100 protein-coding genes, 1 pseudogene and 1 riboswitch (2 of these 102 only partly in view) are annotated in these 114,418 nt (G+C 71.3%); of the genes and pseudogenes, 37 read left to right on the top strand and 64 right to left on the bottom strand.

Translation table 11 applies throughout. The annotated features are described in order from the left end of the window. From QBL25_RS28870 to QBL25_RS28835, 8 genes are all read left to right on the top strand, one after another. On the top strand, window positions 1-2,307 hold the 3' portion of the coding sequence (locus QBL25_RS28870) for a nitrate- and nitrite sensing domain-containing protein (RefSeq protein WP_409059879.1). 1,560 nt of this gene lie to the left of the window's left edge; only the last 2,307 of its 3,867 coding nucleotides appear in the window; the start codon falls outside the window, past its left edge; it ends in the stop codon at window positions 2,305-2,307. After that, complete coding sequence (locus QBL25_RS28865) at window positions 2,308-2,727, top strand: roadblock/LC7 domain-containing protein (protein WP_098244998.1); 420 nt, start codon at window positions 2,308-2,310, stop codon at window positions 2,725-2,727. A 119-nt stretch (window positions 2,728-2,846) separates the two neighbouring features. After that, a complete protein-coding gene (locus QBL25_RS28860) occupies window positions 2,847-3,251 on the top strand; it encodes a DUF742 domain-containing protein (protein ID WP_160507411.1) in 405 nt (134 codons plus the stop codon). Continuing rightward, complete coding sequence (locus tag QBL25_RS28855) at window positions 3,232-3,816, top strand: ATP/GTP-binding protein (RefSeq protein ID WP_361838163.1); 585 nt, start codon at window positions 3,232-3,234, stop codon at window positions 3,814-3,816. Before QBL25_RS28860 ends, QBL25_RS28855 begins: the two co-directional genes overlap by 20 nt. 340 nt (window positions 3,817-4,156) lie before the next feature. Next, entirely contained in the window at window positions 4,157-7,363 is a 3,207-nt protein-coding gene (locus QBL25_RS28850) for a nitrate- and nitrite sensing domain-containing protein (protein WP_409059878.1), read from the top strand. Window positions 7,364-7,373: 10 nt separating this feature from the next. After that, window positions 7,374-7,787 carry a roadblock/LC7 domain-containing protein gene (locus QBL25_RS28845; RefSeq protein ID WP_135330751.1) on the top strand — a complete coding sequence of 138 codons (414 nt, stop codon included), beginning with the start codon at window positions 7,374-7,376 and terminating at the stop codon, window positions 7,785-7,787. A 93-nt stretch (window positions 7,788-7,880) separates the two neighbouring features. Beyond that, window positions 7,881-8,480, top strand: coding sequence for a DUF742 domain-containing protein (locus QBL25_RS28840; RefSeq protein WP_409059877.1), 600 nt, complete (start codon window positions 7,881-7,883; stop codon window positions 8,478-8,480). After that, window positions 8,461-9,045, top strand: a complete 585-nt coding sequence (locus tag QBL25_RS28835) for an ATP/GTP-binding protein (RefSeq protein WP_030361923.1) — start codon at window positions 8,461-8,463, stop codon at window positions 9,043-9,045. Before QBL25_RS28840 ends, QBL25_RS28835 begins: the two co-directional genes overlap by 20 nt. Window positions 9,046-9,214: 169 nt before the next feature. Here the strand turns inward: QBL25_RS28835 and QBL25_RS28830 are convergent, their stop codons facing one another. Together QBL25_RS28830 and QBL25_RS28825 are read right to left on the bottom strand one after the other, a co-directional pair. Further along, window positions 9,215-9,412: an acyl-CoA carboxylase subunit epsilon gene (locus QBL25_RS28830; protein ID WP_409059876.1), complete on the bottom strand. Its 198-nt coding sequence runs from the start codon at window positions 9,410-9,412 to the stop codon at window positions 9,215-9,217. 32 nt (window positions 9,413-9,444) lie between these two features. Next, window positions 9,445-11,040, bottom strand: a complete 1,596-nt coding sequence (locus QBL25_RS28825; RefSeq protein ID WP_409059875.1) for an acyl-CoA carboxylase subunit beta — start codon at window positions 11,038-11,040, stop codon at window positions 9,445-9,447. A gap of 341 nt (window positions 11,041-11,381) precedes the next feature. Between QBL25_RS28825 and QBL25_RS28820 the strand changes: the two genes are divergently transcribed. After that, window positions 11,382-12,014, top strand: a complete 633-nt coding sequence (locus QBL25_RS28820) for a YceI family protein (protein WP_409059874.1) — start codon at window positions 11,382-11,384, stop codon at window positions 12,012-12,014. A gap of 140 nt (window positions 12,015-12,154) precedes the next feature. On the opposite strand, the gene QBL25_RS28815 is transcribed toward QBL25_RS28820, so the two are convergent. Then, the gene (locus QBL25_RS28815) at window positions 12,155-12,757 is read right to left on the bottom strand and encodes a TIGR03086 family metal-binding protein (RefSeq protein WP_409059873.1); all 603 of its coding nucleotides are present in this window, start codon (window positions 12,755-12,757) and stop codon (window positions 12,155-12,157) included. Window positions 12,758-12,880: 123 nt separating this feature from the next. Between QBL25_RS28815 and QBL25_RS28810 the strand changes: the two genes are divergently transcribed. Next, window positions 12,881-13,858: an SDR family NAD(P)-dependent oxidoreductase gene (locus tag QBL25_RS28810; protein ID WP_409059872.1), complete on the top strand. Its 978-nt coding sequence runs from the start codon at window positions 12,881-12,883 to the stop codon at window positions 13,856-13,858. Between the two features lie 112 nt (window positions 13,859-13,970). On the opposite strand, the gene QBL25_RS28805 is transcribed toward QBL25_RS28810, so the two are convergent. The 7 genes from QBL25_RS28805 to ureA form a co-directional block, all read right to left on the bottom strand. After that, a complete protein-coding gene (locus tag QBL25_RS28805; protein ID WP_409059871.1) occupies window positions 13,971-15,308 on the bottom strand; it encodes a hypothetical protein in 1,338 nt (445 codons plus the stop codon). A gap of 76 nt (window positions 15,309-15,384) precedes the next feature. After that, a complete protein-coding gene (cimA, locus tag QBL25_RS28800; protein WP_409059870.1) occupies window positions 15,385-16,989 on the bottom strand; it encodes a citramalate synthase in 1,605 nt (534 codons plus the stop codon). A gap of 332 nt (window positions 16,990-17,321) precedes the next feature. Next, the gene (locus QBL25_RS28795) at window positions 17,322-18,665 is read right to left on the bottom strand and encodes a TolB family protein (protein WP_409059869.1); all 1,344 of its coding nucleotides are present in this window, start codon (window positions 18,663-18,665) and stop codon (window positions 17,322-17,324) included. Between the two features lie 203 nt (window positions 18,666-18,868). Further along, window positions 18,869-19,435 (bottom strand): TetR/AcrR family transcriptional regulator, encoded by a 567-nt coding sequence (locus QBL25_RS28790; protein WP_409062811.1) that lies wholly within the window; start codon window positions 19,433-19,435, stop codon window positions 18,869-18,871. A gap of 88 nt (window positions 19,436-19,523) precedes the next feature. Then, window positions 19,524-20,537: an agmatine/peptidylarginine deiminase gene (locus QBL25_RS28785; RefSeq protein WP_409059868.1), complete on the bottom strand. Its 1,014-nt coding sequence runs from the start codon at window positions 20,535-20,537 to the stop codon at window positions 19,524-19,526. 81 nt (window positions 20,538-20,618) lie between these two features. Beyond that, on the bottom strand, window positions 20,619-22,307 hold the full coding sequence (locus QBL25_RS28780) for an urease subunit alpha (RefSeq protein WP_409059867.1): 1,689 nt from the start codon (window positions 22,305-22,307) through the stop codon (window positions 20,619-20,621). Next, window positions 22,304-23,053, bottom strand: a complete 750-nt coding sequence (ureA, locus tag QBL25_RS28775; RefSeq protein ID WP_409059866.1) for an urease subunit gamma — start codon at window positions 23,051-23,053, stop codon at window positions 22,304-22,306. Before ureA ends, QBL25_RS28780 begins: the two co-directional genes overlap by 4 nt. A gap of 162 nt (window positions 23,054-23,215) precedes the next feature. On the opposite strand from ureA, the gene QBL25_RS28770 reads away from it, so the two are divergent. Beyond that, window positions 23,216-24,640 carry a cytosine permease gene (locus QBL25_RS28770; RefSeq protein WP_409059865.1) on the top strand — a complete coding sequence of 475 codons (1,425 nt, stop codon included), beginning with the start codon at window positions 23,216-23,218 and terminating at the stop codon, window positions 24,638-24,640. Between the two features lie 99 nt (window positions 24,641-24,739). Here QBL25_RS28770 and QBL25_RS28765 read toward each other — a convergent pair whose 3' ends face one another. Beyond that, a complete protein-coding gene (locus QBL25_RS28765) occupies window positions 24,740-25,837 on the bottom strand; it encodes a branched-chain amino acid aminotransferase (protein WP_409059864.1) in 1,098 nt (365 codons plus the stop codon). 244 nt (window positions 25,838-26,081) lie between these two features. Further along, window positions 26,082-27,122 (bottom strand): 3-isopropylmalate dehydrogenase, encoded by a 1,041-nt coding sequence (locus QBL25_RS28760; RefSeq protein ID WP_409059863.1) that lies wholly within the window; start codon window positions 27,120-27,122, stop codon window positions 26,082-26,084. 150 nt (window positions 27,123-27,272) lie between these two features. On the opposite strand from QBL25_RS28760, the gene QBL25_RS28755 reads away from it, so the two are divergent. Beyond that, window positions 27,273-28,871, top strand: coding sequence for a purple acid phosphatase family protein (locus QBL25_RS28755; protein ID WP_409059862.1), 1,599 nt, complete (start codon window positions 27,273-27,275; stop codon window positions 28,869-28,871). A 22-nt stretch (window positions 28,872-28,893) separates the two neighbouring features. On the opposite strand, the gene QBL25_RS28750 is transcribed toward QBL25_RS28755, so the two are convergent. The 3 genes from QBL25_RS28750 to QBL25_RS28740 form a co-directional block, all read right to left on the bottom strand. Further along, window positions 28,894-29,022, bottom strand: coding sequence for a hypothetical protein (locus QBL25_RS28750; protein WP_409059861.1), 129 nt, complete (start codon window positions 29,020-29,022; stop codon window positions 28,894-28,896). A gap of 269 nt (window positions 29,023-29,291) precedes the next feature. Then, entirely contained in the window at window positions 29,292-30,095 is an 804-nt protein-coding gene (locus QBL25_RS28745; RefSeq protein ID WP_409059860.1) for an SDR family NAD(P)-dependent oxidoreductase, read from the bottom strand. Between the two features lie 237 nt (window positions 30,096-30,332). Further along, entirely contained in the window at window positions 30,333-30,938 is a 606-nt protein-coding gene (locus QBL25_RS28740) for a GNAT family N-acetyltransferase (RefSeq protein ID WP_409059859.1), read from the bottom strand. On the opposite strand from QBL25_RS28740, the gene QBL25_RS28735 reads away from it, so the two are divergent. From QBL25_RS28735 to QBL25_RS28720, 4 genes are all read left to right on the top strand, one after another. Further along, a complete protein-coding gene (locus tag QBL25_RS28735; RefSeq protein ID WP_409059858.1) occupies window positions 30,937-31,533 on the top strand; it encodes a CDP-alcohol phosphatidyltransferase family protein in 597 nt (198 codons plus the stop codon). The genes QBL25_RS28740 and QBL25_RS28735 overlap by 2 nt on opposite strands. Next, complete coding sequence (locus tag QBL25_RS28730) at window positions 31,530-32,393, top strand: phosphatidate cytidylyltransferase (protein WP_409059857.1); 864 nt, start codon at window positions 31,530-31,532, stop codon at window positions 32,391-32,393. Before QBL25_RS28735 ends, QBL25_RS28730 begins: the two co-directional genes overlap by 4 nt. A gap of 65 nt (window positions 32,394-32,458) precedes the next feature. Then, window positions 32,459-33,748, top strand: coding sequence for a lysophospholipid acyltransferase family protein (locus QBL25_RS28725; RefSeq protein WP_409059856.1), 1,290 nt, complete (start codon window positions 32,459-32,461; stop codon window positions 33,746-33,748). 75 nt (window positions 33,749-33,823) lie between these two features. Beyond that, window positions 33,824-34,531, top strand: a complete 708-nt coding sequence (locus QBL25_RS28720; RefSeq protein WP_409059855.1) for a nitroreductase family protein — start codon at window positions 33,824-33,826, stop codon at window positions 34,529-34,531. On the opposite strand, the gene QBL25_RS28715 is transcribed toward QBL25_RS28720, so the two are convergent. Continuing rightward, a complete protein-coding gene (locus tag QBL25_RS28715) occupies window positions 34,510-35,634 on the bottom strand; it encodes an alkene reductase (protein ID WP_409059854.1) in 1,125 nt (374 codons plus the stop codon). The genes QBL25_RS28720 and QBL25_RS28715 overlap by 22 nt on opposite strands. A 57-nt stretch (window positions 35,635-35,691) precedes the next feature. On the opposite strand from QBL25_RS28715, the gene QBL25_RS28710 reads away from it, so the two are divergent. After that, window positions 35,692-36,051, top strand: coding sequence for a MerR family transcriptional regulator (locus QBL25_RS28710; RefSeq protein WP_409059853.1), 360 nt, complete (start codon window positions 35,692-35,694; stop codon window positions 36,049-36,051). Window positions 36,052-36,171: 120 nt separating this feature from the next. On the opposite strand, the gene pruA is transcribed toward QBL25_RS28710, so the two are convergent. Together pruA and QBL25_RS28700 are read right to left on the bottom strand one after the other, a co-directional pair. Continuing rightward, entirely contained in the window at window positions 36,172-37,803 is a 1,632-nt protein-coding gene (gene pruA, locus QBL25_RS28705) for an L-glutamate gamma-semialdehyde dehydrogenase (RefSeq protein WP_409059852.1), read from the bottom strand. 50 nt (window positions 37,804-37,853) lie between these two features. Next, window positions 37,854-38,780 carry a proline dehydrogenase family protein gene (locus QBL25_RS28700; protein WP_409059851.1) on the bottom strand — a complete coding sequence of 309 codons (927 nt, stop codon included), beginning with the start codon at window positions 38,778-38,780 and terminating at the stop codon, window positions 37,854-37,856. Window positions 38,781-38,959: 179 nt separating this feature from the next. Here QBL25_RS28700 and QBL25_RS28695 point away from each other — a divergent pair, with 179 nt between their 5' ends. Together QBL25_RS28695 and QBL25_RS28690 are read left to right on the top strand one after the other, a co-directional pair. Next, complete coding sequence (locus QBL25_RS28695) at window positions 38,960-40,129, top strand: PucR family transcriptional regulator (protein WP_409059850.1); 1,170 nt, start codon at window positions 38,960-38,962, stop codon at window positions 40,127-40,129. A 93-nt stretch (window positions 40,130-40,222) separates the two neighbouring features. After that, window positions 40,223-40,603 (top strand): hypothetical protein, encoded by a 381-nt coding sequence (locus QBL25_RS28690; RefSeq protein WP_409059849.1) that lies wholly within the window; start codon window positions 40,223-40,225, stop codon window positions 40,601-40,603. 54 nt (window positions 40,604-40,657) lie between these two features. On the opposite strand, the gene QBL25_RS28685 is transcribed toward QBL25_RS28690, so the two are convergent. Next, on the bottom strand, window positions 40,658-41,248 hold the full coding sequence (locus QBL25_RS28685; protein ID WP_409059848.1) for a TetR/AcrR family transcriptional regulator: 591 nt from the start codon (window positions 41,246-41,248) through the stop codon (window positions 40,658-40,660). Window positions 41,249-41,359: 111 nt separating this feature from the next. On the opposite strand from QBL25_RS28685, the gene QBL25_RS28680 reads away from it, so the two are divergent. Then, complete coding sequence (locus QBL25_RS28680; protein WP_409059847.1) at window positions 41,360-42,922, top strand: MFS transporter; 1,563 nt, start codon at window positions 41,360-41,362, stop codon at window positions 42,920-42,922. A 116-nt stretch (window positions 42,923-43,038) separates the two neighbouring features. On the opposite strand, the gene serA is transcribed toward QBL25_RS28680, so the two are convergent. The 6 genes from serA to QBL25_RS28650 all read right to left on the bottom strand — a co-directional run bounded on the left by serA (window position 43,039) and on the right by QBL25_RS28650 (window position 52,904). Continuing rightward, window positions 43,039-44,643: a phosphoglycerate dehydrogenase gene (gene serA, locus QBL25_RS28675; protein ID WP_409059846.1), complete on the bottom strand. Its 1,605-nt coding sequence runs from the start codon at window positions 44,641-44,643 to the stop codon at window positions 43,039-43,041. A 230-nt stretch (window positions 44,644-44,873) separates the two neighbouring features. Continuing rightward, window positions 44,874-45,872, bottom strand: a complete 999-nt coding sequence (ilvC, locus tag QBL25_RS28670) for a ketol-acid reductoisomerase (RefSeq protein WP_344522960.1) — start codon at window positions 45,870-45,872, stop codon at window positions 44,874-44,876. A 109-nt stretch (window positions 45,873-45,981) separates the two neighbouring features. Beyond that, window positions 45,982-46,509 (bottom strand): acetolactate synthase small subunit, encoded by a 528-nt coding sequence (ilvN, locus tag QBL25_RS28665; protein WP_361838263.1) that lies wholly within the window; start codon window positions 46,507-46,509, stop codon window positions 45,982-45,984. Window positions 46,510-46,538: 29 nt separating this feature from the next. Further along, window positions 46,539-48,386 (bottom strand): acetolactate synthase large subunit, encoded by a 1,848-nt coding sequence (locus QBL25_RS28660; protein ID WP_409059845.1) that lies wholly within the window; start codon window positions 48,384-48,386, stop codon window positions 46,539-46,541. A gap of 233 nt (window positions 48,387-48,619) precedes the next feature. Then, entirely contained in the window at window positions 48,620-51,577 is a 2,958-nt protein-coding gene (locus QBL25_RS28655) for a putative bifunctional diguanylate cyclase/phosphodiesterase (protein ID WP_409059844.1), read from the bottom strand. A 376-nt stretch (window positions 51,578-51,953) separates the two neighbouring features. Continuing rightward, a complete protein-coding gene (locus QBL25_RS28650; RefSeq protein ID WP_409059843.1) occupies window positions 51,954-52,904 on the bottom strand; it encodes a 2-hydroxyacid dehydrogenase in 951 nt (316 codons plus the stop codon). Window positions 52,905-53,001: 97 nt separating this feature from the next. Between QBL25_RS28650 and QBL25_RS28645 the strand changes: the two genes are divergently transcribed. Then, window positions 53,002-53,994, top strand: coding sequence for an aldo/keto reductase (locus QBL25_RS28645; RefSeq protein ID WP_409059842.1), 993 nt, complete (start codon window positions 53,002-53,004; stop codon window positions 53,992-53,994). 129 nt (window positions 53,995-54,123) lie between these two features. Next, window positions 54,124-55,290: a PQQ-dependent sugar dehydrogenase gene (locus QBL25_RS28640; RefSeq protein ID WP_409059841.1), complete on the top strand. Its 1,167-nt coding sequence runs from the start codon at window positions 54,124-54,126 to the stop codon at window positions 55,288-55,290. A gap of 16 nt (window positions 55,291-55,306) precedes the next feature. On the opposite strand, the gene QBL25_RS28635 is transcribed toward QBL25_RS28640, so the two are convergent. From QBL25_RS28635 to QBL25_RS28555, 17 genes are all read right to left on the bottom strand, one after another. Then, a complete protein-coding gene (locus QBL25_RS28635) occupies window positions 55,307-55,585 on the bottom strand; it encodes a DUF6191 domain-containing protein (protein WP_409059840.1) in 279 nt (92 codons plus the stop codon). 79 nt (window positions 55,586-55,664) lie between these two features. Next, window positions 55,665-58,787 (bottom strand): AAA family ATPase, encoded by a 3,123-nt coding sequence (locus QBL25_RS28630; RefSeq protein ID WP_409059839.1) that lies wholly within the window; start codon window positions 58,785-58,787, stop codon window positions 55,665-55,667. A 77-nt stretch (window positions 58,788-58,864) separates the two neighbouring features. Then, on the bottom strand, window positions 58,865-59,053 hold the full coding sequence (locus QBL25_RS28625) for a hypothetical protein (protein WP_409059838.1): 189 nt from the start codon (window positions 59,051-59,053) through the stop codon (window positions 58,865-58,867). A gap of 282 nt (window positions 59,054-59,335) precedes the next feature. Beyond that, entirely contained in the window at window positions 59,336-59,989 is a 654-nt protein-coding gene (locus QBL25_RS28620; protein ID WP_409059837.1) for a hypothetical protein, read from the bottom strand. A 35-nt stretch (window positions 59,990-60,024) separates the two neighbouring features. Then, window positions 60,025-60,615, bottom strand: coding sequence for a GNAT family N-acetyltransferase (locus tag QBL25_RS28615; RefSeq protein WP_409059836.1), 591 nt, complete (start codon window positions 60,613-60,615; stop codon window positions 60,025-60,027). Next, window positions 60,584-62,857, bottom strand: a complete 2,274-nt coding sequence (locus tag QBL25_RS28610; RefSeq protein ID WP_409059835.1) for an MMPL family transporter — start codon at window positions 62,855-62,857, stop codon at window positions 60,584-60,586. The genes QBL25_RS28615 and QBL25_RS28610 overlap by 32 nt, the downstream gene beginning before the upstream one ends. 213 nt (window positions 62,858-63,070) lie before the next feature. Next, complete coding sequence (locus QBL25_RS28605) at window positions 63,071-65,173, bottom strand: phosphocholine-specific phospholipase C (RefSeq protein ID WP_409059834.1); 2,103 nt, start codon at window positions 65,171-65,173, stop codon at window positions 63,071-63,073. Window positions 65,174-65,340: 167 nt separating this feature from the next. After that, window positions 65,341-66,621 carry an SLC13 family permease gene (locus tag QBL25_RS28600; RefSeq protein ID WP_409059833.1) on the bottom strand — a complete coding sequence of 427 codons (1,281 nt, stop codon included), beginning with the start codon at window positions 66,619-66,621 and terminating at the stop codon, window positions 65,341-65,343. Between the two features lie 222 nt (window positions 66,622-66,843). Beyond that, window positions 66,844-68,355: an Asp-tRNA(Asn)/Glu-tRNA(Gln) amidotransferase subunit GatB gene (gene gatB / locus QBL25_RS28595; protein WP_409059832.1), complete on the bottom strand. Its 1,512-nt coding sequence runs from the start codon at window positions 68,353-68,355 to the stop codon at window positions 66,844-66,846. A gap of 16 nt (window positions 68,356-68,371) precedes the next feature. Further along, window positions 68,372-68,614: a hypothetical protein gene (locus tag QBL25_RS28590; RefSeq protein WP_361838300.1), complete on the bottom strand. Its 243-nt coding sequence runs from the start codon at window positions 68,612-68,614 to the stop codon at window positions 68,372-68,374. Then, a complete protein-coding gene (gene gatA, locus QBL25_RS28585; RefSeq protein ID WP_409059831.1) occupies window positions 68,611-70,116 on the bottom strand; it encodes an Asp-tRNA(Asn)/Glu-tRNA(Gln) amidotransferase subunit GatA in 1,506 nt (501 codons plus the stop codon). The genes QBL25_RS28590 and gatA overlap by 4 nt, the downstream gene beginning before the upstream one ends. A 6-nt stretch (window positions 70,117-70,122) precedes the next feature. Beyond that, window positions 70,123-70,419, bottom strand: a complete 297-nt coding sequence (gatC, locus tag QBL25_RS28580) for an Asp-tRNA(Asn)/Glu-tRNA(Gln) amidotransferase subunit GatC (RefSeq protein ID WP_016642027.1) — start codon at window positions 70,417-70,419, stop codon at window positions 70,123-70,125. Between the two features lie 131 nt (window positions 70,420-70,550). Then, a complete protein-coding gene (locus QBL25_RS28575) occupies window positions 70,551-72,944 on the bottom strand; it encodes a putative bifunctional diguanylate cyclase/phosphodiesterase (protein WP_409059830.1) in 2,394 nt (797 codons plus the stop codon). 249 nt (window positions 72,945-73,193) lie between these two features. After that, complete coding sequence (gene ligA, locus QBL25_RS28570) at window positions 73,194-75,377, bottom strand: NAD-dependent DNA ligase LigA (RefSeq protein WP_409059829.1); 2,184 nt, start codon at window positions 75,375-75,377, stop codon at window positions 73,194-73,196. Window positions 75,378-75,407: 30 nt separating this feature from the next. Further along, a complete protein-coding gene (locus QBL25_RS28565; protein ID WP_409059828.1) occupies window positions 75,408-76,403 on the bottom strand; it encodes a methionine synthase in 996 nt (331 codons plus the stop codon). Beyond that, a complete protein-coding gene (locus QBL25_RS28560) occupies window positions 76,400-77,089 on the bottom strand; it encodes an SDR family oxidoreductase (protein WP_409059827.1) in 690 nt (229 codons plus the stop codon). Before QBL25_RS28560 ends, QBL25_RS28565 begins: the two co-directional genes overlap by 4 nt. 31 nt (window positions 77,090-77,120) lie before the next feature. Next, entirely contained in the window at window positions 77,121-77,666 is a 546-nt protein-coding gene (locus tag QBL25_RS28555) for a TIGR00730 family Rossman fold protein (protein ID WP_409059826.1), read from the bottom strand. A 63-nt stretch (window positions 77,667-77,729) separates the two neighbouring features. On the opposite strand from QBL25_RS28555, the gene QBL25_RS28550 reads away from it, so the two are divergent. Continuing rightward, the gene (locus QBL25_RS28550; RefSeq protein WP_409059825.1) at window positions 77,730-78,056 is read left to right on the top strand and encodes a DUF427 domain-containing protein; all 327 of its coding nucleotides are present in this window, start codon (window positions 77,730-77,732) and stop codon (window positions 78,054-78,056) included. A 32-nt stretch (window positions 78,057-78,088) separates the two neighbouring features. Here QBL25_RS28550 and mnmA read toward each other — a convergent pair whose 3' ends face one another. After that, window positions 78,089-79,225: a tRNA 2-thiouridine(34) synthase MnmA gene (gene mnmA / locus QBL25_RS28545; RefSeq protein ID WP_409059824.1), complete on the bottom strand. Its 1,137-nt coding sequence runs from the start codon at window positions 79,223-79,225 to the stop codon at window positions 78,089-78,091. Between the two features lie 61 nt (window positions 79,226-79,286). On the opposite strand from mnmA, the gene QBL25_RS28540 reads away from it, so the two are divergent. Continuing rightward, window positions 79,287-79,964, top strand: coding sequence for an N-acetylmuramoyl-L-alanine amidase (locus QBL25_RS28540; protein WP_409059823.1), 678 nt, complete (start codon window positions 79,287-79,289; stop codon window positions 79,962-79,964). Between the two features lie 25 nt (window positions 79,965-79,989). On the opposite strand, the gene QBL25_RS28535 is transcribed toward QBL25_RS28540, so the two are convergent. The 4 genes from QBL25_RS28535 to QBL25_RS28520 form a co-directional block, all read right to left on the bottom strand. Continuing rightward, window positions 79,990-81,222 carry a cytochrome P450 gene (locus tag QBL25_RS28535; RefSeq protein ID WP_409062810.1) on the bottom strand — a complete coding sequence of 411 codons (1,233 nt, stop codon included), beginning with the start codon at window positions 81,220-81,222 and terminating at the stop codon, window positions 79,990-79,992. Between the two features lie 376 nt (window positions 81,223-81,598). Continuing rightward, window positions 81,599-82,762, bottom strand: coding sequence for a cysteine desulfurase family protein (locus QBL25_RS28530; protein ID WP_409059822.1), 1,164 nt, complete (start codon window positions 82,760-82,762; stop codon window positions 81,599-81,601). A gap of 48 nt (window positions 82,763-82,810) precedes the next feature. Next, a complete protein-coding gene (locus tag QBL25_RS28525) occupies window positions 82,811-83,029 on the bottom strand; it encodes a DUF4190 domain-containing protein (protein WP_409062809.1) in 219 nt (72 codons plus the stop codon). A gap of 204 nt (window positions 83,030-83,233) precedes the next feature. Beyond that, window positions 83,234-83,401 (bottom strand): hypothetical protein, encoded by a 168-nt coding sequence (locus QBL25_RS28520; RefSeq protein WP_409059821.1) that lies wholly within the window; start codon window positions 83,399-83,401, stop codon window positions 83,234-83,236. Window positions 83,402-83,518: 117 nt separating this feature from the next. Between QBL25_RS28520 and QBL25_RS28515 the strand changes: the two genes are divergently transcribed. Next, window positions 83,519-84,142, top strand: coding sequence for a TetR family transcriptional regulator (locus QBL25_RS28515; RefSeq protein ID WP_409059820.1), 624 nt, complete (start codon window positions 83,519-83,521; stop codon window positions 84,140-84,142). 143 nt (window positions 84,143-84,285) lie between these two features. After that, window positions 84,286-85,146, top strand: coding sequence for an alpha/beta fold hydrolase (locus QBL25_RS28510; protein WP_409059819.1), 861 nt, complete (start codon window positions 84,286-84,288; stop codon window positions 85,144-85,146). Here QBL25_RS28510 and QBL25_RS28505 read toward each other — a convergent pair. After that, window positions 85,106-86,095 carry a helix-turn-helix transcriptional regulator gene (locus QBL25_RS28505; RefSeq protein ID WP_409059818.1) on the bottom strand — a complete coding sequence of 330 codons (990 nt, stop codon included), beginning with the start codon at window positions 86,093-86,095 and terminating at the stop codon, window positions 85,106-85,108. The two genes, QBL25_RS28510 and QBL25_RS28505, sit on opposite strands and share 41 nt — an antisense overlap. A 52-nt stretch (window positions 86,096-86,147) precedes the next feature. On the opposite strand from QBL25_RS28505, the gene QBL25_RS28500 reads away from it, so the two are divergent. From QBL25_RS28500 to QBL25_RS28490, 3 genes are all read left to right on the top strand, one after another. Beyond that, window positions 86,148-87,053: a LysR family transcriptional regulator gene (locus QBL25_RS28500; RefSeq protein ID WP_409059817.1), complete on the top strand. Its 906-nt coding sequence runs from the start codon at window positions 86,148-86,150 to the stop codon at window positions 87,051-87,053. A 223-nt stretch (window positions 87,054-87,276) separates the two neighbouring features. Next, entirely contained in the window at window positions 87,277-87,846 is a 570-nt protein-coding gene (locus tag QBL25_RS28495; protein WP_409059816.1) for a cysteine dioxygenase, read from the top strand. After that, window positions 87,846-88,883, top strand: a complete 1,038-nt coding sequence (locus QBL25_RS28490; protein ID WP_409059815.1) for a YeiH family protein — start codon at window positions 87,846-87,848, stop codon at window positions 88,881-88,883. Before QBL25_RS28495 ends, QBL25_RS28490 begins: the two co-directional genes overlap by 1 nt. Window positions 88,884-89,064: 181 nt before the next feature. On the opposite strand, the gene QBL25_RS28485 is transcribed toward QBL25_RS28490, so the two are convergent. The 11 genes from QBL25_RS28485 to QBL25_RS28435 all read right to left on the bottom strand — a co-directional run bounded on the left by QBL25_RS28485 (window position 89,065) and on the right by QBL25_RS28435 (window position 101,454). Then, window positions 89,065-89,934 (bottom strand): thioesterase family protein, encoded by an 870-nt coding sequence (locus QBL25_RS28485; RefSeq protein ID WP_409059814.1) that lies wholly within the window; start codon window positions 89,932-89,934, stop codon window positions 89,065-89,067. An 83-nt stretch (window positions 89,935-90,017) separates the two neighbouring features. Then, window positions 90,018-90,686 carry a trimeric intracellular cation channel family protein gene (locus QBL25_RS28480; protein WP_409059813.1) on the bottom strand — a complete coding sequence of 223 codons (669 nt, stop codon included), beginning with the start codon at window positions 90,684-90,686 and terminating at the stop codon, window positions 90,018-90,020. A gap of 33 nt (window positions 90,687-90,719) precedes the next feature. After that, window positions 90,720-92,111: a M1 family metallopeptidase gene (locus QBL25_RS28475; protein WP_409059812.1), complete on the bottom strand. Its 1,392-nt coding sequence runs from the start codon at window positions 92,109-92,111 to the stop codon at window positions 90,720-90,722. Between the two features lie 108 nt (window positions 92,112-92,219). Next, the gene (locus QBL25_RS28470; protein WP_409059811.1) at window positions 92,220-93,437 is read right to left on the bottom strand and encodes an ABC transporter ATP-binding protein; all 1,218 of its coding nucleotides are present in this window, start codon (window positions 93,435-93,437) and stop codon (window positions 92,220-92,222) included. Window positions 93,438-93,472: 35 nt separating this feature from the next. Then, window positions 93,473-94,570, bottom strand: a complete 1,098-nt coding sequence (locus tag QBL25_RS28465) for an ABC transporter ATP-binding protein (protein ID WP_409059810.1) — start codon at window positions 94,568-94,570, stop codon at window positions 93,473-93,475. Beyond that, the gene (locus QBL25_RS28460; RefSeq protein WP_409059809.1) at window positions 94,567-95,568 is read right to left on the bottom strand and encodes an ABC transporter permease; all 1,002 of its coding nucleotides are present in this window, start codon (window positions 95,566-95,568) and stop codon (window positions 94,567-94,569) included. The genes QBL25_RS28465 and QBL25_RS28460 overlap by 4 nt, the downstream gene beginning before the upstream one ends. Window positions 95,569-95,709: 141 nt before the next feature. Continuing rightward, window positions 95,710-97,479, bottom strand: coding sequence for an ABC transporter substrate-binding protein (locus QBL25_RS28455; protein ID WP_409059808.1), 1,770 nt, complete (start codon window positions 97,477-97,479; stop codon window positions 95,710-95,712). A 102-nt stretch (window positions 97,480-97,581) separates the two neighbouring features. Continuing rightward, a complete protein-coding gene (locus QBL25_RS28450) occupies window positions 97,582-98,586 on the bottom strand; it encodes an ABC transporter permease (protein ID WP_409059807.1) in 1,005 nt (334 codons plus the stop codon). Window positions 98,587-98,940: 354 nt separating this feature from the next. Beyond that, complete coding sequence (locus QBL25_RS28445; RefSeq protein WP_409059806.1) at window positions 98,941-99,714, bottom strand: enhanced serine sensitivity protein SseB C-terminal domain-containing protein; 774 nt, start codon at window positions 99,712-99,714, stop codon at window positions 98,941-98,943. Between the two features lie 205 nt (window positions 99,715-99,919). Further along, a complete protein-coding gene (locus tag QBL25_RS28440) occupies window positions 99,920-100,723 on the bottom strand; it encodes an enhanced serine sensitivity protein SseB (RefSeq protein WP_409059805.1) in 804 nt (267 codons plus the stop codon). Window positions 100,724-100,767: 44 nt separating this feature from the next. Further along, window positions 100,768-101,454: an AAA family ATPase gene (locus QBL25_RS28435; RefSeq protein WP_409062808.1), complete on the bottom strand. Its 687-nt coding sequence runs from the start codon at window positions 101,452-101,454 to the stop codon at window positions 100,768-100,770. 153 nt (window positions 101,455-101,607) lie between these two features. Then, a riboswitch (glycine riboswitch) is annotated at window positions 101,608-101,712 on the top strand. A gap of 156 nt (window positions 101,713-101,868) precedes the next feature. On the opposite strand from QBL25_RS28435, the gene gcvT reads away from it, so the two are divergent. The 5 genes from gcvT to QBL25_RS28410 all read left to right on the top strand — a co-directional run bounded on the left by gcvT (window position 101,869) and on the right by QBL25_RS28410 (window position 106,607). Continuing rightward, window positions 101,869-103,002, top strand: coding sequence for a glycine cleavage system aminomethyltransferase GcvT (gene gcvT, locus QBL25_RS28430; RefSeq protein WP_409059804.1), 1,134 nt, complete (start codon window positions 101,869-101,871; stop codon window positions 103,000-103,002). 109 nt (window positions 103,003-103,111) lie between these two features. Further along, on the top strand, window positions 103,112-103,489 hold the full coding sequence (gene gcvH, locus QBL25_RS28425; RefSeq protein WP_409059803.1) for a glycine cleavage system protein GcvH: 378 nt from the start codon (window positions 103,112-103,114) through the stop codon (window positions 103,487-103,489). A gap of 20 nt (window positions 103,490-103,509) precedes the next feature. Beyond that, on the top strand, window positions 103,510-104,769 hold the full coding sequence (gene glyA / locus QBL25_RS28420; protein ID WP_409059802.1) for a serine hydroxymethyltransferase: 1,260 nt from the start codon (window positions 103,510-103,512) through the stop codon (window positions 104,767-104,769). 178 nt (window positions 104,770-104,947) lie between these two features. Further along, a complete protein-coding gene (locus tag QBL25_RS28415; protein ID WP_409062807.1) occupies window positions 104,948-106,318 on the top strand; it encodes an L-serine ammonia-lyase in 1,371 nt (456 codons plus the stop codon). A 76-nt stretch (window positions 106,319-106,394) separates the two neighbouring features. After that, window positions 106,395-106,607, top strand: coding sequence for an EF-hand domain-containing protein (locus tag QBL25_RS28410; protein WP_409059801.1), 213 nt, complete (start codon window positions 106,395-106,397; stop codon window positions 106,605-106,607). A 55-nt stretch (window positions 106,608-106,662) separates the two neighbouring features. Here the strand turns inward: QBL25_RS28410 and QBL25_RS28405 are convergent, their stop codons facing one another. Next, the gene (locus QBL25_RS28405; protein WP_409059800.1) at window positions 106,663-107,529 is read right to left on the bottom strand and encodes an ABC transporter ATP-binding protein; all 867 of its coding nucleotides are present in this window, start codon (window positions 107,527-107,529) and stop codon (window positions 106,663-106,665) included. Further along, a pseudogene (gene leuA, locus QBL25_RS28400) lies at window positions 107,526-109,227 on the bottom strand (2-isopropylmalate synthase). Before leuA ends, QBL25_RS28405 begins: the two are co-directional and overlap by 4 nt. Window positions 109,228-109,537: 310 nt before the next feature. Here leuA and QBL25_RS28395 point away from each other — a divergent pair. Then, window positions 109,538-110,230: a FadR/GntR family transcriptional regulator gene (locus QBL25_RS28395; protein WP_409059799.1), complete on the top strand. Its 693-nt coding sequence runs from the start codon at window positions 109,538-109,540 to the stop codon at window positions 110,228-110,230. Window positions 110,231-110,384: 154 nt separating this feature from the next. Here QBL25_RS28395 and QBL25_RS28390 read toward each other — a convergent pair whose 3' ends face one another. Both QBL25_RS28390 and QBL25_RS28385 read right to left on the bottom strand, forming a co-directional pair. Continuing rightward, complete coding sequence (locus QBL25_RS28390) at window positions 110,385-111,647, bottom strand: CU044_5270 family protein (RefSeq protein WP_409059798.1); 1,263 nt, start codon at window positions 111,645-111,647, stop codon at window positions 110,385-110,387. Continuing rightward, the gene (locus tag QBL25_RS28385) at window positions 111,644-112,285 is read right to left on the bottom strand and encodes an RNA polymerase sigma factor (RefSeq protein ID WP_409062806.1); all 642 of its coding nucleotides are present in this window, start codon (window positions 112,283-112,285) and stop codon (window positions 111,644-111,646) included. The genes QBL25_RS28390 and QBL25_RS28385 overlap by 4 nt, the downstream gene beginning before the upstream one ends. A 173-nt stretch (window positions 112,286-112,458) precedes the next feature. Between QBL25_RS28385 and QBL25_RS28380 the strand changes: the two genes are divergently transcribed. Then, window positions 112,459-113,118 carry an NADPH-dependent F420 reductase gene (locus QBL25_RS28380; RefSeq protein ID WP_409059797.1) on the top strand — a complete coding sequence of 220 codons (660 nt, stop codon included), beginning with the start codon at window positions 112,459-112,461 and terminating at the stop codon, window positions 113,116-113,118. 281 nt (window positions 113,119-113,399) lie between these two features. Then, window positions 113,400-113,942, top strand: a complete 543-nt coding sequence (locus QBL25_RS28375) for an endonuclease domain-containing protein (RefSeq protein WP_409059796.1) — start codon at window positions 113,400-113,402, stop codon at window positions 113,940-113,942. A 5-nt stretch (window positions 113,943-113,947) separates the two neighbouring features. Here QBL25_RS28375 and QBL25_RS28370 read toward each other — a convergent pair whose 3' ends face one another. Then, window positions 113,948-114,418 carry the 3' portion of a glycoside hydrolase family 25 protein gene (locus tag QBL25_RS28370; RefSeq protein ID WP_409059795.1) on the bottom strand. Its footprint extends 84 nt past the window's final position, so the window shows 471 of its 555 coding nt (coding positions 85-555); its start codon lies off the right edge, out of view; the stop codon is at window positions 113,948-113,950.

Here is a 114,418-nt window from a genome sequence, read left to right as displayed (position 1 = left end):
GAGCTGGAGTCGCGCGAGGCCGACCCGGACCAGCTCTCCTCGCTCTTCAAGCTCGACCACCTCGCGACCCGCATGCGCCGTAACGGCGAGAACCTCCTGGTCCTCGCCGGTGAAGAGCCCGGCCGCCGCTGGACCCGGCCCGTCCCCCTCGTCGACGTGCTGCGTGCCGCCGCGTCCGAGGTGGAGCAGTACGAGCGCATCGAGCTCTCCGCGGTCCCGACGACCGAGGTCGCCGGACGCGTGGTCAACGACCTCGTGCACCTGCTCGCCGAGCTGCTCGAGAACGCGACGTCGTTCTCCTCGCCGCAGACCAAGGTCAAGGTCACCGGTCACGCGCTGCCCGACGGGCGCGTGCTGATCGAGATCCACGACACCGGCATCGGCCTCTCCCCCGAGGACCTCGCCGCGATCAACGAGCGGCTCGCGTCGCCGCCCACCGTGGACGTCTCGGTCTCGCGCCGCATGGGTCTGTTCGTGGTCGGCCGCCTGTCGCAGCGCCACGGCATCCGCATCCAGCTCCGCCCCTCGGACTCCGGCGGCACGACCGCGCTCGTCATGCTGCCCGTCGACGTCGCCCAGGGCGGCAAGAAGGCGCCGAACAAGCCCGGCGCGCCCACCCCCGGCCAGGGTGGCGGCCCCGCCGCCGCGCAGGCCGCCGCCGGTGCCGCGGCAGCGCGTCGCGGAGTCGGCCCCGGGAACGGCGGAAACGGCGGCGGAAACGGTGCGCCCGGCGCAGCGGGGCCCGCGGGCTCCGCGGGCCGGCTCGGAGCCGGTCCGCCGCGCGGTCAGGTGACGGGGGCGGGGCCGCGGGCCGCGCTGCCCGCGCGTGACGGAGGGCCGCGCGCCGGTTCGCCGTCCGCTCCGGTCGGCCAGGGTGGTCAGCAGCCGCCCCGCCAGGGCCAGCCCGGCCAGGGCGCGCCCACCGGTGGCAGCCTCTTCGGGGGCGGTCAGGGCGGTGGCCGCGGCCAGGCGTCCGCGCCGCAGCCTCCGGTGCCCCAGCAGCGCACGAACCCGGTCAACCCCGCCGGGGCGCCGGGCGACTCCGGGGACCAGGGCCGCCGGCCGCAGCTGCCGCCGCGCGGTGGTCCGCGTGCCGAGCTGCCCGGGGGCAACCCGCAGCCGCGCGTGCCCAGCTGGAGCGACGAGAACGCCCAGCCGCAGATCTCCCCCGAGCCGTTCGACACCCCGCGCGGGCACGAGGAGCCGGAGTCCACCGGCCAGTTCCCGCACGCCTCGGCCGGTACGGCACAGGGTCCCGGTTCGACCGCCGAGTTCGCGCGGCCGGACTTCGACGGACCGCCGCCCGGCACGGTTTCGCCGCGGAACGCGGGCCCGCAGGACGGCCAGGGCTACGGCCGGCAGGACCAAGGCCAGGGTCAGGGCCCGGGCCAGCAGGGCACCGGTCAGTTCGTCCGCCCGGACGTCTTCGGCGGCCAGAACACCTCGTCCGGCACGGGCCAGTTCCAGCGTCCGGGCACCAGCGCCCCCGGCTACAACGGGGCGCCCGGCGCCGGTGCGCCGCAGCAGCGCGGTGGCCGTGACACGGGCGACATGCCCCGGCGCGGTCAGGGCCCCGGCCAGGGCCAGGGCCAGCAGAACCACGGCGGTCAGGGCCAGGGCGGTCAGAACCACGGCGGTCAGAACCAGGGCGGTCCGCTCGGCATCCCGCCGGTACCGCAGCAGCCCGTGCAGCCGGAGGGCCTGCCGCCCGCCGGTCCCGGCGACGGCCGCACCCCGCTGTTCGACACGCTGGAGACCAACTGGTTCCAGCAGCAACAGCAGCAACAAGGGCACCAGGGTCCGCAGGGCGGCGACCGCTCCCCCGCGCCCGGCGCCCCCGAGCAGCAGCAGCCCCAGCGGCCGCAGCGCCCGCAGCCCTCCTCGCCCCTCCCGTCGAGGCCGCAGGCACAGCAGCCGCAGAACCCGGCCGCGCCCCAGCGCCCGACCGGAGCGCCCGCCGCTTCCCCGGCCGCGAACGGCACCGGCGGGAACGGCAGCCACGTCACCAACGGCAGCGCCGCCTCCTGGCGCACCTCGCCGAACGACGAGCTGGGCCGCCAGGCCGAGCGCGTCCGGCAGCCGTCCGCGGGTGGCGTCACCACATCCGGCCTGCCGCGCCGGGTCCCGCGAGCCAACCTCGTCGCGGGCACCGCACAGCAGCAGCAGGACAGCACAGGTCCGCAGGTCTCGCGTGCGCCCGACGACGTACGCGGCCGGCTGACGAATCTCCGTCGGGGCATCCAGCAGGGTCGCCAGGCCGGTACCGGCCAGACCGGCAGCTTCCCCACTCACCAGCAGGAGCGTTAGTTGAGTCCGAGCCAGGCGGCACAGAATCTGAACTGGTTGATCACGAACTTCGTGGACAACACCCCCGGGGTGTCCCACACCGTCGTGGTCTCCGCCGACGGCCTGCTTCTGGCGATGTCCGAGGGGTTCCCGCGGGACCGCGCCGACCAGCTGGCCGCGGTCGCGTCGGGTCTGACGTCCCTCACCGCCGGAGCCTCGCGCATCTTCGAGGGCGGGGCAGTGACGCAGACCGTGGTGGAGATGGAGCGGGGGTTCCTCTTCCTCATGTCGGTCTCCGACGGCTCGTCCCTCGCCGTGCTCGCGCACCCCGAGTGCGACATCGGCCTCGTCGGCTACGAGATGGCGCTGCTCGTCGACCGCGCGGGCGCCGTCCTCACCCCGGACCTCCGCGCCGAACTGCAGGGCAGCCTGCTGCACTAGTTCTCTCCATCGGCCGCCCCACCGACCGAACGTACTGACCACCGTCCGGCCAACCTGGTGCCCCCCACCGGCTCTATCAGACGGCACGCAGACCACCTGCTGTCCCGCCCGGAGGATCCATGACCCCGCCCAACGCCTCTCACGATCCGTACGGCTCTCAGGCGTCGTACGGCTATGAAGGCGACCAGCCGCTGGTGCGTCCTTACGCGATGACCGGCGGCCGGACCAGGCCCCGCTACCAGCTCGCGATAGAGGCGCTGGTGAGCACGACGGCCGACCCGGCGCAGCTGATGGGGCTGCTCCCCGAGCACCAGCGCATCTGCCACCTGTGCCGCGAGGTCAAGTCGGTGGCCGAGGTGTCGGCCCTGCTCTCCATGCCGCTCGGCGTGGCCCGGATCCTCGTGGCGGACCTGGCCGAGGCCGGGCTCGTCGCCATTCACCAGCCCGGCGGCGACGAGAACGCCGGCGGTCAGCCTGACGTGACACTGCTCGAAAGGGTGCTCAGTGGACTTCGCAAGCTCTAGCAGCGGCGGCTCGGGCCGCTCCACCACCAGCGCGAAGATCGTGGTGGCGGGCGGCTTCGGCGTCGGCAAGACCACGTTCGTGGGCGCGGTCTCCGAGATCAACCCGCTGCGCACCGAGGCCGTCATGACGTCCGCGTCCGCGGGCATCGACGACCTCACCCACACCGGGGACAAGACCACCACCACGGTGGCCATGGACTTCGGCCGCATCACCCTGGACCAGGACCTGATCCTGTACCTCTTCGGTACGCCCGGTCAGGACCGCTTCTGGTTCATGTGGGACGACCTCGTACGCGGCGCCATCGGCGCGGTGGTGCTCGTGGACACCCGCCGTCTCGCCGACTGCTTTCCGGCCGTCGACTACTTCGAGAACAGCGGCCTGCCCTTCGTCATCGCCCTCAACGGCTTCGACGGCCACCAGCCCTACACCCCCGACGAAGTGCGCGAAGCTCTTCAGATCGGACCCAACACGCCGATCATCACCACCGACGCCCGACACCGTGCGGACGCAAAGAGCGGCCTGATCACGCTGGTCGAGCACGCACTGATGGCACGACTCAAGTAGACGAGGCAGTACGGCAGTTGCCGTAGATTCAAGAGAGCGGTCTGTGTCCTTTGACACGGATGCCCGCTCTGTTCATAACGTTTCGACAGAGAATTCGCCGGGCGCCGACACGCGTCGCGGTCATTTGGTGTCGCTGTGCTCACAAGAGCCCCGCCTTTTGGCGGGGCTCGCTCTATTTGACCGTTTTATCTGAGGCTTACACCACTCGGAAGTTGTCCTTCCGACTGTTTGGTAGAGGACCCCCTGACGTGCTGGAATGCGCTGAACTGCCCAGTAGCACGGGCCTTGGAGACGACAGCGGGACCGATGCAGGTCCCGCCGCCGAGAGGTTGTTGGTCGAGTGAGGCGAAGCAAGACGAGCCCCGCACCGCCGCATACGCGGGACACGCGGGGCAACTTCACCCCGCCGCCGCGCACAGCGGCGTCCCCCACCGATGTGCAGGGCATGGAGCCGCCGGCGCCCAGTGGCGGCAGAATGTCCCCGCGCAACTGGCGCGTGCCGACCCGCCTGAACGCGATCCTCCTCATACCCGTGCTCGTCGGTCTCGTCATGGGCGGCTTCCAGGTCAAGGGCTCGATCGACACCTGGAGCGAGGCCCAGGACGCCGAAGCCACCGCCCGCCTCGTGCAGGCGTCGCTGAACTACGGCAACCGCCTCATCGAGGAGCGCGACCTCTCCGCCGCTCCCCTGCTGCGCGGCAAGAAGAACGACCCGGTCGTCGTGAAGGCCCGCAAGGCCACCGACAAGGCCGCGGACGAGTTCGACGCCGCCGCGGAGAACATGCCCCAGAAGGAAGGCCTCAAGCGCCGCCTCGACGGCTTCCACAAGGTGGAGCCGGGACTTCAGTCGCTGCGCCAGGCCGCCTACACCTCCAAGCTCTCGGGCGCGCAGACCGAAGAGGCCTACGTCGCCATCCAGCACCCCCTGATGGAGTTCGCCAACGAACTCGGTCTGGGCACCGGAAACATCACCAGCTACGGCCGGACCGTCTACGCCATCTCGCTGACCAAGGCCGCGCTCTCCCTGGAGCGCTCCATCGGCACGCACCTGCTGGTCAAGCCCGGCCCCTCCGCCGGCAGCCTCGCCAAGCAGCGCGTGGCGCTCTCCTCGTACGCCTACCTCGAAGGCATCGCCATCGAGGAGTACACCGGCGGCGGCACCCCCGAGGACGTCGCCAAGCTGGAAGCCGCGAAGAAGAAGCTGAAGGCCGACGGCGAGAAGCAGGCCAAGCAGGCCGCTGCCGCCGCCAAGGCCAAGGGCGAGACCTTCGTCCCGCCGCCCGCGCCCGAGGCGATGGTCGCGGCCATGGCGCAGCTGGAGACCACGCAGCCCAGCGCCCGGGTCGCCCTCGCGGGCAAGGGCATCACGCCCGAGACCTGGTGGGCCACCACCTCCGCCAAGTTCGACGCGTACCGCACCATCGAGTCCGACCTCGCCGACAAGGCCGTGGGCGAGGCCTCGGACATCGCGGCCGACGCCCAGCGCAGCGCCTACATCAACGGCGCCATCGTCGTGATCGCGCTCCTGGCCGCCTTCATCCTGGCCGGGCTCATGGCCCGCCAGATGAGCCGCGCGATGCGCCAGCTGCGGACGGCCGCCTTCGGCATCGCCGAGCAGCGCCTGCCGATGCTGGTCGACCAGCTCTCGCGCACCGACCCCGGCCGCGTCGACACCCGCGTGCAGCCCATCCCGATCTCCACCACGGACGAGATCGGCGAAGTCGCCCGCGCCTTCGACCAGGTGCACCGCGAGGCCGTCCGGCTCGCCGCCGAGCAGGCCCTCCTGCGGGGCAACATCAACGCGATCTTCACCAACCTCTCGCGCCGCAACCAGTCCCTGATCGAGGGCCAGCTGACCCTCATCACCGACCTGGAGAACAACGAGGCCGACCCGGACCAGCTGGAGAGCCTCTTCCGCCTGGACCACCTGGCGACCCGTATGCGACGCAACGGCGAGAACCTCCTGGTCCTCTCCGGCGAAGAGCCCGGCCGCCGCTGGGACCAGCCGGTCCCCCTGGTCGACGTGCTGCGCGCCGCATCCTCCGAGGTGGAGCAGTACGAGCGCATCGAGCTCTCGGGCGTGCCGGAGGCCGAGATCCACGGCCTCGCCGTGACCGACCTCGTGCACCTGCTCGCCGAGCTCCTGGAGAACGCCACCACGTTCTCCTCGCCGCAGACCAAGGTCCGCGTCACCGCGACCCGCCTTCCCGACGGCCGCATCATGGTCGAGATCCACGACAAGGGCATCGGCCTCACCGCCGAGGACTTCGCGGACATCAACCACAAGCTGGCCAACCCGCCGACGGTGGACGCCGCGATCTCCCAGCGCATGGGCCTGTTCGTGGTCGGCCGCCTGTCCGACCGGCACGGCATCCGCGTCCAGCTGCGCCCCTCGGGCGAGCAGGCCGGCACCACCTCGCTCGTCATGCTCCCGGACGGCATCACGCACGGCGGCGGCGGCGAGAACCAGCTGCCCGAGTCCGAGTTCACGGTCTCCTCGATCATGCCGGAGCAGCACGCCCCGGAGCAGCCCGCCTTCCACCACGAGCCGATGCGCACCGCGGCCGAGCTCGGCTTCGACGACAGCCGCTACAACGGCGACGGCGCCGAGGCCCAGGAGCTCGACCCGGTGGGCCGCTCGCTGATGCGCGAGGAGCGGCGTGCGGCCCTGGAGGCGCAGGCGCAGTCCGGCGACGGGCGGCCGCTCTTCCGCGACGAGGTCGACCAGCAGCAGGGCTTCGACGCGCAGCAGGGCGGCTACGAGCCCGCGTACGAGCAGCAGGCTCCGGCGTACGACGGGTACGACCAGGGCCAGGCGCAGGGCGTGCGACCGGCGTACGACGACGCGTACTACCCGGCGCAGGACGGCTACCAGGAAGCCCCCTATACGGAGGCCGGCCCCGACGATCACGCCGCTCGTACGGATGCCGTATCGGAACCGTTCGTGGCCTATCCCGACCGCTCCCACCAGGACGACTGGCCGTCGAACGACGGATATGAGAGCAGCTCGGGCACGTATCGGACCGAGTACTCCGCGGAACCGGAATCTGCCCCGGCGGCTCCCGCGAACGGCGCCGACCGCGTAGGCTTCGAGCGTCCCGGACCGGCCCCGTCCGCGGTCCACGACACGACCGCAGCGGGTCTCCCGCGCCGCGGCTCCACCGGTGCGTCGGGCGGCAGCCCGGCCCCGGCGGACGGCGGAAGCAGCGGCGGCGGACTGTTCGGCGACACCGGGAACGGCAGCAACGACAGCAACTGGCGTTCGTCCAACGACGACCGCTGGCAGCGCGCCGAGTCGCTGAAGGAGCCCAAGGCGGGTGGCGTCACCCCGTCCGGTCTCCCGAAGCGGGTGCCCAAGGCCAATCTGGTCGAGGGCACGGCGGAACAGACCCCACAGGGCGGCCCTCAGGTCTCCCGCGATCCCGAGGACGTTCGGGGTCGGCTGAGCAACCTGCGCCGCGGCGTCCAGCGGGGACGCAGCGCAGGCAGTGACACCACGAATGGCCAGGGCTTCGGCCCTGACAGCACCTACAACCAGGAGCGTTAGTGTGAGCCCGATGAGCCAGGCGGCGCAGAACCTGAACTGGTTGATCACCAACTTCGTGGACAACACCCCCGGGGTGTCCCACACCGTGGTGGTCTCCGCCGACGGACTCCTTCTGGCGATGTCCGAAGGCTTCCCCCGCGACCGGGCCGACCAGCTCGCGGCCGTCGCGTCCGGTCTGACCTCCCTCACCGCCGGGGCCTCCCGGATCTTCGAGGGCGGTTCCGTGACCCAGACCGTTGTGGAGATGGAGCGAGGATTTCTCTTCCTTATGTCCATCTCCGACGGTTCCTCGCTGGCCGTCCTCGCCCACCCGGATGCGGACATCGGTCTCATTGGGTACGAGATGGCACTTCTTGTCGACCGTGCCGGCACCGTACTCACGCCCGACCTGCGTGCGGAGCTGCAGGGGAGCCTTCTCAACTAGTAGACGTACGGTGCGTTTTCGCGTCCCGTGGCCGTAAGGTTTCGGGACGCGGCTCCAGAATGATGGTGCCCGGCACAGTCGGAGGAGGAGTACGTGGCAGGTTCAGGAACACCCCCGGACGGTTCGTCATCGGCCAACTGGTCGCCTGGTCACGGCCAGGGTCAGGGGCCGCAGGACGGGGCGCCGAACCGGTACAACTTCCCCTCCGCGCCCAGCCAGCACCGCAGGCCTTACCAGCAGCCGCAGCAGCCGGGCCCCCGCCAGAGCCCGTACGAGCAGCCTCAAACCCCCAGGATCCAGCCAGTGCAACCACAGCGACGCGCCCCTGAACCGGCGCCCGCGGGTTCCGCGAGCAACCCCCTGGTGCGCCCGTACGCCATGACGGGTGGCCGCACCAGGCCCCGCTACCAGCTCGCCATCGAGGCGCTGGTGCACACCATCGCCCAACCGCACCAGCTACAGGGCCAGTTGCCCGAGCATCAGCGGATCTGCAATCTGTGCCGCGAGATCAAGTCAGTCGCTGAGATCTCGGCACTTCTCTCCATTCCCCTCGGCGTCGCCCGGATCCTCGTAGCCGACCTGGCGGAGGCCGGACTTGTCGCCATCCATCAGCCGGGCGGCGACGAGTCCGCCGGCGGCCAGCCAGACGTGACACTGCTCGAAAGGGTGCTCAGTGGACTTCGCAAGCTCTAGCGGCGGAGCAACAGCCCGCTCCACCACCAGCGCGAAAATCGTGGTGGCGGGCGGCTTCGGCGTGGGCAAGACCACGTTCGTCGGGGCGGTCTCTGAGATCAACCCGCTGCGCACCGAGGCCGTCATGACGTCCGCGTCCGCGGGCATCGACGACCTCACCCACACCGGGGACAAGACCACCACCACGGTGGCCATGGACTTCGGCCGCATCACCCTGGACCAGGACCTGATCCTGTACCTCTTCGGTACGCCCGGTCAGGACCGCTTCTGGTTCATGTGGGACGACCTCGTACGCGGCGCCATCGGCGCGGTGGTCCTGGTCGACACGCGGAGGCTCGCCGACTGCTTCCCCGCCGTCGACTACTTCGAGAACTCGGGCCTGCCCTTCGTCATCGCCCTCAACGGCTTCGACGGCCACCAGCCGTACACGCCGGACGAGGTCCGCGAGGCGCTGCAGATCGGCCCGGACACCCCGATCATCACCACGGACGCGCGGCACCGCGCGGACGCGAAGAGCGCGCTGATCACGCTCGTGGAGCACGCGCTGATGGCGCGGCTGCGCTAGCGGTCCCCGCCCGTACGCGAGGGGCCTCGCACCGTCAGGTCGGTGCGGGGCCCCTCGCGCGTGCCCGCGGGCGGGCCGCGGCGGGCGTACGGCGGCGCACGGGAAGACGCGACAGGGCCCCGCACCGGAAGCGGTGCGGGGCCCTGTCGTGTGCCGTGGGGCGGTGGGGCTAGCCCTGCCAGCTGTGCGGGGCGCGGAAGCCCGGGGTGCGCTCGAGGCGGCGCCAGCCGGCCCGGTCGCGGCCCCGGCGGGGCGCGGGCGCCTGCGCGGTGGCGGCGGCGCTACGGGCCAGCAGGATCGCCGTGATGGCGGCGACCTCCTCGGGCTCTGCGTGGCCCTTCTCGACGCGGATGTCGGGAGCGTTCATGTGCAGCGTTCTCCTTGTGGGCTACTGCGGGACTACTGCGGGGGGTTGCCGTGCTTGCGCGACGGCAGGTCTGCGTGCTTGTTGCGGAGCATCGCGAGGGAGCTGATGAGCACCTCGCGGGTGGCGGCGGGGTCGATGACGTCGTCCACCAGGCCGCGCTCCGCGGCGTAGTAGGGGTGCATCAGCTCGGCCTTGTACTCCTTGACCATCTTCTGCCGCATGGCCTCGGGGTCCTCGGCCGCCGCGATCTGCCGGCGGAAGATGACGTTGGCGGCGCCTTCGGCGCCCATCACCGCGATCTCGTTGGTGGGCCAGGCGTAGGTGAGGTCGGCGCCGATGGACTGGGAGTCCATGACGATGTACGCGCCGCCGTACGCCTTGCGCAGGATCAGCGAGATGCGCGGCACGGTGGCGTTGCAGTACGCGTACAGCAGCTTGGCGCCGTGCCGGATGATCCCGCCGTGCTCCTGGTCGACGCCCGGCAGGAAGCCCGGCACGTCGAGCAGCGTCACGATCGGGATGTTGAAGGCGTCGCACATCTGGACGAAGCGGGCCGCCTTCTCGGAGGCCTCGATGTCCAGGACCCCGGCCAGGGACTGCGGCTGGTTGGCGACGATGCCGACGACCTTGCCGTCCAGGCGGGCCAGGGCGCAGATGATGTTGCGCGCCCAGCGCTCGTGGACCTCCAGGAAGTCGCCGTCGTCGACGAGCTCCTCGATGACCTTGGCCATGTCGTACGGACGGTTGCCGTCCGCGGGGACCAGGTCGAGCAGGACGTCCGAGCGGCGGTCCGCCGGGTCGTCCGACTCGTGGACGGGCGGGTTCTCGCGGTTGTTCGAGGGCAGCATCGCGATGAGGTAGCGGACCTCGGCGAGGCAGGTCTCCTCGTCGTCGTACGCGAAGTGGCACACGCCCGAGGTCTCGGCGTGCACGTCGGCGCCGCCCAGGCCGTTCTGGCTGATCTCCTCGCCGGTCACCGCGCGGACCACGTCCGGCCCGGTGATGAACATCTGCGAGGTCTCGCGGACCATGAAGACGAAGTCCGTGAGCGCCGGGCTGTAGGCCGCGCCGCCCGCGCACGGGCCGAGCATCACCGAGATCTGCGGGATGACGCCCGAGGCCCTGGTGTTGCGCTGGAAGATGCCGCCGTACCCGGCGAGGGCGGAGACGCCCTCCTGGATACGGGCGCCGGCGCCGTCGTTCAGGGACACCAGGGGCGCCCCGGCGGCGATGGCCATGTCCATGATCTTGTGGATCTTCGTGGCGTGGGCCTCGCCCAGCGCGCCGCCGAAGATGCGGAAGTCGTGGGCGTAGACGAAGACCGTGCGGCCCTCGACCGTGCCCCAGCCGGTGATGACACCGTCGGTGTACGGCTTCTTCGCCTCCAGGCCGAACCCGGTCGCCCGGTGCCGGCGCAACTGCTCGACCTCCTGGAACGACCCCGCGTCCAAAAGCAGCTCGATCCGCTCGCGTGCGGTCAGCTTGCCCTTGGCGTGCTGGGCCTCGGTCGCCTTCTCGCTCGGGCCGCGCAGCGCCTCGGCACGGATCGCGTGCAGCTCGGCCACGCGCCCACGCGCGTCGGTGGGCTCGCCCTCGGGAGAAGAAGCGGTGTCGTCCAAAACGGTCATGTAGTGACCTTACGAAGTGGGCCCACAAAAACGGACCGTCGACTATGAACAGTCTCCGGCCCGTTTTCCTGGCACCCCCGAACAGAAGCTCTTCTTCGTACGCGCGAAGTGACTGCTCAGGGCCGCCTCCGGCTGTAGGGATTCCACAAAGCGACACGTGAGAGACACCTCACAGGCGCGACACGCTGTCCGTGAGCGCGCCAACACGCTCCGTTTGCTGTTGAATATTGAACGGAATGGCGTTAGAGTCAATCTCGTTGAACATTCAACGAAGCGCACACACATCCCGCGTAGCTCGCAGCTCGGCCTCCCGGCCGCAGCTCGTCCCCCAAGGAGCAGTCATGGGTCTCTTCGGCCGCAAGAACGAAACCGACACCTCCGCCGCCGCGTCCGCCGGTTCCGCCGCGCCGACCGCGCCGGTCAGCCCGGATCTGGCCGCCCTCACCGGTGACTACGCGATCGACCCCGCGCACACGTCGATCGGCTTCGTCGCCCGCCACGCCATGGTCACGAACGTCAAGGGCTCCTTCACCGACGTCGCCGGCACGCTGCACCTGGACGGCACGGACCCGTCCGCGTCGACGGCCTCCATCGACGTCCAGATGGACAGCATCGACACCGGCAGCGCCGACCGTGACGGTCACCTCAAGAGCGCGGACTTCTTCAAGACCGAGGAGTTCCCGGAGATGACCTTCCGCTCCACCAAGGCGGAGGCCCTGGGCGGCGACGACTACCGCGTCACCGGTGACCTGACGATCCTCGGCACCACGAAGCCGCTCTCCATCGACCTGGAGTTCAACGGCGCGGCCACGGACCCCTTCGGGAACGAGCGGGTCGGTTTCGAGGGCAAGGCGGAGATCCTGCGCTCGGACTGGGGCCTCACGTGGAACGCGGCGCTGGAGACGGGTGGCGTGCTGGTCTCGGACAAGATCAAGCTTCGCTTCGACATCTCCGCGATCAAGTCTGGCTCCTGAGCCTTGGACTGTCCCGGCCCCGCCGCTTCGCGACGGACGGCCCCCGCCCACCCATCCGATCACCCCGTAAGCGGGGGCGGGTGGGTGGGCCGTTTTGTGGGGCTCCCGGTGGACCTGCCCGGAGGCCTGAGCCTGCCCGGTCACGACCAGTCGGGGTCGCGGCCCAGGTAGCGGAGGAGGCCGGCGGCCTCTCCCGGTGTCGCCCCGCCCGCCTCTGCCTCCAGGGCCGGGGCGAAGGCGAAGGCGCGTAGGGGTTCGACGATCTGGTGGGCCACTTCCAGCAGCGGGCGGGCCAATTCGCCCGTGAGCGGCGACGGCTGGCCCGTCGCCACGGCGATGTCCCATGCGTGCACCGCCGCGTCGAGCGCGCACGCGCCCACACCGAGGGCGGCCGTCATGGTGCCGGGCGGCAGCGGCACCCGTACCTCTTGCGCCGTCGCGTCCACCGTCGCCCAGGCGGCCCAGGTCGCCGCGAGCGCCGGTTCCAGCAGGGCTTCCGGGGAGTCCGTCAGCTTGCCGGAAGGCGCGAACGGGTTCTCCGCGGGGCCGGGGCCTCCCGTGAGGGACGCGGCGTAGCCCAGCTGATCGCCCGCAGCGTGCTGGAGGACTTGGGTGACGTTCCACTCCGCGCAGGGCGTCGGGCGGTCCCAGTCCCCCTCCGGTACGCCGCGGACGGCCGAGCGGAGCGCCGCGTGCGCGTCGTCCAGGAGGGGCCAGATGGTGTTCGTGCCGTGCTCGCTCACGTCGTCTCCCGCTCACTCGCTTCCCGGTGGGCGCGGCCGGTCCCGTCGCCGGGCGGGGCGGGACAGGACGGCGCAGGGCATCACCTTGCCTTAGAGCGCGGTCCAGCTTCTAGCGTCGCGCACATGACCACACGGCAGGAGCAACCACGCAGGATCGGCAGCGGGTTCGGCGCGACGAGCACGGCGGACGACGTGCTCGACGGGATCGACCTCTCGGGCAGGACGGCACTCGTCACCGGCGGCTACTCGGGCCTCGGCCTGGAGATCACCCGGGCGTTCAGCCGGGCGGGCGCGTACGTCGTCGTCCCCGCGCGCAGGCCCCGGGTCGCCGAGCAGGCGCTGCGGGGCACGGACCGGGTGGAGGTGCGGGAGCTCGACCTGGCGGACCAGGGCGGTGTCCGGCACTTCGCCGAAGGCTTCCTCGCGGCACACCCCACCCTCGACATCCTGGTCAACAACGCGGGCGTGATGGCCTGCCCCGAGACCCGCGTCGGCCCGGACGGCACCTGGGAGTCCCACTTCGCGATCAACCACCTGGGCCACTTCGCCCTGGTCCACCACCTCCACCCGGCACTGAGCCGGGTCCCGGCGCGCGTGGTGTCCGTGGCCTCGTCCGGTCACTTCCTCTCCGGCATCCGCTGGGAGGACCCGCACTTCCACGAGGGCTACGACCGCTGGCTCGCCTACGCCCAGTCCAAGACCGCGAACGCGCTCTTCGCCCTGCACCTGGACTCCCTGGGCGCGGCGGGCACCGGCCCCCGGGCGTTCTCCGTGCACCCCGGCAGCATCCTCACGCCCCTCCAGCGCCACATCCCCCGCGAGGAACAGATCGCGCAGGGCTGGATGAGCGCCGACGGCACGCCGACCCGGGGCTTCAAGAGCCCGGCGCAGGGCGCGGCCACGGCGGTGTGGGCGGCGACGTCACCGCTCCTGGAGGGCCACGGCGGCGCGTACTGCCAGGACTGCGACGTCGCGGAGCCCGCCACGACGCAGGACATGCTGATCGGCGGCGTCAAACCCTGGGCGACGGACCCCGAGGCGGCGGCCCGCCTCTGGCACCTGTCCTCGCGGCTGACGGGCTTGGGCGAGCCGGCACGGTGACGGTCCGGGCCCCGGCCCCTCGCCATCGGGGCGGGCGGCACCCTTACGGCCGTACCGCAGCGGTGTGCGTCCGCCGTCCCTCCCGGGGGACGGCCCCCAGCCCCGCAGCTCCCTAGAACCCGCCCCCGAAGTCCCCTCCACCGCCGAAGTCGCCGCCACCGCCGAAGTCCCCGGGGTCGAACTCCGAGCCCGAGTAGTCGCCGCCGTCGAAGCCCCCGCCGCCTCCGAAGTCGCCGTACCCCGCGCCGTAGTCGGCCGCGTACGCCGGGCTCGCCATCATGCCGCCCAGCATCGTGCCCACCAGGAGGCCCGGCAGGATGCCGCCGCCGAAGTAACCGCCGGCCCAGGGGCCGTAGGCCGGGCCCGCCTCCCAGTAGGGGCGCCGCTCCCCCGACTCCGTGGCCACCGTCCGCGACATCGGCTCCTCGCCGTCCGCGAGGCGCGTCGCGTCGGCCAGGCACACCGGGACCGTCCGCTCGGCTCCGCCCGGCGGCGCCCACGCGGCGTCCTTCACCGAGGGGCCGTGGCGCGGGTCGAAGAAGCAGGGGGCGCGCCGCTCGGGCAGCGGCCTGCTCTCGCGGCGCGCGGCGAGCAGGGCAAGCGAGAAGCGGCCGTCCTCCAGGGACTGGGTGACCGCCCGCACCTGCTCGGGTCGGTCCGCCGCCGCCATGAACGACTTCGCCTTCTCGTACGAGTCGAGGGCGCGTTCGTAGTCCGCGCGCATCGCGTCGTCCGCTCCCGCCTCGGCGGGATGGAAGTCGAGACGGTCCAGCTCCTCGCCGTACGCCGTGATGTCCTCGTCCACCACGACCCGCAGCTTCTCCAGCGCGGCCCGCTGCTCCTCGGCCTTGCGCCGGCGGTTGCGCCGGACCACCGCGTACGTGGCCGCGCCGCCCGCGACGAGCACACCGCCGATCCCGATCAGCGCGCCCACGGACGTGCCGTCGTCCGAGCCGGTGCCCCAGGAGGCGGGGGCCGAGCCGCGGGCGTCCTTCACCGCCTGGTCGACGAAGCCGTTGAGCTGGGTCGTGGCGTCGTCCATGTCCCCGTAGGTCGTGGCGAGGTTCGAGACGGCCGCGTTGCTCAGGACCTGCCGGTCGGCCTTCGCGTCGAACGCGTCGCCGAGCCGGACCCCGTACACCCCCGTCACACCGGTCTCGGTGCGCAGCTTCGTGAAGAGGTCCTGGCGGGGGAAGTCGGCGGGGAGCACCGCCACGAACACCGGTTTGTCGGCGTCCTTGATCTTCTGCGCGAGGGCGTCCGCGTCGGCCCCGGAGAGCTGGCCCGCGGCGGCCGGATCCACGTACACCGGGCTCTTCTCCCAGGCGTCGGCCACGGTCCGGACGTCGGTGGCCGCCATGGCCCCGGGCGCCGCCGTGAAGGACACGGCGCCCAGGGACAGGAGAAGCCCGGACAGCGCGACAATTATTCGCTTCGCCCCATTGCTCATACTTCGAAGCTAACTCAGTCGGGCCCCCGGCGGCGGTCCGGAGCCACCCCTGTTTTCGCCCCGCCCGACGGCCCGGCTACTCGACCGGTTCGACGCCCGCGCGCAGCAGACCGAAGGTGTACGCGTCCTCCAGCGCCTGCCAGGACGCCGCGATCACGTTCTCGGCCACGCCCACCGTCGACCACTCGGCGTTGCCGTCGCTGGTCGAGATCAGCACGCGGGTCGTGGACGACGTGCCGTGCTTGCCCTCCAGGATGCGGACCTTGTAGTCGACCAGCTCCATCTTGGCGAGCTGGGGGTAGATCCGCTCCAGGCCGACGCGCAGCGACCGGTCGAGCGCGTTGACCGGGCCGTTGCCCTCCGCCGTGGCGACGATGCGCTCGCCCTTGGCCCACAGCTTCACGGTGGCCTCGTTCGCGTGCGTGCCGTCGGGCCGGTCCTCGACGATGGCCCGCCAGGACTCGACGCGGAAGTAGCGGCGCGCCCGGCCCTCGGCCTCCTCGCGGAGCAGCAGCTCGAAGGACGCGTCGGCCGCCTCGTACGTGTAGCCGCGCAGTTCCCGCTCCTTGACCCGCTCGACGACGCGGCCCACCAGCTCCCGGTCGTCGCCCAGGTCGATCCCGAGCTCCTTGCCCTTGAGCTCGATGGAGGCGCGGCCCGCCATGTCCGAGACCAGCATCCGGATGCGGTTGCCCACCAGGTCCGGGTCGATGTGCTGGTAGAGATCCGGGTCGACCTTGATCGCGGAGGCGTGCAGGCCCGCCTTGTGGGCGAAGGCCGAGACGCCCACGTAGGGCTGGTGCGTGGAGGGGGTGAGGTTGACGACCTCGGCGATGGCGTGCGAGACGCGGGTCATCTCGCGCAGCGAGCCCTCGGGCAGGACCTGCTTGCCGTACTTGAGCTCCAGGGCGCCGACGACGGGGAAGAGGTTGGCGTTGCCGACCCGCTCGCCGTAGCCGTTCGCGGTGCACTGCACGTGGGTGGCGCCGGCGTCGACGGCGGCGAGGGTGTTGGCGACCGCGCACCCCGTGTCGTCCTGCGCGTGGATGCCGAGCCGGGCGCCGGTGTCGGCGATGACGGTGCCGACGATCGCCTTGACCTGGGCGGGGAGCATGCCGCCGTTGGTGTCGCACAGGACGACGACGTCGGCGCCCGCCTCCCAGGCGGTGCGGACGACGGACTTGGCGTACTCGGGGTTGGCGCGGTAGCCGTCGAAGAAGTGCTCGCAGTCGACGAAGACGCGCCGCCCCTGGGCGCGGAGGTGGGCGACGGTGTCGCGCACCATCTCCAGGTTCTCGTCCAGGGTCGTGCGCAGGGCGAGCTCGACGTGCCGGTCATGGGCCTTGGCCACCAGCGTGATGACCGGGGCGCCGGACGCCAGCAGGGCGTTGACCTGCGGGTCCGAGGCCGCCGAGCCACCGGCGCGGCGCGTGGCGCCGAAGGCGACGAGCTGGGCGTGCCGGAAGGTGATCTCTTGCTGTGCGCGGGCGAAGAACTCGGTGTCACGGGGGTTGGCACCCGGCCAGCCGCCCTCGATGAAGCCCACGCCGAAGTCGTCCAGGTGCCGGGCGATGGTCAGCTTGTCCGCGACGGTCAGGTTGATTCCCTCACGCTGCGCGCCGTCGCGCAGCGTGGTGTCAAAGACGTGGAACGCATCGTCGGGTGTGCTGGTTTCCGTCATGCTGATCTGGCTCCTGTGTCGGATCTCGGTCTACCGGAATGACCGGCTCCACCGCCTCAATGATCCCCCGCGCTCCGCGTCCGGCTGATGTGGGGCCAGGAAACGAAAAAACCCCTCGTGGGTACGAGAGGTTTGCGCGCGGGTCTGAGAGACGACGGTGTCCGCCCGTACATGGTGGTACGAGACGGTCACTGCGGACCGGCGCGCCTGCTGCCAATAATCATGGCGAACGAGAGCACGGTGGCAGCCTGCCACAGCCCGCACACGCCGCGCTGCCCCGTCTCACGATGCGGGCGGCGCGTCCGCCGCGCCGCCCGCATCGCCGTGGGACGTCAGCGCAGGTGACGCACGAACACGTCCCGCACGCCGTTGGTGTCGTCCGGCACCAGGTTCGTGGCGTCCGACGTGAACGCGACGGTCCCGGCGTCCGCGCTCAGCCCGTAGTGGGACACGGCGGAGTCGGCGTCGCCGCCGCCCTGCGGCACGTCCACGCGCCGGTTCTCGCCGGTGCGCAGATCGCGTACGTAGAGGGAGGCGCTCCCGGGATCGCCGGCGACGAGACCCGACGCACTGGAGGTGAAGACCACGCGGCGGCCGTCCGGGGTGATCCGCGCCTCGGCCGAGTCGCCGTCCGGCTGGCCGCCGTCGGCCGCGTACACGATCCGCTCGATGGCGTCGGTGCGCAGATCGATGCGGAAGACGTCGTACGCGTCGTTCGTGTCGCCGGGGACCAGGTCGCCGGAGCGCGCGGTGAACACGCCGTACCGCCCGTCCTTGGTGAGCGACGACACCCCGACCTCGCGGTCGGCGCCCGAGGGCGTCAGGTCGAGCCGCCTGCTCTCGCCGCTCTTCCGGTCGTAGAGGTAGGTGCGCCCGTCACGGCCGGGGCGCTGCTGGCCGATCGAGTAGGCGGTGCGGCTGCCGTCGGCGCTCGTCGTGAACTGCGCGATGAAGTACGACGAGCTGGCCCCGCCGGTGACGATCTCGCTGATCCGCTTGGTCGTGCCCTTCTCGCGGTCGCGGACGTACACGCCGGAGTTCATCCCGTCGACGTAGTCGCCGTTGTCCTTGAGCTGCGAGACGAAGGTGACGTACCGGCCGTCCGCGCTCGTCTCGGCGGCCGTCGTGCTGTCGCCGTGCACGGGCTTGTCCGCGTCGGAGAGGCTGACCAGCTCGGTCCGCTTCTTCTTGAGGTCCCGGACGTAGATGCCGCTGTAGTACGCGCCGTCCTCGTACGTGCCGGCGGCGAAGGTCACGTAGCGGCCGTTCTCGCTGATGGTCGGGCGCTGGCCGACGAAGTCGGTGAACTCGGCGCCCGAGTCCTGGACGCTGACCCGCTCGACCGTGCCGCGCCGCAGGTCGCGTACGTAGACGTCGGGCCAGGTGTCGGTGTCGCCGGGCGTGAGGTTCTTCGCCTCCGACGAGAAGACGACGTACCGCCCGTCGGCGCTGACGTCCGGCAGCTCGGAGGCCCCGTCGGACTGCGCCCCGGCGGCCGTGACGCTCACCCGCTCGGTGCGGGGCGCGTCGGCGGCCGCGGGTGCGGCGACGGCGGCGGGCAGGGCCGTGGCCGTGACGGCGGCGACGAGTGCGGCGGCCGTCAGGGCGGCGCGGCACTTGGTGCGGTGCGTGGAGCTGCGGTGTGTGGTGCCGTGGTGCGTGGAGCTGCGGTGCATGGTCAGATCCCCCGTGCTTGCTCGGTGTTCACGACGTGCGGTGGTCGGTGCGCACTATGTCTGTGATGCGCGAGATGGCCGCATGGTTGCGGTGCGCGTCCGGGTCATGTCCGGGTCACATCCGGGTCAGTGGATGCGGCGGCGGCCCACAGGGATACAAGCGCACCACCCGAACACACACAATCCGCAGGAATGCGTACAACCTAGACGGGGGTCTCCGGGTCGCGCGGGCCGGACGTGAGCGTTCCGTCCAGGAACTCCTGGACGTGCGCGAGGATTTGGTCGCGGCCCGTGCCGCGCAGGCCGATCGCCACGTGGATGGAGAATCCGTCGAGCAGCGCCCGGAGGCGGGCCGCGAACCGGTCGGGGTCCAGGGGGCCGAACTCGCCGCGCGACACGCCTTCGGCGAGCAGCGCCACCAGGTCGCGGTGCCAGGCGCTCTCGATGGCGACCTGGCGGTCGCGCTCGTCGTCGGCGGCGTTCAGGGAGCGGTTCCAGACCTCCAGCCACAGGGTCCAGTGCGGGTCGCCGGGCGCGTCGGGCACGTACAGGTCGACGTACGCGTCCAGCCGCTCGCGGGCCGTGCCCCGCCGGGCGAGCAGCCGGCCGCGCTCGGCGCCGAGCGCGGCCTCGCTCCACTCCAGGGTGCGCAGGAGCAGCTCGTCCTTGGTGCGGAAGTAGTAGAGGAGGTGGCCGCTGCTCATGCCGACCTCGCGGCCGAGCGCGGCCATGGTCAGCTTCTCCAGGCCGCGCTCGGCGATCATCTCCATGGCCGCGGCCAGCACGTCCTCGCGCGGGGGCGCGTTCTTGCGGCGGGCGGCCTGGGCCACGGGGACTCCTGCGATGACTCGTCTGACGCTAGATCTTCGGCTGCTGCTGGGTGATGCAGTGGATGCCACCACCCCCGGCAAAGATCGTACGGGCGTCCACGAGCGTCACGGTCCGCTCCGGGAAGAGGCGGCGGAAGATGCCCGCCGCGATCTCGTCGCGCGGGTCGTCGAAGGCGCACAGGACGACGCCGCCGTTGCACAGGTAGTGGTTGATGTAGGAGTAGTCGACCCAGCCCTCGTCGTCGGTGAGGACGGTCGGCGCGGGCACCTCGACGATCTGAAGGGCACGGCCCCGGGCGTCGGTCTGTCCGCGCAGGACGCCGATGATCTCCTTGCTGACCTCGTGGTCCGGGTGGGCGGGGTCCTGCTGGGAGTGGACCAGGACGACGCCGGGCGCGGCGAAGGCAGCGACGATGTCGACGTGCCCCCGGGTGCCGAACCGGCCGTAGTCGCCGGTCAGGCCGCGCGGCAGCCAGATCGCCTTGCGGGTGCCGATGCGGGCGTGGACCGCCTCCTCGGCCTGCTCGCGGGTCAGGCCGGGGTTGCGTCCCGGGTCGAGCTGGACCGTGTCGGTCAGCAGGACGGTGCCCTCGCCGTCGACGTGGATGCCGCCGCCCTCGTTGACCAGGGGCGAGGAGTGGACGGGCACGCCCGCGAGGTCGGCGACATGCCGGGCGATCTTCGCGTCGTGCTCCCAGCGGGCCCAGTCCTGGCCGCCCCAGCCGTTGAACGTCCAGTCCACGGCGGCCAGTTGCTTGCCCTCGCGGACGAAGGTGGGGCCGATGTCCCGCATCCACGCGTCGTCCAGATCGCGCTCGACCAGGTCGATGTCCGGGCCCAGGAGCGCGCGGGCCGACTCGCTCTGGCCGGTCCCGACGACCATCGTGACGGGCTCGAAGCGGCGTACGGCACGGGCGACGCCCGCCCAGGCGGCCCGCCCCTCGGCGAGCTCGCGCTCGTCCGTGAAGGTGGGGTTGGGGCCGGGCCAGGCCATCCAGGTGCGTTCGTGCGGGGCCCACTCGGCGGGCATGTGGAAGGTCATCGTGATCCCTCGGGAGAGGACGGGACTGCGGAAAGGGCTGCGGGGCTACGGGGCTACGGGGCTACGGGGCTACGGGACGGGCTACAGGAAGTAGAGGCGGTTGAGCGAGACCGAGTCGGCGGGCTCGGACCTGACCGGGTTTCCGTCGAGCGTGACCAGGCCGGAGCGCTGGTCGACGTCGATCGATCCGGTGCGCGAGTTCAGGCGCAGGTCGGCGGGGCCGATGCCCCGGGTGCCCCGCACGGCGACCCGGCGCCGCCGGGTGGGCATCCGGTCGTTGCCCTGGTCGACGGCGGCCCGCGCGACGAACGCCACGGAGATGTCGGCGGGCGTCGCGCCGTACGCGCCGAACTGCGGGCCGAGGACGAGGGGCTCGCAGGTGTCGGTCGCGGCGTTCGGGTCGCCCACGACGCCGTAGGCGGGGAAGCCGGACTTGAGGACCAGCTGCGGCTTGGCGCCGAAGAACTCGGGGCGCCAGAGCACGATGTCGGCCATCTTGCCGACCTCGATGGACCCCACCTCGTGGGCCAGGCCGTGGGCGATGGCGGGGTTGATGGTCAGCTTGGCCATGTAGCGCAGGACGCGCGCGTTGTCGTCGCCGTCGCCGTCGCCCTCCAGCGGGCCGAGCTCGGCCTTCATCTTCCCGGCCATCGCGAAGGTCCTGCGGACGGTCTCGCCCGCGCGCCCCATGCCCTGCGCGTCCGAGGAGGTGATGCCGATGGCGCCCAGGTCGTGCAGCACGTCCTCGGCGCCCATGGTCCCCGCGCGGATGCGGTCGCGGGCCATCGCCGCGTCGCCCGGCAGGTCCGTCTTGAGGTCGTGGACCGAGACGATCATGCCGTAGTGCTCGGCGACGGCGTCGCGCCCGAAGGGCAGCGTGGGGTTGGTGGAGGAGCCGATGACGTTCGGCACGCCCGCCATCTTCAGCACGTTCGGGACGTGTCCGCCGCCGCAGCCCTCGATGTGGAAGGCGTGGATCGTGCGCCCTTCCAGGACCTTGAGGGTGTCCTCCACCGACAGGCACTCGTTCAGCCCGTCGCTGTGCAGGGCGACTTGTACGTCGTGCTCCTCGGCCACCCGCAGCGCGGTGTCCAGGGCACGGGTGTGGGCGCCCATGTCCTCGTGCACCTTGAAGCCCGATGCACCGCCCTCGGCGAGCGCCTCGATCAGCGGGGCGTCGTGCGAGGACGAACCCCGGCCCAGGAAGCCGATGTTGACCGGCCAGGCGTCGAAGGCGTTGAACGCGTGCCGCAGCGCCCAGGGCGAGTTGACGCCGACGCCCCAGACGGGGCCGAACTCCTGGCCGATGATCGTGGTGACGCCGGAGGCGAGCGAGGCCTCCATGATGCGCGGCGAGAGCAGGTGGACGTGGGTGTCCACGGCTCCGGCGGTGGCGATGAGCCCCTCGCCCGAGACGATGGACGTGCCGGTGCCGACGACGACGTCGACGCCGTCGAGGGTGTCGGGGTTGCCGGCCCGCCCTATGGCGTGGATGCGGCCCTCCCTGATGCCGACCGACACCTTGCGGATGCCCTGCACGGCGTCGATCACCAGGACGTTGCTGATCACGACGTCACAGGTCTCGCGGACCGCGGCGGCCTTCAGGTGCAGCCCGTCACGGGCGGTCTTGCCGAACCCGGCGAGGAACTCCTCGCCGTACTTCTGCGCGTCGGACTCCACCCGGACGGTCAGACCGGAGTCGCCGAGCCGGACCCGGTCACCGGCGCGGGGACCGTGCGTGGCGGCGTACGCGTACGGATCGATGCTCATCGGTCGGCTCCTCCGTCTGCTCCTGCTGCTCCTTGCCCGGCGGCCGGGTCCGCTCCTCGCTCAGCGGCTCGGTCCGCTCCCAGGTAGCCGCAGGCCACGGCCCTGCGCAGGGCTTCTTCCTTGGCGCCGGGCGCGTCCAGGGCGCCGTCCACCAGACCGGCGAAGCCGATCGCGACGCGCTCGCCGCCGATCGGCACGAGCCCGACCTCGACGCTCTCGCCGGGCCCGAAGCGCACGGAGGACCCGGCGGGCACCGCGAGCCGCATGCCGTACGCGGCCGAGCGGTCGAAGTCGAGCCGGGGGTTGGCCTCGAAGAGGTGGAAGTGCGAGGTCACGGAGACGGGCACCGACGCGGTGTTGTGCACGGTGAGCGTCACGGCGGGCGCGAGCTCCGCGTGCTCCGGTCCGGGCAGCAGCGCCCCCGGGCCAGCACTGCCGAGACCCTCGCCGATCGGTTCCGACACCACCGCGAGCCGGGAGCCGTCGTCGAAGACGGCCTCCACGTGCACCTCGGTCACGACGTCCGCGACGCCCGGCAGGACGTCGTCGGGACCGAGGACCGAGCGGGCCCGTTCGATCGCCTCGGCGAGCCTGGCGCCGTCGCGGGCCGCCTCGCACACCGTGTCCGCGATCAGCGCGGTCGCCTCGGGGACGTTGAGTCTGAGGCCGCGCGCCTTGCGGGCCCTGGCCAGCTCGGCCGCCCCGAAGAGCAGCAGCCGGTCGCGTTCCGTGGGGGTAAGCCGCACGCCACCACACCTCCATCGTTTGAACAACACTCTAACCACGAGACAGATCCAACGGAAACATTGACGTGCCATCATGCGGTAGGTCACATTGAGCGGCACTCAAACAGTCGAACGGCGACCTGTGTGCGCAGGCCGCCACGATCGAGCGTCAGGGGCACCCTCATGCCGATGGAACAGCGCGGGGTCGACACCATCCCGGACGGGGAACGCACCAGCGGTCCCCGCGATCTCATCTCGATCCTGCTCGGATCCAACCTCTGCCTCGGGGTGATCGTCTTCGGCTGGCTGCCGGTGTCGTTCGGCCTCGGCTGGTGGGCGTCGGTCACCTCCGTGGTGGCGGGCACGGTCATCGGCACGGCCCTGACCGCGCCGCTGGCACTGGTCTCGCTGCGCACCGGGACGAACCTCTCCACGTCCTCCGGGGCGCAGTTCGGCGTGCGGGGCCGTCTGGTCGGTTCGGTCGTCGGGCTCCTGCTCTCCCTCGGCTACACCGCGCTGACCGTCTGGATCGGCGGCGACGTGATGGTGGGCGTCCTGCACCGCCTGACGGGACTCCCGTCGAGCGGCCTGTCGTACGGGATCGTGTACGCGCTGCTCGCCGCGGCCACGGTGACGGGCGCGGTCTACGGCTACCGGGTGCTGCTGCGCCTCTCGCGCGTCCTCGCGGTCGGCATGACGGTGCTGCTCGTCCTCGGGGTGGTGGCGTACGCCCCCGACTTCACGACGTCGGCGCTGCCCGACGCGGGCGGCTACCTCCTCGGCTCGTTCTGGCCGACGTGGCTCCTGGCCCTGGTGGCGGCGGGTCTCAGCGGCCCGATCGCGTTCATCACGCTCCTGGGCGACTACACGCGCTACATCTCCCCCCGCCGGCACAGCTCGCGCACGGTCCTGCACGCTTCCTGGGCCGGCCTGCTCGCCGGGCTCCTGGTCCCGCAGCTCTTCGGCACGTTCACGGCGTACGCGGCGGGCGCGGCCCTCGACTACGCGGGGCCGCTGGTGTCCGCGTCCCCCGGCTGGTACCTGGTCCCGCTGCTTCTCGCCGCCTCGGCGGGCTCGGTCGGCAACGCCGGTCTGATGCTGTACTCGATGGGCCTGGACCTGGACGCGATCCTGCCGCGCGCCTCGCGGGCCCGGGCCACCTACACCGTGGCGGTGGTCGCCACGGGGTGCGTGTTCGTGGGGCACTACGCGTGGGAGGCGCAGGACGCGATGACGTCCTTCGTCCTCCTCCTCACGGCGGTCGGCACACCGTGGGCGGTGATCACCCTGATCGGCTTCGCGCGCTGCGGGGGCGTGTACGACGCGGAGGCGCTCCAGGTCTTCAACCGCCGCTCCAGGGGCGGGCTCTACTGGTACCGGTCGGGCTGGAACGTCCCGGCGACGGTGAGCTGGGCCCTGGGAGCGGTGGTCGGCGTGGCGGCGGTCTCGCTCCCCTCCTACGAGGGCCCGCTGCTCTCGCTCACCGGCGGGGTGGACTGCAGCTTCCTGCTGTCGGGCGTGGTGGGAGGTCTCGCGTACGCGGTCCTGGAACGCAAGGCGGCGCCGGAACCGGCCGCCGACCCCGCGATCGGCGTGCCCACGCCGTGATCAGCGCGCCGACCGACACCCTTTGCGGCGCCCCGGCACACAGGCAGGCCCCCGGGGAGCTGATCTCCCCGGGGGCCTGCCCATCCGTGCGGTCGGCTCTCAGCCGAGGTCGTGCATCCAGCCGTGGCGGTCCTCCGCCGTGCCGCGCTGGACGTCCAGGAGCGCCTCGCGGAGCTTCATCGTGACCGGGCCCGGCTCGCCGCCGCTCTGCGTCCACTCGCCCGAGCGGCACTTGACCGTGCCGACGGGGGTGATCACCGCGGCGGTGCCGCAGGCGAAGACCTCGGTCAGGGTGCCCTCGGCCGTGTCCGCCTGCCACTGGTCGATCGAGACGCGCGCCTCCTCCGACCGGTAGCCGAGGTCCCGGGCGACCGTGAGCAGCGAGTCCCGGGTGATTCCGGCGAGCAGCGAGCCGGTCAGGGTGGGCGTGACGATCTTGTCCCCGTACACGAAGTACAGGTTCATGCCGCCGAGCTCCTCCACCCACTTGTGCTCGACGGCGTCCAGGTAGGCGACCTGGTCGCAGCCCTTCTCCGCCGCCTCGGCCTGCGCGAGCAGGGACGCCGCGTAGTTGCCGCCGGTCTTGGCGTCACCCACACCGCCCGGCACCGCGCGCACGCGGTCCTCGGACAGCCAGATCGAGACGGGCTTGACCCCGCCGGGGAAGTAGGCGCCGGCGGGCGAGGCGATCACGATGAACAGGTACTCGTTGGCCGGCTTCACGCCGAGCCCGACCTCGCTCGCGATCATGAACGGGCGCAGGTACAGCGACTCCTCGCCGCCGTGCGCCGGGACCCACGCCTTGTCCGCCTTCACCAGCGCGTCGCACGCCTCGATGAACGTCTCGACCGGCAGCTCCGGCATCGCGAGGCGCCGCGCCGACCGCTGGAAGCGCTCCGCGTTCGCCTCGGGACGGAAGGAGGCCACCGAGCCGTCGGGGCGGCGGTAGGCCTTCAGGCCCTCGAAGATCTCCTGCGCGTAGTGCAGGACGTTGGTCGCCGGGTCGAGGGAGAGCGGGCCGTAGGGCACGAGCTGGCCGTCGTGCCAGCCGCGGCCCTCCGTCCACTTGATCGTCACCATGTGATCGGTGAAGTGGCGACCGAACCCGGGGTTGGCCAGGATCGCCTCGCGCTCCGCCGTCGACAGCGGGGACGAGGTGGGCTTGAGCTCGATCGAGGGTGTCGGCGTCGTCGTCATGAGTACTAGTCCTTCACGGTGTGATGGTGACGGACCGCGCTCACGCCTGTACTTCTCGTACTAGGACGTCCGAGTAACCCTGTATTCCGCGGCCCCACGTTCGATTATCGCTCGTGGGGCGCCGAGGAAGAAACAGCGTGAATGCGGCCCGGGTGTCGATGGTGGCACCCGGAGCCGCATACGAGAAGCCGCCGGGTGGTGAACCGGACCCGGCGGCTTCTGCGTCAGAACGATGAGCCCCGGGTCAGCCCGCTACTCGTACGGCGAGCGCGTCGCCGATCTGCTCGGTGGTGCGGACCGTGTCGCCGCGCTCCGCGAGGTCGGCCGAGACGGCGGCCTCGATGCGCGCGGCCTCGTCCTCGTGGCCGAGGTGGCGCAGGAGCAGCGCGACGGACAGGACGGTGGCCGAGGGGTCGGCCTTGCCCTGGCCCGCGATGTCCGGGGCCGAGCCGTGCACGGGCTCGAACATCGAGGGGAACTCGCGGCTCGGGTTGATGTTGCCGGAGGCCGCGACGCCGATGCCGCCGGAGACGGCCGCGGCGAGGTCGGTGATGATGTCGCCGAAGAGGTTGTCGGTGACGATCACGTCGAAGCGGGCCGGGTCGGTGACGAGGTAGATCGTCGCGGCGTCGACGTGGATGTAGTCGGTGGTGACGTCGGGGAACTCCTTGGCCACCTCGTTGAAGACGTTCGTCCAGAGGTGACCCGCGTACGCCAGGACGTTGTTCTTGTGGACCAGCGTCAGCTTCTTGCGCGGGCGGGCCTGGGCGCGGGCGAAGGCGTCACGGACGACGCGCTCCACGCCGAAGGCGGTGTTGACGGAGACCTCGGTCGCGACCTCGTGCGGGGTCCCGGTCCGGATCGAGCCGCCGTTGCCGGTGTACGGGCCCTCGGTCCCTTCGCGTACGACGATGAAGTCGATCTCGGGCTCGCCCTTGAGGGGGGTCGCCACGCCCGGGAGCAGCTTCGAGGGCCGCAGGTTGACGTGGTGGTCGAAGAGGAAGCGGAGCTTCAGCAGGAAGCCGCGCTCCAGGACGCCGGACGGGACCGAGGGGTCACCGATCGCGCCGAGGAGGATCGCGTCGTACTGCTTGAGGGCCTCGACGTCGGCGTCGGTGAGGGTCTCACCGGTCGCGTGGTAGCGCTTGGCGCCGAAGTCGAACTCCTTGGTCTCCAGCTTCACATCCTGCGGGAGGACGGCGCCTAGGACCTTGAGCCCCTGGGCCACGACTTCCTGGCCGATTCCATCACCGGGGATCACTGCGAGATTGATGCTGCGAGACATGCGAGCACCCTACGCTCCGTCCCACGGGATGACACAAGCTGTCCGACATCCGGACACCCCTGGTCACGCCACCGGTGCGTCACCACATGGCCACCCGCCCTTCATCCCGGGGCCTGGCGGGAGTTGGAGGCCACCGGGAAGCCTGTCGGCATGGACACCCCCGATGTCGGCATACCGGAGCGGCTCGCGGCCGGGATGAGCATGCCGGAGCAGCACGCGTACCTGCGCGGGAAGTTCTCCCGGCGCAAGGTCCTCGCCGGTTCGTTCGCCGCGGCCGGCACGGTCGGCGGCATGGGCCTGCTCGCCGGCAGCTCCGGCGGCGCCCGGAGCGAGAACGCCGCGGCGTCGGGCCCGCTCACCGCGTGGTCCGCGCCCGCTGCGCCGGTCAAGGTCGACGGCGGCCTGGTCGCGCCCTTCGCCCGGCACCTCGCCTTCGGGGCGGACCCCAAGACGCAGATGAGGGTCTCCTGGCAGGTGCCGTTCGCGGTGAAGTCGCCGTACCTGCGGGTGGGGCTCAAGCCCTGGGAGCTGAGCCGGAAGATCGAGGCGGAGGTGCGCGATCTGCACACCCCGTCCCTGTCGAAGAAGCTGCCCGCGGTCGAGCAGTACTACCTGCACGCGGCCCTGGACGGCCTGCGGCCGGGCACGACGTACTACTACGGCGTCGGACACGAGGGCTTCGATCCGGCGTCGCCGCAGCGCCTGGGGACGCTCGGCACCTTCCGCACGGCCCCGGCGACCCCGGAGACGTTCGTCTTCACGGCCTTCGGCGACCAGGGCGTGAGCTACGACGCGCTCGCCAACGACCAGCTGATCCTGGGCCAGAACCCGTCCTTCCATCTGCACGCGGGCGACATCTGCTACGCGGACACCACCGGGCACGGCAAGGAGACCGACACGTACGACGCTCGCGTGTGGGACACCTTCCTCGCGCAGACGGAGTCCGTGGCGAAGTCGGTGCCCTGGATGGTGACGACCGGCAACCACGACATGGAGGCGTGGTACTCGCCGAACGGCTACGGCGGCCAGTCGGCCCGCTGGTCGCTCCCGGACAACGGCTTCGACCCGCGGAACGCGCCGGGCGTCTACTCCTTCACGTACGGCAACGTCGGCGTCGTGGCGCTGGACGCGAACGACGTCTCGTACGAGATCCCGGCCAACCGGGGCTACACCGACGGCAAGCAGACCGCCTGGCTGGACCGGCGCCTGGGCGAGCTGCGGGCGGACGAGTCCGTCGACTTCGTCGTGGTCTTCTTCCACCACTGCGTGTACTCGACGGCGACGCACGCCTCCGACGGAGGGGTGCGCGACGCGTGGCTCAGGCTGTTCGCCGAGCACCAGGTGGACCTGGTGGTCAACGGCCACAACCACGTCTACGAGCGGACCGACGCGATCAGGAACGGCGAGGTCGGCAAGCCCGTGCCGGTCGGCGCGTCGACGGATCCGACGCGCGACGGCATCGTGTACGTCACCGCGGGCGGCGCGGGCAAGGACCTCTACAGCTTTCCGGCCGGAGTGGCGGACAGCTTCGAGGGGAACGTCGCGGACCGGGAGTCGGTCGAGTCGTTCCACTGGACGAAGGCGCGCCATCGCGATCCGGACACGGTGGAGTGGTCACGCGTGCGCTACACCGGCTTCTCGTTCCTCGCGGTGGAGGTGACGGCCGGTGCGCACCCGAAGCTGACGGTCTCCGCGCTCGCCGAGAGCGGCGAGCGCGTGGACCACTTCGAGGTGGTGCGGGGCATGTAGGGACGCCGGAGGCGCGGGCGGGTCAGTGACCCGTCTCGCCGCCGTTGTCCCTGCGGTCGAGGGCGCGCTGAAGAGCCGCTGCGGCGTTCTTGCGCTCGGAATCGCTGGTACGGGAGGCGTGTCGGACTCGGCGTGCGGTCGTCTCGGCCATGAGAGATCCATTCCTTGAGGGAAGGGTGATTTCGAGACGCCGGGGGGCGGGGAGCGTGGAGCCGCAGGGGTTGCCTGCACGGGGCTCCGGCTCACGACCGCCATTCGCTTGGTCGAGCGAGACGTTCGGCTCCTACAAAGCTAAGCGAGGACGGAGCGTCTGTCTCCACAATTACTCGGACTTCCTACTATCTGAGACGGCCTTCCCTCGACCACGGCTCCCACCTGCACAAATGCCGAGCTGCCGGAAGCGCACACCGCAGGTCGCGGTCACATGCCCATGCCGCCGTCCACGGGAAGTCCCGCCCCGGTGATGAACCGGGCGGCGTCGGACGCGAGGAAGACCACGGCGTCGGCCATGTCGGCCACCTCGCCGAGCCGCCCCAGCGGGGTCAGGCCCACGACGTCCCCCACGGCGGCCTCCGCGCTGGGCCACAGCCCCAGGGTCTCCATGTCCTGCGCGAGGCGGGCCCCCATCTCGGTGGGAACCAGCCCCGGGTAGACGCAGTTGACGCGCACGCCGTAGCCGAGCTTGCCGGACTCCAGGGCGGCCACCCGGGTGAGCCGGTCGACCGCGGACTTCGTGGCGGCGTAGCCCGCGATGCCGGGGAAGGGGATCGTCGCGGCCACCGACGACACGTTGACGATCGCGCCGCCCCGCCCGGCGGGGCCGCCGGGCCGCATCGCACGGAAGGCGTGCTTCGTGCCGAGCCCGACACCGAGGACGTTCACGTCCAGCATCCGGCGGACGTCTCGCGGGTCGAGGTCGACGAGCAGTCCGGAGATCTCGACACCGGCGTTGTTGACGACGATGTCCAGGCCGCCGAGCGCGTCCACGGCGCGCGCGACGGCCGACTCCCACTGCGCGTCGTCGGTCACGTCGAGCGGGACGAAGGCCGCGGTGCCGCCTTCCTTGCACAGCGCGTCGGCGGTGGCGCGGCCCGCGTCCTCCTGGACGTCGGCGACCACCACCCCGGCGCCGGCCCGGACGAGGGCCTCGGCCATGCCCGCGCCGAGGCCCTGCGCCGCCCCGGTCACCAGGGCCGTGCGCCCCTTCAAGTCGTACACGTTCACGGGGATCTCCTCCTGCGGGCGACAGCGACGACGGCGCCGCGCGCGTCCACCCGGCCGGACGGGGCGCGTGACGTGGGTCACACCATAAGAGGAGTCACGGGTCGCCGCCGGTCGTCCCGGCGGCAACTCCCCCGCGCAGGGTGGGAGTTGGTAGAGTGCGGCCTTTTGCCGCCGGCCGTCACCGGCGGGGGCGGCGGAGCTGGAGCCGCGCACACGCGGCGTCCACGGGGCCCGGCGTCACAGGATGTCGCCGTCACGCCAGTCGAAAAGCAGCTCGTACGAGGGGTCCAGGTCCACGCCCCACAGCAGCGGAGGCTCCTCGTCCGGCAGCGGGGTAGCGCCGCCCGGCCCGAGGACCGCGACCGCGCCCTTCCACTCCTGCCAGCCGCGCCCGAGGTAGAGCCGCTGCCCCTCGTCCGACGCGGAGAGCGCGCCGAGCGCGTACGCCCCGTCGATCACCCGCTCCAGAGCGCCCATCACCCGGCCGCCCAGGCCCTGCCGCTGCCGGTCGGGGCGGACGGCGACCGCTTCGACGTACCCGACGCGCAGCGAACGGCCGTCGTGCAGGATCCGGCGCTGGACCACGGAGCCGTGCGCGAGCAGGAGACCGGAGTCGTCGTGCACGAGCGCGTGCATCCCGCCGAGGCCGTGGTCCCAGTCGTGATCGCTGAAGTCGCCGTCGAACGCCTCGTCCATCAGCGCGCGGGCGGCGCGGAGTTCGGCGGGGTCCAGATCGCAGGTATGGGCCGTACGCAGCGTGGTCACCCGTCCACCGTACTCAGGCCATATCTGAGTACGCACCCCGATTTGTGCGCGTCCCGACGGCGGCAGAGTCGGTGCCATGAACGGCCTCTACGCTCTCAAGCCCTGGTACGCGGACCGGTTGTCCGGCGTACGCGGCGCGCTCGCCCGCCGCGAGGTGTCGCCCGACACCCTCACCGCGGCGGGCGTGCTCTGCGCGGCCGGTGCGGCCGCGGCACTGGCCTGGCTGCCGGCGCCGTTCGCGGCGCTCCCGGTGGCCGTGCTGCTCGCCGCCCGGCTCGCCTTCGCGAACCTCGACGGGGCGCTGGCACGGGACACGGGCCGTACGACGCGGCGTGGCGCGCTCCTGAACGAACTGGGCGACCGGGCGGCCGATCTGGCCGTCCTCGCGGGCTTCCTGACGCTCGCCCCGCTGTGGCTGGTGGCGACGGCGGGGCTCGCGGCGACGCTGCCCTCGTGGATGTCGCTCGCGGGCGCGGCGGCGGGCGCGCCCCGCCTGAACGGGGGCCCGGTCGGCAAGACGGAGCGCTGCGCCCTCGTGGTCCTCGCGGCGGCCTCCGGGTGGGCGGTCGCGGTGCTCGTGGTGATCGCGGCGGGCTCGGCGCTCACGGCGGCGGTGCGGTTCGCGCGCCTGTGGCGGGCGCTGGGCCACGCGGACCCCAAGGCAGCGCGATGAGCGCCGCGTTCATCGCGGGGGAAGCCGCCGGGCGCGCCCTGCCCGTGGTCGCCGGGGTGCTCGGCGCCGGTGGCGTGGCGGTCGCCGCGCTGCCCTCGCGGATACGGATGCGGGCCGAGCTGCGCAAGCGGTGGCGGACCTGGGCGCTGGCCGCGCCGCTGTTCCTCGGCGCGTTCTTCCTGGGCCGGGCGGGGGCGTTCGCGCTCGCGGCCGGGCTCGGGGTGGTCGCCGTCGGCGAGTACGCGCGCATGGCGGGCCTCCCGCGGGGCGAGCGCGCGGTGCTGGGGGTGGCCGCGGCCGCCGTGCCGGGCGTCGCCTGGGCCGCGCCCGGCGCCTTGGACCTGCGGACGGCGGGCGTGCTCCTGGTCGCCGCCGCCGGTGTGGCCCTCTTCTCGGGGGACGCCGGGCGGGGCTTCACGCGGGCGAGCCGGACGGTCTTCGGGCTGCTCTGGATCCCGGTCCCGCTGAGCGGGCTCGTCCTGCTCGGCGACACCGCCGTGGCGGTGGGCGTCGCGGTGGCGTTCGGGGACGTGGGCGCGTGGTGCGGGGGGACGGCGCTCGGCCGCCGGGGGCCGTTGGCCCGGCCGCTCTCGCCGCTCTCCCCGAACAAGACCTGGGCGGGCGTGGTGGGCGCCGCCGCCGCGACGGGCGCCGCGCTGGCCGCGGTCGGCTCGTTCTCCCCGGTGCTGTGGGCGGCGGTGCTCGTGGGCTGCGTGCTCGGGGATCTCCTGGAGTCGATGGTCAAGCGCGAGGCGGGGGTGAAGGACGCGGGGAGCTGGCTGCCCGGGTTCGGCGGCCTGCTGGACCGGATCGACTCACTCCTTGTGGCCCTGCTCCTGACGATGGTGGTGACGCTGTGAGGGGTCTGACGAAGCCGAGGACGAGCACGAAGACAAAGACGAAGACCAAGCCCAGGACGATGACGATGACGCGGACCGGGGCGGGGTCGGGGGCGCGGACCAGGGTGCGCTCGGCGCAGGGGCACGGCGAGGCGGTGGACCGAGCCCGCCGCCCGGCGGAGGAGGACGTACGCGGCGGAGCCGGTGTCCGGCGGCGGTCCAGGCCGGGCGCGGTCCTGCGCCGCGCCCTCTGGTGGACCCTCCTCACCCTCACCGGCGGAGTCGAGCGGCGCGGCCGGCTGCCGGCCGGCGGCTGTGTGGTCGTGGCGAACCACGCGTCCCACGCGGACACCGCCGCCCTGCTCGCGGCGCTGGACGCCCGCCACGCCCCGGAGATCGGCGCCGCCGCCGACTACTGGTTCGCCTCCCCCTGGCGCAAGCGGATCTGTAGCCGCCTGGCCGCGGGGTTCCCCGTGCGCCGCACCGGGGGCGGCATGGACGACCTGCTCTCCAGGGCGGACGGCCTGCGCGCGGGCGGAGCCGTGGTGCTCTTCCCGGAGGGCACCCGTGCGCGCGCCGGTGAACTGGGCGCCTTCCACAAGGGCGCCCTGATCCTGGCCCGGCAGGCGCACGTGCCCGTCGTCCCGGTGTCCATCGACGGCACCGCCCGCCTCCTGCCCAAGCACGGCACGCTCCGCCCCGCCCTGGTGCGGGTCCGCATCGGAGCCCCGCTGCCCCCGGACACCACCCCGGAGGCGGCACGGGACGCGGTGGCGGAACTGCACCGGCGTACGCGGGGCGAACCGCTCAGGGATTGTGCGGCCCGTAGGCGGGCCGCCGCCGTCATCGGCTCCCGCCGAGGCCTCCTGGCCGCCTTCGCCTGGGCCTTCGCGGAGGCGCTGAGCTGGCCCCTGATGCCGGAGCTCTTCCTGGCGATCGCCTGCGTGGCGGTGCCGCGCCGGGCCCTGAAGCTGTCCGTGACGGCCCTCGCGGGCAGCCTGGCGGGCGGCCTGCTCGCACTCCAACTGGCTGCCTGCGGGGTGCAGTTGCCGCAGCCCCTGACCACGGACCGGATGCGCGCGGAAGTACGCGCCGAACTCGCCGTCGAGGGCGCGGCGGCCGTCCGCCACCAGCCCTGGAACGGCATCCCCTTCAAGGTGTACGCACATGAGGCGGGCCGCGCCGACGTCCCGCCGCGGGAGTGGCTGGCCCGGTCGGCGCTCTCCCGCGGCTCGCGCACCCTCACCGTCGGCCTCGCCTTCGGGGCCTTCGGGTTCCTGGTGCACCGGCTGCGCAGGTTCTACGGCCTGTACCTGGGCCTGCTCGGCGCCGGCTTCACGGCCGGCCTCTCGCTGATCGTGGCGGGCTGGAGCTGAACCCCGGCCCCCCCCCGGCCGGAAATTGGTCTGCACCATGGCGCGGGCGACACCGCCCGCAGCAGAATCGGACCCATGTCTGAGACAGAGCAGCAGCAAGAGTGGACCCCCGTCCACGGCGAGCCCTACCGCTCCGTGCCCTACCGCCCCGAGCGCATGCCCGCGTCCCAATCCCTTGCCAGGTCAGCCGAGTTGAGGGAGCGGATGCGGGAGCGGCGCACGGTACGCCAGTTCGCGCCCGACCCGGTGCCCCCGCAGGTCGTACGGGACGCCATCGCGTGCGCCGCGACGGCCCCGTCCGGCGCTCACCAGCAGCCGTGGACGTTCGTCCTCGTCCAGGACCCGGAGGTGCGCCGGCTCATCCGGGAGGCCGCCGAGCACGAGGAGCGCGTCAGTTACGACGGGCGTCTGGGCGAGGAGTGGCTCGCGGCCCTGCGCCCGCTCGGCACGGACGAGGTGAAGCCGCATCTGACGGACGCGCCCGCGCTCGTGGTCGTCTTCCAGCAGCGCTACTGGCTGGGCGAGGACGGCACCAAGCACAAGCACTACTACGTCGACGAGTCGGTGGGCATCGCGGTGGGGATGCTGCTGTCCGCCCTGCATCTGTCGGGCCTCGCGGCGCTGATCCACACGCCGAGCCCCATGCGGTTCCTGGGGCAGGTGCTCGGCCGGCCGGAGAACGAGAAGGCGTTCGCGGTGATCCCCGTGGGCTATCCGGCACCGGACTGCCGGGTCCCCGATCTCGTACGGAAATCGCTGGATCAGGTGCTGGTGGAGGTCTGAGCGGAGACCAACTCGCGCTCCAGGGACGGGTAGTCGGTGTACCCCTCGGCCCCGTGGGTGTAGAGGTGCGCCGCGTCGATCTCCTGGAGCGGCGCGTCCACGGCGAAGCGCTCCGGCAGGTCGGGGTTGGAGATGAAGGCGCGGCCGTACGAGACGAGGTCGGCGCGGCCTTCGGCGAGGACCGCCTCGCCCGCCTCCCGCGTGGTCGGGTCGCCGTTCTCGCCGACGTTGCCTATGAGCGTGCCGTGCCAGTGGGGGCGCAGGTCGTCGAGGGCCGGATAGCTGTCGTTGTCGGTGAGGTGGAGGTAGGCGAGGCCGAGGCCGTCGATCTCGTCGAGCAGCGCGCGGTAGACGGGGCCGGGGTCGGCCTCCGCCATGCCGAACTGCGGGTTGCCCGGCGAGAGGCGCAGGCCGAGGCGTTCGGCGCCGATGGCGTCGGCGACGGCACGGGTCACCTCGACGGCGAAGCGGATGCGGTCGGCGATCGAGCCCCGGCCGTACTCGTCGTCCCGGAAGTTGGTGTTGTCGGCGAGGAACTGGTGGATCAAGTAGCTGTTGGCGCCGTGCAGTTCGACCCCGTCGAAGCCCGCCGCGACGGCGTTGCGGGCCGCGGTGACGTGGTCGCGCACGGCGGCGTGGATCTCCTCGCGGGTCATCGCGCGGGGCACGACGGGGTCGGCCTTCCCTCCGCCGCTCACGTGGACACGGCCCGGGACGAGGACCGCGGAGGGCCCCGCGGGCAGGTCGCCGTCGATCCGGGCCAGGGGGTGGCCCTTGCGGCCGCCGTGCATGAGCTGGGCGTAGATCCTGCCGCCGGCCTCGTGCACGGCCTCGGTCACCGCACGCCAGCCCGCGATGTGGGCCGGGGTCTCCAGACCCGGGATGCGCCAGTCGCTCTGGCCGCTGCTCGCGGGCCAGATGCCCTCGGTGACGATGAGGCCGGCGCTCGCGCGCTGGGCGTAGTGGTCGGCGACCACCGGCAGGGGGGTGCCGTCGTCCGTGGCGCGGTGGCGGCTCATGGGGGCCATCACGATCCGATTGGGCAGACGCAGCCCGTGGGCGGTGGGCGCGGAATACGGTGTGAGGAGCTTGATGTTCGTCATGCCGGAACGGTAGAAGCTGACACCGGTGTCAGATTCAAGTGCGGAGGTACGCGGGACATGAGAATCGGCGAGCTGGCGAAGCGTACCGCTGTGAGCGAGCGGTCCCTGCGCTACTACGAGAAGCAGGGCCTGCTGCACGCGGACCGCACGCCGGGCGGCCACCGCGACTACCCCGAGGCGGCGGTCGACCGGGTCGTCCACATCCAGGAGCTGTTCGCGGCGGGCCTGTGCAGCGCGAAGATCGTGCAGCTGCTCCCCTGCATGCGCGACCAGGACGGCGGCCCTTCGGAGAAGGCCACGCCGTGGCTGGTGGAGGAACTGTCGGTGGAGCGGGCCAGGATCGACGGAATGGTGGAGGAGTTGCTGCGGGCCAGGGAGGTACTGGACGAGGTGATCTCCGCAGCCGCGGGCCGCTGAACGGGACCGAGGCCGGAGCGCCTGCCCCTCAGGAGAAACGCCGGGAGAACAGCACCGCCCCCGGCCGGGGTGGGGCCCAGGCCGGGGGCGGGGTAGAGGGGGCCGCGAGGCCCGGAGGGGCTAGCCCATGTGCGGGTAGGCGTACTCCGTCGGCGGAACCAGCGTCTCCTTGATGGCCCGCGTCAGAGTCCACCGCTGAAGGTTCTGCGGAGCCCCGGCCTTGTCGTTCGTGCCGGACGCACGCCCGCCGCCGAAGGGCTGCTGCCCCACGACCGCACCGGTCGACTTGTCGTTGATGTAGAAGTTGCCCGCCGCGTAGCGGAGCTTCTCCATCGTGTGGGCCGCGGCGGCGCGGTCGTTGGCGATGACCGAGCCGGTGAGGGCGTAGTCCGACGCCGACTCCATCTGGGTCAGCATCTCCTCGTACGAGTCGTCCTCGTAGACGTGGATCGCGAGGAACGGACCGAAGTACTCGGTGGTGAAGACCTCGTTCGTCGGGTCGGTGCACTCGACGACGGTCGGACGGACGAAGTAGCCGACCGAGTCGTCGTACGTGCCGCCCGCGACGATCGTGCAGGTCGGGTCGGCCGCCGCACGGTCGATGGCCGCCTTGTTCTTGGCGAACGCGCGCTCGTCGATGACGGCGCCGATGAAGTTCGTCAGGTCGGTGACGTCACCCATCTTGATGCCGTCGACCTCGGCCGCGAACTCCTCCTTGAAGCCGGAGTTCCAGATCGAGGCCGGGACGTACGCACGCGACGAGGCGCTGCACTTCTGGCCCTGGAACTCGAAGGAGCCACGGGTCAGCGCGGTCTTCAGGACGGCACGGTCCGCGGACGGGTGCGCGACGACGAAGTCCTTGCCGCCCGTCTCGCCGACGAGGCGGGGGTAGGTGCGGTAGTTGGCGATGTTCTCGCCGACCGTCTTCCACAGGTGCTGGAAGGTCGGGGTCGAGCCGGTGAAGTGGATGCCCGCCAGGTCGCGGTGGGTCAGGGCCACCTCGGAGACGGCGATGCCGTCGCCGGTCACCAGGTTGATGACGCCCTTGGGCAGGCCCGCCTCCTCCAGGAGCTGCATGAGCAGCACGGCGGCGTGGGTCTGCGTCGGGGACGGCTTCCACACGACCACGTTGCCCATGAGGGCGGGGGCGGTCGGCAGGTTGCCGGCGATCGCGGTGAAGTTGAACGGCGTGATCGCGTAGACGAAGCCCTCGAGCGGGCGGTGGTCCAGGCGGTTCCACACGCCGGTCGAGTTCGCCGGGGGCTGCTCGGCGAGCAGGTCACGGGCGTACTTGACGTTGAAGCGCCAGAAGTCGACGAGCTCGCAGGGCGTGTCGATCTCGGCCTGCTGGGCGGTCTTCGACTGGCCGAGCATGGTGGACGCGGCGAGCGTCTCGCGCCACGTCGTGGAGAGCAGCTCGGCGGCGCGCAGGATGATCGCGGCGCGGTCGTCGAAGGACATCGCGCGCCACGCCGGGGCGGCGGCGAGGGCGGCGTCGATCGCGTCCCGGGCGTCCTGCTGCGTGGCACCGCGGCCGGTGCCGATGACGGCCTGGTGGTTGTGCGGCTGCACGACCTTGAAGGGCTCACCGCCACCGAGGCGCTTGACGCCACCGATGGTCATCGGGAGCTCGATGGGGTTCTCGGAGAGCTCCTTGAGCTTGGTCTCAAGACGGGCGCGCTCCGGGGAACCGGGGGCGTAGCCGTGCACCGGCTCGTTGACCGGCGCGGGGACCTGGGTCACAGCGTCCATGAGTTCCGTATCTCCTTCAGGGGGGTCGGGGGAAGTCGGGAGAGGAGCTCTCAGCCCTTGGTGAGGATGGAGCGGGCGAAGAAGAGCAGGTTGGCCGGCTTCTCCGCGAGGCGGCGCATGAAGTATCCGTACCAGTCGGTGCCGTAGGCGGTGTAGACGCGCATCCGGTGGCCCTCGGCCGCGAGCCGCAGGTGCTCGTCGCTGCGGATGCCGTACAGCATCTGGAACTCGTACTCGTCCAGTTTGCGCCCGGCGCGGCGGCCGAGCTCCTGTGCGATGGAGATCAGCCGCGGGTCGTGGGACCCGATCATCGGGTACCCGTCGCCCTCCATGAGGATGCGCATGATCCGCACGTACGCCTTGTCGATCTCCGCCTTGTCCTGGTACGCGACCTCGGCGGGCTCCTTGTAGGCGCCCTTCACGATGCGGACGCGGCTGCCGGCGGCGGCCAGGCGGCGGGCGTCCTCCTCGGTGCGGAACAGGTACGACTGGATGACGCAGCCGGTCTGCGGGAAGTCCTTCCGCAGCTCCTCGTGGATGGCGAACATCGAGTCGAGGGTGGTGTGGTCCTCGGCGTCCAGGGTGACCGTGGTGCCGATCGCGGCGGCGGCCTCGACGACCGGGCGGACGTTGGCGAGGGCGAGCTCGTGGCCGCCTTCCAGCGCCTGGCCGAACATGGACAGCTTGACCGACATCTCGGCCTTCGTGCCGAGCCCGAGGTCCTTGAGGCGCTCGACGAGCTCCAGGTAGGCGTCGCGCGCGGCGGCGGCCTGCTCGGGCGTGGTGATGTCCTCGCCGACGACGTCGAGGGTGACCTCGAGGCCCTTGTCGGCGGCGTCCGTGATGATCGGCACGACCTCGTCCACCGTCTCACCGGCGATGAAGCGGTCGACGACCTGCTTGGTGCCCGGGGCCGCCGAGACGAAGCGGCGCATCTGGTCGCTGCGCGACGCGGCGAGGATCACGGGACCCAGCACGGGCACCTCCACGGAGAGTAGAACGGGGCCGTGTCCGGATACGGGTGACGAACCGGAACGGCACGGAGAACCACCGTGAAACTTAAGGATCCCTCCGATCCTGGGCCATCGACACCTGTCACGCATCCGTGCCCTGGATCTCAGACATCTGTCTGAGGGCAGGGGCGAACTACGTCAGAATGGACAGCGTGAAAGGCGACTACCAGGAACTGGTCGATGAGATCTCCGCCCTGCTCGGCGCGCCCGCGACGCTGGAGAACCGCGATTTCGAGCTGATCGCCTTCGGGGCGCACGACAGCGGGGGCGACAGCGACTTCGACGCGGCGGCCCTGGACCCGGTGCGCACCCGATCGATCCTCACGCGCCGCTCCACGGCCGGGGTCCGCACCTGGTTCGAGAGCTTCGGCATCACGCGCGCGACGGGCCCGGTCCGCATCCCGCCCACCCCCGAGGCGGGCGTCCACCGCGGCCGGATCTGCCTTCCCGTACGGCATCGGGGGTTCGCCCTGGGGTACGTATGGCTGCTCGACGACGAGCCCGGGCCGACGGACGCCCAGCTGGCCGCGGCCATGGAGGTGGCCTCCCGGATCGGGGCGCTGCTCGCCGACGAGGTGCAGGCCGGCGCGGATCTGACCCGGGAGTTCCGGGCCGTCCTGACGGCCGAGCGCGGCTGGCAGCGGGACATGGCGGTGGCCGACCTGCGCACGGCCCTCGGCCCGCGCGGCGAGGGCCTGCACGCGGTGGTCTGCGTCGCCCCCTGGCCCTCCGCCGACCCCGACTCCGCCCCCTCGGTCCGTACGGTGCAGGGGGCCACCGCCCTGTGCACGGTGCCGTGGGGCACGGCGGGCCAGAGCCTCGCGGTCCTGGTCAGGCTGCGCTCGGCGGACGTGTTCACCCCGGCGGTGTCGGCGGCCACCCGGCTCCTGGAGCCGGCCAAGGACGCGGCGGCCGGCATCGCGAACGCCCGGCACGGCCTGGACGAGCTCGGCGCCGCCTGGTGGGAGGCGTCGACGGCGGCCCGCGCGGCCCGCGCCGAACCCCGCTTCGCCCCGGTGGCCCAGTGGGCGGACGTGGGCCCCTACCGCCTGCTCACCTCCCTGCCCCCCGAGGCCGCACAGGACCCGGCGGCCCGCGCCCTCCTGTCCCCCGCCCACCGCGAACTGGCCCGCACCGCCGAGGTGTACCTCGACTGCGCGGGCCAAGCGGGGCGTACGGCAGCGGAGTTGGGGATCCACCGGCAGACGCTCTACTACCGCCTCTCCCGCGTGGAGCAGCTCACGGGGCTCGACCTGGACGAGGGCGAGGACAGGCTGCTGCTGCACATGGTCCTGAAAGCGTCACGACTGTAAGGGCCCGGCCACAGAAGGCGATCGGCGTGATCATCACCGGGTACCGTCGTGCCCGACCACGCACACAACTCCACAGGGGAGAGCGAACACCCGATGAAGTTCAAGTTGTTGGGACCCGCAGTCGCCGCCGTCGCCCTCGTCGGCACCACCCTCACCGGCGGCGCCGCCGTGGCGCAGACGCCCGCCGCGCCGGTGTCCGCCGCCGCGGCGCCCAGCTGCCTCAACGGCCTCACGAACGTTCCCGCCAAGGAAACCGTGAAGGTGCGCACCCACGCGAAGCTGTCGGCCACCGCCCGCGGCCAGTGGAACAAGGGGAAGAAGGGCTTCCTCTGCAACGACGGCAAGTCGATCACGGGGCAGAAGTACACGCTCTGCGGCAAGACGAGCACGAAGTGGCAGTACGGCATCACGAACGGCACGAACGTGAAGGGCTACGTCCCCGAGGCGTGCCTCAAGTGGGGCATCGGCGGCTGATCCCCGGCGGATCCCGGACGGTGCGGGCGGCGCGATGCCGCCCGCACCGGCATGTCAGGCCCCGGACAGCCGCCCCATCACGCGCCGCAGCCCCTCGGTGAGCTGCTCGGCGGTGGTCGCGGACTCCGGGTCGAAGAGCCACTGCACCATCAGGCCGTTGAGCAGCGTCGTGTAGAAGCGGCCCTCCGTCTCCACCACGTCCGGCGGGATCACGCTCTCCTCGATGCCCGTGAACAGCGCGGCGAGTCCGCTGCGCCCCTCCCCCTGCGCCTTGACCAGCAGGTCGCGCACCCCGGCGAGCCGCTCCCCCTGCGTGATCACCTCGAAGGTCAGCATCCAGATGGAGCGCGTCTCGGGGAAGCCGCGCAGGATGTTCGCCCAGACCTGCTCGAACCTCTCCAGCGAGCCGTCCGTCGCCCCCTCGGCCCCCGCCTCCTGGGCAGCAGGACCCTCGAAGCCATCAGCCCGCTCGACCAGGGCGATGAACGCCTCGACGAGGAGCGCGTCCTTCGAGCCGTAGTGATAGCCGATCGACGCGAGATTCGTCCCCGACTCCTTCACTACGTCGCGGGCCGTCGTGCGGACGAAGCCCTTCTCCAGCAGGCAGCGCTTGGCGCCTTCGAGCAGATCCTCACGGTGTCCCATGCGGGCCAGCGTACTCCCGGATCCATACAACCGTCCCATACGTCCGTGCCATACGACTGTTCTATACGCCCGTACTAGACAGGTGTTTAATACGTCCGTACAGTCCTTGGCATGACGAACTCGACGCACGAACAAGCGAATTCGGCGGCCCCCGAGCGCGCGGGCCGCAAGGAGTGGACCGCTCTGGCCGTCCTGATGCTGCCGCTGCTCCTGGTCTCGATGGACGTCTCGGTCCTCTACTTCGCGATCCCGGCCATCAGCGCCGACCTGGAGCCGAGCGCCACCCAGCAGCTGTGGATCTTCGACATCTACGCGTTCGTGCTCGCCGGGCTCCTGATGACGATGGGGGCGCTCGGCGACCGCATCGGCCGCCGCAAGCTCCTCCTGTTCGGCGCCGCCGCCTTCGGCGCGGCCTCCCTGACCGCCGCCTACGCCGACAGCGCCGAGCTGCTCATCGCGGCCCGCGCGGTCCTCGGCATCGGCGGCGCGACCCTGATGCCCTCGACGATGGCCCTCGTCCGCACGATGTTCCGCGACGCGGGGCAGCGCGCGACGGCGATCGGCATCTGGACCGGCGTGATGGTCGCGGGCGTCGCGCTCGGCTCGGTGATGAGCGGCATCCTCGTCGAGCACTTCTGGTGGGGCTCGGTCTTCCTGGTCAACCTGCCCGCGATGGTGCTGCTCCTGGTCCTCGCGCCGGTCCTCATCCCGGAGTCGAGGGACCCGAAGCCGGGCCGCTTCGACCTGCCGAGCGTGCCGCTGTCCCTGGCCGCCGTCCTGCCCGTCGTCTACGGCCTCAAGGAGATCGCCGCCGAGGGCCTCGACCTCGCGTACGTGGCGTCGCTCGCCGTGGGCCTGGTCTTCGCCGCCCTCTTCGTCCGCCGCCAGCGCACGGCACGGTCCCCGCTGATCTCCCCCGCGCTGTTCCGGGGCCGAGGCTTCGCCCCGGCCGTCCTCCTGAACCTCGTCGCCTCGCTGGCGATGATGGGTTCGGCCTATTTCACCACGCAGTACCTCCAGTCCGTCCTCGGCAAGAGCTCCATGGAGGCCGCGCTGTGGGCGCTGCTCCCCTCGGTCCTCATCGGCTTCGCCGCCCCGGTCGCCACCGCCCTGGTCCAGCGCGGGATGAACCGCGCCTACGTCGTCTCGACCGGCTTCGCCGTCTCGGCCTGCGGGTTCGGGCTGCTGACGCTGGCGGGCACGGACGCGATGTGGACGGTGCTCGCCGCCGCCGGGCTCATCGCCTGCGGCGCCGTCATCATCGGCTCCCAACTCACCGACCTGGCGCTCGGTTCGGCCCCCGCACAGAAGGCGGGCTCGGCCTCTTCACTCCTGGAGACGGGGCAGGAGTTCGGCGGCGCGCTCGGCATGGCGCTGCTCGGCTCCGTCGGCAACGCGGTCTACCGCGCCGAGATCCCGGACGCGGCCCCGGCCGAGGCGCGCGAGACGCTCGGCGGCGCGCTCGCGGTGGCCCGGCACCTGCCGGACGAGGCGGCCTCGGCCCTGACCACGGCGGCCCGGGACGCCTTCACCGGCGGCATGCACGTGGCGGCGCTCAGCGGGGCGGCGCTCCTCTTGGTCGCGGCGGCCGTGGCGGCGGTGACCCTGCGCCGGATCAAGCCGGTGGAGGCGGCGAAGGCGACGGCACCCGAGCGGGAGAAGGCCCCGGCCTGAGAAGCGCGCGAAGCAAAAAGCCGAACGCCGGACGGGCTGGATCTGATCCAGCCCGTCCGGCGTTCGAGGACGAACTCGGCGCAGCCGGTGATGACGGCGCCCAAGGCTCCGGAGCCCTAGTCCGTGAGGTTCACCGCGCGCGCGGAGTCCGCGCCGATCTCCTCGGCCAGTTCGTTCAGGACCGACTGCGGGACCGTGTCGTCCACGGTGAGGACGGCGAGCGCCTCGCCGCCGACGTCCGCACGGGCGACCTGCATGCCGCCGATGTTGATGCCCGACTCGCCGAGGACACGGCCGACGGTGCCGACGACACCGGGACGGTCCGCGTACCGCAGGACGACCATGTGGTCGGCCAGGGCCAGGTCCACGTCGTACTCACCGATGGCGACGATCTTCTGGAGGTGCTTGGGGCCCGCCAGCGTGCCGGAGACCGAGATCTCCTCGCCGCCGGTCAGCGTGCCGCGGACCGTGACCACGTTCCGGTGGTCCGGGGACTCCGAGCTCGTGGTGAGGCGGACCTCGACGCCGCGCTCCTGGGCGAAGAGCGGCGCGTTGACGTAGCTGACGGTCTCGTCGACGACGTCCTCGAACACGCCCTTGAGCGCGGACAGTTCGAGCACCTTCACGTCGTGCTGGGTGATCTCGCCGTACACCTCGACGTCCAGGCGGGCCGCGACCTCGCCCGCGAGGGCGGTGAAGATGCGGCCGAGCTTCTCGGCGAGCGGCAGACCGGGGCGCACGTCCTCGGCGATGACGCCGCCCTGGACGTTCACCGCGTCCGGGACGAGCTCACCGGCGAGGGCCAGGCGCACCGACTTGGCGACGGCGATACCGGCCTTCTCCTGCGCCTCGTCCGTCGAGGCGCCGAGGTGCGGGGTGCAGACGACCTGGTCGAACTGGAAGAGCGGGGAGTCCGTGCAGGGCTCCTTCGCGTACACGTCCAGGCCGGCGCCCGCGACGCGGCCTTCCTTGAGCGCGGAGTACAGCGCCTCCTCGTCGACGATCCCGCCGCGCGCGGCGTTCACGATGCGGACGGCGGGCTTGACCTTGTGCAGGGCCTCGTCGCCGATCAGACCGACCGTCTCCGGGGTCTTGGGCAGGTGCACGGTGATGAAGTCCGAGACCTCGAGCAGCTCGTCGAGCGTGAGGACCTTGACGCCCATCTGCGCGGCGCGGGCGGGCTGCACGTACGGGTCGTAGGCGACGACCTTCATGCCGAAGGCGCTCATGCGCTGCGCGACGAGCGCGCCGATGCGGCCGAGGCCGACGACGCCGAGGGTCTTCTCGGCGAGCTCGACGCCCGTGTACTTCGAGCGCTTCCACTCGCCGGCCTTCAAAGCCTGGCTGCCCTGGGGGATGTTGCGCGCGGTGGCGATGAGCAGGCCACAGGCGAGCTCGGCCGCGGTGACGATGTTCGAGGTGGGTGCGTTCACCACCATCACGCCGGCCTTGGTGGCGGCGGACACGTCGACGTTGTCCAGGCCCACGCCCGCGCGGGCGACGACCTTCAGCTTCTTGGCGGCCGCGATGGCCTCGGCGTCGACCTTGGTCGCGGAGCGGACCAGAATCGCGTCGACGTCGGCGATGGCGGGCAGCAACTCGGCGCGGTCCGCGCCGTTGCACTGACGGATCTCGAAGTCCGGGCCCAAGGCGTCGACAGTGGCGGGCGACAGCTCTTCAGCGATGAGTACGACCGGTTTGCCGTTGGCAGCAGTGCTCACGTGAGTCCTCACAAGTCCAATGCGGACGGCCGTCCCGACGGCCGCATGCGGTGGAGGGTGCTAGCCGCGTGGAAGACGCACGACGCTGTGGGCCTGACGCGAATGTTGAAAGCAGTGTAGTGGCGCGGCGGAGGCTGTCTTACGCCTCTGCGGAAGGATCACCCGTCCGTGGCTGGACGAGGTGGACAACGCCGGAGGGAGATCGCCCCCTCCGGCGTTTCCGGGGTGCCTCAGGCCTCTTCGTTCACCCACGACATGAGCTTGCGCAGCTCCTTGCCGGTGGTCTCCAGGAGGTGGTTCTCGTCCTGGGTCTTGTACTCGTTGTACTTCTTCAGACCGCCGTGGTACTCGTCCATCCACTGCTTGGCGAAGGTGCCGTCCTGGATCTCGGTCAGGACCTTCTTCATCTCGGCCTTGGTGGCGTCCGTGATGATGCGCGGGCCGGTGACGTAGTCGCCCCACTCGGCGGTCTCGGAGATCGACCAGCGCATCTTCTCCAGGCCGCCCTCGTACATGAGGTCGACGATCAGCTTCAGCTCGTGGAGGCACTCGAAGTACGCGATCTCGGGCTGGTAGCCGGCCTCGGTCAGCGTCTCGAAGCCCGCCTTGACCAGCGCCGCGGTGCCACCGCAGAGCACGGCCTGCTCGCCGAACAGGTCGGTCTCGGTCTCCTCGGTGAAGGTCGTCTTGATGACGCCCGCACGCGTGCCGCCGATGCCCTTGGCGTACGAGAGAGCCAGCGCGAAGCCGTTGCCGGTCGCGTCCTGCTCGACGGCCGCGATACACGGAACGCCGCGGCCCTCCTCGTACTGGCGGCGGACCAGGTGGCCCGGACCCTTGGGGGCGACCATGCAGACGTCGACGCCCTCGGGGGCCTTGATGAAGCCGAAGCGGATGTTCAGGCCGTGACCGAAGAACAGCGCGTCGCCGTCCTTGAGGTTGTCCTTGATGGACTCCTCGTAGACCTGGGCCTGGATCGGGTCCGGGACCAGGATCATGATGACGTCGGCCTCGGCGGCGGCCTCCGAGGGCGTCACCACGCGCAGGCCCTGCTCCTCGGCCTTGGCCTTGGACTTGGAGCCCTCGTGCAGACCGACGCGGACGTCGACACCCGAGTCACGGAGCGACAGCGCGTGGGCGTGGCCCTGGCTGCCGTATCCGATGACCGCGACCTTGCGGCCCTGGATGATGGACAGGTCGGCGTCGTCGTCGTAGAACAGCTCGGCCACTGGAAATCTCCTATGTGTGCTGGTGTTGCGACCCACCGTACGGCGGGCGAAGGGAAGAAAGTTTTCAGGTCTCGCCATGCGGGCGGGACCGCGGCTCGTCCGCGCCGGTTCAGGCGGAGCGGTCGAGCGCCCGCAGGCTGCGGTCCGTGATGGAGCGGGAGCCGCGGCCGATCGCGATGGTGCCGGACTGGACGAGCTCCTTGATGCCGAAGGGTTCCAGCATCTTGAGCATGGCCTCCAGCTTGTCGCTGGATCCGGTGGCCTCGATGGTGACCGCCTCGGGCGAGACGTCCACGGTCTTGGCGCGGAACAGCTGGACGATCTCGACGATCTGCGAACGCGTCTCGTTGTCGGCGCGGACCTTGGCGAGGACCAGTTCGCGGCCGACGGCGGCGGACGGCTCCAGTTCGACGATCTTCAGGACGTTGACGAGCTTGTTGAGCTGCTTGGTGACCTGTTCGAGCGGCAGGTCCTCGACGTTCACGACGATGGTGATGCGCGAGATGTCGGGGTGCTCGGTGACGCCCACGGCCAGGGAGTCGATGTTGAAGCCGCGGCGGGAGAACAGGGCGGTGATCCGGGCGAGGACACCGGGCTTGTTCTCGACCAGGACGGAGAGCGTGTGCTTGGTGGACATGACTCTGGGTCTCTCTTTCGCTCTCGGTCTCAGTCGTCTTCGTTGTCGCCGAAGTCGGGGCGGACCCCGCGGGCGGCCATGACCTCGTCGTTCGAGGTGCCTGCGGCGACCATCGGCCACACCTGGGCGTCCTCGTGGACGATGAAGTCGACCACGACGGGGCGGTCGTTGATGGCGTTGGCCTCGGCGATGACCTTGTCGAGGTCCTCGGGGCGCTCGCAGCGCAGCGCCACGCAGCCCATCGCCTCCGACAGCTTCACGAAGTCCGGGACGCGGGTGCCCTTGTTGGGGCCGATGTCCTCGGGACCGCTGTGCAGCACGGTGTTGGAGTAGCGCTGGTTGTAGAACAGCGTCTGCCACTGGCGGACCATGCCGAGGGCACCGTTGTTGATGATGGCGACCTTGATCGGGATGTTGTTCAGGGCGCAGGTGGTCAGTTCCTGATTGGTCATCTGGAAGCAGCCGTCGCCGTCGATCGCCCAGACCGTGCGGTCGGGCCGGCCGGCCTTGGCGCCCATCGCGGCCGGAACCGCGTACCCCATCGTTCCGGCGCCGCCCGAGTTCAGCCAGGTGGCCGGCTTCTCGTACTCGATGAAGTGGGCGGCCCACATCTGGTGCTGGCCGACGCCCGCGGCGAAGATCGTGTCCGGCGGGGCGAGCTGCCCGACGCGCTCGATGACGTGCTGCGGGGAGAGCGAACCGTCCTCGGGCTGGGTGTAGCCGAGGGGGTAGGTGTCGCGCCAGCGGTTGAGGTCGGCCCACCAGGCGGTGTAGTCGCCCCGCACGCCGGCGGTGTGCTCGGCCTGGACGGCCTGGATCAGGTCGGCGATGACCTCACGGGCGTCTCCGACGATCGGCACGTCGGCGGCGCGGTTCTTGCCGATCTCGGCCGGGTCGATGTCGGCGTGGACGATCTTCGCGAAGGGCGCGAAGCTGTCCAGCTTGCCGGTGACGCGGTCGTCGAAGCGGGCTCCGAGGGCGACGATCAGGTCGGCCTTCTGCAGCGCGGTGACGGCGGTGACCGCTCCGTGCATGCCCGGCATTCCCACGTGCAGCTCGTGACTGTCGGGGAATGCGCCGAGCGCCATCAGTGTGGTGGTGACGGGCGCTCCGGTGAGTTCCGCGAGGACCTTCAGCTCGGCGGTGGCCTGGGCCTTCAGGACGCCTCCGCCGACGTACAGGACGGGTCGCCTGGCCGCGGTGATCAGCTTGGCGGCCTCGCGGATCTGCTTGGCGTGCGGCTTGGTCACCGGGCGGTAGCCGGGCAGGTCCTGGGTGGGCGGCCACTGGAAGGTGGTCTGCGCCTGGAGCGCGTCCTTGGCGATGTCGACCAGGACGGGTCCGGGGCGGCCCGTGGAGGCGATGTGGAAGGCCTCCGCGATCGTCGCCGGGATGTCCTCCGCCTTGGTGACCAGGAAGTTGTGCTTGGTGATCGGCATCGTGATGCCGACGATGTCCGCCTCCTGGAAGGCGTCCGTGCCGATCGCCTTGGAGGCGACCTGGCCGGTGATCGCGACCATGGGCACGGAGTCCATGTGGGCGTCGGCGATCGGTGTGACGAGGTTCGTGGCACCGGGGCCGCTGGTGGCCATGCACACCCCGACCTTGCCGGTGGCCTGCGCGTAACCGGTGGCCGCGTGCCCCGCGCCCTGCTCGTGGCGGACCAGGACGTGGCGGACCCGGGTGGAGTCCATCATCGGGTCGTACGCGGGAAGGATGGCACCGCCGGGAATGCCGAACACCGTGTCGGCCCCGACTTCCTCGAGAGAACGAATGAGGGACTGCGCACCCGTGACGTGCTCGACGGGGGCGGACGGCTGTCCTGAGGTTCGGGGCCGCGGCTGCGGATGGTGGGCCCCGGTGGCCTGCTCGGTCATCGGCATTCTCTTCTCGAAGCTGAGGGTTTTTGCGGGGTGTTTGCGGGGGTTTGGCAGGTGCCGGTGCAACAAAAAACCCCTCGTGCCGTGAGGCAAGCGAGGGGAGCGCGTCGGAGCGGGTGCAGGGATTCCGGAGTTCGGACCGGTGAGTCCCAGCTTCAGCCGACGCGCTTTCCAAGTACGAGAATTCGGGTGCGCATGGCATTGACCCTCTCCCCGGCGCACTGTGCCTGTCAAGTAGGTGGGACGGGGGTCTCATTATGTGAGCGGACGAAGGACTCGACACCTCCCCCGAACGCCACCGGCGGGCCGCCCGCCAGCACCGGCTCCGCGGGCCCGTGCGGCACGGGGTAGCGCCCGAGCGAGAGCGCGCGGCGCAGGCGGTACTCGTCGAGCGGGCCGGAGAACGCCATGCCCTGCCCGTGCGTGCAGCCCATCGCGCGCAGGGCGATGACCTGCTCCGGGAGGTCGACGCCGTCGGCCACCGAGCGCAGCCCCAGATCGGTGGCGATGCGCAGCAGCCCGGACGTGATCTTGTGCAGCCGCGCGGACTCGACGACGCCCTCGACGAGGCTGCGGTCCAGCTTCAGCACGTCGACGGGGAGCCGCCGCAGTGCGGTGATGGCGGCATAGCCGCTCCCGAAGCCGTCCAGGGCGATGCGTACGCCGAGTCTGCGCAGGGCGGTCAGCCGGCGCTCCAGGTCGTCCAGGGAGACCCGCGGGTCGCTGTCGGCGAGCTCGATGACGAGCGCGCCGGACGGCAGGCCGTACCGCGTGAGGAGCGCCTCGATGGAGCCGAGCGGCATGGAGCGGTCCAGGAGGCGCCGCGCGCTGACGCGGACGGCGACGGGGGCCGCATGGCCCGTACGCCCGCGCTCGGCGGCCTGCTGGACGGCCTCCTCGATCATCCAGCGGCCGAGCTCGGCGGTGCGGGCACTCTCCTGGGCGTCCGAGGTGTCCGCCACGCGCAGGAACTCGGCGGGCGTGAAGAGGATGCCCTGCGCCGAGCGCCAGCGCGCCTGAGCGGCCACGGAGGTGATCCGCCCGTCGGCCAGGGAGACCACCGGCTGGTGGAGCAGCGCGAACTCGCCGTCGTGCAGGGCGGTGCGCAGCCGGGTCGCCAGCTCGGCCTTACGGACGACGTCGGCCTGCATCTGGGGGGCGTACAGCTCGACGCGGCCCTTTCCCGCGGCCTTGGCGCGGTACATCGCGAGGTCGGCGTTGCGCAGGAGCTCGCCCGCTCCCACGCCCGGTTCGGCGAAGGCCACGCCGATGGACGCCGCCACGCGGACGTCGTTGCCGTCGATCGCGTAGGGCTGGGAGAGGGTGATTCTGAGACGGTCGGCGAGTTCGTAGATGTGCTGTTCGCGTGCGGTTTGGTCGCGGGTGCCGTCACCCACGATGAGCGCGGCGAATTCGTCGCCGCCAAGCCGGGCCGCGCAATCCCCGGACCTGACGGCCTCCTGAAGGCGGCGGGCCGCCTGGATCAGGAGCTCGTCCCCCGCTTGGTGGCCGATGGTGTCGTTGACCGCCTTGAAGCCGTCGAGGTCGATGAAGAGCACGGCCGTGCCCCGGTCGGTGACTCTGCGGCCCGTGAGCGCCTGGCTCACCCGGCGGGTGAACAGGGCGCGGTTGGGCAGGTCGGTGAGCGGGTCGTGCTCGGCGTTGTGCTGCAACTGCGCCTGGAGTCGGACCCGTTCGGTGACGTCACGGCTGTTGAAGATGAGGCCGCCCTGGTGGCGGTTGACCGTGGACTCCACGTTCAGCCAGTCGCCGTCACCGGACTTGAAGCGGCACTCGATGCGGGTCGTGGGCTCCTCGACGGGGTTCGCGGTGAGGAATCTGCGGACCTCGTGCACCACGCGGCCCAGGTCCTCGGGGTGCATGAGCGAGGCCAGTTCGGAGCCGACGAGCTCGTCGGCCTCGCGGCCGTAGACCCCGGAGGCGGCCGGGCTGACGTAGTGGAGTATGCCGTTCGGGGCGGCGATCATGATGACGTCGCTCGAACCCTGGACCAGGGAGCGGAAGTGGTTCTCCTTCTGGGCCAGTTCCTGGGTGAGGGTGATGTTGTCCAGGAGCATGATGCCCTGGCGCACGACCAGGGCGAGCACGACCGTGCCCGCCGTGAAGAGCACGACCTGGTCGACGCTGCGGCCGCTCAGCACGTTGTAGAGGATCCCCAACGTGCAGACGGCGGCGGCCAGATACGGCGTCAGCGCGGCCAGGGATCCGGCGATCGGCCGGGTGGCCGCGGTCCGCGCGTCCTTGGGGGCGGTCTCGTGCGGCACGCGCGGGTGCTGCTGCGCGTCGTCCGCGCCCTTGGGCCGGGGGGTGGCCCAGGGTGCGTACGCCAGGAGCAGGGAGCCGGCGAACCAGCCCGCGTCCAGCATCTGCCCCGAGCGGTAACTGGCGTGCAGCAGGGGCGAGGTGAACATCGCGTCGCACATGACGGTCAGCGCGAGGGCGCCGATCGCCGTGTTCACCGCCGTGCGATTGGCGGACGAGCGTCTGAAGTGCAGCGCGAGGACCATGCTGACGAGCGCGATGTCGAGCAGCGGATAGGCGAGGGAGAGCGCGGCGTGCGCCACGCTCTGGCCCTCGAACTGTGCCGTGTGCGCGAGCGCCAGGCTCCAGGAGAGCGTGAGCAGTGAGCCGCCGATGAGCCAGGCGTCGAGCGACAGGCAGACCCAGCCGGCCTTGGTCACCGGGCGCTTGGCGAGCACGAGCAGGCCGATGATGGCGGGTGGCGCGAAGCAGAGGAAGAACAGGTCGGCGAGGCCGGGGCTGGGCACCGGCTCTTCGAGCACGACCTCGTACCAGCCCCATACGCCGTTGCCCAGGGCCGCCATGGCGGAGGAGAGCGCGAACAGCAGCCATGCGGGTCGAAAGCGGCTGCGACGGGTCCGTGAGTAGCGGAAGCAGGAGACCGCGGCGGTCGCCGCCGCGATGCTCAGCCCGAAGTCGCCCATGATCAGGGCGGCCCGGGGCGAGCCCCAGCCGAGCGCGGCCCCGGTGGCATACCCTCCGCAGACCACGAGCAGGGCGATCTGCGAGACCAGACCGACGCCGCCGGTGCCGCCGGTGCCGCCGCCGGTGGCCGGGCGTCGGGTCAGGGGCGCCCGGGGCCGCATCGGCGCCGTCAGACCTCCGCCGCCCTCCAGGGCGGTGGCGGGTGACGGGCGGGTGCTCACCGGGCCGCCCTGATCCGTGCCGCGTCCGTGTCCGTCCGCCTCTCGTGACCGGTCGGCTCCGGAACGTCGTGTGCGCGAGCGCGTGTCCGGCCGCGGGCCGGTGCGCGTGAAGGTCGTCGCCGGCGGCCTCGCCGCGTCGGATGGTTCGCCCATTGGCCGTACATCGCCCGTCGCCCCCCTCGCGTCTGATGTCTCGTCCCCGGCGCCGACGAACTGTCCACGGCGCAGCCCCTGTCGGGACGATACACCAGTCTCGTCACTCAGGGACATAGCTTCTCTACGCTCCGTGACGACCGGAGCACAGGCGGACACGGGGCGCACACAAACAGGTGCGGAGTGTGCTCGAACGGTCCCTGAGTGACCGGCGCTTGGTCGGCTACTCGGTCGTCAGGACCACGTTGCCGAGGGGTTCCCCGGCCACGTGACGGGTCAGCTGCGCGGCGAGCAGGCGCTTGGCGCGCGGCAGGAAGGCGGAGGTCGATCCGCCCACATGCGGGCTGATGAGCACTCCAGGAGCCTGCCACAGCGGGTGAGCCGCGGGCAGCGGTTCCGGATCGGTGACGTCCAGAGCGGCGGTGATCCGGCCGCTCTCCAGTTCGGCCAAGAGCGCCTTGGTGTCGACGACGGGGCCGCGCGCGACGTTCACGAGCAGCGCGCCGTCCTTCATGCGGGCCAGGAAGTCCGCGCCCACCAGGCCACGGGTGGTGTCGGTGAGGGGCGTGGAAAGGATGACCACATCGGCGTCGGGCAGCAGTGCGGGCAGTTCGGCGAGGGGGTGCACGGGGCCGCGCTCCGTGGCACGGGCAGAGCGCGCGACGCGCGCCACCCGCGCGCACTCGAAGGGGGTGAGCCGGTCCTCGATGGCGGAACCGATCGATCCGTATCCCACGATCAGGACGGACTTGTCGGCGAGCGCGGGGTAGAACCCGGACCGCCAGTCCTCCTGCCGCTGCCCTTCGACGAACCGCGGGATGCCGCGCAGCGACGCGAGGACCAGGGCGAGCGTCAGCTCGGCCGTGCTGGCCTCGTGCACTCCCTTGGCGTTGCACAACTGCACGCCCGGAGCGAGGAACTTGAGCCCGGACTGCATCTGGTCCACGCCCGCGGAGAGGGTCTGCACGGCGCGCACGTGCGTCATCTCCGGCAGCGGCCGTACGGCGACCTCCGGCCCCTTCAGGTAGGGCACCGTGTAGAAGGAGCAGTCGGCCGGGTCCGCGGGGAAGTCCGGGCCGCCGTCCCAGAAGCGGTAGTTGATCCCGGCGTCGGCCGCCCGGGGCAGGCCTTCGATCTCGTCCGCGGCAAAGGGGAGCCATACGTCAGTCGTCATGGTCAGGAGGCTAATGCGCACAGGCCGCACGCCGCGTGGGGGGAGCCAGAGGTTACGTTGGGGGCCGCTCGGACTCGAGGTGGGAGGGCACGGCCAGGTGGACCGCAGGACGATCGGCGCGGCAGCGCTCGAGGTGGGTGCGGTCGGGCTCGGCTGCATGCCGATGAGCTGGGCCTACACCGGCTCGCGGCAGCGGGGCGAGGAGTCGCTGCGGACCGTGCACGCCGCGCTGGACCAGGGCACGACCCTGCTGGACACGGCGGACATGTACGGGCCGTTCACCAACGAGCTGCTGGTGGGCAGGGCGTTGAAGGAGCGGCGGTCCGAGGCCTTCGTGTCCACCAAGTGCGGTCTCCTGGTGGGCGAGCAGCACATCGTCGCCAACGGCAGCCCCGGCTATGTGAAGCGGGCCTGCGACGCGTCGCTGCGGCGGCTCCAGACCGAGACGATCGACCTGTACCAGTTGCACCGCGCCGATCCCGAGGTGCCGGTGGAGGAGACCTGGGGCGCGATGGCCGAGCTCGTCGCCGCGGGGAAGGTGCGCGCGCTCGGGCTGTGCGCGGTGGGGGCCCGTGCCGCGCGGCGCGAGGGCCGGGGGATGCACGAGGGAACGATCCGGCAGCTTGAGCGGATCCAGCAGGTCTTCCCGGTCAGCGCGGTGGAGGCCGAACTCTCCGTCTGGTCGCGGGAGGCGCTGGAGACGTTGCTGCCGTGGTGCGCGGCGCGCGGGGTGGGCTTCCTGGCGGCGATGCCGCTGGGGAACGGGTTCCTCACCGGGACGCTGACCCCGGGGCAGGGCTTCGAGCCGGACGACCTGCGGGCCCGGCACCCGCGTTTCACCGCCGAGATGATGGCGGCCAACCAGCCGCTCGTGGTGGGCCTGCGCCGGGTGGCCGAGCGGCACGGGGCGACCCCGGCCCAGGTGGCGCTGGCGTGGGTGCTGGCGCAGGGCCGTGACGTGGTGCCGATCCCGGGGGCCAAGCGGGAGCGCTGGGCGGTGCAGAACGCCGGGGCGGCGGGGCTGCGGCTCACCGGGGCGGACCTGGCGGAGATCGCGGCGCTGCCGTCGGCGATGGGATCCTGGGAGTGACGGTCCTGGATTCGCTTGCGCGCGGGACGGTTCAGGGACGACGTCCGCGCGTCGGTGCAGCGGGATGGGGAACCTGTGGGGCCCGAGCGGTGTATGAACAGGAGAAGCTGCGTCGAAGGGAACCTGATCGTGCAACGACCTGCTGTCACGGCCGCACTGGCCGCCGCCGCCCTGGTGCTCACGGCCGGTTGCTCGTCCGGGGGCTCGGACGCGCCGGGCGACGGAAAGAGCGCCGAGTCGAGCCCCGCGAAGTCCGGCGGGACGTCCACGGGCACGCCGCGCGCCGGCGAGGCCCCGCCCAAGAAGGGATCGGCGTCGGTCACCAAGACGCTCGCCGAGGACCTGAAGTCGCCCTGGGGCCTCGCGCCGCTGCCGGACGGGGACCTGCTGGTGTCCTCGCGCGACGAGGGGACGATCACCCGCGTGGACGGCAAGACGGGCAAGAAGACCGCACTGGGCTCGGTCCCGGGCGTCTCCCCCGCCGGAGAGGGCGGCCTGATGGGCCTGGCGCTCTCGCCCGCGTACGCATCGGACCACATGGTCTACGCGTACTTCACCACCGAGTCGGACAACCGCATCGCCCGCATGCTGTACGACGAGAAGAAGCCCTCCGGCCAGCAGCTGGGCGCGCCCGACACGGTCTTCAAGGGCATCCCCAAGGGGACCGTCCACAACGGCGGCCGGATCGCCTTCGGCCCGGACAAGATGCTGTACGCGGGCACGGGCGAGACGGGTGACACGGGCCTGGCCCAGGACAAGAAGTCGCTGGGCGGCAAGATCCTGCGCCTGACCGCGGACGGCGACCCGGCCCCCGGCAACCCCTTCGACGACTCCCCCGTCTATTCGTACGGCCACCGCAATGTGCAGGGCCTGGCCTGGGACGAGGAGAAGCGGCTCTTCGCCGCGGAGTTCGGCCAGGACACCTGGGACGAACTGAACGAGATCAAGGCCGGCGACAACTACGGCTGGCCGGAGGTCGAGGGCAAGGGCGACGAGGAGGGCTTCCGGGACCCGGTGGCCCAGTGGAAGACCTCGGAGGCCTCCCCCAGCGGCATCGCGTACGCCGAAGGCTCGGTCTGGATGGCGGGCCTGCGCGGCGAGCGGCTCTGGCGTATCCCGGTGCGCGGCGTGGACGGGAGCGTGGAGCCCCAGTCCTTCCTGAAGGGCGAGCACGGCCGCCTGCGCACGGTCGTGGCCGCGGGCGGGGACAAGCTGTGGCTGGTGACGAACGAGACGGATTCCCGGGGCACCCCGGAGAAGGGGGACGACAAGATCCTTGAGGTGACGGTGAAGTAGGGCTGCGGGCGGACCGTCAACCGGCTTCCGGGGCCGGGCCCCTCAGGGCGGGGTCCTCAATGGCGGGGTCCTCCGGGGCCGCCGGGGCGGGGGTGGTCGGCCCCTGGGCCGGCCGCTGGTCCGGCTCCTGATCCGGCTGCTGGGGCACGCGCACCACGACCTTGCCCGAGGTCAGGTCTATCGGGCCGCGGCCCGGGTCGCCGTCGGCCACGTCGACCCGGCTCAGCTCCAGCCGCTTCTGCTCGTCGTCCGTGTGTTTGCGGCCGGGCTGGAAAAGCTCGATCGGGTTGAACACTGCGCCTCCTGGCGGACGGGTTCCTCCTACCAGCGTAAGCGAGTGTCCCAAAAACCCATCGGGACCCGAAAAGCGCAGGTCAGCCGGCGGCCTGAGCGCGTTCCGAGGAGAGACGGTCCGCCGGGAACAGGCGCAGGCGGTGGGCCAGGGCCGCCGCCTCGCCCCGGCCGGTGACGCCCAGCTTGGCGAGGATGTTGGAGACGTGGACGCTCGCCGTCTTCGGGGAGATGAAGAGCTCCTCGGCGATCTGGCGGTTGCTGCGGCCCGCGGCGACCCGGCGGAGCACGTCACGCTCCCGGCTGGTGAGACCGAGCGCCTCGGCCGGATCGACCGGAGTGAGGTGGGCGCACGCGGTCCCGTGGCCCTGCTCGTCCAGGGTCAGGCGGGCCCGCTGGGCGAGCCCGGCGACGGAATCGGCGAGGGGCCGGGCCCCCAGCCGCTCGGCGGTCTCGCGGGCCGTGCGCAGCAGCTCGGCGGCCTGCTCGCGATCCGCGTCGGCGCCCGTGCCCGCGGAGGTCGCGAGGAGGGACTCGGCGAGGCGCAGCCGGGTGCGGGCGAGGTCGTAGGGGCGGTCGAGGGGTGCGAACGCCGCGACCGTGGCGGCCCAGTCGGCGGGGGTGTCGCGGTCCTCGGCACGGAGGAGTTCCGCACGGACCCACTGCTCGTGGGCGGCCCAGAGCGGCACGGGAGCGGGCAGCTTCCCGGCGGCCCGCCGGATGCTCTCGACGGTCTCGGACCGGCCCGCTTCGGCGGCGGGCAGGCCGCGTGCGTCGGCCTCCGAGGTGGCGGCGGTCAGCAGCAGGGGCCAGGTGTAGCGGTGGGTGCCGGGCGGGAAGCCGGCGGCCATGGCCCCTTCGAGTTCGGCGCGGGCCGCGGCGACACCCGCCGCGCGGTCGGGGTCGCCCGCGGCGAGGGCGAGAGCCAGGGTGACCATCGGCTGGGTGTGCTGCGGCATGAGGTCGTGCGAGCCGTAGTGGCCGCGGGCCGCGGCCAGTTGGGCGGCGGCCTCGGTCAGATCGCCGCGGCCGACGGCGACGGAGGCGAGCTGGAGGGCGGCCCCGCCGCGAGGCTTGATGCTGGGCGCGCCACGGCGGGCGGCCCGGGAGGCCTCGACCGCCTCGTCCCAGCGGCCCAGGGAGACGAGGGTCTCCGCCTGGTTGACCTGGACCCAGCTCTCGGTGTCGGTGAGCCCGTACTTCCGGCAGAGCGCGAGGCCCTGCTCGCCGATCTTCAGGGCTTCCAGCGAGCGGCCGGCGCCTTCGAGCACGGAGGGCAGGTTGACGTGGATGTGCGGGACGCGGGAGACCAGGCCGGGCGGTGCCACGCAGCGGTCCCTGACCGCGTACATCTCGGCGAGTCCCTCGTCGACGGCCCCCGCGTCGACCAGGAGGCCGCCGAGGATGAGCCGGGCGTTGAGTTCGATCTCCTCGGCCTTGACCATCCGGGCGTACTCGACGGCGCGTTGGGCCGCGACCAGGGTCTCTTCTCCGGGGGTGTGGAGCATGCCCCAGGAGGCGACGTTGGTCAGCACCTCGGCGTGCACCTCGGACGGCGGGAGGCCGCGGACCAGCTCCTGCGCGGTGGCGATCTCCGCCCAGCCGTCTCCGCGGCCGAGCGTGGAGGTGAGCCGGGAGCGCTGGATCCAGAACCACGCGGCGCGAAGGGGGTCCGGCTCGTCGCCCAGGAGGCGCAGCGCACGCTTGGTGATCTTCAGGGCGCGTTCCCGCTCCCCGCAGAGGCGGCCGGCGACGGCGGCCTCCGCCATGAGGTCGAGATAGCGCAGCGGGGTGGTGGCGGGGTCGCAGCCGCAGGGCGGATAGACCTCGGCGTAGTCGAGGGGGCGCAGTTCGAGGCGTATCTCCTCGGGGGCGTCGTCCCAGAGCTCCATCGCGCGTTCCAGGAGGCGCAGTTGCTCGGAGTACGCATAGCGGCGGCGGGCCTCGACGGAGGCCCGCAGGACCGCGGGGAGCGCTTTGGCCGCGTCGTGCGCGTGGTACCAGTAGCTGGCCAGGCGGGCGGCGCGCTGGTCGGCGGCGACCAGCGAGGGGTCGGCTTCCAGGACCGTGGCGAAGCGGCGGCTGATCCGGGAGCGCTCACCGGGCAGCAGGTCGTCGCCGACGGCCTCGCGCACCAGGGAGTGCCGGAAGCGGTAGCCGTCGCCGTCGGGCGAGGGCAGCAGGATGTTGGCCCCGACGGCGGCCCGCAGCGCCTCGATCAGATCGTCCTCCGCGAGCCCCGCGACGGCGGCGAGCAGGGGGTACTCGACGTTCGAGCCGCCCTCGGCGACGATCCTGGCCACGCGCTGGCTGCTCTCGGGCAGCTCCTCGACGCGGACGAGGAGGAGGTCGCGCAGGGAGTCCGTGAGGCCCGCGCAGCTGCTGTTGTGCGAGGCGACCGCGAGTTCCTCGACGAAGAAGGCGTTGCCGTCCGAGCGCTCGAAGATGTCGTCCACCAGGGACTGCGCGGGCTCGGCGCTGAGGATACCCGCCATCTGCCGGGCCACCTCACCCTTGCTGAAGCGGGACAGTTCGATGCGCCGCACCGTGCGCAGCCGGTCGAGCTCCGCGAGGAGCGGGCGCAGGGGGTGGCGGCGGTGGATGTCGTCGGCGCGGTACGTCGCGACGACGACGAGGCGGCCGCTGCGCAGCGTGCGGAAGAGGTAGGACAGGAGATGGCGGGTCGATGCGTCGGCCCAGTGCAGGTCCTCCAGGGCCACGACCACCGGGCGGTCGGCGGCCACGCGCTCCAGGAGGCGGACCGTCAGCTCGAAGAGGCGGGCCATGCCTTCCTCGTCGTGATGGGCGTCGGTGCCCCGGCGGCGCTGCGGGGCCTCGCCCAGTTCGGGCAGGAGCCGGGCGAGCTCGCCCTCCTGGTCGGCGGCGGCGTCGACCTCGTCGGGGAGCTGGCGGCGCAGGGAACGCAGGGCGCTGGAGAAGGGCGCGAAGGGCAGGCCGTCCGCGCCGATCTCGACGCAGCCGCCGAGCGCCACGACGGCGCCTTCGGCGCGGGCCGCCGCGGTGAACTCCTCGATGAGGCGGGTCTTGCCGACGCCCGCCTCACCGCCGAGCAGCAATGCCTGCGGCTCGCCCGTGCCGGGGGCAGTCCCCTTGGCACGGGCGAGCGCGTCGTTCAGCACCCCCAGCTCGTCGGAACGGCCGACGAACACGGGGCTTACGGACCTGGTCTCCACAGCGGTGAGCATCGCACAGGGTGCGGGTGCGGTGGCAGTGGATATCGGGTGGGCCGGAGCAGGCGCTCCGGCCCCCGCCGCCGTCCGCATCACGCGGCCCGGGTGAAGCGCGCCCTCCATTGACCGGTGCTCACCCGCCCCTCGGTGTCGTGGCGGGCCGAGCGGCGGTCGGCGCGCGCCGCCGCCTTGGCCTCCCGGGCCTCGCGCAGGAGGCGGCGGCGGTCGGCCTCGCGGGTGAGGTCGGCGGCGCGGAGCTGGTGCATTTCGTACTCGAACATGGGAACTCCCTGGCTTCTGCTGCTGGTTTCGGCTTCCGGCTTCGTGGTCCGCGATCCGCTGTCCGCGGCTCGCTTTCCGTGATGCCTTTACTTTCGTCCGCCAGGGAGGTGCGGCACATCGGGAGACTGCCTCATCTTGAGAAGGCAGGGGGCCTTAGGAGGACCGTGAGGGCCTAGGAGGGGGCCTTAGGCGTAGGGCCCGCGGACACGAAAACGCCGGTGGGGCCGACCATGCGGCCCCACCGGCGTTCTGCGTTCTGTGTTCTACGTCCCGCGCCGTCGTCAACTCGCGGACGGCAGCCCGAAGATCAGGTTCGAGTACTTGGCGATGGCGAGGAGCAGACCGATGACGCCGAGGGCGACACCCGCCCAGGCCACCGACTTGATCCACGGCGCCTGCACCTGGTCCGGCGCGCCGAACGCGGGCCTCACCAGGACGGCGAACCCGACGACCAGCGCGGCGAGCGCGAAGGCTCCGGCGATCAGCGCCGTGATCTGCCAGGAGTCGCCGTACAGGGCTTGGATCTGGTCGGCCACGCTCGCCGACTGCTTGGTCTCCAGCTGCCCGACGATGTTCGAGCGGGCGGCGGCGACCGTGCCCAGCCAGCCACCGGAGAGGCCGATCACGCCGAGAGCGGCGGAGACGACGGCGGCCGCGCCCTGGAACACGCCGCCGGACCTGACCGGAGCGACCTCCTCGACCACGACGAGCTCGTCGTCGGAGACATCGGGGTCATCGGAGTCGTCGAGGCCGTCGCGGCCCTCGGCGTCGTCCGCCACGACGGCGTCATCCGTCGTGGCGGTCTTGGCGGTCCCGGCGCTCTTGTCCACCGTGACGGCGTCCGTCTCCGTGGCCTTGCCGCCGTCCGCGGCCTCCGGCTCTGCGGTCTGTGCGGCCGCCTCGGCCGCGCGCTCGTCCTCTGTCTTAGTTCCCATGCCCCGCACCGTACGGACGGAGTCTGAGAGCTTTCTTAACGAGCCGCCGAGGCCCCGTCACCGGCGGCCGCACGCTCCTCGCGCGCCCTGCGCCACTCGGGTGCGAGCACCGACCACACCTCCATGTCGTGGCGCACGCCCTGCCAGGGAAAGCTCTCCCGCAGCACCCCGTCCTTGGTCATGCCGAGCCGCTTGGCGACGGCGATGCTGGGGGCGTTCGCCGAGGACGCCATCCACTCCACGCGGTGCATCCCGCGCTCGTCCACCGCCCAGTCGACCACGATCCGGCTCGCCCGGGTGATCAGACCGCGCCCGGCGGCCGAAGGCTCCAGCCAGACACCGACCTCGCAGCACTCGGTGGCCGTGTCGAAGATCCGGAAGAGCACTCCGCCGACGAGCGTGCCCTCCAGCCAGAGGCCGTACAGGCGGCCCGTGTCGGCGGCCTGCCGGTCGGCGAACATCTGGAGCAGCTCCCGGGCCGACGCGAGGTCCTTGACCCGCACGGTCAGGGGCACCCACGGTCCGGCGTACTCCCGCGCGCGCTCGACGTGCGCGAGGAACTCCTCCGCCTGCCACGGCTCGATGGGCCGCAGTTCAGCGCCCTCGTCCAGCGATATCGCGAACATCCCGCTCCTCCCGTCCGTCCGGCGCCCCGGCCGGATCGTCGTGCGTCTCCCGTTGTCCCGGGATCCTCGCACCGACGGCGGCCGATCTCGACCGACATTCCGGAGGCTCGATGCTGATGCGCGGCAGCCAGCGGTCCAGGCCGCGCGGCAGCCACCAGTTGGCGCCGCCCAGCAGATGCATGAGGGCCGGCACCAGCAGCGTGCGCAGGACGAACGCGTCGAGCGCGACCGCGGCCGCCAGACCGATGCCGAACATCGCGATGACCCGGTCGCCGCTCAGGACGAAGGCGAGGAAGACCGAGATCATGATCACGGCCGCGGAGTTGATCACGCGGCTCGTCTCGGCGAGGCCGACGCGGACGGCCCGCCGGTTGTCGCCGGTCTCCAGCCACTCCTCGTACATCCGGCTGACCAGGAAGACCTGGTAGTCCATCGAGAGCCCGAAGAGGACCGACACCATGATCACGGGCAGGAAGGGTTCGATCGGTCCCGCCGAGCCCAGGCCGAGCAGCTCGCTCCCCCAGCCCCACTGGAAGATCGCGACGACGACCCCGAAGGCCGACGCCACCGCCGCCACGTTCATCGCGGCGGCCTTCAGGGGGATGCCGACGGACCGGAAGGCGAGAAGCAGCAGGACGCAGCCGAGGCCGATGACCACGCCCACGAAGAGCGGCAGCTTGCCGACGATGACCTCCGCGAAGTCGTCGTAGCTCGCGGTGACGCCACCGACCTGGAGGTCGAGCGAGGTGTCGGCCTCGGCCACGGGCAGGACATCGTCGCGCAGCCGGTCGACGAGGTCGCTGGTGCGCTGGGACTGCGGGGAGGAGTCCGGTACGACGGTGATGTGGGCGGCGGAGCCGTCGGCGTCGTACGTGACGGGGCCGACGGAGGCGACGCCCTCGGTCGACCGGAGGGTGGCGTCGAGGTTGGTGAGCGCGAGCCGGTCGCCCGCTCCCGCGACGTCCGTGACGAGGGTGAGGGGGCCGTTCACGCCGGGCCCGAAGCCGTCCGCGAGCAGGTCGTAGGCCTGCCGTGTGGTGGACGACGCCGTGTTGTTGCCCTGGTCGGACGTGCCCAGGTGCAGGGAGAGCGTGGGCAGGGCGAGCAGCGCCATCACGGCGACGGCGACACCGCCGAGCAGCTTCGGGTGCCGCTCCACGAAGGCGGACCAGCGGGCGGCGAGCCCGGTGGGCGTCTCCGGGGCCGGGCCGTGCTCGGCCAGGGCGCGCCGTTCGCGGCGGCTGAGCGCGCGCGGGCCGATCCAGGAGAGCAGCGCGGGCAGCAGGGTCACCGAGGCGGCGACCGTGAGCAGCACGGTCAGCGAGCCGGCGATCGCGACGCCGTTGAGGAAGCTGAGCCGCAGGATGAGCATGCCGAGCAGGGCGATGCACACGGTGGCGCCCGCGAAGACGACCGCGCGCCCGGTGGTGGCGACCGCGCGTTCGGCGGCGACGGCCACCGGGAGGCCCTTCTTGAGGCCCTTGCGGTGCCGGGTCACGATGAACAGCGCGTAGTCGATGCCGACGCCGAGCCCGATCAGGGTGCCCAGCATCGGGGCGAAGTCCGCGACGGTCATGAGGTGCCCGAGCAGCACGATGCCCGCGTACGCCGTGCCGACCGAGACCAGTGCGGTGGCGATGGGCAGGATCGAGGCGGCGAGCGAGCCGAAGGCGAGGAAGAGCACGACGGCGGCGACGGCGACCCCGACGATCTCGGCGGTCTGTGCGCTCTTGGTCTCGGTGAGGCCGACGGCGCCACCGCCCAGTTCGACCTCCAGGTGGTCCGAGTCGGCGGCCTTGGCGGTGTCGACGAGGGCCTGCGCGTCCGCCGTGTCGATGGCGTCGGCCTGCTCGTGGAAGGTGACGGTCGCGTACGCGATGCGCCCGCCGTCACTGATCTGGGCGGCGCCGCCCTCCGCGTACGGGCTGCTGACGGAGGCCACCGCGGGCATGTGCCGGATCGTGTCGAGGGTGTCGGTCATCGTCTGCTCGACGTCGGCCGCGCGGACGGTCGTGCCCGCCTCGGTCCGCCACACGACGGTGTTGCTGTCGCCGCCGAGGCCCGCGAAGCCCTCGTTCAGGAGCTGGGTCGCACGGCCGGACTCGGTGCCCGGGACCTCGTAGTCGTTCGAGTACGCGGATCCGGCGACGGCCGCGGCGCTCGCGGCGCCGCCGAGAGCGGCGAGCCAGAGCAGGACGGCCAGGAGGCGGTGCTTCACACACCATCGTGCGAGTGCTGCCACTGCCCTGCTCCCTGGGGTGGTTCGTGGATCTTTATCGGGAACAGTCTTTGATGCACTGAACAGCCCGCAAAGAACGTATGAGCACCGAGATAAGCGCCAGAGACACCTTGACAGCAGTTGGAGATCGTTGGTCCGGTACGTGGGCTTCCTCACAAGGGCACAAAAGGTGTGCGAGGCCCCATCGGGACCTCGCACACCCCTGAATCCGTGGCGTCAGCCCGACACGCTCGCGCGTCCGTCCTCTATGTGCCCCATCAGGCGCCGCCGGAAAGCGGGCTCGCCGGACGCCGTCGCCTGAATGTCGTACCAGCCGTGCTCGTGGTCCGTGTGCCAGGCGATCGTGCGGCTGCTGCCCGCCTTGACGCGGACGGTCCTCGTACGCTTCCTGACGTCGCGCTCGTCGACGTATCCGAGCGGCTTGACCGTGAAGACGAGGTCCTTGCGGCCGCGGTTGGCGAGGGTGACGTGGAGCTCGCGCCGGGTGATCGCGGAGGTGAGCCGCGCGCCGCCGTCCTTGCCGCCGGCGAACTCGCGCCGGAAGCCGTTGGGGCCCGTGACCGTGAAGGCGTACGCGTCCTTCACGGGCACGGTCCACGATCCCGTACGGACGACGTCCTGGTGCTGCGGGGCCGTGAACTCGCCGGCGTACGGATAGAGCGCGAAGTGCGCGCTGGAGCTGCCGCCGTTGCGCAGCCGCACCGACAGGGCGCCGTTCTTGCCGGGCTCGGCGTACGCGTCGGGCTGGTAGGGCAGCGGGCGGGCGCGGCGGGTGCCCGGCTCCTGGACCGGCATGGACTGCTTCAGGGGCGGCTGCGGGGCCCAGCGGCCGCTGAACTCCGGGATGGCGCCGGGCTGCTCGACCTCGGGCCGCCGGTGGCCGCGCCGGAAGTCGAAGGCGCCGGTGAGGTCGCCGGTGACCTTGCGGCGCCAGGCGCTGATGTTGGGTTCCTTGACGCCGGTCCACTTCTCCAGGAAGCGCACGACGGAGGTGTGGTCGAAGACCTCGGAGCAGACGTAGCCGCCGACGGTCCAGGGCGAGACGACGAGCATCGGCACGCGCACGCCGAGGCCGGTCGGCTTGCCCTCCCAGCGCTCCTCCTGGTCCTCGGCGGAGCCGGTGCCGGGCACGGGCGGCGGGACGTGGTCGAAGAAGCCGTCGTTCTCGTCGTAGTTGATGAAGACGGCGGTGCGGCGCCAGACCTCGGGGTGCGAGGCGAGGGCGTCCAGGACCTTGTAGACGATGGTCGCGCTGTGGATCGGCGAGGAGACGCTGGGGTGCTCGGAGTCCAGGGCCGAGGGCACCAGATAGCTGACCTTGGCCAGCTTGCCGTCCGCGACGTCCTTGGCGAACTCCTCGGCGAGCTTGCCGGTGGGCACGCGCCGCAGACCGCGCTCGAACAGCGACCTCTCCGCCTTGGTGAGGGTGGCGACGCCCTCCTCCAGGGTGGCGAGCAGCTTCTGGCGCTCGGCGTCGTCCTTGGCGTCGCGCACCTGGGCGTAGAAGGCCTCCATGAAGGTGAGGCCGGTCTTGGCCAGGACCTTGCGGGCGATGGCCTTGAAGGTGGTGAAGAACTCGATCTGGTTGTCGGTGAAGTTCTCCCACTCCGTGTACGTCTGCCAGCTCACGCCCGCCTTCTCCAGGCGCTCGGCGTACGTCCCCCAGTCGTATCCGGGGTGTTTGCCCTCGTCGTAGGCGTCGTTGCCGACGGCCCGCTTGCCGTTCGCCTCGTAGCCCGTCTTGCCGCTCCACAGGTGGTTGCGGTTGGGGCTGGTGGAGGTGTGGATGGACGAGTGGTAGGCGTCGCAGACGGTGAAGGTGTCGGCGAGCTCGTAGTGCAGCGGGATGTCCTCGCGCGTGTAGTACGCCATCGTGGCGGCGGTCTTGGCGGTGATCCAGCCGTCCGACCAGCCGTCGTGCCAGGCTTTGGCGCCGCCGCTCCAGGAGTGGTCGAGGGCGCCGATGTACTGGAGGTCCTTCTTCTGCGCGGCGGCGGCCTCGCGGACCGGGAAGGGCAGGACGGTGCGCAAGGCGCCCGGCTGCTCGAACACGGACGTGCCGCCCGGGAGTCGGACGGCGTTGCGGTCGCCGAAGCCGCGGACGCCGCGCAGGGCGCCGAAGTAGTGGTCGAAGGACCTGTTCTCCTGCATCAGGATGACGACGTGCTCGATCGAGCCGAGCCCGCCGCCACGGGGTCCTGGCCTGTCCTGCGCCAGTGCGAGCTGCAACGACGGCGGCAGGAAGGATCCGACGGCGGCGGCGCCGACCGCGCCACCGCCGACCGCCATCAGTCGCCTGCGGGAAATCTCCGGGGACACGTCACGACCTCCAGTCGACGGCCAATGGTTCTCTGCTGATCCATTGACCTCCTCGGCCGGGACGGTAGTGAAGTCTGGTTTCCCTGTGAAGACTTGGGGACGAAGTCGACGTGAACGGACTCCCCCGAGTACGAACGGCCCTTCCCCGTACGGACGTCAGGACCCGGTCAGGCGATCAGCAGTCCCAGCCAGAGCGCGACGGTCGACGCCGCGAGCGTGAGCGGCACGGTCACCGCGCCGAGCAGCGTGAACGTCCGCAGGTCGGCGTCCGTGCCGTGCTCGTGCAGGATGCGGCGCCACAGCAGCGTCGCGAGCGAGCCGACGTAACTGAGGTTCGGGCCGACGTTGACGCCGATCAGGGCGGCGAGGACGGGCCCGGGGCCCGCGGGCGCGACGGCGGGCAGCAGGGCGAGGATCGCGGGCAGGTTGTTGATCAGGTTGGCGAGGACGGCGGCGACGGCCGCCACGGCGAGCAGGGCGGGCAGCGAGGCGCCGTCGGGCAGCAGCCACTCGATGCCGGAGCCGAGGCCGTTGTCGACGACCGCTTTGACGACGACGCCGAGCGCGAGCACGAACAGGCAGAACAGCGGGCTCGCGGAGCGCACGAGGCCGGTGGCGGTCGTGCGTCCTCGCAGCAGCGCGCGGGCGGCGAGCACCACGGCTCCCGCGAGGGCCGCCCACAGGGGTTCGACGCCCGCGAACGAGGTCGCGACGAACCCGGCGAGCGTGAGGCCGAGGACGGCCAGGGTGAACACCGGTACGGGGGTCGGCTCGGTCTCCTTGGGCTCGAACGCGCCCGCGTCCAGATCTGCGGCGAAGTACCGCCGGAAGGCGGCGTATTCGATCCCGATGGCCACCAGCCACGGCAACGCCATGAGCAGCGCGAACCGGGTGAAGGTGAGGCCGCTGGCGGTGAGGGCGAGGAGGTTGGTCAGGTTGGAGACGGGCAGCAGGAGCGAGGCCGAGTTGGCGAGGTGGGCGGTGGCGTAGACGTGCGGCCTCGGCCTGGCCCCCACGCGGGCCGCGGTGGCGAAGACGACCGGGGTGAGCAGGACGACGGTGGCGTCGAGGCTGAGCACGGCGGTGACGACGGCGGCCACTCCGAAGACGCCGCCGAGCAGCGCCCGGGTGCGTCCGCCGCAGAGCCGGGCGACGAGGTCACCGGCGGCGGCGAAGAGCCCGTCGTCCGCGCAGAGCTGGGCGAGCACGAGGACGGCCGCGAGGAACCCCACGACCGGCAGCAGGCTCCGGACCTCGGCGAGCGCGTGCTCCGACGAGACGGCCCCGAGCGCCACGACGATCCCGGCGGCGGGCAGCGCGGCGGCGGCCTCGGGCCACTGACGCGGCCGTATGACGGCGAACGCGAGCACGGCGAGCAGCAGGCCGACGGAGAGGATCTCGGCGGTGACGGTGTTCAGGGGGACGCTCCGTGGCCCGTGACGGGGCACTGATTCAGCGGGGACGGACGTTCCCGGCGTACGGCCGGGCGGGGGGCGGCATCGCGGAACCCGGCATCGCGGCACGCGAGCGGCAAGCGGAGCTTCGCCGCCCACCCACCCGACGCCTCGGGGCAATCGGGTGGGTGGGCGGGAAAGAATCCGCCGTGAAGCGGGCGGGCCCGGGCCGCACCCCGGCCACAGCCAGGACACCGCTCAAGCCCAGCGCAGCGCCTAGCCCTCCACGCCCAGCTTCTCCAGGATCAGTTCCTTGACGCGGGCCGCGTCGGCCTGGCCCCGGGTGGCCTTCATGACCGCGCCGACCAGCGCGCCGGCCGCGGCGACCTTGCCGCTGCGGATCTTGTCGGCGATGGCGGGGTTGCCCGCGATCGCCTCGTCCACGGCGGCCGTCAGCGCACCCTCGTCCGAGACGACCTTCAGGCCGCGCTTCTCGACGACCTCGTCCGGCGTGCCCTCGCCCGCGAGGACACCCTCGAAGACCTGGCGCGCCAGCTTGTCGTTCAGGTCGCCCTTGGCGACGAGCTCGGCGACCCGGGCGACCTGCGCCGGGGTGACCGGCAGCTCGTCGAGGGCCTTGCCCGTCTCGTTGGCGTTGCGGGCCATCTCGCCCATCCACCACTTGCGCGCGGCCGCCGCGTCGGCGCCCGCCTCGATCGTGGCGACGATGGGGTCGACCGCACCGGCGTTCAGGATCGACTGCATGTCGTGCTCCGAGACGCCCCACTCCTCGCGGAGGCGGTTGCGGCGCACGCGCGGCATCTCGGGGAGACCGGCACGCAGCTCCTCGACCCACGCACGGGCCGGGGCCACCGGGACGAGGTCGGGCTCCGGGAAGTACCGGTAGTCCTCGGCGTTGTCCTTGATGCGGCCCGACGTCGTGGAGCCGTCCTCCTCGTGGAAGTGACGGGTCTCCTGGACGATCGTGCCGCCGCTGTTCAGGACGGCCGCGTGGCGCTGGATCTCGTAGCGCGCCGCACGCTCCACGGAACGGAGCGAGTTGACGTTCTTCGTCTCCGAGCGCGTGCCGAACTCCTTGCGCCCGTGCGGGCGCAGCGAGAGGTTCACGTCGCAGCGCATCTGGCCCTTGTCCATCCGGGCCTCGGACACGTCGAGCGCCTTGATGACCTCGCGCAGCTCGGCGACGTACGCCTTGGCGACCTCGGGGGCCCGCTCGCCGGCGCCCTCGATCGGCTTGGTGACGATCTCGATGAGCGGGATGCCGGCGCGGTTGTAGTCCAGGAGCGAGTGCGAAGCGCCGTGGATACGGCCCGTCGCGCCACCGACGTGCGTGGACTTGCCGGTGTCCTCCTCCATGTGGGCGCGCTCGATCTCCACGCGGAAGACCTCGCCGTCCTCCAGCTGGACGTCCAGATAGCCGTTGAAGGCGATCGGCTCGTCGTACTGGGAGGTCTGGAAGTTCTTCGGCATGTCCGGATAGAAGTAGTTCTTCCGGGCGAAGCGGCACCACTCGGCGATCTCGCAGTTCAGCGCGAGACCGATCTTGATGGCGGACTCGACGCCGATCTCGTTGACCACCGGCAGCGCGCCGGGCAGGCCGAGACAGGTCGGGCAGGTCTGGCTGTTGGCGTCCTGCTTCAGCTCGGTGGAGCAGCCGCAGAACATCTTGGTCTTGGTGCCCAGCTCGACATGGACCTCAAGGCCCATGACGGGGTCGTACGTCGCGAGGGCATCCTCGTACGACACCAGGTCAGTCGTGACAGTCACGGTGAAACTTTCCCTCTCAACCCAGCAGGACGTCGTCGTCGCCGAGCTTCTTCAGCTCGCGATAGAGCAGAGCAAGGCCGGTGACGATGGCGGCGGCGGAGACAGCGGCGTCGATGAGCCGGAGCGTGTCGTTCTCCTTGCGGGCCAGCCTGGCCTGCTTGACGACGGAGATCGCGCCGAAGGCGGTGGTGCCCATCGACAGGTACGCGCCGGGCTTCGACTTCTTGAAACCCTGGGCCTTGGCGGTCATGGGACTCATAGTGACGGTGCCTCCTCAAGCAGCGGGTGACCCCACCTTTCCACGAAGGCGGCCTCTACGGCAGCGCCGACCTTGTAAAGGCGGTCGTCCTTCATGGCCGGGGCGATGATCTGCAGTCCGACCGGCAGGCCGTCCTCCGGCGCGAGGCCGCAGGGCAGCGACATGGCGGCGTTGCCCGCCATGTTCGACGGGATGGTGCACACGTCCGCGAGGTACATCGCCATCGGGTCGTCGGCGCGCTCGCCGATCGGGAAGGCGGTGGTGGGCGTCGCGGGCGAGACGATGACGTCGACCTGCTCGAAGGACTTCTCGAAGTCCTTCGTGATCAGGGTGCGGACCTTCTGGGCGCTTCCGTAGTACGCGTCGTAGTAGCCGGAGCTCAGGGCGTACGTGCCCAGGATGATGCGGCGCTTGACCTCGTCGCCGAAGCCGGCCTCGCGGGTCAGCGCGGTGACCTCCTCGGCGGACTTCGTGCCGTCGTCGCCGACGCGCAGGCCGTATCGCATGGCGTCGAAGCGCGCGAGGTTCGACGAGCACTCGGAGGGCGCGATCAGGTAGTACGCGGAGAGCGCCAGGTCGAAGGACGGGCAGTCCAGCTCGACGATCTCGGCGCCGAGCTCCTTGAGCAGGGCGACCGACTCCTGGAAGCGCTGGACGACACCGGCCTGGTAGCCCTCGCCCGCGAACTGCTTCACGACGCCGACGCGCATGCCCCGTACGGAGCCGTTGCGCGCGGCCTCGACGACCGGCGGGACCGGGGCGTCGATGGACGTCGAGTCGAGCTCGTCGTGCCCGGCGATGACCTCGTGCAGGAGCGCGGCGTCCAGGACCGTGCGTGCGCAGGGACCGCCCTGGTCCAGGGAGGACGAGAACGCGACCATGCCGTAGCGCGAGACGCCGCCGTAGGTGGGCTTGACGCCGACCGTGCCGGTGACGGCCGCGGGCTGGCGGATGGAGCCGCCGGTGTCCGTGCCGATGGCGAGCGGGGCCTCGTACGCCGCGAGGGCGGCGCTGGAGCCGCCGCCGGAGCCGCCGGGGATGCGGGTGAGGTCCCACGGGTTGCCGGTGGGGCCGTACGCGCTGTTCTCGGTGGAGGACCCCATGGCGAACTCGTCCATGTTGGTCTTGCCGAGGATGACGACGTCGGCGGCCTTCAGGCGCTTGGTGACGGTCGCGTCGTACGGCGGGATCCAGCCTTCGAGGATCTTGGAGCCGACCGTGGTCGGTACGCCCTCGGTGGTGAAGATGTCCTTGAGCGCGAGCGGCACGCCGGCCAGCGGGCCGAGCTTCTCGCCGCTGTCCCGCTTGGCGTCGACGGCGCGGGCCTGCGCGAGGGCGCCCTCACGGTCGACGTGCAGGAAGGCGTGCACCTTCTCGTCCACGGCGTCGATGCGGGCCAGGTGGGCCTCGGTGACCTCGACGGCCGTCAGCTCGCCGGAGGCGACCTTCGCGGCGATCTCGGCCGCGGTGAGCCTGATGATGTCGATCTTGCTGTCCGTCATGGTGGGTTAGTCCTCCCCCAGGATCTGCGGCACCTTGAAACGCTGCTGCTCTTGGGCCGGGGCGCCGGAGAGCGCCTGCTCGGGGGTGAGCGACGGACGGACCTCGTCCGCGCGCATGACGTTCGTCAGCGGCAGCGGGTGGGAGGTCGGCGGTACGTCTTGGTCGGCGACCTCAGAGACGCGGGCGACCGCGCCGATGATGTCGTCGAGCTGTCCGGCGAAGTGGTCGAGCTCTTCGTCCTTCAGCTCAAGACGTGCTAGGCGGGCGAGGTGGGCGACCTCCTCGCGCGTAATGCCAGGCATGCGGCGATCCTCTGGGGGTGAGTGTGTGGTTTGTGGCCCCAATCCTATGGGGCCGCACCCCGTGCCCGTGAAACGGATTGCCGCGGCGGGGCCCGGAGGGCGTTCCGCGACGCCGGCCCGCCTCCGTGCGGCTACTTCGCGATGTCGGCTCCGGCTTCGGCTTCGGCCGCCGCAGCGGCCTCCTCGGCGGCGACGTCCACCGGGCGGCGCCAGCCGCGCGAGCCGCGGGCGCGCAGCCAGGCGGTGGTCTCGTCCGGCGGCATCGCGGCGGCGACCAGCCAGCCCTGGACCGCGTCGCAGCCCAGGTCGCGCAGCCGCTCCCACGTCTCGTCGTCCTCGACGCCCTCGGCGACGACGAGCAGGCCCAGGGAGTGCGCGAGGTCGACCGTGCAGCGGACGATCTCCGCGTCTTCGTTGTCCACGGCGAGGCGGGCGACGAACGAGCGGTCGATCTTCAGCTCGCTCACCGGGAGCCGCCGCAGATGCACGAGGGACGAATATCCCGTGCCGAAGTCGTCCAGCGACATCTTGACGCCGTGGCCGGTCAGCCCGGCCAGGGTGTCCGCGGCCCGCTGCGGGTCCTCCAGGAGGACGTGTTCCGTTATCTCCAGTTGGAGCGCTCCCGCGGGCACGCCGTGCCGGGCGAGGCGTGCGGCGACCGCGCCCGCGAAACCCGGCGTGTGGACGTCCCGGGGCGAGACGTTCACCGCGACCGGGACCTTGAGCCCCATCGCCTGCCACTTCGCCACCTGGCACAGGGCCGTCTCCAGGACGTACTCCGTGAGGTGCGGCATCAGGCCCGACGACTCGGCTATGGCGATGAACTCGTCCGGCGGCACCTTCCCGCGCTCGGGGTGCACCCAGCGCACCAGCGCCTCGAGCCCGGCCACCCGCCCGTCGAACTGGACCTTCGGCTGGTAGTGGAGCTCGACGTCTCCCGCGTCCAGGGCCCTGCGCAGATCTCCCAACAGGCCGAGCCGGTCGGGGGTGTTGGAGTCCCGCTTGGACTCGTACACCTCGACGCCCGTGCGGTCCCGCTTGGCCTGGTACATCGCGACGTCCGCCCGGCGCAGCAGGCCCTCCGCGTCCATGGCGTGGTCGGGGAAGACCGCGAGACCGGCGCTGGCCTCCAGGACCAGCGTCAGGCCGTCGAGGTCGAGGGGCGAGCCGAGGGCGGCGACCAGCGACCGGGCCACGCGGGTGGCGGACGTCGTCGAGTCGGCGACGGGGAGCAGGACGGCGAACTCGTCGCCGCCGAGGCGTGCGGCCTCAGCGCCGCGCGGCAGGGCGAGCCGCAGCCGGTCGGCGATCTGGAGCAGCAGCCGGTCGCCCGCGAGGTGCCCCAGGGTGTCGTTGACCGAGCGGAAGCGGTCCATGTCGATCAGCATCAGGGCGGACCGCGCGCCGATGCGCTCGGCGTCGTCGAGGGCCGTCCAGGTCCGTTCGAGGAGCCACTGGCGGTTGGGCAGGCCGGTGAGGGGGTCGCGCAGCTGCTCCTCGGCCCTGGCCCGCGCTATCCACAGCGTCGAGTCGAGCGCGACCAGGGGGATGGCGAAGAGGGGCAGCAGGACGGGCGTCGAGGCCGCGACCACGCAGATCAGCGGGGCGATGCCCAGGAGCGCGACGCCGACCAGGCCCTGGCGGACCAGGGCGGTGCGGGTGACCGTGGGCAGGGCGCCGGTGCGCGGCGCGTGGACGTACCAGAGCAGGACGCGGGTGACCACGAGGTACGCGGCGGCGGCGAGCGCCACCTCGGGGGCGGAGTACAGGTCCCAGGTCTCGGGCAGCCAGGGCGCGTCCGTCGTGGGGGCCGTGCCGAAGGCGGCCATGGCGAGCGCGCCCGCGCCGATGCCGAGGATGTCGACGGCGCCGTGCAGGACGCCCTGGCGCCAGCGGTGGCGGCGCGCGACGCCGACCAGGACCACGACGGTGAGGCTGACCATGCCCGCGGGCACCCAGCCGTAGAGCAGGAGGACGGCGACGGTGAGGGCGCCGCCCGAGCCCGTGCCGCCCCACCAGCGGTCGCGGCCGAGCGCGACGAGGTGGCCGACGATGAGGCCCGTGAGGATCGCGAGGGACCAGCCGACCGTGCCCGAGGGGAACAGCGCGCCCGGTCCGGTGAACGCGAGGAAGAAGCCCGCGCCGAGGACCATGGCGGCGATCGTCACGACCGTAACCGGAAGGACCGGCCAGGGGTCGCGCTCGCCGGACGCGGCGTCCGGGCCGTGCGCCTCGGCGCCGCGCCACAGCGGCCTGCGCCGCCCTTCGGCGCCGGTCTGGGTGGCGCAGAGTCCGGTGTCCATGACGCCCGCGCCCTCGCCCACGCCGAGCTCCTGCGAGCCGTACCCGCCGACGGTGCTCCAGGCGCGCTCACGTCGCTCGACGGCGGTGCTCGGGACGGCGGAGCGCCCGCTCTCCGCTTCGGCCTCCCGTGCCGCTCTGCGTCCACTGAGCCACGCGCACGGTCCGCGCCGCAGGCGCGCGCGCAGCCGGGAGTCCGGTGCGGCGCTCTCGGTCGGTTCCATTCCCGTCCCTCTCACAGCCGGCGGTGCCCACGCCACGCGGACTCGCTCCAGAAGTCAGCCGCGTCTGAAACTCCTTCCCCGTGCTCCCGGTGAGCAGGGGATACCCCAATCGCAGCGGGGCACGGCAGGCGCACACCTCAACAGTAGGCCGCAGAAGGCTTCTACGGGCAGCGGTCCACAACGGTTGCCCGAATGCGACCCGGCCACCCGTATGCATCTGGTATGCGCTGAACGGGTGGCCTTCAACCGCTACTCCTCGGTCGGAAGCGCGACTTCCGCTGCCGCGTCCGGTCCCTGCTCCAGCAGGACGGCGAAGCCTTCCTCGTTGAGAACCGGAACCTTCAGCTGCATCGCCTTGTCGTACTTCGAGCCGGGATTGTCACCCACAACCACGAAAGCTGTCTTCTTCGAAACGGAACCGGTCACCTTTGCTCCCCGGCTCTGCAACGCATCTTTTGCGCCATCCCGCGTGTGGTGCTCAAGCGTGCCGGTCACGACGACGGTGAGGCCTTCGAGCGGCCGCGGCCCCTCGTCCTCTCCCCCGCCCTCTTCCTCCATGCGGACCCCGGCCGCGCGCCACTTGCGCAGGATCTCCCGGTGCCAGTCCTCCTCGAACCACTGCTTCAGGGAGGCGGCAATGGTCGGACCCACGCCCTCGACGGCGGCCAGCTCCTCCTCCGTGGCCTGCTCGATCCGCTCGAGGGAGCGGAACTCACGGGCCAGCGCCTCCGCGGCCACCGGGCCCACGTGACGGATGGACAGGCCCGTGATGATGCGCGCGAGCGGGCGCTCCTTGGCCGCCGCGATGTTCTCCAGCATCGACAGGGCGTTCTTCCTGGCCTCGCCCTGCTGGTTGGCGAAGACCGTGGCGATCTTCTCCTCGCCCGTCTTCGGGTCCCGCTTGGGCAGACCGCTGTCCTGATCCAGTACGTACGCCTTGATCGGCAGGAGGCGCTCGATGGTGAGGTCGAAGATGTCGCCCTCGTCCAGGACCGGCGGCTCGGACGGCTCCAGCGGCTTGGTCAGCGCGGCCGCCGCCACATACCCGAAGTTCTCGATGTCCAGGCTCTTGCGGCCCGCCAGATAGAACAGCCGCTCGCGCAACTGGGCCGGGCACGAACGGGCGTTCGGGCAGCGGAGGTCGATGTCGGCCTCCTTCATCGGCCGCAGCGCCGTCCCGCACTCGGGGCACTCGGCGGGCATCACGAACTCCCGCTCGGTGCCGTCGCGCAGGTCGACGACGGGGCCGAGGATCTCCGGGATGACGTCGCCCGCCTTGCGCAGGACGACCGTGTCCCCGATGAGGACGCCCTTCTTCTTCACCACGTCCTGGTTGTGCAGGGTCGCGAACTCGACCTCGGACCCGGCGACCGTGACGGGCTCCACCTGGGCGTACGGCGTGACGCGGCCGGTGCGGCCGACGCCCACGCGGATGTTCACCAGCTTGGTGTTGACCTCCTCGGGGGCGTACTTCCAGGCGATCGCCCAGCGGGGCGCGCGCGAGGTGGAGCCGAGGCGGCCCTGGAGCGGGATCTCGTCCAGCTTCACGACGACGCCGTCGATCTCGTGCTCGACGGAGTGGCGGTTCTCGCCGAAGTACGTGATGAAGTCCCGGACGCCGTCGAGCCCTTGCACCACCTTGTTGTGCTGGGCGGTGGGCAGGCCCCAGGCCTTCAGGAGTTCATAGGCGTGGCTGAGGCAGTCGATGTCGAAGCCCTCGCGGGCGCCGATGCCGTGCACCACCATGTGCAGCGGGCGGGTCGCGGTGACGCGCGGGTCCTTCTGGCGCAGCGAACCCGCCGCCGCGTTGCGCGGGTTGGCGAAGGGCTTGTCGCCGGCCTCGACCAGGCGGGCGTTCAGCTCCTCGAACTTCTCCATGGGGAAGAAGACCTCGCCGCGGATCTCGACGAGGGCGGGGATCTCGTCGCCCTTGAGGCGGTCCGGGATGTCCGCGATGGTGCGGACGTTCGGTGTGATGTCCTCGCCCGTGCGGCCGTCCCCGCGGGTGGCCGCGCGGGTGAGCTTGCCGTCCTCGTACGTGAGGTTGACGGCGAGGCCGTCCACCTTCAGCTCGCACAGGAAGTGGTGGTCGGTGGTGCCGACCTCCTTGGCGACGCGGTCGGCCCAGGCGGCCAGCTCCGCGTCGTCGAAGGCGTTGTCCAGGGAGAGCATGCGCTCGCGGTGCTGGACCGAGGTGAACTCGGTCTCGTACGCCCCGGAGACCTTCTGGGTGGGCGAGTCGGGCGTGCGCAGCTCGCTGTACTCGTCCTCCAGGGCCTCCAGGGAGCGCAGGAGCTTGTCGAACTCGGCGTCACTGACGACCGGTTGGTCGTTCACGTAGTACCGGAAGCGGTGCTCCTCGATCTGTTCGGCCAGCTGGGCATGCTGATCCCGTGCCTCGGCGGGCACAGAGCCTTGCTGTTCGACAGCCACCGTTTCGTCCTCCCGTTACGTCATACCCAATTACTCAGGGTTGTCCGCGAGTGATCTCGCCGCCCTGGCGCAGTGGGCGAGCGCCGCGCGTGCGTACGCGGGAGAAGCTCCCGCGAGCCCGCACGACGGAGTGACCACGACCGACTCCGCGAGTGAACCCGGATTCAGCCCCAGCCTGCGCCACAGCGTCCTGACACCCATGACGCTACCGGCAGGGTCTGACAATGGGCCGTCCACGCCCGCCACGACACCGGCGAAGAGCTTCGTGCCGCCCTCGACCGCCTCACCGATCGCCTCGTCGTCACGCTCGGTGAGCAGCGAGAAGTCGAACGAGATCGCGTCGGCGCCCGCTCGGCGCAGCAGCGCGAACGGCACGTCGGGCGCGCAGGAGTGCACGACGGACGGGCCGTCGTGCACGCCCAGGACCTCCCGGAGCGTGCTCTCCACGAGCTGGCGGTCCACGGCGCGGTGGGTGCGGTACTCGCTCGCGGTCTTGACGTGTCCGCGCAGCACGGACATGAGCGAGGGCTCGTCGAGCTGGAGCACGACCTGGGCGCCCGGGATCCGGCGGCGGACGTCCGCGAGATGCGTGCGCAGGCCTTCGGCGAGCGATCCGGCCAGGTCACGGCAGGCGCCGGGGTCGGAGAGCGCGGCCTCGCCGTTCCTCAGCTCCAGGGCGGCGGCGAGGGTCCAGGGCCCGACGGCCTGCACCTTGACCGGGCCCGTGTACCCCTGGGTGAACTCCTCCAGGGCGTCCAGGTCCTCGCCGAGCCAGGCCTTCGCGCGGCGCGTGTCGCGGCCCGGCCGGTCGCCGATCCGCCAGCCGCTGGGCTCCACGCGCGCGTAGAGCTCGACCAGCATTCCGGCGGTCCGGCCGATCATGTCGGCGCCGGGCCCCCGCGCGGGCAGCTCGGCCAGGTACGGGAAGTCCTCGAAACTGCCGGTGACGGTCTTCGCGGTCTCGCGGGCGTCGCCGCCCGGCATGGACCCGACGCCGGTGGCCGGGCCCCAACTGATCGCGGTCACTGGCCCGGCCGCACCGTCAGGTCGTTGACCTCGGCGTCACGCGGGAGGTCGACGGCCATCAGGATCGTCGTCGCGACGGACTCCGGGTCGATGAAGCGGGAGGGGTCGTACGCCTTGCCCTCCTGCTGGTGGACCTTGGCCTGCATGGCGCTCGCGGTGCGGCCCGGGTAGACGGAGGTGACCCGGACGCCGTTGGCGTGCTCCTCGGCGCGCAGGGAGTCGGCCAGGGCCTTCAGGCCGTGCTTGGAGGCGGCGTAGGCGGACCAGTCGGCGTGGGCGCTCAGGCCCGCGCCCGAGTTGACGAAGACCACGTGCCCCTGGGCGACGCGCAGCTGGGGCAGGAAGTGGCGGGTCAGCTCGGCGGGCGCGATGAGGTTCACGTTGAGCTGGTGGCGCCAGGACTTGGGGGTGAGGTCGCCGACCCGGCCGAGGTCGACGACGCCCGCGACGTGGAGCAGGGAGTCCACCCGGTCGGGCAGCGTCTGGTGGCCGAAGGCCCAGGAGAGCTTGTCCGGGTCGGAGAGGTCGCCCACGAGCGTGGCGGAGCCGGGGAACTGCGCCGCGAGTTCCTTGGCCCGGCCCGCGTCCCGTGCGTGCAGGACGAGGGCGTCGCCGCGTGCGTGGAGGCGGCGGGCGACGGCCGCGCCGATGCCGGAGCCGGCCCCGGTGATCACATGTGTTGCCATGCGTCCATCGTCGCACCCCGGACCTCGCAGGTCAGCGCGTGCCCATGGACTCCTCCAGGTAGGCGAGGGCGCCGACGGGCTCCTCGGCGAAGAAGACGAGATCCGTCAGCGGCAGCGGCAGGAAGCCGTCGTCCTCCATGCGCTGGAACTGCGTCTTCAAGCCGTCGTAGAAGCCCGCCGAGTTCAGCAGGACGACCGGCTTGGTGTGCTTGCCGTGCTTCTTCAGTTCCAGGATCTCGGTGGCCTCGTCCAGCGTGCCCGTGCCGCCCACCATGATCACGATCGCGTCGGCCTTCTCCAGGAGCAGCGCCTTGCGCTCGGCGAGGTCGCGCGCGATCACCATCTCGTCGGGCGCGGCCACCGTCCTGGCCTTGGCCGCGAGGAAGTCCACGGAGACCCCCGTGAGACGCCCGCCGGCCTGCGCCACGCCGTCGGCGACGACCTTCATGAGACCGCTCTCCGAACCGCCCCACACCAGGGTGTGGCCGCCCTTGCCGAGCAGCTCGGCGAATTCGCGCGCGGGGCGGGTGTAGCGGTCGGGGAGGTCGGCGGCGGAGAGGAAGACACAGATGTTCATGGCCTCACCGTACGATCCGGCACAGACTGGACGGGACGCGGCCGCTCACAGAAGGAGACCACGGTGACAGCAGGACACAAGATCACCATCGAGCAGGGCACCGACCTCGTACGGGTGGTGCGCGACGGCCAGGTCGTCGCCGAGAGCAGCCGCCCGCTGCTGCTGCGCGAGACGGGCTGCCCGGTGCGCTACTACCTCCCTCCGGAGGACGTGCGCACCGACGCCCTGACCCCGTCGGACACGACGACGTACTGCCCGTTCAAGGGAACGGCGTCCTACTGGTCGCTGCCCGGTGCCAAGGACGCGGTGTGGGCGTACCCCGAGCCGAAGGACGCGGTGGCCCAGATCAAGGACCACTTCTGCTTCTACGAGGTGGAGACGCCCCGGTAGCACCGGACGGCAGGAGGGGGTCCGGGCGGTGGCTAGGCCGCCGCCGTGACCCTCTCCGTCGTGGCGATCGTCGCCGAGCCGACCACGCGCGTGCCGTCGTACAGCACGATCGCCTGGCCGGGGGCCACGCCGCGTACCGGCTCGTCGAAGGAGACCCGCAGCTCGGAGCCGTCGACCAGCTCCGCGCGCACCGCCGTCTCGCCGCCGTGCGCCCGCAGCTGCGCGGTGTACGTGCCGGGCCCCGTGGGGGCCGCGCCGCACCAGCGGGGCTTGATCGCCGTCAGACCCGTGACGTCCAGGTCGGCCACGGGACCGACCGTCACGGTGTTGTTCACCGGGGAGATGTCCAGGACGTAGCGGGGCTTGCCGTCGGGGGCCGGGGTGCCGATCCGCAGGCCCTTGCGCTGGCCGATGGTGTAGCCGAAGGCGCCCTCGTGGGTGCCCAGCTTGTTCCCCTCGGTGTCGACGATGTCGCCCTCCGCCTTGCCGAGGCGGTCCGCGAGGAAGCCCTGGGTGTCGCCGTCGGCGATGAAGCAGATGTCGTGGCTGTCGGGCTTCTTGGCGACGGCCAGGCCGCGCTCCTCGGCCTCCGCGCGGATCTCCTCCTTGGTGGTGAGCGTGTCACCGAGGGGGAACATCGCGTGGGCGAGCTGGCGGTCGTCCAGGACCCCGAGGACGTAGCTCTGGTCCTTGGCCATGTCCGAGGCGCGGTGCAGCTCGCGCGTGCCGTCCTCGTTCACGACCACCGTGGCGTAATGGCCGGTGACGACGGCGTCGAAGCCGAGCGCGAGGGCCTTGTCGAGGAGCGCGGCGAACTTGATCTTCTCGTTGCAGCGCAGGCACGGGTTCGGGGTGCGCCCCGCCTCGTACTCGGCGATGAAGTCCTCGACCACGTCCTCGCGGAACCGCTCGGCCAGGTCCCACACGTAGAACGGGATGCCGATGACGTCCGCGGCGCGGCGGGCGTCGCGGGAGTCCTCGATGGTGCAACAGCCTCGCGCGCCCGTGCGAAACGATTGCGGGTTAGCCGAGAGTGCCAGGTGCACTCCGGTCACGTCGTGGCCCGCTTCGGCGGCACGCGCGGCGGCGACGGCGGAGTCCACGCCGCCCGACATGGCGGCGAGAACACGAAGGGGGCGGGGGCGCTGCGGGGTCTGGGTCTCAGTCATAGCTCTAACAGGGTACGGGCCCGCGGGAACCAGCCGCCCGTGAGTAAGCGTTGACGATCACATGGGGGAAGAACAGGACTCGACGGAAGAGCGCGATCAGGGGCGCCGCGGCGTGAACCGCCGGACGCTCCTGATCGGCGGCGCCGCGGCGGCCGTCGGCACGGCGGCGCTCGCCTCGGACAAGCTCAGCCGCCTGTGGTGGCGCCTGCCCGGCGTCGTGAAGAAGCGCAAGGAGGGCGAGGTCGACGCCAAGGGCGCCCAGTGGACAGCGGCGTCCGACTACAACTGGCGCCGCGCGGACAGACCCGACGACTACGACATCGACATGGTCGTCATCCACGTCGTCCAGGGCGGGTACGCGACGGCGCTGCGCGTCTTCAAGGACCCGGCGCACGGCGCGGCGGCCCATTACGTGGTGCGCAAGGACGGTCACGTCGCCCAGATGATCCGCGAGCTGGACGTGGCGTTCCACGCGGGGAACAAGAGCTACAACGAACGCAGCATCGGCATCGAGCACGAGGGCTTCGTCGACAAGAAGTCGTCCTTCACCGACGCGATGTACGCCTCGTCGGCGCGGCTCACCGCCGGGATCTGCAAGCGGTACGACATCCCGGTGGACCGCGAGCACATCATCGGGCACGTGGAGGTGCCGGGCACCGACCACACCGATCCGGGACCCCACTGGGACTGGGACCGGTACATACCGCTGGTCCGCAAGGCCCGCACCGCCCTGGGCTGACGCGCGCCGCCGCAGCCGGCGTGACCTAGCGCAGGTGCACCGGCAGGGACTCCACCCCGTACACGATCGAGAGCTTGCGGAAGACGAGCTCCTCGGGGTCGGCCGCGAGCCGCATCTCCGGGAAGCGCCTGACGAGGGCGGGGTAGGCGGCGCGCAGCTCCATGCGGGCCAGTTCGGCGCCGATGCAGCGGTGGATGCCGTAGCCGAAGGCAAGGTGGCCCGAGGCCTTGCGCTCCGGGTCGAAGCCGCCGCCGTCGGGGGTGTACTTGGCGTCGCGGTTGCCGCCGCTCAGGGAGCACAGGACCAGGTCGCCCTTGGGGATGCGCACCCCGGCTATCTCGATGTCCTCGCGGGCGAAGCGCGGGAAGGCCACCTGCACCACGGTGAGGTAGCGCAGCGCCTCCTCGACGAAGGTGGCGGCCGCCGCGTCGTCCTCGCGCAGGCGCGCGGCGGTCTCGGGGTGCCGCAGCAGGAGCAGGGAGCCGAGGGCCACCATGCTCGCGGTCGTCTCGAAGCCGCCGGTGAGGATGCCGTCGGCGAGACCGGCGAGCTCCTCGTCGTCGACGGTGTCGCCGTGCTCCTTGACGATCATGCCGAGCAGTCCGTCGCCCGGGTTCTCGCGCTGCTTCTTGACGACGTCCCGGAAGTAGGAGAGCGAGGCGGATATCGCCCCGAAGGGAGCGGTCGCGCCGGCGAAGAGGTCGAAGCGCTCCATGGCCAGCTGCTGGAAGTCGTGGCGGTCCTCGTACGGCACGCCGAGCAGTTCGCAGATCGTCAGCGAGGGGATCGGCAGCGCGAAGGCCTCGACGAGGTCGACGGGCCCTTCCGCGGCCTCCATCGCGTCGAGCCGCTCCTCGACGATGGCCTCGATCCGGGGCGTGAGGCGGCGCAGGCGGCGCATCGTGAACTCGGGCGTGAGGATGCGGCGCAGATGCGTGTGGACCGGCGGGTCGCTGAAGCCGAGGCCGCCGGGGTGGTGGTCGTCGACCACGCCCGCGTTGCCCGCGAGGTTCGTGAAGTCGTTGCTGAAGCCGTCGGTGGCGCCGAGGACGGCCTTGACCTCGTCGTATCCGGTGACGACCCAGGCGTCCATGCCGAAGGGCAGCGGCACCTTGGATATCGGCTGCTCCGCCTGGTGCTCGGTGAGGGCCGCGACCGGGTCGAGCCCGTCACGGCGCATCGGCGCGAGGAGCGGCTCGGGCAGGCGCGATATCGCCGAGGCGCTGATCCCGTTCTTCTGGATCCGGGAGAGGTACATCCGTCCGAGCCGCGCGGTGATGCGAGAGCGGAGGTTCGCCTTCAATGTGAACTCCAGGAGGGGGTTGTCGTGCAGCCCCGAACGCGCGGAGCGGACTCGCGAGCGGCAAGCATAGATCGACGATCTGTGGGCAGTGCGGCCCGCTCCGGCACCCGCGGTCCCGATAGCGGCCGAAACCGGCATCAACTCCGGGCAGGGTGAAAGGAGTCCGGCGTTACTCTCGTCACGCACCGGCGCAAACGGGGAGCAAGCCGGTCCCGAACGAGACCGGAACGAGACGGACCCGCAACGGGGCAGGCCCGGCACGAGACGGCCCCGGAGCAGGCCCGGCGCAGGTCCGGAGCAGGCCCGTGCCCCCCTTGAGGAGCGGCCGGTCTCAGCTCAGGCCGGCCGTCCGCGCCCGGTCCACCGCCGGGCCGATCGCCCGGGCCACCGCGGTCACGTCCGCCTTCGTCGAGGTGTGCCCGAGGGAGAAGCGCAGCGTGCCGCGGGCCAGGTCGGGGTCGGTGCCGGTGGCGAGCAGGACGTGGCTCGGCTGGGCCACGCCCGCGGTGCACGCCGAGCCCGTGGAGCACTCGATGCCCTGGGCGTCGAGCAGCAGCAGGAGGGAGTCGCCCTCGCAGCCGGGGAAGGTGAAGTGCGCGTTCGCGGGCAGCCGGTCGACGGGGTCTCCCCCGAGGATCGCGCCGGGGACCTCCGCGCGGACGGCGGCGATCAGCTCGTCCCGCAGGGCGCCGATCTCCCGGGCGAACCACTCGCGCTGCCCGGCGGCGTGCTGCCCCGCCACGGCGAACGCGGCGATCGCGGGCACGTCGAGCGTCCCGGAGCGCACATGACGCTCCTGCCCGCCGCCGTGCAGGACGGGCACGGGGCTGTACTCGCGGCCCAGGAGCAGCGCCCCGATGCCGTACGGACCGCCGATCTTGTGGCCGGAGACGGTCATCGCGGCGAGCCCGGACGCACCGAAGTCGACGGGCAGCTGGCCGTAGGCCTGGACCGCGTCGGCGTGCAGCGGGATGCCGAACTCCCCCGCGACGTCGGCCAGTTCGCGGATGGGCTGGACGGTGCCGATCTCGTTGTTGGCCCACATGACGGTGGCGAGGGCGACGTCGTCGGGGTTGCGCTCGACGGCCTCGCGCAGCACGTCGGGGTGCACACGGCCGTACGCGTCGACCGGGAGGTACTCGACGGTGGCGCCCTCGTGCTCGCCGAGCCAGTGCACGGCGTCGAGGACGGCGTGGTGCTCGACGGGGCTGGAGAGGACTCTGGTCCGGGCGGGGTCGGCGTCGCGCCGCGCCCAGTACAGGCCCTTGACGGCGAGGTTGTCGGCCTCCGTGCCGCCCGCGGTGAAGACGGTCTCGCTGGGCCGCGCGCCGAGCGACTCGGCGAGCGTCTCGCGGGCCTCCTCGACGGTACGCCGGGCCCGGCGCCCCGCGGCGTGCAATGAGGACGCGTTGCCGGTGACGGCGAGCTGGGCGGTCATCGCCGCGATCGCCTCCGGGAGCATCGGAGTGGTCGCTGCGTGGTCGAGGTAGGCCATGGTGGACACGATTCTACGAGCCTCGCCGGGCCCCGCGTCCAAGCGGTGTCAGCCCGCGAGACCCCAGGACACGGTGTTGTCCATGGACATCAGTACGCCGAGGACGACGAGATCGGCCACACCGAGCCCGAGTCCGAGCAGCGCGCGGCCCCTGCGGTTGGTCCCGCGCAGGAGCGCCATGCCCGCGAGGACGATCGCGATCGGGCCGAGGAAGAGGTTCAGGACGAGCAGTCCGAGCAGGCCGAGGACGAACGAGGCGACGGCCATGCCGTCGGTGTCGCGCCGGCCGGTGGGGGCGGGGGCGGACGACGGAGCGGAGGAAGGGGCGGCGGACTCCGGGGAAGCGGTGGCGGACTCCGGGGAAGGGGTGGCCTCGGGCTTCCGGTCGAGAGTAATGGGTTCCATGGTGCGACTCCTTTCAGATGCCGTACGGATCGGTGCCAGCCGGGCTCAGGTCGGTGCCTGCCGGGCTCAGGAGTGACGGCGGGAGTGACGGCTCCCGTGCCGCTCGCGGACCGTGAACACCACGAGCCAGACGCCGATGACGGCGGCCGCGACCAGGGAGACGGAGACCGGCGCGTGGGCCACGGACCCCAGGGCGACGCCGAGCAGCAGGAGGGCGGCGACGAGGAAAAGCATGGGACACCTCTCGTGTGAGGGTTTCGGTGAACGCTTGTGGTAACAACTGTTCACTGACATAGAGAGTACCGCCTCTCCGGCTTTTCAATCTCGGAGAACAGTTGTTAACTGCATGGCATGAGTCACACTCTCGGCGTCCGGCAGGCCCAGAAGCAGAAGACGCGGCGGGCTCTGCTCGACGCGGCCCTCCAGCTCCTGGAGGAGCAGAGCCTGAGCAGCCTGGGCCTGCGCGAGGTCACCCGTGCCGTGGGCGTGGCCCCGACCGCCTTCTACCGGCACTTCCGCGACATGGCCGATCTGGGCGTGGCCCTGGTCGAGGAGGCGCTCGGCAGCCTGCACACCACGCTCGTGGCGCTCCTCGCGGCGACCGGCGACGGCGAGGAACGCATCGCGGCCGCCGTCGAGTTGATCGTCGCCTATGTGCGCACGCACCCCGCGCACGTCCGCTTCATCGCCCGCGAGCAGCACGGCGGCGTCCAGGCGGTGCGGTCCGCGATAGGCGATCAGCTGACCCTGTTCGCGCAGGAGGTGAAGGACCAGTTCGCCCGGGAGCCGGAGTCGGCGGGCTGGGACGAAGACGACCTCCTGATGCTGGCGCGGATGTACGTCGACCACATGGTGATGACCGCGTCCGCCCTCCTGGAGGCGGCGCCCGACGGCGAGGACCGGGTGGCGGCCAGCGCGCGCCGCCAGCTGCGCCTGGTGACACTCGGACGGCACCACTGGCTGGACGAGCGGTGACCCGGGGGCGCGAGAAGCGGCCGACGACCCCCGGCTCCCGACTCCGGACTCCCGACCCTCAACCCTCAACCCTCAACCCTCAACCCTCAACCCGCGACGCTCGACTCTCGACTCACACGTAAGGAGCTACTAGCCTTACGGTCATGACACTTGACCGTGCCCGAACCGGCGATCGTGACTGGACGCTCGACCAGACCTTCGCGGGCTCGACCGGCGCCGTGCGCTGGGCCGCCCTCGGCGCCGCGGACGCCCCGCCCGTCGTCCTGGTCCACGGCACCCCCTTCTCCTCGTACGTCTGGCGGGACGTGGCCCGCGCGCTCTCCCGCGACCACCGCGTATACGTGTGGGACCTGCCCGGCTACGGGACGTCGGAGATGCGGGCCGGGCAGGACGTGACCCTGGCCGCGCAGGCCCGCGTCCTCACCGAGCTCCTCGCGCACTGGGGCCTCGACGAACCGGCGGTCGTCGCCCATGACTTCGGCGGCTGCGTCGCCCTGCGCGCCCACCTCCTGCACGGCGCCCGCTACGCACGCCTCGCGCTCGTCGACGCCGTGGCGCTCGCCCCCTGGGGCTCCCCCGCCTACCGCCTGCTCGGCGCGCACGCCGAGGTCTTCGGGCAGCTGCCGCCCGCCCTGCACGAGGCGCTCGTGCGCGCGTACGTCGGCTCGGCGAGCCACCGCGGCCTGCACCCCCGGGTGCTCGACCGCCTGGTCGAGCCCTGGTGCACGGACGAGGGCAGGCCCGCGTTCTACCGGCAGATCGAACAGAACGACCAGCGGTTCACCGACGAGATCCAGGAGCGGTATGGGGAGTTGGCGCTGCCCGTCCTCGTCTGCTGGGGCACGGAGGACACCTGGATCCCGGCGGAGCGCGGCCACGAACTCGCCCGGCTGATCCCCGGGGCCGAGCTGCGCCTGATCGAGGGCGCGGGACACCTCGTGCAGGAGGACGCGCCGGCCGAGCTCACGGGCGAGCTGAGCCGGTTCCTGCGTACAGGGCGGTGACCTCGGCGGCGGCGCTCGCCAGTTCGGCGCGGACCTCGGGCGGCGACAGCACCTCCACACCGGCGCCGAACGGCAGCAGCGTGCGGGCGTCGCCGACGACGGCGAAACCGAGGCGGACGGTGATCCACTCGCTCTCCCCGTCGTCTTCGGGACGGGCGGTGAGGAAGTTCCCCTTGAGCCGTACGAACTGGGCGAACCGGTCCCGCGCGACCCGCGCCGTCACCTCGACGCCGACCGGGCGGTCCTCGACCTGCCGCTTCAGGACGCCCCATACGTCGGCGAGTTCGACGCCGGGCCTGCGCCGCACCGGCAGCTCGGTGAGCGTGGCCGTCCGCACGCGGTCGGCCCGGAAGAGCCGCGGGGCGCCGCGCCGGTCGGCGACCAGGTACCAGACCCCCGCCTTGGAGACGAGGCCGTAGGGGTCGACGGTGTAGGCGCGCGGCTCGGCGTCGCCGCTGTGCCGGTAGCGCAGCTCCAGCCGCCGGTCGGAGAAGACCGCGTCCTGGAGCACGTCGAGATCGACGGCGACCGCGTCCGAGCCGCGGGGCCCCGGCATCCAGCGCGCCGAGTCGACGAGGATGCGGCGGCTCGTCAGCTCGGCCGCGGGGCGGTGCGGCGCCGGCAGCGCCGCCATCACCTTGCGCAGCGCGGAGCCGAGCGCGGCGTCCAGCCCCAGCGCGGCGTGCGCGCCTTGGGCGGCCAGGATGAAGAGCGCCCGCGACTCGTCCGCCGTGAGCCCCGTGACGTCCGTGCGGAAACCGGGCAGGAGCGCGATGCCGCCGTGCCGCCCGCGCTCGGCGTACACCGGGATCCCGGAGGCGGAGAGCGCGTCGATGTCGCGGTAGATGGTGCGCACGGAGACTTCGAGGCGGTCGGCCAGTTCGTGCGCGGGGACCTGCCCGCGGGTCTGGAGCAGCAGCAGGATCGAGAGCAGCCGGTCGGATTTCACGCAGCCAAGGATGGCCTGTCGGCCCTCTCCGGATCATGCATATGATTCAGGAGTGTTCGATTCCCGGCACATCAGGTCATTCCATGAAGTGGTCCGGACCGGCTCCTACTCCGCCGCCGCCCGCTCGCTCGGTTATACGCAGCCCGCGATCACCCAGCAGATGAAGGCGCTCGAACGGTCCGTCGGCACGGTCCTGTTCACCCGCGTCGGGCGCAGGATGCGGCTGACCGAGGCGGGCGAGGCGCTGTCCCGGCACGCGGGGGTCATCCTCGGCAACATCGACGCCGCCCAGCAGCAGATGAACGCCATCACGGGGCTGCGCACCGGGCGCGTCCGCATCTGCGCCTTCCCCAGCGCCAACGCCACCCTCATCCCCGAGGCGCTGTCCCGGCTCGCGGCCGGCCATCCCGGCGTGCGCGTCGAACTCCAGGAGAACGAACCGCCCGAGTCGCTCCGGCGCCTGGTGGACGGCGACTGCGACATCACGCTGGCCTTCCACTACCCCGGTCTGCACGAGGACGTGCCGGACGAGGTGGTGGAGATCCCGCTGATGGAGGACCAGCTGACGGTCCTCATGCCCTCCCGGCACCCGCTGGCCCGGCGCCGTTCGGTGCGTCTGGCCGACCTCGCGGACGAGCGCTGGATCGCGGGCTGTCCGCGCTGCCGCGCCAACTTCCTGCACGAGTGCGCCGAGCAGGGCTTCACGCCCGACATCGCCTTCACCACGGACGACAACCTCGTCATCCAGAGCCTGGTCGCCGAGGGGCTCGGCATCGCGATGATGCCGGGGCTCGTCCTGAACTTCCTGCGCCACCGGCAGGTGACAGGGCGGGCCCTCGATCCGGCGTCACGGCGGCAGGTCTCGGCGTACGCGCTGCGGGAGCATCTGCGGATTCCCGCGACGGCCCTGGTGCTCGACGAGCTGAAGGCGGTCGCGGCGAACCGCGTGGGCTGCTGAAGCACCGCCGGGGCACGCGCCGTTCGCCCGGCCGCCCTACTGCGCCCGACCTTCCCACCGTGCCGGGCCACCCCACCGTGCCCGGCCACCCCACCGAGCCCGTACGGCTCGTCCGGCACGTCCGGCACCTCCGCCACACAGCCCCCCATCCATAAGCAGAAGTTGGGGAGATGCTTAGAAACTGTCGTTGGACGTAATGGAAGGGCCGCAGGACGCTGCCCCTATGACCACCTCCACCACCGCGTACCGCGCGGCCCGCGGCACAGGACGTCTGGACGCCCTCGTCTCCGGCATCCGTGAGGCCGTCGGCCGGGGGCTGCCCCCGGATCTGACGGCGTATCTGGTCGGCGAGCGGCTCGCTCCGCACCTGGGCGCGGCCGATCTGCTCGTGGACGAGCAGTGCGAGGGCGATCCCGAGCGCTACCGGCAGCATCTGCTGCACGCCGAGCACGACGGCAGCTTCTCGGTGGTCGGCATCGTCTGGCTGCCGGGCCAGCACACGCCGGTCCACGACCACGTCTCCTGGTGCGTCACCGGCGTCCACCGGGGCGCCGAACACGAGCGGCGCTACCGGCTGGTCCCGGCGGCCTCCGGCGCACCGGCGCGGCTCGTCGCCACCGAGGACCTGGTCAACCGGCAGGGCACGGTGTGCGGTTTCGCGCCGCCCGGTGACATCCACCGGGTGTGGAACGGCGGCACGGAGCGTGCGGTCTCGCTGCACGTGTACGGCGCGGACATCTCCCGCCTGGGCACCAGCGTGCGCCGGGTGTACGACCTGCCGGCCGACCGCTGATGGCGCTTCTGGGGCAGCGCCAGCAGATCACCCCGGTACCGCCTCCCGGCCCGCGTCCCCTGCCGGGCCTCGCCCTGGCCGCGCTCGGTGTCGTCGCGGCCTGGGCGGTCCACGCCGTGGTCCCCGCGGTGCCGATGCTGACGGCGGCCGTGGTGCTGGGGCTCGCCGCGGCGCACGTGCCGGGGGTGCGCGCCGCCGTACGGGGCCGGGGCAAGGCGGGGCTCTCGCTGGCCGGGAAGCGGCTGATGCGGGCCGGCATCGTCCTGCTGGGCCTGAAGCTGAGCCTGGACGACGTGCTCGGCCTCGGCTGGGCGACCGTGGCGATGGTGCTCGGGGTGGTCGCGGCGACGTTCTGCGGGACGTGGTGGCTCGGCCGCCGGATGGGGCTGCCCGGCGACCAGCCGCTCCTGATCGCCACGGGTTACTCGATATGCGGCGCGTCCGCGATCGGCGCGGTCAGTGAGGCCACCGAGAGCGAGGAGCGGGACGCGGCGGTGTCGGTGGCGCTCGTGACGCTGTGCGGGACGCTCGCCATCGCCGTCCTGCCCCTGCTTCAGGGGCCCTTGGGGCTCAGTGACGCGGAGTTCGGGCGGTGGGCCGGGGCGAGCGTGCACGACGTGGGCCAGGTGGTGGCCACCGCGCAGACCGCGGGGGCGGGGGCGCTGGGGGACGCGGTCCTGGTGAAGCTGATGCGGGTGGCGGTCCTGGCGCCGCTGGTGGCGGTGGTGGGGCTCCGCGTGCGGGCGCGGTCCGCCGCGCGCGGGACGGGGAGGCGCCGGCCGCCGGTGCTGCCGCTGTTCGTCGCGGGGTTCCTGGCGATGGTGGCGGTACGGAGCACCGGGTGGGTGCCGGGGAGCGCGCTGGACGTGGCGGGGCACGTGCAGGAACTGCTCCTGGCGGCGGCCCTGTTCGGTCTGGGCGCCGCGGTGGACCTGCCCTCGCTCACCCGGACCGGGGGGCGGGTGGCCGCCCTGGGGCTTTGCGCGTGGGCGGTGGTGGCGGGGGTGTCCTACCTGGGCGTCATGGTGACGGCCTAGGCGGCAGCGGGAGGAGCCCGTCCGACGCCGACCCGTCGGACGGACCCCTGGCTTGTGCGGCCCGCGAGAAAAGCACCCGGGAGGTGTTGTGCGGCCCGCGAGAAAAGCACCCCGGAGGTGTTGTGCGGCCCGCCAGGAGAGCGCCGCCCCGGAGAGGTGGCCTCCCGGGACGACGTCTCGCTCAGGACAGCCGGACCCGCGCCAGCTGTCGGGACTGGGCGACCAGGCGGTCCGCGCTGTCCCAGACCTCCGCGTCCTCCTCCAGGAAGCCCCCCGCGAGGTTCCGCGTGGTGATGGACACCCGCAGCGGGCCGGGCGCGGGCTTCGCCCGTACGTGCACCGTCAGCTCCACCGTCGGGACCCAGCCGGAGATGCCGAGCTCGAAGGCGGTGGGCGGCAGCGCGTCCACGGCGAGCAGCAGCGACAGCGGGTCGGCGTCACGGCCGTCCGCGAGGCCGAACCAGGCGCGCATCTCGCCCTTCCCGGAGGGCTGGCCAAGGGCCCACCCCAGGGTTGAGGGGTCCAGCTTCAGGAACAGCCGGTCGCTGATCGCCGAACTGCCGGGGACCGGGCGGTGGTCCGGGGCGTCCTGCGGCCCGAAGCACTGCTCGACGGGCGGCAGGGCGGGCGGCTTGGCCGTCGTACGGACGTCGTCGGGGAGCCCGGCCAGATCGCCGTACGAGGCGAGCACGCGGATCCGCTCGACCTCGCGCCCCTCGTCGTCGTACTGGAAGAGCGAGGCCTGTCCGGTCGACAGGGTCCGCCCGGCGCGTGCCGTGTCCGTGCGGATCACGGCGGGCCCGGGGTGGGACGCCGTGAGGTAGTGCGCGGAGACCGTGAAGGGGTCGGCGTGCGGCAGGGCGTCGGCCAGCGCGCGGCCGAGGACCGCGAGGAGGTAGCCGCCGTTGACGGCGTTGATGATCGTCCATCCGGCGGAGAGATCGATGTCGTAGACACCGGGCTCCCGCCGGGTGACCGCGGTGTCGCGGTCGAACTCGCTGTCGCCGATGCTCGCGGGCACCGCTGCCGGTATGGATGCTGCCTCTGCCATACCGGCAACGTACAACAAGAAATTACTGAGCGGTAGCTTTTTCTGTCGGACCGGGCCCTCTCAGGTCGCCCGGGACCGGTCCGCTAGCCGACTTCCTCGACCTCGACCGCCGTGGAGCGCCGGTGCCAGGCCCGGGGCGCGCGCCAGTGGTAGCGCAGCGCGAGCAGCCGCAGGACGAAGGTGGTGATCACGGCGAGGCTGCTGGTGAAGGCGTTCACGATGTCGTAGTTGATGCAGAGCGCGACCATCGCGGAGCCGACGATGGCGGGCACGGCGTACAGGTCGCGGTCCCAGCGGACCAGGGACGGCACCTCGTTGGCGATGATGTCGCGCAGCACGCCGCCGCCCACGGCGGTGGCGAGCCCGAGGGCGGCGGACGCGGTGAGGCCGAGGCCGTAGTCGTACGCCTTGGTCGTGCCGGTGACGCAGAAGAGTCCCAGGCCCGCCGCGTCGAAGACGTTCACCGCGAGCTGGGTGCGCTCCACCTCCGGGTGCAGGAAGAACACCAGGGCGGCGGCGAACAGCGGCGTGATGAAGTAGCCGAGGTCGACGAACGCGGCGGGCGGCACCGCCCCGATGACCACGTCACGGAAGATCCCCCCGCCCAGCGCGGTGACCTCGGCGAGCACGACGATCCCGAAGACGTCGAAGTTCTTGCGGACGGCGAGCAGGGCGCCGGAGATCGCGAAGACGAAGATTCCGACGATGTCGAGCGCGTGCTGGACGGAGGGACTGAACAGATCCTGGATCACGCGCCATTCTTACCTGTCCGCCGGCGCGGGCCCCTACAGGGCGGGCTTGCCCTTCGTGAACAGCCACGTCCGGAACAGCCCGTCGAGCTGCTTGCCCGAGATCTTCTCGGCGAGGCGGATGAAGTCGGCGGTCGTCGCGTTCCCGTACCGGTGCCGCTCGGCCCAGGCCGGGAGCAGCTTGAAGAACGCCTTGTCGCCGATGCGCTCGCGCAGGACCTGGAGGGTCATCGCGCCGCGCTGGTAGACGGCGGAGGCGAACATGGTGTCGCGCTGCGGGTCGCCGACGACGATCTGCCAGAAGGGCGCGTCGGCGGGCCGTGCGTCGTACCCGGCGAGGAAGGCCTCCCGGGCGGTCTGGGTGCCCTTGTGCTCGCTCCACAGCCACTGGGAGTAGGTCGCGAAGCCCTCGTTGAGCCAGATGTCGTGCCACTTCTCGGGCGTGACCGAGTCGCCGAACCACTGGTGGGCCAGCTCGTGGGCGATGGTCGACTCGCTGCGGATCGCGGAGTAGACCGGCTTGGTCTGGGTCTCCAGCGAGAAGCCCGCCTGCGGCATGTCGTCGACGATCGCGCCGGTCTCCTCGAAGGGGTAGGGGCCGAAGACCTTCGACCAGTGGTCGGTGACCTCCGCCGTGACGCCGTACACGTCGACGTTGTTGCTGTTCTCCAGGACAGGGTCGATGGCGACGTAGATCGGGGTGCCGGCCGGGGTCCTGCCCTTCTTCACGTCGAACTTCCCGATGGTGGCGGTCGCGAGGTAGGTCGCCATGGGCTTGGTCTCACGCCAGTGGGCGACGGTCTGCCCGCCCTTGGTGTACGTGCCGACCAGACGGCCGTTGGAGACACCGGTCAGGCCCTTGGGCGCCTTGATGCGGATGTCGTAGGCGGCCTTGTCCGAGGGGTGGTCGCTGGAGGGGAACCACGTCGAGGCGGCGTTGGGCTCGCAGGCGACGAAGACGCCGTCGGTGGTCTTCATCCAGCCGTAGTCGGAGCCGAAGACGATGGGGCCGCTCAGCGGCTCGGGCACACCGCCGTAGGTGACGGTCGCGGTGAACGTCTTGTGCTTGCGCAGGTGGTCGCGCGGGCTGATCCGGATCTCGTCGCCGTCGCGGGTGAACTGCGCGCGTCTGCCGTTCACCTCGACTCGCGTCACCTCGAGCTTCTGGAGGTCGAGGTCGAAGGAGGAGAGGTCCTGGGTGGCGCGCGCGGTGATCGTGGTGCGGCCGTCGAGGCGGTCGGTGCCGGGGTCGTACGCCACGTCGAGGCCGTAGTGGCGTACGTCGAAACCGCCGTTGCCGAGCTGCGGGAAGTACGGGTCGCCCACGCCGTCGGAGCCCGGTCGGGGCCCGGGTGCGGCGGCGATCAAGCAGAAGGAGGCGGCGGCGGTGGCCAGCGCCCCCAGACGTGCCGAACGGGAGAGTGCCATGAGTCATCCCTTCGCGCGTGTTCCGGTGAAACGGACACGCAGACTCTGCACTCTCCCGTATGGGCGTGTACATGACTTGGTGCCTGATTTTTACCAAGTCATCAGGTGTTACGGGCCGGTTGGCGCCTGACCCTTGGCCTCCGCTTCCGGAGCGTCCTCGGAGGGGCCCTCGGAGGTGTCCTTCGCGACCGTCTTCTTCGGGGTCGCGGCCTCCTCGGCCGTCTCCTCCGCCTTGCTCACCACCGAGACCACGTCGATCGCCTCCTTGGCGACCTGGAGCAGCTTGGTGTCACCCGGCTGCTGGTCCTCGGCGTTCTCCGGGTGATGGCACGCCACCTGGTGACCGGACGCGAGGGGGATCAGCGGCGGCTCGGTCTTCGCGCAGATCTCCGTAGCCTTCCAGCAGCGCGTGTGGAAACGGCAGCCGGTGGGCGGGTCGATCGGCGAGGGGACGTCACCGCGCAGCAGGATGCGCTCGCTCTTGACGCCGCGCCGCCGGGGGTCCGGCACCGGCACCGCGGAGAGCAGCGCCTTGGTGTACGGGTGCATCGGCGTGGAGTAGAGGTCGTTGCGGTCCGCCAGCTCCACGATCTTGCCGAGGTACATCACCGCGATGCGGTCCGAGACGTGCCGGATGACCGACAGGTCGTGCGCGATGATCACGTACGTGAGGCCGAGCTCGTCCTGGAGGTCGTCCAGGAGGTTGACCACCTGCGCCTGGATGGAGACGTCCAGGGCGGAGACGGGCTCGTCGGCCACGACCAGCTTGGGCCGCAGGGCGAGCGCACGCGCGATGCCGATGCGCTGGCGCTGACCGCCGGAGAACTCGTGCGGGTAGCGGTTGTAGTGCTCGGGGCTGAGCCCCACGCGCTCCAGCATCTCCTGCACGTGCTTCTTCAGGCCGCCCTCGGGCTTGACGCCCTGGAGCTTGAACGGCGCACCGACGATCGTGCCGATGGTGTGCCGCGGGTTCAGCGACGAGTACGGGTCCTGGAAGATCATCTGCACGTCGCGGCGCAGCGGCCGCATCTTGCCGGTGTTCAGGTGCGTGATGTCCACGCCCTCGAACTCCACGCGCCCCGCGGTCGGTTCCAGCAGCCGGGTGATCAGACGGCCCATCGTGGACTTGCCGCAGCCCGACTCGCCCACGACGCCGAGCGTCTCACCGGGACGTACGTCGAAGGAGAGGCCGTCCACGGCCTGCACGGCCGCCACCTGGCGCTGGAGCAGCCCCTTCTTGATGGGGAAGTGCTTCACCAGGCCGTCGACCTTGAGCAGCGGCTCCACGGACCCGGACGAGTCCTTCGTCTGCGCCGGGATCGTCATCTCCTGGCCCTTCGCCTGATCTTTCGTGTCGTCTTTCACAGCTTCGGCGCAATCTCTTCGGTCCAGATCCGGGTGCGCTCGTCCTGCGACATGTGGCAGGCCGAGAAGTGACCCGGGACGACCTCGCGCAGGTCGGGTCGCTCGCGGCGCGTGATCTGGTCCTTGGGGATGTCGGCGTAGGGGCAGCGCGGGTTGAAGGCGCAGCCCTCGGGCAGGTTGATCAGGCTGGGCGGGGAGCCCTTGACCGGCACGAGACGGTCGGTCTGCTCGCGGTCGATGCGCGGCATCGAGCCGAGCAGGCCCCAGGTGTAGGGGTGCTGCGGCTCGTAGAAGACCTTCTCGGCGGTGCCGCGCTCCACGCAGCGCCCGCCGTACATCACGAGCAGTTCGTCGGCCATCTCGGCGACCACGCCCAGGTCGTGCGTGATCATGATGACCGCGGAGCCGAACTCCTTCTGGAGGTCCCGGATGAGGTCGAGGATCTGCGCCTGGACGGTGACGTCCAGGGCGGTCGTCGGCTCGTCCGCGATGAGCAGCTCGGGGTTGTTGACCAGGGCCATCGCGATCATCGCGCGCTGGCGCATGCCGCCGGAGAACTCGTGCGGGTAGCTGTCGACCCGCTTGTCCGGCTGGGGGATGCCCACCCGGTCGAGCATCTCGATGGCCCGCTTGCGGGCGACCTTCTTGTCCACGTCGTGGTGGACCCGGTACGCCTCCATGATCTGGGTGCCGATGGAGTAGTACGGGTGCAGCGCGGACAGCGGGTCCTGGAAGATCATGGCCATGTCGCGGCCACGCAGCTTGCGCACCTTGTTCGGGTCCGCGCTGAGCAGCTCCGTGCCGTTCAGCCAGATCTCGCCGGACAGCTGCGCCTTGCGGCTGCCGTACTGACCGGCGGTGTGCAGGCCGAGGATGCCGAGCGAGGTGACGGACTTGCCGGAGCCCGACTCGCCGACGATGCCGAGGGTCTTGCCCTTCTCCAGCTGGAAGCTGAGCCCGTCGACGGACTTGACCAGGCCGTCGTCGGTCGGGAAGTGCACCTTGAGGTCGCGCACCTCGAGGAAGGCGGTGGGAGCGACCGCATCGGCGACGGGTTCTCCGACGGCCGCTCCGGTCTTGTGCAGTTCGGTCATCCCAGCCTCACTCGCGGGTCGATGACGGCGTACAGGAGGTCGACGACGAGGTTGGCGAGGGCGATCGCGAGCGACGCGCACAAGGTGACGCCGAGGATCACCGGCAGGTCCTTGTTGCTGATGGCCTTGACCGCCTCGAGGCCCAGCCCCGGCAGGTTGAAGGTGGACTCGGTGAGGACGGCGCCACCGAGGAGCACACCGAGGTCGAGGCCGAAGACGGTGAGGATCGGCGTCATGGCGGAGCGCAGCGCGTGCCTCCGGATGACGACGGCCTCGCCGAGGCCCTTGGCGCGCGCGGTGCGGATGTAGTCCTCACCGAGCACTTCCAGCATGGTCGCGCGGGTGAGTCGCGCGTACATGGCGGCGTTGAGGAAGGCGAGCACGATCCAGGGAAGGATCAGCGTCTCGAACCAGACGTTGATCGGATCCTCGGTGGTGAGGGTGTCCTCGATCTCCACCCAGCCGAGGGTGTGGACGAAGAGCCCCATCGCGATCATGCCGGTGAAGAAGATCGGCAGGGAGACGCCGCCGAGGGCGGTGATCATCGCGGAACGGTCCCAGATGGTGCCCCGCTTGAGCGCGGAGAGCACACCGGTGGCGACACCGGCGATCAGCCACAGCACGCAGGCGCCGGCCGCGAGGGCGGCGGTGACGGGCAGGGCGTCCTTGAGGGTCTCCCAGACGGGCGCCTCGGTACGGAAGGAGTATCCGAAGCAGGGGGCGGGACAGTGCGTCACGTCGGCCCCGTTGGCGTAGTCACGCCCCATCGGGATGCCCTTGACGAAGTCCCAGAACTGGACGAGCAGCGGGTCGTCGAGACCCAGTTTGATCCGGATGCCCGCGAGCTGCTCGGCACCGGACGACTTCCCGGCGAAGAGGACGGCGATGTCCTGTCCCGCCCACTTGGGCAGCATGAAGAAGACGGTGAAGGTCGCGAGCAGTACGACCAGCACCATGATGACGACGGCGATCAGGCGCCGGATGAGATAAGCAAGCACTGTGCGCGGCCCGGCGGTGGCCGGGACCCCCTTGTGAGGAGTCCCGGCCACCGCCCGGGGCCATCACCTGCCCTTCGGACTGGCGGGATTCGGCGGGATTCGGCGGTGGGACAACGGCCTTGCGGCGGTTGCTACTGAGTACTACTTCGCGTCTTCGACACCGAGCGAGACGTAGTCGTAACGACCGCTGTACGCCGCGGACGAGTAGACGTTGGTCGCCCGCGAGGAACGCCAGCTGATGTTCTTCTCGTAGAGGAACGGCATCCAGTAGGCCTTGTCGACGATCTCGTGGGCCAGCTTGGTGTAGATCTCACCGGCCTTGTCGGGGTCGACCGTGGCGATCGCGTCGTCGAAGAACTTGTCGATCTTCGGGTCGTCGATCTGCGACTCGTTGTAGTTGCCGTTCTCGTTGATGAAGCGGCTGTCGAACAGCGGCTGGGCGTAGCCCTGGCCGGTCGGGAAGTCAGGACCCCAGCCCGCCATCGTCATGCCGATGCCGCGCTTCTTCACGACCGAGGGGGAACCGGTGATGCTGGAGGAGTCGGCGCCGTCGATCTGGTCGACCTCGGCGTTGATGCCGACCTTCTTCAGCTGCTCCTGGAGCGCCGTGGCGGCGTCCACCTCGCCCGGCTGGTTGGTGCGGGCCGAGACCTTGGTCGAGAAGCCGCCCGGCTTGCCGCACTTCTTCAGCTCGGCCTTGGCCTTGGCGGTGTCCGGCTTGCCCTTGCGCTCGGCGATGCCGTACGGGTCGTAGTCGTCGTGACCCTTGATGGCCTTCGGGAAGACGTTGGTGGCGATCTCACCGGCGGCGACCGGGCCACCACGGGTCTTCTGGAGGCTCGCGAAGTCCGTGGCGTAGAAGACGGCCTTGCGGCAGGCCTCGTTGTCGAACGGCTTCGTCTTGGTCACCAGGGCGACGTAACGGACGAAGTCCGTCTGCATGTTGTCGACGTTGCCCTTGTGGTCCTGAATGGCGGTGGTACGACCCGACTGGGTCATGCCCGTGCCATTCATGTCGATGTCGTAGTCGCCTTCCATCAGGCGCTTGTCGTTCTCTTCGAGGTTCGCCGAGATGGTGACCGAGATCTTGTCCGGCAGGGCCGGGCGGATCGGGTCGGACGACTTCTTCCAGTTCTTGTTGCGGACGAGCGTGATGCTCTTGCCGGCGCTGTAGTTCTGGAACTTGTACGGGCCGGAGGAGAACGGGCGCTGGGTGTACTTGGCGCCGGTGTCCTCGGACTGCTTGACCGGGGTGCCCGACGGCATCGCGAGCATCTGCTCGAAGTCGCCGTTCTTCTTGGGCAGCTTGAAGATGATGGTGTTGTCGTCCGGCGTCTCGATCGCCTTCAGACCCAGCTTGTCCTTCGACTTGTCCTCGTAGGGGCCCTTGTACTCGCCCTTGGGGTCAAGCGTGGACTTCAGGTAGCCGGGACCACCGGTGATGACCTTGGTCGCCCAGATGCGCTCGATGCCGTACTTGATGTCCTTGGAGGTCAGCTTCGAGCCGTCCTCCCAGGTCAGGCCGTCACGCAGCTTGTACGTGTAGGTCTTGCCGTCCGAGCTGATCTTCGCCGTGTCCTCGGCGAGGTCCGGGACGAGCTTGTTGGACGCGGCACCCGGCTTGGTGTCGTACGTGATCAGCGTGCGGGTGTAGTACCGCATGAAGTCCCACGTCATGCCGTAGTAGGCACGCTGCGGGTCGGCCGAGTCCAGGTCCTGCTTGGCGATGAACTTGAGCGTTCCGCCCGTCTTCTTCGACGCGTTCGCGACCTTGCCGATGGCGGCGTTGTAACCGGCACCCTTGCTGTCGTCGTCGTCGCTGCCGCCGCCGCACGCCGTGGTGGTCACCAGCGCCGCCACGACGAGGGCCGCGCCTGCGGTCAACCGTCGTTTAGAGGAACCTGTGGGCATTTCTCGCATCCTCCGAGATTCGCGGTCCTTGGCTTTAGCTGCCTTAAGAACCATGGGAAGAGCCACCTGACGCTGCGGCAGGGGCAAGCCAGTTGGAGCTGTTTACCGAGTTCCCTTGGGGTCCAGGGCGTCGCGCAGCCCGTCACCGAAGAGGTTGAAGGCAAGCACGGTCACGAAGATCGCCAGGCCGGGGAAGACCATGAACATCGGATCGTGCTCGTACGTCGCGAGAGCGTCCCGGAGCATGCCGCCCCAGGAAGCCGTCGGCGGGCGTACACCTGCGCCGAGGAAGCTGAGCGCCGCTTCGGTGAGGATGTTGGTGGGGATCATCAGGGTCGCGTACACGGTGATCGGCGCGACCAGGTTCGGCAGCAACTCACGGAAGAGGATGTGCCGTTGGCCGCCGCCGAGACTGCGGGCCGCCTCCACGTACTCGCGTTCGCGCAGGCTGAGGGTCTGGCCGCGGACGATGCGTCCGACGTAGGGCCAGCCGAAGAAGCCGATCACCAGGATCAGTACCGCGATGCGGACGCCGCTGCCGGTCAGGCCGAGCAGGTCGTCGGGGAGGACCGAGACCAGGGAGATCACGAAGAGCAGCTGCGGGAAGGCGAGCAGCACGTCCATGACTCGACTGATCAGCGCGTCGACCCAGCCGCCGAAGTAACCGGCGATGATGCCGAAGAAGGTGCCGAGCACCACGGCCACCACCGCGGCGAGGAACGCCACGAGCAGGGAGATGCGGGCGCCGTAGACGATCCGGCTGAAGACGTCGCGGCCCTTGTTCGGCTCCACTCCGAAGAGGAAGTCCCAGCTCATGCCGCCGAACGCGCCCTTGGGCAGGTTCGTGAGGTCTTCCAGCTCGTCCTGGTGGAACTCGTTGGGCGGGTGGCCCAGCAGGGAGACGATCAGGGGCGCGAAGACGGCGACAAGGACCAGGACGAGCACGGTGATGCCGCCGGCCAGGGCGACCTTGTCCCGCTTCAGGCGGTTCCACGCGATCTGCTTGAGGGACCGCCCCTCGACCTTCTTCACCCCTGCACCAACTGCGGGAGCGACGTCCGCTGTCGGGTCCACGTCCGCAGGTGTGTCATGCAATGGTGCCGTCATCGTGGCAGGGACCCCTCTCAACCGGTGGTGACCGGCCCGCACTTGCCGCTGTAGCGACGTGATCAGTCCGTCGTACAAAGGGGCGAAGCGCCCCCTGCTGCGGGAGTCTTCATCGCGGTTGCGATCTGTTACCAGCCTTGACGGGGAAAGGATGCGCAACCGTGATGCTGATCGAGGTGTTCCGTTATCCGGACGCAGGTGAACGAGGGGCGAACACGGGGCAGTTGCGTCGCAATGGACCACGGAAGCCCATAGGGCCCCTCCGCCATCAGAACGGACATTGTGCCGGTCAGGGCAGGTATACGAGCCGCGGTGGCCGGTTCAGGGCCTTCCCGTAAGGGTCACGGGGCCGTTTCAGTACTGAGCGGGGTAGCCGTAGCCACCCGCGGGCGCCGGGGCGGGCTGGGCCTCGCGGTCGTAGAACGGACGGGCGTTGGCGCGCAGCCACATGGCCACCGGGTCGTAACCGTCGGACATCGCGACGGTCGACACGGGCAGCCCGTCGGGGACGGCGGCGATCGACTGCTGCATCATCGTGCGCACCCCGTCGACGGAGGCCGGCGAGGTGTCGTACACGTCGAGGCCGATGGCCAGATACGGGGCGCCGAGCGCCGGCTGGACCCAGGCGCGGCGCAGCGAGCGGACCGCGGGGGTGCGGTGGGCGTTCTGCGTGAGCAGGGCGTAGAACTGGGGGATCTCGATGGTCGGCTCGGTGAGCCTGAGCGGCCCCGCGGGCTGGAGGTCGAGGCCGGAGGCGATGCGCCGCAGGTCGAGCCAGGGGATGCCGACGCCGCCGCCGGGGGCGTGGGGGTTGAGCCAGAGGCCGTAGTGGTCGGGGTAGAGGGTGCGGGCGATGTCGACTCCGGCGACCACTTCGTACGAGCGGTTCCAGCCACTGGCGGACAGCTCCTGGGCCGAGGTCACGCACGGTGCGTAGCCAAGGCCCTCGACTTCCATGTTGCCGTACTGCGCGTCGGGGGATCCGGCCTGGCCGTGCCAGAGCAGCATCCACACCTGGTCGGCGGCGAGCGCCCGCAGGAGCGCCTCGTAGGCGTCATAGCGCCCGGGCGTCACCTGGCGCAGCATGTGCTCGACCTGCCCGGCCGCAGCCGTGCCCGACGCACTCACCCTTAACCGCCCCTTCGCGATGACCCGCTGACCCGGTGGACCCGGAAACCCGCTGACCCTGGTGGACCCGACACGGCGCGGGCCATCAGGGGACCCGGGCCGACCGGCGGGGCCGCGCCCCGCCCGGGCCATGAAACCAGCTTAAGCGGCGATCCTGACACCGACTTGACGTACGGCACCCTCACACACGTACCTGCACATGTCCTTACACATGGCCGTGCTCGTGTCCCGGGGTCCGGCCGAAGAACGGCCGGACCCGCTCGCGCATCCAGTCGCCGACCGGATCCTGGGCCACGTCGAGCAGGACCAGGTTCACCGGCCAGGGCACCGGGGCGTGGCCGAGGGCCCGGCCCACGGCCTCCATCGGCAGCTCGCGCGCGTTGCCCTCCCAGGAGGCCAGTTCGACGCCGACGAACAGCGAGGGCTCGTCGCCCTCGACGCTCGCCAGGCAGCGGCGGGCGCTCAGGACGACCCCGGTGGCCTCGAACTCACGGGCCGCGGCGGACAGGAAGTCCACCGGGTCGTGCTGCCAGTCCGGTTCGAAGAGGCGCACCCGGCCGCCGCTCGCCGGCCCGTCGAGCGGGGTGCGCCCGGCGCGGCAGAGCTCCGCGACGGCCTGCGGCGGCAGCGGGACCCCGATCGTGCCGTCCGGATTGACCGCTATGCCCAGCTGCGGCGGGAGGCCGCGCGCGAACTCCACGGCGGGTGCCACGGTGCAGCCCATCCGGCCGCCCGTGACGTGCCGGAACTGCTGCTCGGAGCTGAAGACGGGGACGTAGGCCTGGCCGTCGATCTCCAGCGTGGGCAGGTCCAGGGTGCCGCTGTCCGGCGCCCCGCCGTTCGGCAGCGGGACCCAGACGTGGCTGCGGCCGAGCACCTCGACGATGCGGGCCCCCACGGAGGCCTGCGGCGCTCCCGGCATGCCCAGGGAGGCCGCGAGCACCTCTTCGAGTTCGTTGCCCGGCCATCCTCCGTAGGGATGCGCGTGCGCCTGCGCCGGAATGTCCATCGTCTCTAACCCCTGCTCGGTCCCGCTCTGCCTGCCGCACGACCCTAACGTGGCCCCCGGTCGCCGAAGCCGATCCCCCGCAGCACCCCCGCCGCCGTCCGGTCGAGCAGTACGGCCGAGCCGCAGCCGCGCGGCAGGTCGCCCCGCTCGGCGGCGCCCACGAGCCGGCCGACCGTCCTGCGGTGGCGCGCGAAGGCGTACCGCGACACGCCGCGGCCGCGCGCGAGCTGCCCCTCCCTGGCGGTCTCCGGCTCCACGTCGAGCAGCAGCAGGTGCAGGGTCGTGCCGCGCCGCACGGCCTCGCGGGCCAGCCAGCGCCGTACCCAGGCCTGCGTGCCGCAGTCGTGCACCACGACGCCCTCGCCGGTGCGCAGGGCCCTGCGCAGACCGGCGTAGTGCGCGAGGCGCACCAGGGGGCGGTACACCGCGTACGGCAGCAGGTCCGGCATGCGCAGGGCCCATCGGTCGCGGGTGTCCTGCGAGTCGATGCGGGGGCCCGTGACGGCCCGGCGCATCAGCGTGGACTTCCCGCTGCCCGGCAGCCCGGAGACGACGATCAGGTCGCCCTCGCCGAACGTCAGCCGGTGCGGACTGTGGCCGCTCCGCTGCCGCAGGTCGCGGACGACGGCCGTGGCCAGGGAGCCGCAGCTCTCTTCGGCGGGGACGGCGGCCTGTTTGGGCAGGGCCACCCCCGTGTTGGTCGCGTAGACGCTCGTCCTGCGCACCGTGATCGGCCTCCCCATAGCGGTCACGTACCTGCTTCCCGCAGCTTCCCCGGCAAGTGTAAAGAGAAGGTAATGCGGCACAACAGCATTACTGGACTGGCACTGCCCTGTGACGAAGGCGCGTGCAATGATGTGCGCGCAAACTCCATACAGGCCGTTTGAATCCGCGCGGGAGAGTTCCCGGTGACCGTCGACGACGCACCGGGGCGCCGAAGGAGCAAGTCCCTCCCTTGAATCTCTCAGGCCCCGTACCGCGCGGGCGAGGCACATCTGAAAAGCGGGCCGCTCTCGCGGCTCCACCCAAGGTGCAAGTCACGACCTCCCGTACGACACGTACGGCCGGGTCGTGGTGAACCTCTCAGGTTCCGATGACAGATGGGGAGGATCGACCTCGCCCGTCATGCCCTGGGAGTTCCACATATGAGCACCGTCCCCCGTCTGACAGCCCTTGATGCCGTGCATCGGGCGCTCGGCGCCACCATGACCGACTTCGCCGGCTGGGACATGCCGCTGCGCTACGGCAGCGAGCGCGACGAGCACAACGCCGTGCGGACGAAGGCCGGTCTCTTCGACCTCTCCCACATGGGCGAGATCACGGTCACCGGACCGCAGGCCGTGGACCTCCTGAACCACGCGCTCGTCGGCAACATCGGCTCGGTCGGCGTCGGCCGCGCCCGCTACACCATGATCTGCGCCGAGGACGGCGGCATCCTGGACGACCTGATCGTCTACCGCCTCGGCGAGCCCGACGCCCCCGAGTACCTGGTCGTCGCGAACGCCTCGAACGCGCAGGTCGTGCTCGACGCGCTGACCGCCCGCGCCGAGGGCTTCGACGCCGAGGTCCGCGACGACCGCGACGCGTACGCGCTGCTCGCCGTCCAGGGCCCCGAGTCCCCCGGCATCCTGAAGTCGCTCACGGACGCGGACCTGGACGGCCTGAAGTACTACGCGGGTCTGCCCGGCACGGTCGCGGACGTGCCCGCGCTCATCGCCCGCACGGGCTACACCGGCGAGGACGGTTTCGAGCTCTTCGTCGCCCCCGGTGACGCGGAGAAGCTGTGGGGCGCGCTGATGGAGGCGGGCGAGCCCGTCGGCCTGGTGCCCGCCGGGCTCTCCTGCCGCGACACGCTGCGCCTGGAGGCGGGCATGCCGCTGTACGGGCACGAGCTGACCGCGGAGCTGACGCCCTTCGACGCGGGTCTGGGCCGGGTCGTCAAGTTCGAGAAGACCTCGCAGGCCGACACCTTCGTGGGGCGCGCGGCCCTCGCCGCGGCCGCCGAGCGGGCCGAGGCCGCTCCCCCGCGCAAGCTGGTCGGCCTGATCGCCGAGGGCCGCCGCGTCCCGCGCGCGGGCTTCCCCGTGGTCGCCGACGGCAAGGTCATCGGCGAGGTCACCTCCGGTGCCCCCTCCCCCACGCTGGGCAAGCCGATCGCCATCGCGTACGTCGACGCGGCGCACGCGGCCCCCGGCACCGAGGGCGTCGGCGTGGACATCCGCGGCACGCACGAGCCGTACGAGGTCGTGGCACTGCCGTTCTACAAGCGTCAGAAGTAACACTTCCGCTTCTGTAGTGACACTTCCGCCCCTGTGGTAACCCGGAAGTGACCCCACGCACATCTTTCCCGTTCCGCAGCACCCACCCGCGTACAGGAGAATTCAGGTCATGAGCAACCCCCAGCAGCTGCGTTACAGCAAGGAGCACGAGTGGCTTTCGGCCACCGAGGACGGTGTGGCCACCGTCGGCATCACCGAATTCGCGGCCAACGCGCTCGGTGACGTCGTCTACGCCCAGCTCCCCGAGGTCGGCGAGACCGTGACCGCGGGCGAGACCTGCGGCGAGCTCGAGTCGACGAAGTCCGTCAGCGACCTGTACTCCCCGGTGACCGGCGAGATCACCGAGACCAATCAGGACGTCGTGGACGACCCGTCGCTGGTGAATTCCGCCCCCTTCGAGGGCGGTTGGCTGTTCAAGGTACGGATCACGGACGAGCCGGACGATCTGCTCTCCGCGGCCCAGTACACCGAGCTCGCAGGCAACTAAAGACCCTTGGGGACCACCTGATGTCGCTTCTCAACACCCCTCTCCACGAGCTGGACCCGGACGTCGCCGCCGCCGTCGACGCCGAGCTCCACCGCCAGCAGTCCACCCTGGAAATGATCGCCTCGGAGAACTTCGCTCCGGTCGCCGTCATGGAGGCCCAGGGCACGGTCCTCACCAACAAGTACGCCGAGGGCTACCCCGGCCGCCGTTACTACGGCGGCTGCGAGCACGTCGACGTGACCGAGCAGATCGCGATCGACCGGATCAAGGACCTGTTCGGCGCCGAGTACGCCAACGTCCAGCCGCACTCGGGCGCCTCCGCCAACCAGGCCGCCCTCTTCGCGATCGCCCAGCCCGGCGACACGATCCTCGGCCTGGACCTGGCGCACGGCGGCCACCTCACCCACGGCATGCGCCTGAACTTCTCCGGCAAGCAGTTCAACGTGGTCGCCTACCACGTGGACGAGGCCGGCCTGGTCGACATGGCCGAGGTCGAGCGCCTGGCCAAGGAGAACAGCCCCAAGGTGATCATCGCGGGCTGGTCCGCCTACCCGCGCCAGCTGGACTTCGCCGAGTTCCGCCGCATCGCCGACGAGGTCGGCGCGAAGCTGTGGGTCGACATGGCGCACTTCGCCGGTCTCGTCGCCGCGGGCCTGCACCCCAACCCGGTGCCGTACGCGGACGTGGTCACCTCCACCACGCACAAGACGCTCGGCGGCCCGCGCGGCGGCGTCATCCTGGCCCGCAACAAGGACATCGCGAAGAAGCTGAACTCCGCGGTCTTCCCCGGCTTCCAGGGCGGCCCGCTGGAGCACGTCATCGCGGCCAAGGCCGTCTCCTTCAAGGTCGCGGCCTCCGAGGAGTTCAAGGAGCGCCAGCAGCGCACCCTGGACGGCGCCCGCATCCTGGCCGAGCGCCTGGTGCAGGACGACGCGAAGGCCGTCGGCGTCGACGTCCTGTCCGGCGGCACGGACGTGCACCTGGTCCTGGTGGACCTGCGCAACTCCGAGCTCGACGGCCAGCAGGCCGAGGACCGCCTCCACGAGGTCGGCATCACGGTCAACCGCAACGCCGTCCCGAACGACCCGCGCCCCCCGATGGTCACCTCGGGCCTGCGGATCGGTACGCCCGCGCTCGCGACCCGCGGCTTCCAGGAGGACGACTTCCGCGAGGTCGCCGACGTCATCGCCGAGGCCCTGAAGCCGGACTTCGACGCCGAGTCGCTCAAGGCCCGGGTCTCGGCCTTGGCAGCCAAGCACCCGCTGTACCCCAACCTGTAGCAGTTTCGTACGCTTTACTTCGTACGAATCTTCGGGGCACCGCGCACACTGGACAGTGACGACAGTGAGTGCGGTGCCCCGGCTCATGCCCCGCTTCCGCAGTCGCTCGTCGTACTCCGTAGTTCTCTGCACCACCCCGGCAGACAACGGCGTCTACCAACCACCATTGGAGTTTCTCGTGGCCCTCTCGGTCTTCGACCTGTTCTCGATCGGCATCGGCCCGTCCAGCTCCCACACGGTCGGTCCCATGCGCGCCGCCCGCATCTTCGCGAGCCGCCTCAAGAACGAGGGCCTGATGGCCCACACCACCGCCATACGGGCCGAGCTGTACGGCTCGCTCGGCGCGACGGGGCACGGCCACGGCACCCCCAAGGCGGTCCTGCTCGGCCTGGAGGGCGAGTCCCCGCGCTCGGTCGACGTCGAGTTCGCCGACGAGCGCGTCGAGCAGATCAAGAACACCGGCCGCCTCAACGTCCTCGGCATGCACGAGATCGACTTCGACTTCGACGAGGACCTCGTCCTGCACCGCCGCAAGGCCCTGCCGTACCACGCCAACGGCATGACGATCTTCGCGTACGACCACGAGGGCGGCCTCGTCCTGGAGAAGACGTACTACTCCGTGGGCGGCGGCTTCGTGGTCGACGACGACGCGGTGGCCGGCGAGAACCCGATCGTGCCGGACGACACCGTCCTCAAGCACCCCTTCCGCACCGGCGACGAGCTGCTGCGCCTGGCCGAGGAGACCGGCCTCTCCATCTCCGCGCTGATGCTGGAGAACGAGAAGGCGTGGCGCACCGAGGCGGAGATCCGCTCGGGCCTGCTGGACATCTGGGGCGTCATGCAGTCCTGCGTCTCGCGCGGCATGTCCCGCGAGGGCATCCTGCCGGGCGGCCTGAAGGTCCGCCGCCGCGCGGCGAACTCGGCCCGCCAGCTGCGCGCCGAGGGCGACCCGCAGGCCCGCGCGATGGAGTGGATCACTCTGTACGCGATGGCGGTGAACGAGGAGAACGCGGCGGGCGGCCGCGTGGTCACCGCCCCGACGAACGGCGCGGCCGGCATCATCCCGGCGGTCCTGCACTACTACATGAACTTCGTGCCCGGGGCCGACGAGGAGGGCGTGGTCCGCTTCCTGCTGGCGGCCGGCGCGATCGGCATGCTCTTCAAGGAGAACGCCTCGATCTCCGGCGCCGAGGTCGGCTGCCAGGGCGAGGTCGGCTCCGCCTGCTCGATGGCGGCCGGCGCCCTCGCCGAGGTCCTCGGCGGCAGCCCCGAGCAGGTCGAGAACGCCGCCGAGATCGGCATGGAGCACAACCTCGGCCTGACCTGCGACCCGGTCGGCGGCCTTGTCCAGATCCCCTGCATCGAGCGCAACGGCATGGCGGCCGTGAAGGCCGTGACCGCCGCGAAGATGGCGATGCGCGGCGACGGCAGCCACAAGGTCTCCCTCGACAAGGTCATCAAGACCATGAAGGAGACCGGCGCCGACATGAGCGTGAAGTACAAGGAGACGGCGCGCGGCGGCCTCGCGGTGAACATCATCGAGTGCTGAGCCCACGTCCCGGGCGCCACCCGTACGGCGGATACCCTGATCCCCGTCAGTAGTGCACGAAGAAGGGGTGGATCCGGTGGCGGACATCGAGGAAGCGCGCAGGACGTTCGACCAGTTCGACGCGGACGGCGACGGCTTCATCACGGCGGCGGAGTGGAAGTCGGCCATGGCGAAGATGGGGGACTTCTATGTCACCGAGACGGTGGCCGAGGCCGTGATCGGCACGAAGGACACCGACAAGGACAAGCGCCTCTCCTTCGACGAGTTCTGGGCGAGCCTGAACAAGTAGCGGCAGCACGCGGAAGGGGCCCGGCACACGCGTGTGCCGGGCCCCTTCCGTGTGTTCAGCGGGAGCGCCGCGCCGCCCGGACGCTCCAGCGGCCCTCCGTACGCTCCAGCCGTATCGGATGGTCGAAGCACTTGCTGATCCGGTCGCTCGTCAGGACGTCGCCCACGGCGCCCGAGGCGAGCACGCGCCCGTCACGCAGCAGCAACGCGTGCGTCGTACCGGCGGGGAGCTCCTCCAGGTGGTGCGTGACCAGGACCGTGGCGAGCGCGGGATGCGCCGCGCGCAGGGTGTCCAGGCTGTCGAGGAGACGCTCGCGGCCCGCGAGGTCGAGACCGGTGGCCGGCTCGTCGAGCAGCACGAGCCGCGGTCGCGGCATCAGCGAGCGCGCGATCAGGGTCCGCCCACGCTCGCCCTGCGAGAGCGTGGGCCAGCGCGCGTCCGCCCGGTGGGCGAGGCCGAGCAGGGCGATCAGGCGGTCGGCCTGCTCCTGCTGCTCGATCGTGGAACTCCAGCGGGGCAGCGGCTCCAGGCTGTTGGTGAGCCCGGTGAGGACCACTTCGCGGACCCGCAGGGGCGAGCGGAGCGGATGGCGCGGGTTCACATGACCGACGTACGCGCGCAGATCGCGCAGATCGACGGTGCCGAGGCGGCGGCCGAGCACCTCGACCGTGCCATGCGTGGGGTGGGTGAGGGCTCCGCAGAGGCTGAGCAGGGTCGACTTTCCAGCGCCGTTCGCGCCGAGCAGCGCCCAGTGCTCGCCGGGGCGGACGGTGAGGGTGACCTCTTCGAGGATGGGACGCCCGTCGCGTACGACGGTGACGTCCGCGGTGTGCAGGACGGGGGAGGTCGGCAGAGCGGGGTGGCCGGTGGGCGTGGCCGTCGGGTGGTCTGGGGGCGTGGTCGTCGGAGGCGTCGGGGTCATCGGGCGGTCCCCGCCCGGTTTGCCCGGTTCACGGCCGCGAGCACGGCCCGCACGGACGCGGCGAGGGTCGAGGTGTCCAGGCCCGCGCCCCAGCGGACGGTCTCCCCCACCCGGCACTCGGCGTAAGCGACCGCCTCGCCGGCTCCAATGGTGTGTGCGGAGTGGTCGAGGATGTCGACGGCGATTCCCGCGGCGGCGAGCGCCTCCACGAAGGCGGACAGCGTACCGTCGCCGGCGCCCTCGAAGTCAGCGATGCGGCCGCCGCCCCGGAGGGTGCAGAGGAACCGGTGGGCGCCGTCCGGGGCCAGGTCGGTGGTCCAGGAACGCAGCTCCACCTCGCCCCCGCCATCCCCCGGCGCCACGTACGTCGCCTTGAACAGCTCGTACAACTCCTTGGCGCTCGCTTCCCGGCCGCTGTCGTCGGTGATCTCCTGCACGACCCGCGAGAAGTCGGGCCGCATGCGCGGCGGCAGGTCCAGGTCGTGCCCAGTCTGCAGCAGATACGCCATGCCGCCCTTGCCGGACTGCGAGTTGACGCGGATGACGGCCTCGTAGCTGCGGCCGATGTCCGCCGGGTCGATCGGCAGATACGGCACGTCCCAGGGCGCCTCGCTCTCCGGGACCCCCAGCCGCGCGGCGTGCGTGCCGGGTCAAGCCCTTGCTGATGGCGTCCTGGTGGGTGCCGGAGAACGCGGTGTGGACGAGGTCTCCCGCGTACGGGTGGCGGGGGTGCACGGGCAGGCGGTTGCAGTACTCGACGACCTCGCGCACGCCGTCGATGTCCGAGAAGTCGACCATGGGGTCGACGCCCTGCACGTACAGGTTCAGGGCCAGGGTCACCAGGTCGACGTTGCCGGTGCGCTCGCCGTTGCCGAAGAGGCAGCCCTCGACGCGCTGGGCCCCGGCCAGCACGGCGAGCTCCGCGCAGGCGACTCCGGTGCCGCGGTCGTTGTGCGGGTGGACGGAGAGGACGACGGACTCCCGGCGGGCGAGGTGCCGGTGCAGGTACTCGATCTGGTCGGCGTACACGTTGGGGGTCGCGATCTCGACGGTCGCCGGCAGGTTGTGGGTGACGGGCCGGTCCGGGCTCGCGTCCCACAGCTCCGTCAGCGCGTCGCAGAGTTCCAGTACGTAGTCGGGCTCGGTCAGGTTGAAGGTCTCCGGCGAGAACTGGAACCGGATGTCCGCGCCGTGCCGCGCCTCGGCCAGCCGGGCCATGTGCGTGGCGGCCTTCGTGACGACGTCCTGGACCTGCGCGCGCGACCGGCGGAGGACTACGTCCCGCCAGACCGGCGAGGTGGGGATGTACAGGTGCACGATCGCGCGGGGCAGCCCCTCGATCGATTCGAAAGTGCGGTCGATGAGTTCGGGCTTGGCGGGGGTGAAGACGACGATGCCGACGTCGTCGGGGATGCCGCCGCTCGCGCCGAGCGCGGCGAGGTCGCGCACGAAGTCGAAGTCCGCGCGGCTGGCCGAGGGGTAGCCGACCTCGACCTCCTTGAACCCCGTCGACACGAGCAGGTCGAAGAAGCGTCGCTTGCGGGTGGGGTCCATCGGCTCGGCGAGCGCCTGATTGCCGTCACGCAGGTCGACGGGGACCCAGAGGGGGGCGCGCTCGATGCGGGCGCCGGGCCACCTGCGGTCCAGGGACGGGACGTCGACGCGGTCCTGGTGTGGGCGATAGCGGTGGTGGGGCATGGGGCTGGGGCGCTGGGAATTCCAGGCGTACGTGGTGACGACGGGATCTTCTGTCACGGGAGCGCTTCCTTCTGCTCACGGTCGGTGGCCGACCGGCGGCACGGCACCCCGCGGCGGGGTGCCGGTCGCTTCAGGCCCCGCCGCGGCAGCCGAGAAGGAGACCGCAGAAGATCATGGCGCTACACTAGCCACACGTCCGGTCCTCAGACAAGTACTCCTCAGACAAGCAGTCATCCGCATCTGGCTTCGCTTCCGCTCTCCCCCACTTCCTCCCACTCTCCATTCCCCCTCTGCCGCGAAAGGTCCCCGGATGCCACTCGGCTCCCTGCGTCCCAGCCCCCTGGTCGAACAGGCCACCCAGCGCCTGCGCGAACAGATCACCGGCGGCCAGTGGCCCATCGGCAGCAAGCTCCCCGGCGAGACCACCCTGGCCAAGGAACTCGGCATCGGCCGCTCCACCGTCCGCGAAGCCCTGCGCTCCCTCGCAGGGGCCGGCCTCGTCAAGGCCCGGCAGGGCGCCGGCGTCTTCGTCGTCGCGACGGAACCGGTGGCCGACTGGCCCGCGCGGCTGCGGCGCGCGGCGGTATCGGACGTGTACGAGGTGCGGATGCTGGTGGAAGTGCAGGCGGCGCGCCTCGCCGCACTGCGCCGCACCGACGAGGACATCACGGCGATGCGCGAGGCACTCGAAGGCCGCAGGGCCGCCGCTTCGGCGAGCGACGCCGCGTTCGTGGACGCCGACATCGCCCTGCACGCGGCGGTCGTGGCAGCGGCCGGCAACCCGGTCCTGACGGACCTCTTCGCGGAGTTCTCCCCCGTACTGCGGGAGGGCCTGATCAACCTGCTCGACCTGGTCGATCTGCGCACGGAGGAAGCGAACCACGGCGACGCGGCCCACGCCGCGCTGGTACGAGCCGTCGAGGCACGCGACGCGGAGGAAGCTGCCCGATTGGCCCAGGCGGAACTCCAGGACACGTTGGGCCGGTTGCTGTCTCGGAGCTAGGCGGGGGGCGACCATAGGCCGCCCTTCCGGGCGGTCGGGCGGCTCCCTACGCCGCCGACGGGGCGGGCGCGATCTGGGCCCAGGTCACCGGCCGGGACCTGCTGATCGGACTGCTCCTGTTCCTCCTGCTGCGGCAGCGACGAGGCCTAAGCGGTCAGCCCCGGTCGGAGGCAGGCGGTCCGGTGGGCTTCATGCCGCGCTGGTCGACGACGCCGCGCTCCAGGATCGCGCTGCTGCCGGCGAGGACCTCGGGGTTGCCCGCCTTGCCGGGCTTTCCTCCCGGCTTGTGGTCCTTGGTCATGTAGTTGCGCGAACCGAGGTAGGCGAAGGTCTTCTTGTCGAAGATCCACTCGCCGCGCGTGGCGAACGCGGACTCCTTGACGGTGATGCCGATCCCGTGGCGGCCCGCCGCGTCCACCGCGTCGGGCACCTGCACGATGCCGGGGAGCTTGGCGGCCGCCTGGTAGAAGGCGGCGGCATTCTCGGGCGGCATGACCGAGCCGCCGACCAGGTCGCCGATCCGGTCGAAGACGGCCTGCGCCTTCGTCTCCCGCTCACCGGTCACCTCCGTCTGCGCGTACAGCTTCTCCAGGAGGGCGTCGGGGTCGGTGGGCAGCGAGGCGAGCCAGTCGTACGTCGGGCGGTCGGGCCCCTCCGGGACGGCGCCGCTCTCCTCGGAACCGTCCACGGCGGACGCCTCGATGGGCACGTCCTGCCCGGCCATCGGCGCCGCCTTCCCGGTGGCGCGGATCATGCCGATGTCCGTGACGGGGGCGGGGTCCTGATTCAGCCAGACCTCCTCCCTGTACGGGGCGCCGAGCTTCACCGGGCCGTCGAACTCGCTCTCGTTGGAGCGGACGACACTGCGCGTGTAGACGAACTGGCTGTCCTTCACCGGCGTCACGCCCGACTTCAGGGAGGCGGTGGCGATCCGGTCGAGGGTGACCGTCGCGCCGGTGGCGGCGCCCCGTCCGGCACCCGTGTCGCGTACGCCGTCAGGGCCACCGTCGGTGGCCCCGGGGGGCAGTGACAGCGTGGCGGTCAGGATTCCGGCGACGGCGAGTGCGCCTGCGGCGGGCATCAGCACCGCGGGGCGCAGGAGTCGGCGGCGGGGGGAGGTGGGGGCGGGCTGGCGTGGGCCGCGGTTGTCCTTGGCAGTGTGGCTGCCGGGACGGGTGCCAGGGTGGACCGCAGAGGCATCGGGGTGGTCCGCAGAGGTCTCAGGGGTCTCGAGGGTCTCAGGGTGGACCTCGGGGCGGGTGTCACGGTCGATCTGCTGCATCAGGACGTCCTTGTGGTGAAGGTGACGCCCCCGGGGAAGCTCCCACTCGTCCTCGCCCGAATCGGGCAGCAGACGGGCCAGTTCCCGGACCTCGGCGGCCTCGGCCTCTCGCCGGGACGGCGTGGCGGCGCTCATCGGAATTCCTCCCGCAGGGGCAGGGCCGCGAAGGCGGCCTCACTCTCTACCTCTCCGCGACCCCGAAGAGGTTCCGTCACGTTCTTGACCCGCGCGACACCCGTCACATCCACCCCGTCCTCACTGAGCCGCCGCAGCCGCGCGCGGGCGCGAGAGAGCCGCGAACGGACCGTGCCGACGGGAACGCCGAGCGCCTCGGCGGCCTGCGCGTAGTCGAGCCCGGACCACACGCACAGCACGAGCACCTCACGCTCCGTGCGCCGCAGCCGCCGCAGCGCGCCATGTACCGCCGCGAGTCTGCGCGCGTCGTCCATACGCCCCGCCGACTCCTCGGCGAAGTCCGCCACATGGGGCGGCGCCGGCTGGCGGGACAGAAACGCGAGCCGTCTGCGCAGGCCCCGGTTGGCGTTCTGCGCTTTGTGCGTCGCGATGCCGAGCAGCCACGGTTTGAGCGAACCGTCGCCCGGTTCGAGACGCTCGCGGGTACGCCAGGCCGCGAGGAAGGTCTCGGACATGACCTCCTCGGCGGCCGACCAGTCGCCCGTCAGCCGGAGGGCATGGCTGTAGACCGTCCGCGCATACGCCTCGTACAGCTCACCGAACGCCTCCCGCTCCCCCGCCCGGATACGCGCATGGATGCCGTCCCCCAGATCTCCCAGTTCAGTACGCCTCACACCACGTACCTCTCCGCGGCCTCCGGAGAGTTCCTGTGCCCCTGATCACATCTGCGCCCGTTCCCCCGGAATACTTCGCCTCTTCCGGAGGTTACCTCCGCTACGACACCGGCGAATCAACCCCGGAAGGGTCAGTCATGAAGATCGGCATCATTGGCGCGGGCAACATCGGCGGCAACCTCACCCGTCGCTTCACGGCCGTCGGGCACGACGTGTCCGTCGCGAACTCCCGTGGCCCGCACACCCTCACCGCTCTCGCCGAGGAGACCGGCGCGACGGCCGTGACGGTCGAGGAGGCGGCGCGCGGCGCCGAGGTCGTCGTCGTGACGATCCCCCTGAAGGCCGTGCCGGACCTGCCCTCCGGCTTCCTCGACGGAGCGGCCGAGAACGTCGCCGTCATCGACACCGGCAACTACTACCCGCAGCAGCGCGACGGGAAGATCGCCGAGATCGAGGAGGGCCTGACCGAGAGCCGCTGGACCGAGCGCCAGATCGGCCACCCGGTGATCAAGGCCTTCAACGGCACGTACGCCCAGGACATCCTGGACAAGCCCCAGCCCAAGGGCACCCCCGGCCGCGTCGCCCTCCCGGTTTCCGGCGACGACGAGGCCGCCAAGAAGGTCGTCCGCGACCTGCTCGACGAGATCGGCTTCGACACCGTCGACAACGGCGGCCAGGACGACTCCTGGCGCCAACAGCCCGGCACCCCGGTCTACGGCCTGGCCAAGGACACAGAAGCAGTGACAAAGGCCCTGGCCGAAGCCACCCCGACCCGCACCCCGGACTGGCGCGCCTGAGGTCGGCGCCTGATCGAACTCCCGTGTCACCTCCGCGTCCCCCAAGGGCACGGAGGTGACCCGCGCTCATTCGGCTCGTTGATCGATCCATGCGTATCTGTTCGGCTCAAGGCGACGGATGGACGTGCGAGCGCACCTCCGACAGGCATCCCTTCACGAAGGGGATGTGCCGGACCCACTACGCGCAGGTCCATCGGGGCGGGGCACTGACTCCCGTCCGCTGCGCTCCCACGACTGACGCGGGTCGGCTCAGCTGCGCGTTCGACCGCTGCCGGCGGGCCGTGTCGGCGAAGGGCCTGTGCACCGGCCACTATCAACAGCAGGCGTCCGGCCGGCCGCTGGCTCCGCTGCGGAGAAAGCGCGACAGCGCGACCTACCGGGCGATGCTCGCGAGCGGCGCCGTCGAGTGCCTCGGGTGCGGCGAGAGCAAGCCGACCTCCGAGTACTCGGCTCTCAACAAGTCGGGGGCCCTGCGGCCCTACTGCAAGCCGTGCAACTCCGAGCGCGTCAGGCTGAGCCACTACAAGGTGACCAAGGACTTCGTCGACCGACTCTGGCGCTTCCAGGGAGAGCGCTGCGCGATATGCGGGTCCGCCGGGGCGGGGACGCGCGCTCCCGACATCGATCACGACCACACGTGCTGCAAAGGCCGCAGGTGCTGCGGCGACTGCGTCCGCGGCCTCATCTGCTCGAACTGCAACGCCTACGGTCTCGCCTGGTACGAGGCTCTCCCCGCTCACCTGCGGACCTTCGGCCTGCTGAACGACTACATCGCCCGTCCCCCCGCGAAGCGGCTCCGGGAGGAGCCGTCCGCGGGTGGGTGAGTGGGTCAGGCGATCGTGGCCCATTCGCGCATGGCGGCCTTGCTCGCGAAATTCGCCACGTTTTTGTCCAGGGGTGTCGACGTGTACTGGTGGATGCGCCACTTCGCCTGGATTCGGGGCTTGCCCGCCGTTACGTAGTCGGCTATCCAGAGGCCGTCGCCCGCGTACGACGTGGTGTCGTGGTTCAGCCAGAAATCCCGGTTCGTGTACAGGATGGTCCGGTGGTTCGGGCGGAGGCGTTTTACCTCTTTGATGAAGCGGTCTTTTTCCGCGTTGCTCGCCCGGGTGTGTTCGCCCGTCCACTCCCAGTCCACCGCCAGCAAGTCGCCCGCCTTTTCCGGGGACTTGCTGACGAAATACTCCGCCTGGGCCTTGATGCTCCCCGGCCACAGGAAGTGGTAGAAACCCACCACGCATCCGCCGTCCCGTGCCCGCTTCACCTGTGCGGTCAGTCGTGGATTGACGTACGAACGGCC

This window comes from Streptomyces sp. SYP-A7185 (assembly GCF_046103685.1).
GTDB lineage: Bacteria > Actinomycetota > Actinomycetes > Streptomycetales > Streptomycetaceae > Streptomyces.
The sequence above is the reverse complement of the archived record's forward strand: the minus strand, read 5'-3'. Positions and strand labels throughout refer to the sequence as shown.

Excerpts from the sequence above, each read along its gene's own strand:
- QBL25_RS28860 (WP_160507411.1), top strand. The coding sequence starts at position 2,847 with ATGACCCCGCCCAACGCCTCTCACGATCCGTACGGCTCTCAGGCGTCG.
- QBL25_RS28845 (WP_135330751.1), top strand. The coding sequence starts at position 7,374 with ATGAGCCAGGCGGCGCAGAACCTGAACTGGTTGATCACCAACTTCGTG.
- QBL25_RS28830 (WP_409059876.1), bottom strand. The coding sequence starts at position 9,412 with ATGAACGCTCCCGACATCCGCGTCGAGAAGGGCCACGCAGAGCCCGAG.
- QBL25_RS28825 (WP_409059875.1), bottom strand. The coding sequence starts at position 11,040 with ATGACCGTTTTGGACGACACCGCTTCTTCTCCCGAGGGCGAGCCCACC.
- QBL25_RS28820 (WP_409059874.1), top strand. The coding sequence starts at position 11,382 with ATGGGTCTCTTCGGCCGCAAGAACGAAACCGACACCTCCGCCGCCGCG.
- QBL25_RS28810 (WP_409059872.1), top strand. The coding sequence starts at position 12,881 with ATGACCACACGGCAGGAGCAACCACGCAGGATCGGCAGCGGGTTCGGC.
- QBL25_RS28805 (WP_409059871.1), bottom strand. The coding sequence starts at position 15,308 with ATGAGCAATGGGGCGAAGCGAATAATTGTCGCGCTGTCCGGGCTTCTC.
- cimA (WP_409059870.1), bottom strand. The coding sequence starts at position 16,989 with ATGACGGAAACCAGCACACCCGACGATGCGTTCCACGTCTTTGACACC.
- QBL25_RS28795 (WP_409059869.1), bottom strand. The coding sequence starts at position 18,665 with ATGCACCGCAGCTCCACGCACCACGGCACCACACACCGCAGCTCCACG.
- QBL25_RS28790 (WP_409062811.1), bottom strand. The coding sequence starts at position 19,435 with ATGGAGATGATCGCCGAGCGCGGCCTGGAGAAGCTGACCATGGCCGCG.
- QBL25_RS28785 (WP_409059868.1), bottom strand. The coding sequence starts at position 20,537 with ATGACCTTCCACATGCCCGCCGAGTGGGCCCCGCACGAACGCACCTGG.
- QBL25_RS28780 (WP_409059867.1), bottom strand. The coding sequence starts at position 22,307 with ATGAGCATCGATCCGTACGCGTACGCCGCCACGCACGGTCCCCGCGCC.
- QBL25_RS28770 (WP_409059865.1), top strand. The coding sequence starts at position 23,216 with ATGCCGATGGAACAGCGCGGGGTCGACACCATCCCGGACGGGGAACGC.
- QBL25_RS28765 (WP_409059864.1), bottom strand. The coding sequence starts at position 25,837 with ATGACGACGACGCCGACACCCTCGATCGAGCTCAAGCCCACCTCGTCC.
- QBL25_RS28760 (WP_409059863.1), bottom strand. The coding sequence starts at position 27,122 with ATGTCTCGCAGCATCAATCTCGCAGTGATCCCCGGTGATGGAATCGGC.
- QBL25_RS28755 (WP_409059862.1), top strand. The coding sequence starts at position 27,273 with ATGGACACCCCCGATGTCGGCATACCGGAGCGGCTCGCGGCCGGGATG.
- QBL25_RS28750 (WP_409059861.1), bottom strand. The coding sequence starts at position 29,022 with ATGGCCGAGACGACCGCACGCCGAGTCCGACACGCCTCCCGTACCAGC.
- QBL25_RS28735 (WP_409059858.1), top strand. The coding sequence starts at position 30,937 with ATGAACGGCCTCTACGCTCTCAAGCCCTGGTACGCGGACCGGTTGTCC.
- QBL25_RS28740 (WP_409059859.1), bottom strand. The coding sequence starts at position 30,938 with ATGGCACCGACTCTGCCGCCGTCGGGACGCGCACAAATCGGGGTGCGT.
- QBL25_RS28730 (WP_409059857.1), top strand. The coding sequence starts at position 31,530 with ATGAGCGCCGCGTTCATCGCGGGGGAAGCCGCCGGGCGCGCCCTGCCC.
- QBL25_RS28725 (WP_409059856.1), top strand. The coding sequence starts at position 32,459 with ATGACGCGGACCGGGGCGGGGTCGGGGGCGCGGACCAGGGTGCGCTCG.
- QBL25_RS28720 (WP_409059855.1), top strand. The coding sequence starts at position 33,824 with ATGTCTGAGACAGAGCAGCAGCAAGAGTGGACCCCCGTCCACGGCGAG.
- QBL25_RS28715 (WP_409059854.1), bottom strand. The coding sequence starts at position 35,634 with ATGACGAACATCAAGCTCCTCACACCGTATTCCGCGCCCACCGCCCAC.
- QBL25_RS28710 (WP_409059853.1), top strand. The coding sequence starts at position 35,692 with ATGAGAATCGGCGAGCTGGCGAAGCGTACCGCTGTGAGCGAGCGGTCC.
- pruA (WP_409059852.1), bottom strand. The coding sequence starts at position 37,803 with ATGGACGCTGTGACCCAGGTCCCCGCGCCGGTCAACGAGCCGGTGCAC.
- QBL25_RS28695 (WP_409059850.1), top strand. The coding sequence starts at position 38,960 with ATGGACAGCGTGAAAGGCGACTACCAGGAACTGGTCGATGAGATCTCC.
- QBL25_RS28690 (WP_409059849.1), top strand. The coding sequence starts at position 40,223 with ATGAAGTTCAAGTTGTTGGGACCCGCAGTCGCCGCCGTCGCCCTCGTC.
- QBL25_RS28685 (WP_409059848.1), bottom strand. The coding sequence starts at position 41,248 with ATGGGACACCGTGAGGATCTGCTCGAAGGCGCCAAGCGCTGCCTGCTG.
- QBL25_RS28680 (WP_409059847.1), top strand. The coding sequence starts at position 41,360 with ATGACGAACTCGACGCACGAACAAGCGAATTCGGCGGCCCCCGAGCGC.
- ilvN (WP_361838263.1), bottom strand. The coding sequence starts at position 46,509 with ATGTCCACCAAGCACACGCTCTCCGTCCTGGTCGAGAACAAGCCCGGT.
- QBL25_RS28660 (WP_409059845.1), bottom strand. The coding sequence starts at position 48,386 with ATGACCGAGCAGGCCACCGGGGCCCACCATCCGCAGCCGCGGCCCCGA.
- QBL25_RS28650 (WP_409059843.1), bottom strand. The coding sequence starts at position 52,904 with ATGACGACTGACGTATGGCTCCCCTTTGCCGCGGACGAGATCGAAGGC.
- QBL25_RS28630 (WP_409059839.1), bottom strand. The coding sequence starts at position 58,787 with ATGCTCACCGCTGTGGAGACCAGGTCCGTAAGCCCCGTGTTCGTCGGC.
- QBL25_RS28625 (WP_409059838.1), bottom strand. The coding sequence starts at position 59,053 with ATGTTCGAGTACGAAATGCACCAGCTCCGCGCCGCCGACCTCACCCGC.
- QBL25_RS28620 (WP_409059837.1), bottom strand. The coding sequence starts at position 59,989 with ATGGGAACTAAGACAGAGGACGAGCGCGCGGCCGAGGCGGCCGCACAG.
- QBL25_RS28615 (WP_409059836.1), bottom strand. The coding sequence starts at position 60,615 with ATGTTCGCGATATCGCTGGACGAGGGCGCTGAACTGCGGCCCATCGAG.
- QBL25_RS28590 (WP_361838300.1), bottom strand. The coding sequence starts at position 68,614 with ATGAGTCCCATGACCGCCAAGGCCCAGGGTTTCAAGAAGTCGAAGCCC.
- gatA (WP_409059831.1), bottom strand. The coding sequence starts at position 70,116 with ATGACGGACAGCAAGATCGACATCATCAGGCTCACCGCGGCCGAGATC.
- gatC (WP_016642027.1), bottom strand. The coding sequence starts at position 70,419 with ATGCCTGGCATTACGCGCGAGGAGGTCGCCCACCTCGCCCGCCTAGCA.
- QBL25_RS28575 (WP_409059830.1), bottom strand. The coding sequence starts at position 72,944 with ATGGAACCGACCGAGAGCGCCGCACCGGACTCCCGGCTGCGCGCGCGC.
- QBL25_RS28560 (WP_409059827.1), bottom strand. The coding sequence starts at position 77,089 with ATGGCAACACATGTGATCACCGGGGCCGGCTCCGGCATCGGCGCGGCC.
- QBL25_RS28555 (WP_409059826.1), bottom strand. The coding sequence starts at position 77,666 with ATGAACATCTGTGTCTTCCTCTCCGCCGCCGACCTCCCCGACCGCTAC.
- mnmA (WP_409059824.1), bottom strand. The coding sequence starts at position 79,225 with ATGACTGAGACCCAGACCCCGCAGCGCCCCCGCCCCCTTCGTGTTCTC.
- QBL25_RS28540 (WP_409059823.1), top strand. The coding sequence starts at position 79,287 with ATGGGGGAAGAACAGGACTCGACGGAAGAGCGCGATCAGGGGCGCCGC.
- QBL25_RS28535 (WP_409062810.1), bottom strand. The coding sequence starts at position 81,222 with ATGTACCTCTCCCGGATCCAGAAGAACGGGATCAGCGCCTCGGCGATA.
- QBL25_RS28530 (WP_409059822.1), bottom strand. The coding sequence starts at position 82,762 with ATGGCCTACCTCGACCACGCAGCGACCACTCCGATGCTCCCGGAGGCG.
- QBL25_RS28525 (WP_409062809.1), bottom strand. The coding sequence starts at position 83,029 with ATGGCCGTCGCCTCGTTCGTCCTCGGCCTGCTCGGACTGCTCGTCCTG.
- QBL25_RS28520 (WP_409059821.1), bottom strand. The coding sequence starts at position 83,401 with ATGCTTTTCCTCGTCGCCGCCCTCCTGCTGCTCGGCGTCGCCCTGGGG.
- QBL25_RS28515 (WP_409059820.1), top strand. The coding sequence starts at position 83,519 with ATGAGTCACACTCTCGGCGTCCGGCAGGCCCAGAAGCAGAAGACGCGG.
- QBL25_RS28510 (WP_409059819.1), top strand. The coding sequence starts at position 84,286 with ATGACACTTGACCGTGCCCGAACCGGCGATCGTGACTGGACGCTCGAC.
- QBL25_RS28495 (WP_409059816.1), top strand. The coding sequence starts at position 87,277 with ATGACCACCTCCACCACCGCGTACCGCGCGGCCCGCGGCACAGGACGT.
- QBL25_RS28490 (WP_409059815.1), top strand. The coding sequence starts at position 87,846 with ATGGCGCTTCTGGGGCAGCGCCAGCAGATCACCCCGGTACCGCCTCCC.
- QBL25_RS28485 (WP_409059814.1), bottom strand. The coding sequence starts at position 89,934 with ATGGCAGAGGCAGCATCCATACCGGCAGCGGTGCCCGCGAGCATCGGC.
- QBL25_RS28475 (WP_409059812.1), bottom strand. The coding sequence starts at position 92,111 with ATGGCACTCTCCCGTTCGGCACGTCTGGGGGCGCTGGCCACCGCCGCC.
- QBL25_RS28470 (WP_409059811.1), bottom strand. The coding sequence starts at position 93,437 with ATGACGATCCCGGCGCAGACGAAGGACTCGTCCGGGTCCGTGGAGCCG.
- QBL25_RS28465 (WP_409059810.1), bottom strand. The coding sequence starts at position 94,570 with ATGACCGAACTGCACAAGACCGGAGCGGCCGTCGGAGAACCCGTCGCC.
- QBL25_RS28455 (WP_409059808.1), bottom strand. The coding sequence starts at position 97,479 with ATGCCCACAGGTTCCTCTAAACGACGGTTGACCGCAGGCGCGGCCCTC.
- QBL25_RS28450 (WP_409059807.1), bottom strand. The coding sequence starts at position 98,586 with ATGACGGCACCATTGCATGACACACCTGCGGACGTGGACCCGACAGCG.
- QBL25_RS28440 (WP_409059805.1), bottom strand. The coding sequence starts at position 100,723 with ATGGACATTCCGGCGCAGGCGCACGCGCATCCCTACGGAGGATGGCCG.
- gcvT (WP_409059804.1), top strand. The coding sequence starts at position 101,869 with ATGAGCACCGTCCCCCGTCTGACAGCCCTTGATGCCGTGCATCGGGCG.
- gcvH (WP_409059803.1), top strand. The coding sequence starts at position 103,112 with ATGAGCAACCCCCAGCAGCTGCGTTACAGCAAGGAGCACGAGTGGCTT.
- glyA (WP_409059802.1), top strand. The coding sequence starts at position 103,510 with ATGTCGCTTCTCAACACCCCTCTCCACGAGCTGGACCCGGACGTCGCC.
- QBL25_RS28405 (WP_409059800.1), bottom strand. The coding sequence starts at position 107,529 with ATGACCCCGACGCCTCCGACGACCACGCCCCCAGACCACCCGACGGCC.
- QBL25_RS28395 (WP_409059799.1), top strand. The coding sequence starts at position 109,538 with ATGCCACTCGGCTCCCTGCGTCCCAGCCCCCTGGTCGAACAGGCCACC.
- QBL25_RS28390 (WP_409059798.1), bottom strand. The coding sequence starts at position 111,647 with ATGAGCGCCGCCACGCCGTCCCGGCGAGAGGCCGAGGCCGCCGAGGTC.
- QBL25_RS28380 (WP_409059797.1), top strand. The coding sequence starts at position 112,459 with ATGAAGATCGGCATCATTGGCGCGGGCAACATCGGCGGCAACCTCACC.